Origin of the sequence: Actinoplanes xinjiangensis, assembly GCF_003148685.1 — a bacterium.
Taxonomy (GTDB): domain Bacteria; phylum Actinomycetota; class Actinomycetes; order Mycobacteriales; family Micromonosporaceae; genus Actinoplanes; species Actinoplanes xinjiangensis.
The window spans coordinates 171,336-280,626 of record NZ_QGGR01000008.1 but is presented as its reverse complement, the minus strand read 5'-3'; the positions used below and the strand labels follow the sequence as shown (position 1 = coordinate 280,626).

The window sequence follows — 109,291 nt, the reverse complement described above, 5'->3', positions numbered from 1 at the left end:
AACCTCTCCACCGGGTCGCCGGGATACGGCCACGGCCATCCGGCGACCCGCCGGTTCAGCAGGCGAAACCGCGCCGGAACAGCCGTCCGCAGCGGGCAGCAGTGACGGGACCCGGCGCAGGGAGGTCGCCAGCAGAGCGCCGGCCACCAGACAGGCCGAGGCCAGCAGCACCACGCCCGGCCAGGCGCCCGACGACCACGCGGTCCCGGCCAGGTTGCCGAACACCGACGACCCGGCGTAGTAGGCGAACAGGTAGAGCGACGCGGCCTGGCCGGCCGGCACCCCGTTGGCGTGCGCCCGGACCGGCACCCAGCCGCTGGCCACCCCGTGCACGCAGAAGAAGCCGGCGGTCATCACGGCCAGCCCCACCACGGTCAGCGCCAGCACGTCGGGCACGGTGAGCGCGAGCCCCGCCGCGGTGAGCAGGCATCCGAACGGCATGACGGCGCGGCGCCCGTACCGGTCGGCGAGCCGTCCGGAGACCGCCGAACTGAGCGTGCCCGCCGGGTAGACGAGGAAGACCGCCCCCGCCGCGGCCGCCCCGAGCGCGAACGGTTCGCTGGTCAGCCGGAACCCCATGGCGTTGTAGACGGCGACGAACGCGCCCATCGCCACCGCGCCGATGCCGTACAGGCTGAGCAGCGCCGGGTCGGTGAACGCCCGCCGGGACAGGGCCACGTGCGGCCCGGCCGCGAAGTTCCGCGACGCCGGCAGCAGCGACGCGACGATCACCGCGCAGACCAGGCCGACAGCGGCGACGGCCGCCAGAGCCAACCTCCAGCCATACGCCTCCGCGACCACCGAACTGAGCAGCCGCCCGGTCATCCCGCCGAGCGCCGTGCCGCCGATGTACAGGCCGGCGGCCCGCGCCTGACGGCCGGCGGGCAACTCCTCGCGCAGGTAGGCGGTGGCGACCGCGGGCAGCCCGGCGAGCGCGACACCCTGCGCCAGCCGCAGCCCGAGCAGGGTGTGCCAGGTCGGCGCGAACGCACAGGCCAACCCCACCATGGCGGACAGCGTGAGAGACAGGTGGATCAGCGGGGTGCGGCCCACCTTCTCCGACAGCGGCCCGGTGACCAGCAGCGCCACGCCGAGCCCGAGCGTGGCCAGCGACAGCGACCAGGAACTCTGCGCCGGGGTGACACCGAACGCCGCGGACAGCTGCGGCAGCAGTGCCTGCGTGCTGTACAGCAGGGCGAACGTGGCGACGCCGGCGGCGAACAGGGCGAGGCAGGCCCGGTGATATCTGCTCACGGCACTCACTGTTCGCCGGGCACACCGCATACGTCCAATGCATCAGGATCATCAACCTCATGCGTACGGCGTATGCTGGGCGCGATGCAGCTGGAAGACCTCCGCGCCCTGCTCGCCCTCGGTGATCATCGCCACGTGACCGGGGCGGCCGCCGTCCTCGGCACCACCCAGCCCAGCCTGTCGCGCCTGCTCGCCCGGGTCGAGGCGGAGCTGGGGGTGCGGTTGTTCGAGCGTGACGCCCGCGGCGTGCACCCGAACCCGCTCGGCGACCTCACCCTGGCCGCGGCCCGCGATCTGGTCGGCCGCTACGACCGGTTGCGCCGCGACCTGGCCGGCCTGCTCGACCCCGAGTCGGGGACGGTGCGGCTGGCGTTCCTCGACTCGATGGCCACCTCCCTGGTGCCGCGGATCCTGCACGACGTCCGCGAACAGGCCCCGCACCTGCGGGTGGAACTGCGACAGGAACCCGGCCACGTCATCCTGCCCGACCTGGAGTCCGGGGCGGCCGAACTCGCCCTGATCTCTCCGCAGCCGCGCGGGCCGTACGGCTGGCTGGCTCTCCAGACGCAGAAGCTGGTCCTGATCGTGCCGCCGGATCACCGCCTGGTCTCGCGCCGCCGGGCCCGCCTGGCCGACGCCGCGGGCGAGGACTTCGTCACCGTGCCACCCGGGTTCGGGTTCCGGGCCCTGGTCGACGGCCTGTTCGCGGCGGCCGGCGTGACCCCGCGCATCGCCCTCGAGATCGGCGACCTGGCTACCGTCGAGGGCCTGGTCGGTGCCGGTCTGGGCGTCGCCCTGGTGCCGGAGAGCTTCGCCGGCGCCACCGGCACGGTCGGCCTGCCCCTGACCGCCCCCGGCGCCGAACGCGTCGTCGGCCTCACCTGGCGCACCGACCGCCCGCTGGGCCCGGCCGCCGACCGCTTCCGCACCATCGTGCAGGCCGCCGCCCCCTACCCCTGACCCCCAGCTGGCCCCCACCGCTGCCTCCCGCCCCCCGAAACAGCGCTGGAAGCCGGCCCACTCCTCTCAGCTGGTCCCCACCGCTGTCTCAGGACGCCCGAGACAGCGGTGGAAGCCAGCTCGCTCCTCTCGGCTGGTTCTCACCGCTGTCTCGCGCCATCCGAGACAGCGGTGGGAGCCAGCTCGCCGGCTCTGGCTGGTTTCCACCGCTGTCTCGCGAGGGCTGAGACAGCGGTGGAAGCCAGCTCGCTCATCGCGGCTGGTCCTCACCGCTGTCTCAGGGCGCCTGAGACAGCGGTGAGAGCCAGCTGCCTGGTTCTGGCTGGTTCTCAGCGTTGTCTCGCGCGGGGTGAGCGCGGTGTGAGCGCGGGGTGAGACAGCGGTGGGGAGCCAGCTGGGGGATCGACCTAGAGTCGCGGGATGGGGCTCACGGTTCCGCGGGCGTTTCTGGAGTCGCCTCGATGGTGGCGTGGTGGGGGCGCGTGGCTGGCCGGGCTGCCGGAGCTGGTCCGCGTGCAATGTGCCCGGTGGCGGCTGACCATCGACGGTGAGCCGGCGCACGGCTCGAACGCGCTCGTCGTGCCGGTCACACGGGACGGCGCGCGGTTCGTTCTCCGGCTCAGCCCGCCCGGCCCGGACGTCGCGGATCAGGCCGGGGCTCTGCGGTTCTGGGACGGGCGGGGCACGGTACGGCTGGTCGAGGCCGATGCGGACGCCGGCGTGATGCTGCTGGAGCGGCTGTCGTCGGCCTCGCTGTCGGACGTTGCGGTGGACGAGGCCATGCACGTGCTGGGCGGCATGATGCGCCGGCTGGCGGTGCCCGCTCCCGAGCACGTGCCGAGCACCGCCGCGGCGGTCGCCGGGCGTACGGCCGGGATGGCGGGGGAGTGGAAGCGGCTGAACCGGCCGTTCGACGAGGGGATCCTGCGGTTGGCGCTGGACATCGGTGCCCGGCTGTCGCGGGATGCCGGGAGTGACGCGGTGAACGGCGATCTGCATGCGGCGCAGGTGTTGCGGGCCGACCGGGAGCCGTGGCTGGTGGTCGATCCGGTGCTGCTGCGCGGGGATCGGGCGTTCGATCTGGGCCGGGTGCTGTGGACCCGGCTGGACGAGATGCCGGGGCCGGATGACGTCGTCCGCGGGTTCGACATCGCGGTGCGGGCGGCCGGGCTGGATCGCGATCACGGCCGGGACTGGGTGCTGTACCGGGCGGTCGACTACTGGCTGTGGGGTCTGGGGGCGGGACTGACCGAGGACCCGTACCGCTGTGAGCGGTTGGTGTCGGTCTTCCGATCCTGACGCCACGGTGATGCCACGGTCTTGCGCATGGCATCACGGTGATGCCATAGTGGTGCCATGGAACTGCGCCCCTACATCGACGCGCTGCGTCATGAGCTCGCGCTTGCCGCCGCCGCCGGTGGTGAGGACGCCCGGGAGCTGGCCGACCGTCTCACCGCACCGCTGGAGTCGGCAACCCGCCTGGCCCTGCTGGACGCCCTGTCCGAGGCGGCCGCCGAGATCACCCGGGACCTGGCTCCCGGCTCGGTCGACCTCCGGCTGCGTAACCGCGAGCCCAGCTTCGTCGTGACACCGGCTCCCGCCGATCCGTGGACCGACCGGGCACCGGCGCCGCCGCCGCCCGATCCGGTTCCCGCCCCGGCGCCCGCGCCCGGCGAGGACGAGGCGACCGTCCGGATCAGTCTGCGCCTGCCGGAACACCTGAAAGGCCGGATCGAGCAGGCCGCCGCCCGTGACGGTGTCTCGATCAACACCTGGCTGATCCGGGCCGCGGCCGCCGCCGCCGACGGTGACCGGCCGCCCGCCACGACCACGACGGTCACCGCGACCACCGGTGGCCAGCGCTTCACCGGCTGGGTCCGGTGAACCCCCCGACCGAACGGAGCCATGCCATGCCCACCTTCGACACGCCCGGCCCCATCATCGCCAACGTCGACGTCCTCGCCGGTGAGCTGCGCGTGGTGGCGGGCGACCGGCCGGACACCATCGTGCACGTGCGCCCCGCCGACGAGAGCGAGGAACGTGACCGGCGCGCCGCCGAGCAGACCCGCGTCGAGATGGCCTCCGGCACCCTGACGATCCGCGGCCCACGGCATCCGGCGTTCGGCGTCTTCGGCAAGGTCGGTGTCGTCGACGTGCTCGTCGAACTGCCCGCCGGCTCGGAGGTCGACGCCAAGATCGGCGCCGGCGGCATCCGCTGCTCCGGCGAGCTGGGCGACTGCCGGCTGCGCAGTGGTGCCGGTGACGTGCAGGTCGAGCAGTCCGGCAGCGCGGACCTGACGACCGGGTTCGGCCTGGTCGCCGTGGAGAACGTGACCGGTGACGCCAAACTGACGACCGGCTCCGGCAAGCTGCGGATCCGGTCGGTGGCCGGCCCGGCCGTGCTCAAGAACGGCAACGGGGAGAGCTGGGTCGGACATGCCGGCAGTGAGCTGCGGATCCACTCGGCCAACGGCGACATCGTCGCGGACCACGCGGCCGGCTCGTTGACCGCGAACACCGCGAACGGCGACATCCGGGTCCGTGAACTCGTCCGCGGCACGGCGACGCTGCGTACCGCGGCCGGCCGGATCGAGATCGGCATCCGGCAGGGCACCGCCGCCCGCCTGGACGTGCACACCCACTACGGCCGGGTCCGCAACGAGATGACCAGCACCGACGGCCCCGCGACGACCGACGAGCAGGCCGAGGTGCGAGCCCGCACCAGCTTCGGCGACATCGTGATCCGCCGGGCCTGACCCTCCCGATCCACCCCCTGACCCACCCCTGACCGGCTCCGGCCGGCCCCCGCCGGCTCGGCCGGCGATGACTCCCTTCCTTCTCACCGGCCGTGTCCCCGAGTGGCCCGGCCGGCGATGACCCCTGCCCATCGGCCCGGACGTGCCTCTCATGGCACGTCCGGCGATGGAGCCTGCCCGCAAACCGCCTGGAGGCGCAGATGTCCACAACCGTCACCACCCGGCCCGCCGTCTCGGTGGCCGGCCTCCGCAAGAGCTTCGGCACCAAGACCGTCCTCGACGGCATCGACCTGACCGTCACCGAGGGCACCGTGTTCGCCCTGCTCGGCCCGAACGGCGCGGGCAAGACCACCATGGTGCGGATCCTCGCGACCCTGCTGGAGGCCGACGGCGGCTCGATCCGGGTCGCCGGCCACGACCCGGTCCGCGAGGCGGACGCGGTGCGGGCCGCGATCGGCCTGACCGGGCAGTTCGCGGCGGTCGACAAACTTCTGACGGTACGGGAGAACCTGCGCCTGATGGCCGACCTGAACCGGCTGGGCCGTACCGAGGGCAGGCGAAGAGTCGACCGGCTGATCCAGCGGTTCGACCTCATCGAGTCGGCGCCGAAGCCGGTGTCGCAGCTCTCCGGCGGCCAGCAGCGCCGCGTCGACCTCGCGATGACTCTGGTCGGCAACCCGCGGCTGATCTTCCTGGACGAGCCGACCACCGGGCTCGACCCGCGCAGCCGGGTGGAGATGTGGCAGATCGTCCGGGAACTGGTCGCCGAGGGCGTGACCGTCTTCCTCACCACCCAGTACCTGGAGGAGGCCGATCAGCTCGCCGACCGGATCGCCGTTCTGGACCACGGCCGGATCGTCGCCGAGGGCACCCCGGACGAGCTCAAACGCCAGATCCCGGGCGGCCACCTCGTGCTGCGCTTCGCCGATCCGGGCGCGTTGCGTACCGCCGCCGCGGTCTTGAACGTCACCAACCGTGACGAGAACGCCCTGACCCTCCAGGTGCCCAGTGACGGCGACATCGCCTCGCTGCGCGCCGTGCTCGCCACGCTCGACGGCGTGCACGTCGCGCCGGACCACCTGACCATCCACACCCCCGACCTGGACGACGTGTTCTTCGCCTTCACCGGCAACCCGGCCAGCACCGACGAGGAGACCCGATGACCACCCTGGCGCACACCCTGACCGACTCCCGGACCATGTTCCGCCGCCAGCTGCTGCACCTACGGCGTTATCCCTCGCTGACCGTGATGCTGATCGGCCTGCCGGTGATCTTCCTGCTGCTGTTCGTCTACGTGTTCGGCGGCGCGGTCGGCGCCGGGCTGGGCGGCGGCCGGGACGCCTACGTCGACTACCTGACCCCCGGAATCCTGCTGTTCACGGTGGCCGGGGCGGTCGCCGGCACCGCCATCTCGGTGGCGATGGACATGACCGAGGGCATCGTCGACCGGTTCCGCAGCATGGCGATCGCCCGGGCATCGGTGCTGACCGGGCACGTGCTCGGCAGCATGGTGCAGATCTTCATCGCCCTGTTCGCGGTGCTCGGCGTGGCCCTGCTGATCGGGTTCCGGCCGACCGCCACCCCGCTGGAATGGCTGGCCGTAGCCGGTGTGCTGACCGCGACGTCGTTCGCGCTGACCTGGTTCGCGGTGGCGCTCGGCATCGTCGCCGACAGTGTGGAGACGGCCAGCAACACACCCATGTTCCTGAGCCTGCTGCCGTTCCTGGGCAGCGGGTTCGTACCCACCGACACGATGCCGACCGCGCTGCGGCTGTTCGGCGAGTACCAGCCGTTCACGCCGATCATCGAGACGCTGCGCGGCCTGCTGCTCGGCACCGGCATCGGCAACAGCGCGGCGATCGCGCTCGGCTGGTGCGCCGGGATCTCGCTGCTGTCCTACGTGTGGGCCAAGCGGAAGTACAACAAGCGCGCCGCCAGCTGAGAGAGCGTGCGCAGCCCGTCCTCCGATCTCGTGGAGTCCGCACACCGTCATCGCGGACGTCCACGAGATCGGGGGCGCGCCGCAAGCGGTACTGCGGGTGGGGGGCGACGCGGCGGGGCGTCGGCGCGGCGGCCGGCGGGGTCAGCGGGTGCGGGCGGACAACCGGTCGCGGAGGCGGGTCAGGCGGGCGATCTCGGCGTTCAGCGTCGCGATCCGGCGGGAGGCGAGTCCGGTCGGCTTGGCGCAGGCGCCGGGTTCGCCGTACCCCCGAGGCCTTTCGCTTTCCAGAAGGTGCAGGCGGTCGGCGCAGTCGCGCAGATCGGCGACGGTCAGGCCCAGGCAGAGCAGTTGCCGGATGATCCGCAGCCGGGCCACGTCGCGCGGGCCGTAGATCCGCTGCCCGGTGACGGTTCGCTGCGGCGGCGGGAGCAGCCCGTTCGCCTCGTAGAAACGCAGTGCCCGGGGTGTGGTGCCGGCCGCCGCAGCGGCGTCGCCGATCCGCATGTGCCCTCCTCAGACGGCCACGATCACCGTGCCCAGATGACGTCCGGTCAGGACATCGTGCAACGCCCGCGGCGATTGCGCGATCCCTTCGATGCGGGTGTGCGGAAACGATATGGCCCCGTTCCGAAGCCATTCGCCGAATCGCTCGATCCACTCAGCACGTACCGAAACGTCGCCATGTGCGCTGTATCCGGTCAGCCTGACCTGCTGGAGGATCAACAGGGAGCGACGGGCCGGTCCGGGTGCGGTGGACGGCCCGGGAACGGTGCTCCCGCGAATTCGGTTGTCGGCCGCAGTCCGGCGGCCCAGCATGGTCGGCATGCCGGAGGTACGCGTGTGAGGTCACCGCTACAGGGCGGCCTGCCGCCGGCCGGGACGCCCGCCGGCGCCGTCGTGGAGATCGCCTGTGACGAGTCCGGTTTCTCGGGGGCGAACCTGCTGCGTACGACCGAGCCGGTGATCACGCACGCCAGTGTCGACCTGTCGGTGGCCGAGGCCGTCGACCTGATCGCCGCGTTGCGCCTGTCACCGTTCGAGGTGAAGTCGGGCCGGTTCCTGCGCCGTCCGGACGCCGACGAGGCGCTGGCCCGGCTGCTGGCGGCGCTGCGGGGCCGGGCCCACGTGCACCGGATCGACAAGGAGTTCTTCCTGGTCACCCAGGTCGTGGACCTGCTGTTGGGTGCGCCGTCCTACCGCTCGCTGACGCGCGCGGACCGGCCCGAGGCGCACGATCTGTATCAGGCCAGGGCGGCCGGCGCGGACTGGCAGGTGTTTCTGGCCGCCTTCGCCGACATGGTCCGCACCCGGCGGCGGATTCCCGGTGATCCGGGCGCCGGACGGTTCCTGCGGGCCCGCGACACCCTGGCCGGGATCGGTGGGCCGGCCGGCGCCGTGCTCGCCACGATCACCGACGACCGGGTCGCGGCGATCGTGGCGCGGCTCGACGACGGTGACCGGTCGATCCCGCCGCCGCTGGAACCGATGCTCGCGGCGCTGGCCGGGACGATCCTGCACTGGAGTGCCGAGCGCCGGCAGGTTCTGGTGACCCACGACGAGCAGAGCGCGCTCACCGCGGACCGGCTGGCCCGCCTGCAACGGGCACTGACCGCCGGCGACGGGCCGTCGCCGCTGGCCGGGCTGGTGATGGCCGACTCGCGCGACGATCCGCGGATCCAGATCGCCGACCTGCTCGCCGGGGTGGCCCGGCGCCGGCCGGACGGGCTTGTCGGCGCCGGCTGAGACGGCGCCGCCCGGACGCGGTACCGGCCGCCTGAGGCCGAAGAATCCGGCTGGTCCTCACCGCTGTCTCAGGCGGGTTGAGAGAGCGGTGAGGACCAGCCGGGGGTGACCCGGCGGAGGGCGTTCATCCACTCCGGATGAGGCGGTGCGGGCCCGGGCGCGGCGACGCTCGGGGCCGGCAATCCGTGTCTCGCGAGGAGGACTCATGTCCGGATTGAACACGCCCGGTGATCCCCGGCCGAGCCCCACCATCAACGCCGGGAAACTGTGGGCCGGCGGTGCGGCGACCGCGGCCGTGGCGGCCCTGATCGCGATCGCCGGCATCCTGCTGGGGCGCGGCCTGTTCGGTATCGAGGTGCTGGCACCCAAGGGGCAGGGCGTGTGGGGGGACGCCTCGACCGGCTGGTACGCGCTCGGCGCCGCCCTGTCCGCGCTGGCCGCCACCGGCCTGATCCACGTGCTGATCCTGACGACGCCCCGGCCGATGCGGTTCTTCGGCTGGGTGCTGGCGCTGGCGACGGTCGTGGCCATGCTGGCGCCGTTCGTGACCGACGCGTCCCTGGGTGTCCGCATGTACACGGCCGGTCTGAACTTCGTGCTCGGTGTCGCGATCGGCTCGCTGGTGGCGGGCACGGCGAAGACGTCGATCGTTCCGGTGGCCTCTCGCCCGGCGACCCGGCCCTATCCCCGTCCGTACCGGTAAGGAGAACCGATGGCCACGATGACCGAGCCGCCGAACGCCCCGGAGGTTCCCGTTTTCCACGTGCTGTCCGTCCCGGAGGCTCTCGAGGCCGAGAACGTCGACCGGCATCGCGGCCTCAGCGAGGAGGAGGTCGGCAGGCGCCGGGACAAGTACGGTCCGAACCGTTTCGCCGAGGCGAAGAAGGAGCCGTGGTGGCGGTCCTTCGTCCGGCAGTACGCCGACCCGATGCAGATCGTGCTGCTGGCCGCCGGTATCGGCAGTCTCTACCCGCTGAAGCAGTACGGCACCGGCATCCTGCTGATCGCGCTGACCCTGCTGAACGCGGCCCTCGGCCTGCACCAGGAGGGCAAGGCGGCGGCCGCGATCGACGCCCTCCAGAAGATGATGATCATCAAAGCGAAGGTACGGCGGGACGGCACGCTGGTCGAGATCCCGGCCGAGCAGCTGGTCCCCGGTGACGTCGTGGCGATGGAGGCCGGTGACGTGGTTCCGGCCGACGGCCGGCTGCTGCGCGCGGCGACCCTGGAGATCGACGAGTCGGCGCTGACCGGTGAGAGCCTGCCGGTGGCCAAGGACATCGCCGCGGTGGCGGAGGCGGACACGGCGCTGGGCGACCGGTCCGACATGGCGTACATGAACACCAACGTGACCCGCGGCGCGGGGGAGTTGCTGGTCACCGCGACCGGCATGAACACCGAGGTGGGCCGGATCTCCGGCATGTTGCAGACCGAGAAGGACGCGGAGACGCCGCTCACCCGTCAGCTCAGCAGGCTCACCAACCAGATCCTGCTGATCGCCGGTATCGCCCTGCTCGCCTCGGTGATCATCAACCTGGCCCGGGGCAGCGAGTTCGGTGTGGTCTTCACCGCGGCGGTCGCCTTCGCGGTGTCGGCGATCCCGACCGGTCTGCCGGCCGTGGTCACCACCATCCTGTCGCTCGGCACCCAGATGCTGGCCAGGTCGAACGCGATCGTGAAGCGGCTGCGCTCGACCGAGACCCTCGGGTCCACGTCGGCGATCAACTCGGACAAGACCGGCACGCTGACGCTCAACCAGATGACCGCGGTGGAGCTGGCCGTCCCAGGCCGGCGCTACACGATCTCCGGCGGTGGATACTCCACCGACGGCGTGATCAAGAAGGTGGCCGGGGAGCCGGAGGTGCCCCTGGAGGAGTACCTGCTCCCGATGATCCTCTGCTCGGACGCGGTGGTCCGGGACGGGGACATGATCGGGGACCCCACCGAGGGTGCGCTGGTGGTGCTCGCCGAGAAGGGCGGGCTGGACTCGGAGGCGACCCGCCAACGGTATCCGCGGGTGGCGGAGCTGCCGTTCGACGCCACCTACAAGCTGATGGCGACGTTCCACCGGATGACCGGCGACGACGGCCGCGAGGTGGTCCGCTGCTTCGTCAAGGGCGCCCCGGACCAGCTGCTGGCCCGTTGTGAGGTCGCCGACGCCGACGCGGTGAAGTACCTGGCGGAGAACACCCGGCTCGCCCAGCAGGGCCTGCGGGTGCTGGCCACCGCCCGCAAGGACTTCGACCCGGCCGGCTTCGACCCGGATGTGGATCTGCTCCCGCTGCTGAGCGGGCTGACCCCGCTGGCCCTGATCGGGATCGTCGACCCGCCCCGCCCGCAGGCGCAGGCGGCGATCGGTCAGGCGCATGCCGCCGGCATCGAGGTCCGCATGATCACCGGCGACCACGCGGTCACCGCCGCGGCGATCGCCGGCAAGCTCGGCATCCGCGGCCGGGCCATCACCGGCGCCGAGTTCGGCGCGATGAGCGACGAGGAGGCGGACCGGGAGATCGACGGCATCGGCGTGATCGCCAGGGTCACCCCGGAGCACAAGGTACGCCTGGTCGAGGTGCTCAAACGCAAGGGCCACATCGTCGCGATGACCGGTGACGGGGTGAACGACGCGCCCGCTCTGAAGAAGGCGGACATCGGCATCGCGATGGGGATCACCGGCACCGAGGTGAGCAAAGAAGCCGCCGCGATGATCCTCACCGACGACGACTTCGCCACCATCGTGAAGGCCGTCGAACTGGGCCGCGCGCTCTACGCGAACCTGAAGAAGTACATCTTCTTCCAGATGGGCGTGCTGGTCGGCATGATCATCACGTTCCTCGGGGCGAGCATCGCCAACGTCGCCGCCGGGGTGCCGTTCCTGCCGTTGCAGAGCCTCTGGCTGAACTTCACCACCCAGGTGTTCCAGGCCGTCGGACTCGGGTACGGCAAGGCCGAGCCCGACATCATGAAGGACAGACCGCGTAAGTCCGACGAGCCGCTGCTGACCCGGGCGACCCTCGGCTGGCTGAGCCTCCTCGGCCTGGTGATGGGCCTGGTCACGCTGGTGGTGATCTGGTGGGCCGACGGCGAGTACGACCTGGACACCGGCCGGACCATGGGCCTGACCGCGTTCTCCATCGCCAACCTGGCCTTCTCCCTGACCGTGCGCAGCGACATCCGCTCGGTGTTCAGCCTGGAGACCTTCGGCGACAAGCGGTTCCTGATCACCACCGGTATGTCGGCGGCGGCGATCGTGCTGGCCACCGAGTTCGGGCTGTTCCAGAAGATCCTGCAGACCGTCAGCCTGGACGTCGGTCAGTGGCTGATCTGCCTGCTCGCCGGCGCGCTGGTGGTGGTACCGACGGAGATTCGCAAGATGGTCGTCCGGAGGCGGCGATGAGAGTCCCCGGCCTGCTCCAGTGGGGTGACGTGGCGATCGGGGCGATCTCCCGGGCCGCCGAGGCGCTGGCCGACCAGAAGGAGCTGGCCGAGCGCGGCGCGGCCCGCCGGACCCGCCTGGTCGACGCGCTGATCACCGCGATCGCCACGTCGCCGCTTGTCGAGCGGGTCGTCGAGATCCAGCTCGACCGGGTGCTGGAACTGCTGGAACGCGAACCGGAGCGGATCCGTGCCCTGGTCCGCGGCCAGCGCGACAACATGGTCGGCGAGGTCGTCGGCCGGGTCCGTGCCGGGGCGGCGGCCGGCGACGACGCGGTGGACCGCCTGACCCTGCGCTGGACCCGCAACGGGAACACCGAGCCGTCGCCGTGAACCGGTACGCCGGGCTGGTCAGCCGGTCGGCGGCGTACGTGCTGGACGGTCTGATCGTGGCCGTGATGGCCGGGGCGGCGACGTTGACCTTCGCGCTCGTCGCCTCGGTCCTCGGCAGTCAGGGCCGGGAACTCGCCTGGATGGTGCTCTCGACCTATGTGGTGTTCCTGCCCACGATCATGGCCCTGTACTGCTCGGCCTTCTGGATCGTGGCCGGGCGGACGCCGGGCCAGGCGGTGTTCGGCTTGCGGGTGATCGGCCGGGACGGGCGGCCACCACGCCTGATCGCGGGGCTGGTCCGGGCGCTGCTGCTGGCGTACCTGCCGGTCGTCGCCCTGTGGTTGCTGTTCGACCGCCGTCATCAGGGCCTGCACGACAAACTGGCCCGTACCTCGGTGGTCCGGAGCTCACCCCGCGGGGATGAGGTGCCCGGAGGACCTCACCACGCACCTTCTAGTGGTGCTGACCATGGGAGTCGAGGAAGAGTTCCTACTACTTGATCCGTCCGGGGCGGTCGCACCCGCCGCCCCGGACGTGATGCGCCGCGTCGGCGACGACGCCGGCATCACACCGGAGTACATGGCCTATCAACTGGAGACGGCCACGGCCGTCTGCACCGGGCTCGACGAGCTTCGGCGGGAGCTGACCCGGATGCGCCTGACCGCCGCGGAGGCCGCCGAAGCGGCTGGGGTCCACCTGGTCGCGAGCGGGGCGCCGCCGTTCCGGGCCGGGCCGCTGGACGCGTTGAGCGACGGGGAGCGCTATCGGCGGCTCGCCGAGCGGTTCCCGGAGTCGACAGTGGCCGGCGGCACCTGCGGCTGTCACGTCCACATCGGCATCCCGGACCGCGAACTGGCGACCGCGGTGCTGTCCCGGATCCGGCCGTGGCTGCCGGCCCTGCTGGCGCTCACCGTGAACTCGCCGGTGTCCGGCGACGGCGACACCGGCTGGTCCAGTTTCCGCTACCAGAACCAGCTGTGCTGGCCGACCTTCCGGCTGCCCGAGGTCTGGCCCAGTGCCGAGAGCTACGACCGGGAGGTGCGCTCGCTCGTCGCCGCCGGCACGGCCGTCGACGCCTCCGGCATCTACTTTCTGGCCCGGCTCTCCGCGCGGTACCCGACGATCGGTACGGGTCGCGGACACCGGCCTGAACGTGGCGGACACGGTGCTGTTCGCCGGTGTCACCCGGGCACTGGTGGCCACCCTGATCGAGGACATCCGCACGCGGGAGAAGGTGATGCCCGTCCCGGGACCGGTGGTCAGCGAGCAGTTGCTCGCGGTGGCCCGGGGCGGGGCCGGGCAGACCGCCCGGCTGCTGGAACGGATCACCCCGCAGCTCGATGCGGCCGGTGACACCGGGGAGGTCTACGCCGGCGTCGAACGGCTGCGGCGTACCGGCACCGGCGCGCAACGCCAGCGGCACCTCTGGAAGAAATACGGCCCGACCAGGGGTTTCATCGGGGCACTCGCCGCCGAGACGGTTCCGGCCCGGATCTGACCCGGAGCCGGTCCGGTCCCGGACACGGCGCACCGGCCACCGTGGCGGGCATGCACGACGGTGACCGGCGCGGGCGTGTGGAGTCCGGGGGTCAGGCGGCCAGGATGCGGGCCTTCTGCTCCTCGAACTCGGCTTCGGTGAGGACGCCCTGGGACTTGAGCTCACCGAGCTGTCGCAGCTGGTCCAGCTTGGCCGACGTGGGATCGGGTTCCGCGCCCGGCTCCGGCCCGGCGTAGTACTGCTGCTCGGCGTACTGCTGGTCGGCTTGACGGGACCAGCGGCCCGACTGGCGGCGGGACACCCGGTTGGAGACCGCGGTCGCCGTCCCGGCGATCGCCGCGGTGCGGGCGATTCCTCTCAACAGCGTCATCGTGATCACCTTCCGCCGGCGGAGACGGTCTCGGACTCCGTGTCGTCCAGGGCCGAGATCAGCGCCTGTACGGGAATCCGCCCACCCGCCACCAGATGGGCGCCGTTGCGCCGCAACCGGATGGCCAGCGGTGCCGCCCACGCGTTCTCGTAGACCAGCACCACCGCGGCCGACCCGGGCTCCAGCACACTGCCGGCCTGTCGCATGTCGTCTCCGCCGAGGATGCCGGAGGCGGCACCGTGGAAGACGCCCAGCCCGGCCAGTTCCACGTCGTTCGAGTCGAGCATCGTCACCGCCCCGTCGCGTTCCCGGCGGACGAACAGGATGTCCAGGACCCGGATGGTCCCCCGGTCCACCAGATCCACCAGCAGCGGGAACGCGGTCCCGTCGAGGCTGCCGTCGGGGAACTCCACACACAGGTAGTCGACCGGTCCCATCTCTTGCAACTCCATACGCACTCCCTAGGTCAGGGACGTCACCGGGACACGGCTGTGCCACGGCGCTCCCGGAATGTGGGTGAGGGCCACGATGCAGCCGCTGGAGGCGGCCACCGGCCCGGCCAGGTCCTGAACCCAGCGGTGTTCCAGAAGGACGGCGAGGGCGTCGGTCTGCCCGTCGACCAGTCCCGCCACGTCGTCGATGTCCGACTCGGTGATCAGGCCGCTGGCCAGCCGGGCCAGATGCACCTCCCCGTGCAGGCACGGGAGTTCGCTCAGCTCCACCGCGCACGCGCCGCCGGCGCCGTCGGTACGGATCACCAGCACGTCGACGACACGCATCTCGCCCGCCACGGCCAGCAGGGCGAGCGTCGCGCGGACACCCTCACCGAGCCGTTCCGCGGGAAAGGACAACACCATCAGTTCGAGCGGCCCCAATGCCATGTGACCAGCGTGCTCGGTGTCGGCGGCCGGAACGTCATCCGCCGCGGATGAGTCTGCCCGCCCGTTCATCCGCGTCGGATGAGGCTGGCCACCGCCGGCTCGGGGAGCGTCGAGCGGGATCCGGCCAGCGGAGGAGGAGCGATGACGAGCCAGCCGACCACCGGCCCCGGCGCACCTGTGGAGACGGCCCCCGGCCCCGCGGAGGAGACCGCGCCACCGGTGGACACGACGGCCGTACCGGAGAGGGAGGAGGAGCTGGAGCGGCTGCGAGCGGAGGTCGCCGCATTGCGCGACCGGCTGGATGTTCGGCGCCGGAGGCTGCCGCTGAGAGGCATACTGGCCGCCGTGCTCGCCGCCCTGGCCGCCTTCGCCCTGGTCACCAGCGTGGTGGGGCTATGGGCGGCGCGGACGACGCTGAACACCGACCGGTGGGTGGCGACCGTCGCGCCGCTGCCGCAGGATCCGCGGGTGAACGCGGCGGTGGCACAGTACGCGACGGCCGAGGTGTTCCGGATGCTCGACGTGGAGCAGCGGCTGCGCGACGTGCTGCCGCAGCAGGCGGCGTTCGTGGCCGGCCCGATCGCCGGGCAGCTGCGCGAACAGGTCCGCGCCACCGTCGTGAAGGTGATGGACAGTGATCGCTTCCAGGCCATCTGGGTCACCGTCAACCAGGAGCTCCACCAGCGGGTGCTCGCGGTGATCGAGGGCACCAGCGCGGTCGTCACCGCCGGCCGCGATCGCATCGAGATCGATCTGCTGCCGCTGATCAACCAGGTGTTGCGGGAGCTCAGTGACCAGCTGCCGACGCTGTTCGGTAAGCAGGTCACGCTGCCGGACCTGAGCAGCGGTGCCATCCCGGAGAACCTGCGGCTGCGTGTGGAGGAGGCGGTCGGCGTCAGCCTGCCGGCGAATTTCGCCCAGTTCACCGTCTACGACTCCGGGCAGCTGTGGGAGGCGCAGCAGGCGGTCGCCGCCGCCAAACGCTATCTGCTCCTCTTCGCCGCCGGCACGATCCTGCTGCTGATCGCCGCGTTCGTGGTGTCGCCACACCGGCGCCGCACGGCCGTCCAGTTCGGGATCTGGCTGGTGGTGGCGTCCGTCGCGATCACCGCGCTGCTGCGGGGGGTCCGCGCCCAGATCCTCGAGCAGGTGCCGGCCGGGACCTATCGCGACGGTGTGGACGCGGCCATGACCACGGTGTTCAGCCTGCTGCGGACACGGGGGGAGCAGCTGATCTGGATCGGGGTGGCGGTGGCGGCGCTGGCGTACCTGGTGGGGCCGGGCCGGTTCCCGGCGTGGCTGCGCGCGACGATCCGCACGGGTGCGGGCGCCGTCCGGCGGCGGTCGGCCGTGGTGGTACGGCGGGCGCCCGGCTTCATCACCGGGCACCTCGACGCGGTACGCGTGGGCGGGCTGATCGTGGCGGCGGTGCTGGCGCTGATCCTGTCGTCCTGGACCGCGCTGCTCGTGATCGTGGGGCTGCTGGCGGCGTACGAGATCGGCGTGACCCTGATCGCGCGGTCTCAGCAGGTGGCCGCGAAGGCCGCGTGATCGGCTTCGGTCTGATCCGCGTAGGCCTCCGCGAACGGCACCATCGCCCGGTCGAACCGTTCGCCCGAACCCAGGTAGGCGGCGATCGCGATGCGGTCGCCGCCGCGGGCGTGTGCCCGGGCCAGCGTCCACCCGCAGAGCCGGCCGTAGGTGAGCAGACCCTCCGGGTCCATCGACGCGACATCGGCGCCGCCCTTCCAGTCGCGCAGCTGGCGCACGTAGAAGTCGCGGGCCTGCCCGTCGATCCCCTCGGCGCTGTGCCAGCCGAGGAAGATGTCGCTGGTGGCCTGGAGGATCCGCTGGCCGGAGACGACGCGGCGGCCGTCGCTGTCCCAGTCCGGCACCGGGATCGGGCCGACCTTGCCGGCCAGCACCGACGGTCCGGCCTCCTTGACCTGGAGCAGCAACGGGTCGGCGTCGTCGCGGCCGGTGAGCAGGACCACCCAGCAGCGGGTGCCGACGCTGCCGACGCCGACCACCTTGCGGGCCATGTCGACGAAGTCGAACGCGTCGAACAGCCGCCGCCGGTCGTCGGCGAGGCTCCGCCGGTACCCGGCCAGCAGCTCCCGGATCTGGTCCTCGAGCAGCTTGCGGGCCACCCCGGGCATCAGGTCGCCGATCGGGACGAGCAGCGGAGGGTCGGCGGCCAGCCGCCGGCGGTCGCCGTCGACCACGGTCAGCCGGTGGTACGCCTGGAGACCGTCCCGGGAGCGGGCCTTCGCCCCGGCCGCCGCCACCCGCCGCCCGCGCCGTCCGGTGAGCCGCTCGCGCAACTCGTCCATGTCGGCGCGGGCGTACCAGACGTCCAGCTCGCGCATCGTGGCGAAGCCGCGCATCGCGTCCCGGTAGTGGCGGGCGGTGGCCTGCACCACGGCCGCCCGCTGCCGGCGCTTGAACCCGTTCTCCCGGCCGGCCAGCGCCAGGCTCGCGACCAGGCGCTTGACGTCCCACTCCCACGGGCCGGGGTGGGACTCGTCGAAGTCGTTGAGGTCGAAGACGAGGCGGCGCTCCGGTGAGGCATAGGCGCCGAAGTTGAGCAGGTGGGCGTCACCGCAGAGGCGGCTGACGAGCCCGGTGGACGGGAGGGCCGCCAGGTCGGCGGCCATCGTCGCGGCGGCGGCGCGGTAGAACGCGAGCGGTGACGCCGTCATCCGCTGGTGCCGGATGGGCAGCAGCTCCGGGACGCGGCCGTCCTCCTGCGCACGTAGTACGGCGACCGGATCGGGGCGGTCGGCTGCCGGGACGAACTCGGCGTGGCCGTCCAGCGGCGCCCGTTCGCGGGCCGCCTTCCCGGCCGCGGCGCGCGCGGCCGGGTCGCGTGCGACGGTGCCGGTCACGGGTTGCCACCACTGAACGTCTCGAGCAGGATCTCCCGCTCGCCGTCGGTGAGGTTGGTGGCGATCAGCCGCTTGTGCATACCGTGCAACCGTTCGCCGAGCCGGTCCAGGTCGCCGTGGTCGGTGACCAGGAACAGCGCCGACGTGCCCTCGGTGATCTCGGTCCGGATCGTCTCCAGCTGATCCCGGTCGATGCCGGTCCCCTCGGTGGCCCTGACCAGGGCGCCGATGCCGGCGCCGACCGCCGCACCGGCGATCGGCACCAGGAACAGCCCACCGACGATGACGCCCCAGAAGGCGCCCCAGCCGGTGTGCCGGCGGCTCGATTCGTTCTCGTGGTGGGTCTCCGGTGTCGCGGCGCCGTACGGCCAGGTGACCACCGCGTGGTCCACGACCTTCACCAGGCCCTCGGCCTCGGCGTGCTTGAGGATGTAGGCGGCACGTTCCGCCCGCTCAGGTTCGTCGAACTTCCATACCGTGAACGTGGTCATGGCCGTCATCGTCGGCCGGGGCCGCTTCCGGCGCCTCATCCCCGGTGGGCGAGGGTGTTCCGGAGGCGAGCAGACGGTTCAGCCAGCGGGTCGATGGATCGACGTCGATGAGGAGGCCTTTTGTCAGTAGGGTCAGCGGGATCGCCAGCAGGGCGCCGAGCGGGCCCAGAACCCAGCCCCAGAAGACCAGGGACAGGAACGTGACCGTGACCGACAGGCCCACCGCGTCGCCGACGATCTTGGGCTGGATGATCTCCTGAATGATGAAGTTGACGACGCAGTAGAGGGCGATGACCCACAGCATCAGATCGAGACCGCCCTGCAGCAGTCCGAGCAGCGCCGGCGGGATCACGCCGATGATGAACCCGATGTTCGGGATGTAGTTGGTGATGAACGACAGCAGCCCCCACAGCAGCGGCAGCGGGATGCCCAGCCACCACAGCAGGGCCGTGTCGAACACCGCGACGATCAGTCCGAACGCGGTGGTGACCAGCAGGTATCGCCGGGTTCCGGAGGCGAACGAGCGGAGCGCCGCGACCACCTGGGGCCGTTCGGGCGCCACCGCCGCCAGCCGGGCCGGGAAGCTCACCACGTCCAGGCACATGAACAGCAGGACGGCCAGCAGGAACACCGCGTTGCCCAGGACACCGGCCAGGCCGCCGAAGAGCGCCTCGACGAACCGGGCGAACGAACCGGGCTCCACCCCGGCCACCGCGGCGCTCATCTGTTCCGCGTCGATACCGAGTCCGCTGAGCCCGCTCGTCAGGTCGCCGCGCAGCTGAGTGAACTGCTCCTGGTACTCCGGCAGCAGATCGATCAGCCGGGCCACCGACACCGCCAGCGCGCCGCCCAGGGCGAACAGCCCCAGGTAGACGGTGATGATGGTGACCGTCGCCGCCAGCCAGACCGGCGCACCCCGGCGGCGCAGCCACCCGGTGAACGGGCTGGCCGTGACCGCCAGCATCAGGGCAAGGAACACCGGCCCGACCAGCTCCGCGACCGCGTGCATCCCGCCCACGACGACGACCAGACAGGCCGTGCCGAGCAGGACCAGCACACCGCGGGGAAGCATGGCCGGGCCGGTTCCTTCCTCAGGCCTTGACCTCACGACCGTGGGCGGTGAGGGCGTAGATGATCAGGACATCCATGGCGATGATGATGACGGACCAGATCGGGTACGCCGGCAGGAACGCCAGGTTCACCAGTGAGCTGAGGACGGCGACGATGATGCCGACCACCCGTGCCCACATCTGCCCGGCGAGGATGCCGAGGCCGGTGCACACCGCGATCAGGCCCAGCAGCAGGTGCGTCCAGCCGTACGTGTCGAAGTCCACCGGCACCACGAGTCCGGTCTTCGTGGTCAGGTAGAACTCGTCGCGGAACAGGGCGATCACCCCTTCGACCGCCTGGAACGAGCCGAGCATCAGCAGCATGACGCCGGCGAACACCACCATCCCCACCCAGCCGGAGGCCCGCCGCGGGTTCGGCGGCACGTACGGGTCCTCATAGGACTTACGTGCCTCAGTGTCGGTCATTGTCTTCTCCCTAGTCAGGGGGTCGGGCGTTGCGGGTCGATCCTGTGGCCCGGTGTTGGGCGGGCACGCCATCCGTGACGGATGAAACGCACACCACCTCCACTCCGGACCGGTCCAGCCGGGTCAGCAACCGCTCCAGGCCGGCGTCGGACAGACGCCCGCGGATGGTGCTCTGGTGGGGCAGCGCCCGGCAGCGAAGATCGCCGAGCGCCCGGCGGAGCAGTGGCCCGAGAAAACCCCGGACCCGGATCTCGTAGCGCTCGTGCATGACGTCTCCTCTCCTCTGGTGTCGAGACTCGCGGGCGGCCGGGCCGCATACCTCCTCCCGCAGGGATGAGGACCGTCGATGCCGTCCCGTGGCTGACTGGACCGGACTTCGCAGGGCACGAGAGGAGATTCGACATGGCAACACTGGTCGCCATCGGGTACCCCGACGAGACCACGGCCACGGCGGCCTCGCAGGAGGCGAACCGCCTGGCCAAGGACCTGATCATCCAGTCGGACGCGATCGCGGTGATCACCCGCGACCGGGAGGGGAAGTTCCGGGTCACCACCAACCATCACGCCGTGGGAGGCGGTACGAGCTGGGGCATGTTCTGGGGACTGCTGTTCGGGATGCTGTTCTTCATCCCGATCCTCGGCATGGCCGTCGGCGCCGGTCTCGGCGCGCTCACCGGCAAACTCGCCAAGGGCGCGATCAACAAGGAGTTCGAGGAGCGGATCCGGGACGAGCTGCAGCCCGGGACGTCGGCGCTGTTCATGGTCGTCGAAGCGGTCACGCCCGACAAGGCGGTCGAGGCGCTGGCCCAGTTCGGCGGCACCGTTCTCAAGTCGTCGCTGCCGAAGGAGACCGAGGCGGAACTCCAGGAAGCGCTGCACGGCGGCGAGCAGAAGTAACGTCACGGCATTTTCGGACGCCGCCCGGAGGCCCCGGGCGGCGTTCCTCGTTGTGGAGGCGGACATGGCGATCACCGTGCCTGCTGGCGTACGCCGCCTTCGGCCCGTCGCGGATCCTGGTCCTCGGGCCGGACTCGTCGCTCGGCCCGATGATCGCCGCGACGAGATCCGGCATCTGTCCCGGGCCGAGCCGGCGCCGGAGTGGATCGTGGTGGCCGCCGAGCCGATCACCGATATCGACACCACGGCCGCGGACATGCTCGAGGACCTCGACGAGGAACTCAACGCGAAAGGGATCTCGCTGGTCTTCGCGGAGATGAAGACCCCGGTCCGGACGAAGATCGACCGGTACAAACTGACCCGGACGATCGATCCGGCACACTTCTATCCCACGGTCGAGGACGCGGTCGGCGCTTTTCATCCGCGCCGGGGGACGTAGTCGCTCAAGCTTCCGGCCGAGCCTGACGGCATGGCCATCAACGAAGCAAGCGCCGAGCAGAGGCGTCTGCATGACGCCGACACCGCCGCCGTGCCATGGCGGCGCTGGGGACCGTATCTCAGCGAACGGCAGTGGGGGACGGTCCGCGAGGACTACAGCCCGGGCGGCGACGCCTGGGACCACCTGAGCCACGACGACGCGCGGTCCCGGGCGTACCGGTGGGGTGAGGACGGCATCGGCGGGTTCAGTGACGACAAGCAGACCCTCTGCCTGGCCGTGGCGCTGTGGAACGGCCGCGACCCGATCCTCAAGGAACGGTTCTTCGGGCTGACCAACAGCGAGGGCAACCACGGCGAGGACGTCAAGGACTACTGGTTCTACCTCGATGCCACACCGACCCACTCCTACCAGAGGATGGTCTACAAGTATCCGCACCAGGAGTTCCCCTACGAGGACCTGATCGCCACCAACCGGGCGCGGGGGCGCGAGGACTTCGAGTACGAGCTGCTCGACACCGGGATCTTCGCCGAGGACCGGTACTTCGACGTGGAGATCGAGTACGCGAAGGCCGGCCCGGAGAACCTGCTCGGCCGGATCACGGTGCACAACCGTGGTCCGGAGGCGGCCTCGCTGCGGCTGCTGCCCACGCTGTGGTTCCGCAACACCTGGTCGTGGGACGCGCCCGAGCCCCGGCCGGAGCTGCGGGCCCGGCCCGGTGGCGTCGAGGCCGTCCATCATCGTCTGGGCACCCGCTGGTTCACCGTCCTCGGTGACGCCCCGCTGCTGTTCACCGAGAACGAGTCGGCCGGGTCCGGCCCGTACGTCAAGGACGCCTTCCACCGGTATGTGGTGCACGGTGACACCGCCGCGGTGAACCCGGACGGCATCGGCACGAAGGTCGCCGCTCTGGTGACGGTGGAGGTGCCGGCCGGTGGGTCGACGGTGGTCCGGTTCCGGCTGGCCGAGGCGCCACCCGCCGACACCGATCCGCACGCCTTCGACCGGGTGGTCGACCGGCGGCGCGCCGAGGCCGACGACTTCTACCGGGCGCTGCTGGCCCCGGAGCTGGGCGACGGCGAGCGGCAGGTGGTCCGGCAGGCGCTGGCCGGGATGCTGTGGAGCAAGCAGTACTTCGGCTACGACGTGGAGCGCTGGCTGGCCGGGCACGGGCGCGATCCGCTGGCGTCGCGGGGGACCCGCAACGGCGAGTGGTTCCACATGATCTGCGACGACGTCATCTCCATGCCGGACAAGTGGGAGTACCCCTGGTTCGCCGCGTGGGATCTGGCGTTCCAGTCGATCGCGCTGGCCCTGGTCGACCTCGGCTTCGCCAAGAACCAGCTGAACCTCCTGCTCGGGCGCCGCTACCTGCATCCGAGCGGGCAGATCCCGGCGTACGAGTGGAACTTCTCCGACGTCAACCCGCCGGTGCACGCCTGGGCCGCCTATCTGGTCTACGAACTGGACAAGTCCCGCAACGGCACGGGCGATCACGCCTGGCTGGAGTCGATCTTCCACAAGCTGGCGAAGAACTTCACCTGGTGGGTCAACTGCAAGGACCACGACGGCAACAACGTCTTCCAGGGCGGTTTCCTCGGGCTGGACAACATCGGCGTCTTCGACCGCAGCGCGCCGCTGCCCACCGGCGGCTACCTGGATCAGGCCGACGGGACGGCGTGGATGGCGCTCTACTGCCAGAGCATGCTGTCGATCGCGCTGGAGCTGTCCCGCCAGGATCCGGTCTATCTGGAGCAGGCGCAGGCGTACTTCGAGCATTTCGCCTGGATCGCGGTGGCGGTCGACCGGGAGGCCGGCGGGGCGGCCATGTGGGACGAGGGTGACGGCTTCTTCTACGACCTGCTGCGGCTGCCGGACGGCAGCGCGCAACGACTGCCGGTCCGGTCCCTGGTGGGCCTGCTGCCGCTGGCCGCGGTGACGGTGTACGAGACCACGCTGACCTCCCGCCATCCGCAGCTGATCGAGGGCATCCAGGACTTCGTGAGCCGGCACCCCAGCGTCAGCTCGGTGTTCTCCGGGGGACGGGTAAACGGCCGGCACGGCGAGCATCTGCTGGCGCTGTTCGACGAGACCCGGCTGCGGCGCATCCTTCTCCGGTTGCTCGATGAGGAGGAGTTCCTCAGCCCGTACGGGATCCGCTCCCTGTCGCGTCACCACCGCGACCACCCGTTCGAGTTCCGGGTCGGCGACCACACCTTCGCGGTCGGCTACCAGCCCGCCGAGTCGGACAGTGCGATGTTCGGTGGCAACTCCAACTGGCGCGGCCCCGTCTGGTTCCCGGCGAACGTCCTGGTCATCCGGGCCCTGATGAACCTGTACGTGGGATACGGCGACGACTTCACGGTGGAGTGCCCGACCGGCTCCGGGGTGAAGATGACGCTCTTCGAAGTGGCCCGGGAGATCTCCGACCGGCTCATCCGGATCTTCCTGCCCGGTCCGGACGGCTCCCGCCCGGTCCACGGTGGGCAGGACATCTACGCGTCCGAGCACTGGCGTGACCTGATCACCTTCAACGAGTACTTCCACGGCGACAACGGGGCCGGGCTGGGTGCCGCCCATCAGACCGGCTGGACCGGTCTGGTCGCCGTCTTCCCGAACGTGTTCGCCGGCCTGACCGGCATCGACCTGCTCGACAACGGCATGACCGGGGTCCTGCGGTCGGCACAGCGCACCGAGGAGGAGCAGGCATGAGCAGTGGATGGCCCCAGGCGCCGGCGGTCTACGAGATCTTCACGTGGCCCTGGCTGACCGGCCTGGGCGGCAGGTACGGCCGGGACGTCACCCTCGCCGACGTACCGGCGGAGGTGTGGGACGAAGTGGCGGCACCGGGTGTCGACGCGGTGTGGCTGATGGGTGTCTGGGAGCGCAGCCCCGCCGGGCTGGCCGTGGCCCGGACGAACGAGGAGCTGCAACAGTCGTTCCTTGAGGCGCTGCCGGACGTGCGGCCCGCCGACCTGGTGGGTTCGCCGTACTGCGTGCGCCGTTACCGGGTGGACGCGCGTCTCGGCGGCCCGGCCGGGCTGGCCGAGGCCCGCGCCCAGTTGCGGGCACGCGGGGTGCGGCTGGTTCTCGACTACGTGCCCAACCACGTGGCCCCGGACCATCCGGCGACCGCCGACCATCCGGAGTGGTTCGTCCAGGGCTCGGCCGCCGACCAGCTCGCCGATCCGCGGGGCTGGTTCACCGTGGAGGGGCGGGTGCTCGCGCACGGGCGGGACCCGTATTTCCCGCCGTGGCCGGACGTCGCCCAGCTCAATGCGTTCGACCAGGGGCTGCGGGACGTGACCGCGGAGGTGCTGGGTGACATCGGGGAGCAGTGCGACGGGATCCGCTGTGACATGGCGATGCTGCTGACCAACGAGGTGTTCGCCGGGACCTGGGGGCGGCACGTGGGCCCGGCGCCGGCCGAGGAGTTCTGGCCCCACGTGCTCGGGCGGGTCCGGGAGCGGCATCCGGATCTGGTGATGATCGCCGAGGCGTACTGGGACATGGAGTGGGCGCTGCAACGGCAGGGGTTCGACTTCTGTTACGACAAGCGGCTCTACGACCGGCTGGTGGGCGAGGACGCCGAGTCGTTGCGCAAGCATCTGGCCGCCGACCGGGACTATCAGGACGGGCTGATCCGGTTCGTGGAGAACCACGACGAGCCCCGGGCGGCGGCGGTGCTGCCGGGCGGGCGGGGCCGGGCCGCGGCGGTGGCGATCGCCACCCTGCCCGGGGCGGTGCTGTGGCACGACGGGCAGTTCGAGGGGCGGCGTACCCGTCTGCCGGTCTTCCTGGGCCGTTTCCCGGACGAGCCCGCCGACCCGGACCTGGTGGCTTTCCACCACCGGCTGCTGGCGGCGGCCGGCTCGGTTCGGCGGGGGGAGTGGCGGTTGCTGGAGACCCGTGGGTGGCCGGACAACCCGAGTCATCGGGAGCTGCTGGCCTGGGCCTGGCACGACGAGACACCGCACAGCCTCGTGGTGATCAACTTCGGTGACCGGCCGGCGCAGGCCCGGGTCGAGCTGCCGTGGCCGGGGCTGGCCGGGCGGCCCTGGCAGTTCATCGATCTGCTGGACGGCGGGATCTTCGAGCGCGACGGCGATGAGCTGGCCGGCAGTGGTCTCTACGTGGACCTGCCCGCCTGGGGAGCGCATGTGGTGACGTTGCGTTAACAAGCGCGACACGGGCTGTCACCGGACTATCCGATCCGGACGATGCGCCGCCGGGAGGGCGCGACGAGTGTGAACGAGGAGATCGAACCGGCGGCCATCGGAGGTAGCCAACGTGTCCATCGACATGATCACTGACTCGGAGAAATCGTTCCTCACCTCCAAGTTCGCCGTCCCGGAAGCCCCTCCCTTCATGGTCACCCGGCCGGGACTCCTCGACCGGGTCACGGAGGGGGTACGGGGCCCGGTCACCGTGATCACCGGGCTGGCCGGCAGCGGCAAGACGCAGCTGCTGGCCTCCTGGGCCCGCAGCCGGGCGGTGGAGTGGCCGTTCGCGTGGATCACCCTGGAGCACGGTGACGAACAGCTGCCCACCTTCTGGGGGTACGTGGTGGAGGGGCTGCGCCGGTCCGGCGTGGACGTGCCGGCGGTCACCGGGGGCGTGATCACCCGGGGCTTTCTGGGCCGCCTGGCCGCCGCCGTCGAGGAGCATCCCACGCCGGTCGTCCTGATCCTCGACGGCGCCTCCCAGTTGCCCGGCCGGGATTGGGCGGCCGGCCTGGAGTACGTGCTCAGCCACGCCGGCACCCTGCGGGTGGTGCTGACCGGCCGCTGGGACCCGCCGTTGCCGCTCTACCGCTACCGGCTCGCCGGCCTGCTGTACGAGCTGCGCACCGCCGACCTGGCGTTCACCGCCGACGAGGTGTCGCGCCTGATGCGGCTGCACGGCGTCGAACTGGCCGCGCCGGAGCTGGCCACACTGCTCGAGCACACCGAGGGCTGGGCGGCCGGGATCCGCCTCTCCGCCTGCGCGCTCCAGCGCACCCCGGACGCGAAGGTCCTGGTCGACACGATCTCGGGCGACGAGTCGACGATCGCCGAGTACTTCGTCGGCGAGGTGCTGCGGGTGCAGCCCCCGGAGACCCGGCGGTTCCTGCTGGAGACCAGCGTGCTGGACACCTTCACCCCGGAGCTGGCCGCCGCGGTCACCACCCGTTCCGACGCGCCCCGGATGCTCGCCGCGCTGACCCGGGAGAACGCCTTCATCCAGCCGGTCGGCTCCGGCACCGGCCTGTACCGCTACCACCGGCTCTTCGCCGAACTGCTGCGTGCCCAGCTGTCCTGGGGCGATCCCGGCGAGGTGGCGCTGCTGCACCAGCGGGCCGCGCTGTGGCTGGCCGCCCGCGGGCACCTGATCGACGCGGTCGGGCATGCCGTGCACGCCGGGGACTGGACCGGCGCCGCCCGGATGGTGATCGAGGACTACGGGCTCGGGTCGCTGGTGGTGGAGGGTGGCACCGGCCGGCTCGGCCGGCTCTTCGCCGCACTGCCGGAGCACGTCGAGGACCCGGAGCCGGTGCTCGTGCGGGCCGCGGTGGCCTACGGTGACGGCGACCCCTCCCGTGCCGCCGAGCAGTTCACCCTCGCCGGCAAGTTGATCGCCACGCGCGGCAGCGCCTGCGACGACGGGCTCACGCTGGCCTGCCTGCTGATGCGGCTGCTGCTGCTGGCCCACGACGCCGGAGAGGACGACGTGGACCAGCTCGCGCCGGTGGCCCGGACCTTCCTCGCCTCGGTGCCGGCCCACCGGCTGGCCCGGCACCCCGAGCTGCCGATGGTGCTCTACGCCGCCGAGGGCCGGGCCCGCGGCGCGGTGGGGCAGGTCGACGAGGCGGCCGCGGTGCTCGCCGAGGCGGTGGCCAGTGCGCCGACCGGGGCCGAGGCGGTACGGATGTCGTGCCTGGAGAACCTGGCCCTGCTGGAGGCGTTCCGGGGCCGGCTGAGCCGGGCGGAGACGGCCGCGAAGCAGGCGATCGACCTGGCCCGGCAGTGTGGGCTGCCGCGGGAGCGATGGCCGGCGGCGGCCGAGGTGGCGCTGGCCTGGGTGGCCCTGGAACGCTACGACATCGAGGCCGCGGACCGGCGGCTGCGGGCGGTGCAGCCGATGTGCGGGGCGGGTGTCACCGGGCCCGCACCGGCCGGCTTCGCCCTGGTCCGGGCGCGCCGTCTGCAGACCCGGGGCGAGCTGCGGCAGGCCATCGGGGTGCTGGCGTCCGCGGAGGAGGCCGACAGTGCGGCGCCCCGCTGGCTGAGCCGCGAACTCCGGCTGGTCCGGGCCCGTTTGCTGCTGCTGGCCGGGCGCGCCGAGGAGGCCGACGGGCTCCTGGCCGGATACGCCGACTCGTCCGCCCCGGACGCCGTGCTGGCCCGGGCCGCGCTGCTGCTGGCCCGGGGGGAGACGGGGGCGGCGTACCAGCGGGCCCGGACCGTGGCCGACGCGGCCGGGACCAGGGTTCCGATCGCCCTGGACGCCTGGCTGATGCTGGCGATGGTGGCCGCCGGCCGGGAGGAGACGGCGAACGCCCGGGAGGCGCTGCGGAGGGCTCTGCGGGTGGCGGCCCCGGAGTCCTGCCGGCGGGCGGTGAACCAGGTGTGGGGGGAGCTGCGCCGGCTGCTGCGCGACGACGACCGGCTGGCCCAGCAGTACCGGTCGCTGGGTGCTCCCGCCCCGGCCGGGACGGCGACCGCCGATCCGGTCGTGGTGGAGCAGCTCAGCAAGCGTGAACTGGACGTACTGCGGGGCATGGCCGAGATGCTCCCGACCGAGGAGATCGCCGCCTCGATGTACGTCTCGGTCAACACGGTGAAGACGCACGTCCGGAGCATCCTGCGCAAGCTGTCCGCGTCCCGGCGCAACGAGGCGGTACGCCGGGCGCGGGCCCTGCGCCTGATCTAGCGGGCGTCGGGTCTCCGGCAGAGCGCGAAGATCACCACGATCTCGGTGCCGATCAGCACGGTGCACCACAGGGGTGCCGTGGCGAGCAGCAGGAAGTGGGCCAGGGCGGCGGCCGCGGTGAACAGCACGCCGACCGCCCGGGCCCACTGCCGGCCGCGCAGGATGCCGGCACCGGCGGCGGCCGAGATCAGCCCGAGGGCCAGATGGCTCCAGCCCCAGGCGGCCGGGTCGAGGGTGATCAGCGAGTTGTCGGCGGTGACCAGATAGGCACTGTCGCGGAGGAGGGTGGTGAGGCCTTCCATGAACTGGAACGCACCCAGGGTCAGCAGCATCACCCCGGCGAAGGTCACCACGCCGGTCAGATCGGGTGCAACGGCCTCGTCGGTCGTCGTCGTCATCGTTGTCCCTCCTGCTGGTACGGAAAGACCAGCGTCTCGTTCGGGACGGCGGAAGTGCCTCGTACGTGACGAATGATTGTTGTCGATCAATGCAAGTTGCATGCTGAGGGGGCTGCTTCGTTCCACTCTGCGTGCAAATACCGATAGTTGCCTCTCCGATACGTTCTGTGTTTCGGTGGGGCCCGTCAGCTGGGGCCGATCCGGGGGCGCGTCGCGAGCGGGGATCGGTGGGATGTCATCCGTGATCTGGGGGCGAGATGCGCGAACGTTCGAGCATCGGTACTGCGTTTCACATACCGGTGGACCACACGACACCACCCCGGCTGCCGGCCGGGCTGATCTGGCGAGCCCGTCTCGCCGCCATGCTCGACCAGGGGGTCCAGCAGGCCGTGACCCTGGTCTGTGCCGGTCCCGGCTGGGGCAAGACGGCACTCGTCGCCTCCTGGGCGGCCGCCCGCTCGATGGCCGGGCCGGTCGCCTGGCTCACCCTCGACGACCAGCACGACGACGCGTTCGCGTTCTGGTCCGACCTCTTCCTCGCCCTGCACACCGCCGGCGCGCTCCCGCACGGCCACGCCGTCCCGGCATCGGACGCCGACGAGGCCGAATACCGGCAGGCCGTGGCCGCGGCGCTGGCCCTGCGGAAGACGCCCGCCGTCGTCGTCCTGGACGACCTTCAGCGGGTCACCGACCCGCGGATCCTCGGCGGGCTGGCCGGCCTGCTGCGGCTGCGGCAGGCCCGGTTCGTGCTGCTGACCCGCCGGGAGTCGGATCTGCCGCTGCACCGGCTGCGGACCGGCGGCGAACTGACCGAGATCCGCGCCTGCGACCTCGGATTCCGGCTGGAGGAGGCGGCCGAGCTCCTCGCGATCGGTGGGCGCGGCATGCCGTCGGACCGGCTGGCCGCGATCGTGCGGCGGACCGAGGGCTGGAGCGCCGGCGTGCGTTTACTGCTGGACAATCCCGATCCGGCCCACGCCGACGACCTCGTCGAGGACTACATGCTCCGTGAGGTGCTCGGCGCCCAGCCCGAGGAGGTCCGCCGGTTCCTGCTGCGCACCGCCGTGCCGGACCGGATCTGCGGCGAGCTCGCCCACGCCCTGACCGGGGAGCGGCACAGCCAGTACCTTCTCGAGGATCTGACCCGCGGCAACCTGTTCGTCGAACGTACCGGGGGCGGGCGGTGGTTCCGCTATCACCCGATGCTGCGGGCCGCGCTGCGCCGGCGGCTCGCCCGGCGCTGGCCGGACACCCCGTCCGGCCTGCACAGGGAGGCCGCCCGCTGGCACGACGACGACGGCGCGGCCCTGCCCGCACTCGCCCATGCCGCGGCGGCCGCCGACTGGGACCTGGTGGCCCGCATCGTGGTCCGGCGCGGGCTGCCACTGTTCACCTCCGGCGACCGGCCCCAGCTGATGGAGGTGCTCCACCGGATCCCGGTCGCCCGGCTGCCGGAGACCGCCGAACTGGCGGTGTGTGCGGTGATGCTCGCGTACGCCCGGGGCGACCTCGCCTCCGTACCCCGCCGTATCGCCGCGATCCGCTCGTTGCTCGCCGGCCGCGAGGACAACGCCCGCGCGCTGGTCGGCACCGCCCTGGCGGTGCTGGAGAGCGGAACCGTCATCCGCTGGCAGGGCGACATGCCGCATCTGCTCCGCGCCTCCACCGACCTGCTGACCGAGCTGTCCCGGCTGAGCTGGGACCAGGCACCGTCCCTGCTCCAGTACCGGGCCATGACCCTGAACAACAAGGGCGCGGCCCTGCTCTGGAGCGGCTGGTTCGACCACGCCGACCGGTACCTGTGGGCGGCGGTGACCGCCTCCCGGACCGCCGGGGTGCCGCTCACCGAGGTCAACGCGCTCGGGCTGCTGGCCCAGCTCGCCGTCTTCCAGGGATCGCTGGGCGACGCCGCCGACCACGCGAACGCCGCCGTGGAGGCCGCCCGCCGGATCGACAGCGGAGGCGACGCCGCTGTCGCGCCCGCCTATCTGGCCCAGGCGATGATCGAATCCGAGCGCGGTCGTGAACCGGAGACCGAGGATTGGCTGCGCAAGGGGCTGCACGCGCTCGGTGAGGTCCCGGAGGCCACTCAGTTCGTCGTCGCGGGGACGATCCGGGTCCGGCTCATGCTGGACCGCGGCGACACGGCCGGCGCCCGTTCCCTGCTCGGGCAGGTCCGCGCCGAATCCGGCCCACCGCTGTCCGCATCACAGGTCGACCGGATACTCGATCTCGCCGGAGCGGAGATCCGGCTGGCCAGCGGTGACCCCGCCGCGGTCGTGATGGCCTACGGCAGCCGGGTCGTGATCACCGCCGCCGAACAGGTCCTGCTGGCGCGGGCGCTGCTGGCCACCGGTAACCTGCCGGTCGCCGCCACCCTGCTGGGCCGGGTCCGCGACGGCTCCGACCGGGTGTCCGCGACCGCCGCCTGGATCCTCACCGCGCTGGCCGCCGACACCCAGGGCCGCAGCTCGGTGGCGAGCGAGGCACTGGCCCAGGCACTGGCGGCCGCCGAACCGGAGCGCATCCGCCGGCCGTTCCGCACCTTCGACGTCAACCGGGTGATGGTCCTCGCCGAACGCCAGCACTGGCTCACCGAGCTGCGCGGCCCGGCCGGCGACGGAGTACTCGGCGAGATCACCGGGGAGATCCCGATCATCTCGCCGACCCCGTCCGCCGGGCCGCTCAGCGAACGCGAGGTCGACGTGCTCCAGTACCTGCCGACCGTGCTGACCGCCGGCGAGATCGCCGAGAACCTGGGGATCTCGGTGAACACGGTCAAGGCCCACATGAGATCGATCTACCGCAAACTGGGTGCCGCCCGCCGCCGGGAGGCCGTGGTCACCGCCCGCCAGTCCGGCCTGATCTGACGCCCGGCGTGGCCGTGGCTCACCCGCTCCGGGTGATCCCCGGCCACCCGGGGTCGCCCAGCCTGACCGCATGACCGACACCGCACCGCGGTGGCCCGACGCGGCCACCGAACTCCGCACGCAGCCGTTCCCGTGGTGGACGCTGCTGGTCACCGGCCTGTTCGCGGTGGCCCTGGGACTCACCGTCCTGATCTGGCCGGACATCTCGCTGAAGGCGATGGCGATCCTCACCGGCATCTGGCTGGTCGCCGGCGGTCTGGCCCGGATCGTCGCGGCCTTCCTGCCGACCGGCCGCAGCGTCGCCGGGCACGTCCTGTCCGGTGTCATCGGCATCATCGTGCTGGTCGCCGGGCTGGCCTGCCTGCGCAACCTGGTCACCGGCCTGCTCGTCCTGGCGATCGTCTTCGGGACCACCTGGATCCTCAGCGGACTCGCGCTGCTGCTGGCCGGGGTCGCCCAGCACGGTCCGCTACGGCCCGCGCTGGTGATCGTGGGCGTGCTGACGATGCTGCTCGGGGTCGCCTTCGTCGTCCTGCCGAACCTCTCGCTCGCCACCCTCGTCGTGCTGACCGGCATCGGCAGCCTGCTCGTCGGGCTGTGTGAGGTGATCCTGGCGTTCCTGATCCGGCACCTGCAGCACACCGGCGAGGACCGCGGTCAGCAGTAGGCAGAACGACAGCACGTACAGCCAGCCGATGTAGGTGAACGCCAGCCCGATCGTCCCGTACCGTTCGGTGCTGGACTCCAGGGCCCGCGGCAGATAGAGCGCGCCACCGGCCCGGACACCGACCATGGCCGCGGCGAACAGGGCGCCGGCCAGCAGCAGCTTCGACCACCGCACCACCGGGCCGAGCAGGATCCGGGGCAGCAGCACGGCCAGCGCCAGGTCGGCGAGCGCGGTCACCACCACCTGCCCGGCCCGGGGCGCCGGCAGCAGCCCGGTCAGGCTGCTGAGCAACCGGATCACGACCAGGAAGCCGACCAGCATCAGCACCGTGCCGATCTGCCATCCGGTGGCCGCCGCCCCGGCCCGGCGGCCCGGCACCTGCCACACCGTCCGGTACGACCGGGCCAGCGCCCGCGCCAGCCCGGTCGCCGACAGGATCACGATCAACCCGCCCACCAGGCCGAACGCGTTGCTGTGGCTGCCGTCGAGCGCGTCGTCGAGCAGCCGGGCGCCGGCGTCGGGCAGGCGCACCAGCTCGTCCAGATGCCGGCGCGAGCCACCGCCGACCAGCGCGCTCAACATGATGAGCAGCGGGAACACCGAGGTGAACGCCTGCGCGGCGAGTGTCATCGACCGGTCGAAGATCTGCACCCGCAGGAGTTCGTTGAGCACGGTGACGACCGGCGCGCGCAGCCGCCGCGGGACGGCGCCCAGAATCTTCCCGGTCGGTGAGGTCATGCCGCCATGGTCGGCGGCCGGTCCGCGGCCGGGCATCATCCGGCGGGGATGGCGTGCGGGCGGCGGCACGAACCGACACTGGCGCGCATGATGCGCGCACTGGTGACCGTCGTCGTCGGCGCGGTGGTGACGGGTGTCGTCATCGGACTGCTGCCCGGCATCACCGCCGACGGCCCCTGGGCGGTGCCGGCCGTCGCGATCGTCCTGGGCGTGTTCGCGGCGGTGCTCCGGCCGCTGCTGGTGACCCTGCTGTCGGCGATCGGCTGGCCCGGCGTGGTGGCCGGCTGGATCGTCGTCCAGAGCCTGCTGGTCTGGGTCGCGCTCCAGGTGACTCCGGGGATCCACGTCGACGGGTTCTGGCCGGCGTTCTGGGCGTCATGGCTCGGCGCGATCCTGATGACCATCGGGTTGTGGCTGGTCACCGCGGGACAGCAGGGCGTCGCGACCAGACATCTGCTGCGGGTCAACCGGCGTTTCCGGCGCAGTGTGCCACCGACCACCGTGCCCGGCGTCATCATGATCCAGATCGACGGGCTGTCCGCGCCGCTGGCCCGGTGGGCGATCGAGGCGGGCAACCTGCCGACCATCGGACGGTGGCTGCGCTCCGGCAGCCACACGCTCACCAAGTGGCACGCCCGGATGCCGGCGACGACGCCGGCCAGCCAGGCCGGGCTCCTGCACGGCGCGAGCGATCGGGTTCCGGCATTCCGCTGGTACGAGAAGCCGGCCGGCCGCCTCGTCGTGACGAATCATCCGGCTGACAGCGCCCTCGTCGAGTCCCGCCTGTCCGACGGCCGCGGCCTGCTCGCCGACGGCGGTGTGAGCGTGAGCAACGTGTTCTCCGGCGACGCGTCCACCTCGCTGTTCACGATGAGCACCCTGCGGGGGCGCCGGCCCGGGCCGGCCCGCTACCTGAGCGCGTACCTGCTCGACCCGTTCGGCCTGACCCGCTCGCTGGTGCTCGCCGCCGGCGAGATCGTCAAGGAGCTGCATCAGGCCCGCCGGCAGCGGCTGCGCCAGGTGGAACCGAGAATGCACCGGGACTGGCGTTACGTACTGCTGCGCGGCGCCACCAACGTGCTGCTGCGCAACCTCAACCTGACCGTGATCGCCGAGCAGATCATGCGCGGCGCGCCCACGGTCTTCTGCGATCTCGTCGACTACGACGAGATCGCCCACCACGCCGGTCCGGCCCGTCCGGAGGCGCTGGCCTCCCTCGACGGCATCGACGGGGTGCTGGCCGTCCTGGAGGAGGTCGCGGCGGCGGCACCCCGGCCGTACCGCTTCGTGGTGCTCTCCGATCACGGGCAGAGCCAGGGTGCCACCTTCCGGCAGCGCTACGGTCTGACCCTGGAGGACCTGCTCGCCGGGGAACTGCCCGGCGAGGACCTCGTCGTGGCGGCCGGCGGCAATCTGGCTCTGGTGTACTTCCCGCGGTTGCCGGGGCGGGCCACCGTCGAGGAACTGGAGCAGCGGTTTCCCCAGCTGCTGCCGGCCCTCACCGGGCATCCCGGGATCGGGTGGGTGATGGTCCGGTCCGGGCGGGACGGGCCGGTGGTACTCGGCCGGGACGGGCGGCGCCGGCTGCGCGACGACCACGTCGACGGCGCCGATCCGCTGGCCGGATTCGGGCCGCACGCCGCCGACGACCTGCGCCGCCACGACAGCCTGGACCACACCGGCGACCTGGTGATCAACAGTCTGTGGGATCCGGTCGCGGGTGAGGTCGCCGCGTTCGAGGAGTTGATCGGCTGTCACGGCGGCCTGGGCGGGGCCCAGGAACGGCCGGTCCTCATCCACCCCCGCGACTTCGCCGTACCCGGACCGCTGACCGGTGCCGACGCCGTGTACCGGGTGCTGTGCGGCTGGCTGGAACAGACCGGCTGCCGTACCCCCCGATCGCTCATCCGCCGGGGGTGAGCCCTCGCGGGCCGCGGGATGACCACCATGACGCCATGTGTCGCTGGATTGCGTATTCCGGGTCGCCGATCCGGCTCGAAGAACTGCTCTACCGGCCCCGTCACTCGCTGATCGACCAGAGTCAGCACTCGCGTCTCGGGGTGGAGACGACGAACGGTGACGGCTTCGGCGTCGGCTGGTACCTCGACGGCGGCGGTGGTGAACCCGCCGTCTATCGCGGCACCGGACCGGCGTGGAGCGACGCGAACCTGCGCGAGATCGCCCGCTCCACGGTCTCGCCGCTGTTCCTCGCCCACATCCGGGCCAGCACCGGTACGCCGGTGCAACAGACCAACTGCCATCCCTTCCGGTACGCCGACTGGCTCTGGGTGCACAACGGGTCGATCCGGGAGTTCGCCCGGCTGCGGCGCGACCTGGTCCTCGCCGTCGACCCCGACCTGTACCCGTCGATGACCGGCTCCACCGACTCGGAGGTGATGTTCCACCTGGCGCTCACGTACGGGCTGCGCGACCGGCCGGTGGCCGCCGTCGAACGGATGGCCGGACTGGTCGAGTCGGTGGGCCGCGCGTACGGCGTACCCGATCCGTTGCAGATGACCGTGGCCACCACCGACGGTGACCGGACCTGGTGTTTCCGCTATTCGAGTGAGGGGCGCAGCCGCTCGCTGTTCTACAGCACCGAGATGTCGGCGCTGCGGCACCTCTACCCGGAGCAGGCGAGTCTGCGGGGGCTGTCGGAGGAGACCCGGCTGGTCGTCTCCGAGCCGCTCGGGGACCTGGCGGGCGCGTGGCAACCGGTGCCCGAATCCAGCTACGGCGTGATCCAGAAAGGCACCGACGTGCTGGGCCGGTTCGAGCCGGCGATGCCCTGACACCCGTTCATCCGGCCGGAGTGATGCGGCCCGGAACCCCTCCCGGAAAGGCTGCGGCCATGACCGACCTGGACAAGGCGACCGAGAAACGCTCTCTCGGCCTGCCGCAGGCCACCGCGCTGATCCTCGGCACCATCATCGGCGTCGGGATCTTCAACCTGCCCTACTCGCTGGCCTCGATCGGCCCGATCAGCATCGTCGCGATGGCGCTCACCACGGTCGGCGCGGTCGCCCTGGCCGTGATGTTCGCGTCACTGTCGAAGCGGATGCCCGCCGACGGCGGCCCGTACGCCTACGCCCGCGCCGCGTTCGGCGACGGGGTCGGCTTCGCCAACGCCTGGTCGTACTGGATCACCGCGTGGGCCGGCAACGCGGCGATCGTGACCGGCTGGGTCTACTACGTCGAGCATTTCGTCAACAAGGGCGGCGTGACCATCTGGTCGATCGTGATCGCCCTGTTCGGCATCTGGCTGCCCGCGCTGGTCAACCTGACCGGCGTGAAGAACATGGGCATCGTCCAGTTCTGGACCACGATCGTGAAGTTCATCCCGCTGCTGATCATGTCGACGGTCGGGCTGTTCTTCATCAGCACCGCCAACTACAGCCCGGCCAATGTCAGCGGTGAGACCGACGTCAAGGCGATCGGCAGCGCGATGGCCATCTGCCTGTTCAGCTACCTCGGGGTGGAGTGCGCCGCGGTGGCCGCCGCCAAGGTCCGCGACCCGGGCCGCAACGTGCCACGGGCCACCGTGATCGGCACGCTCGGCGCCGCCGTCGTCTATCTGCTCTCGATGGTCGCCGTCTTCGGGATCGTGCCGACGTCGGAGCTGGCCCAGGACGCCAACAAGGCCTCCTACTCGGTGGCCGCGAACATGATGGCCGGCGGCGACTGGGCCGGTGACCTGGTGGCGCTCGCCGTCATCGTCTCCGGCTTCGGCGCGCTCAACGGCTGGACCATGATCTGCGCCGAGATGCCGCTCGCCGCGGCGAAGGACGGCCTGTTCCCGGCACTGTTCGGCAGGCTGTCCAAGCGCGGGGTCCCGGCCGCCGGCATCGTCGCCTCCAGCCTGTTCGCCACCGTCGCGATGGTGATCAGCTACGCCGGGGCCAGCGGCGCCACCGTCTTCAACACGCTGGTGCTGATGAGTGGCATCACGGCCGCGATCCCGTACGCCTTCTCCGCCCTCGCCAAGATCAAATGGCGCCGGGAGGGTGGCGTGGCGGACCTGATCGTCGCCGTCGTCGCGCTGATCTTCTCGATCCTCTTCATCTGGTACTCGCGCAACTCCGGCGACGACTGGTTCGTCGTCTGGGGCCCGTTCCTGATGGCCGGAGCCGCAGGGCTGATCGGCATACCCGTCTACGTGTCCATGCGTAAGAGGAGAACCATATGAGCTTTCACGTCGACTCCGAGACCGGCCGGCTGCGGCAGGTGATCCTGCACCGCCCCGGTGTCGAACTCAGCCGCCTCACCCCCGACAACGTCCGCGACCTGCTCTTCGACGACATCCTGTGGGCCAAGCGGGCCCGCGAGGAACACGACGCGTTCGCCGAGGTCCTGCGCGAGCGTGGAGTCAAGGTGCACTACTTCGCGCGGCTGCTCGCCGACGTGCTCGACATCCCGTCCGCCCGCAACTGGGTGCTGGACCGGATCGTCACCGACGACACCGTCGGCCCGACCCTGGCCGGGCCGCTGCGCCGCCTCGCCGAACAGGCCGAGAGCGACAAGCTCGCCGACTACCTGATCGGCGGTGTCCTCAAGAACGAGCTGGCCGGGTTCACCGTCAACAGCCTGCGCTGGGAACTGCTCGGCGCCGACGACTTCGTGCTCAGGCCGCTGCCCAACCACCTGTTCCAGCGGGACAACTCGGCGTGGATCTACGGCGGGGTCAGCATCAACCCGATGGCCATGCCGGCCCGGCTGCGCGAGTCGGTGCACAGCGCGGCCATCTACCGGTTCCACCCGATGTTCAACCTCTCCGACTTCACCGTCTGGTACGGCGGCGACGACGAGCCGCACCAGCCGGCCACCCTGGAAGGCGGCGACATCCACGTGCTGGGCAACGGCGCGATCATGGTCGGGCTGGGTGAACGGTCCACCGCGATGGGGGTGGAGAACCTGGCCCGCAGCCTGTTCGCGGCCGGGGCGGCGACCAAGGTGATCGCCATCGAGCTGCCGCACTCGCACGCCATGATGCACCTGGACACGGTCATGACGATGATCGACCGGGACACCTTCGTGCTGTACCCGTACCTCCAGCAGTCACTGCGGTCGTGGACGGTGCTGCCCGACGAGGATCCCGACGGGCTCAAGGTGATCCGCAACGCCGACCTGTTCGCGACCATCGCCGAGACCCTGGGTGTCGACAAGGTCCAGGTGCTGGAGACCAACGAGGACATCCGGGCCGCCCAGCGCGAGCAGTGGGACGACGGCAACAACTTCCTGGCCGTCGAGCCGGGCGTGATCGTCGGTTACGAGCGCAACGTCACCACCAACACGTACCTGCGCCGGCAGGGCATCGAAGTGATCACCATCGCCGGCGGTGAGCTCGGCCGGGGCCGGGGTGGGCCCCGCTGCATGACCTGCCCGATCGAACGCGACGCTGCCTGAGAGGACCTGTCATGTCGTTCAACCTGCGCAACCGTAGCTTCCTCAAGGAGCTCGACTTCACGCCGGCGGAGTGGAAGTTCCTGCTGAAACTCGCCGCGGAGCTCAAGACCGCCAAGTACGCCGGAACCGAGGTCCCGCGCATCGTCGGCAAGAACATCGCGGTGATCTTCGAGAAGACGTCGACCCGGACCCGCTGCGCCTTCGAGGTCGCCGCCCACGACCAGGGTGCGCACGTCACCTTCCTCGACCCGGGCAGCACCCAGCTCGGCCACAAGGAGTCGGTGAAGGACACCGCGCGGGTGCTCGGCCGCTTCTACGACGCTCTGGAGTACCGCGGTTTCGGCCAGGAGAACGTGGACACGCTGGCCCGCTACTCGGGCGTGCCGGTGTGGAACGGGCTCAGCGACGAATGGCACCCCACCCAGACCCTCTGCGACATCCTCACCATGCGCGAGCACACCGTCAAACACGACAGCGAGGTCGCGTTCGCGTACCTCGGCGACGCGCACAACAACGTGGCCAACTCGCTGCTCATCGGCGGCGCCATGATGGGCATGGACGTACGCATGGTGGCGCCGCAGTCCCGCTGGAACCCGGATGAGGTGATCAAAGCGGCGCAGAGCATCGCCGAGACCACCGGCGCCCGGATCACCCACACCCAGGACGTGGCCGAGGGCGTCAGCGGTGCCGACTTCCTCTACACCGACGTGTGGCTGTCCATGGGCGAGCCCAAGGCCGCCTGGGACGAGCGGATCCGGCTGCTCAAGCCGTACCAGGTGAACATGGGCGCGGTCCGGGCCACCGGGAACCCGGCGGTCAAGGTCATGCACTGCCTGCCGGCCTTCCACGACCGCAACACCAAGGTCGGCCAGGAGATCTTCGAGCACACCGGGATGGAATCGCTGGAGATCACCGACGAGGTGTTCGAGTCGCCGTACTCGATCGTGTTCGACCAGGCCGAGAACCGGATGCACACCATCAAGGCCATCATGGTCGCCACCCTGGGGTCCTGATGCGCCTCGTCATCGCCATCGGTGGCAACGCCCTTCTCGAACGCGGGCAGCGACCCGACGCCGCCATCCAGCGGGCCAACGCCCTGCGTGCGGTCGCCGCCCTCGCCCCGCTCGCCGCCGAACACGAGGTGGTCGTCACCCACGGCAACGGGCCCCAGGTGGGGATGCTCGCCCTGCAGAGCGCCGCCGACCCGGCCCTGGCCGTCCCGTACCCGTTCGACGTCCTCGGCGCGCAGACCCAGGGCATGATCGGGTACTGGCTGCTCCAGGCCCTCCAGAACGCGCTGCCGGGCCGGCAGGTCGCCGCCGTCCTGGACCAGACCCTGGTGTCGGCCGCCGACCCGGCCTTCGGGGCGCCGTCGAAGTTCGTCGGCGCCGTCTACGACGAGGGGACCGCCCGCCGGTTCGCCGCCGAACGCGGGTGGACCGTCGCCCCCGACGGCGCCCGGTGGCGGCGGGTCGTCCCGTCACCGCAACCCCAGCGCATCGTCGAGACCCGCATCATCCGTCAACTGCTCGGCACCGGCACCATCGTGGTCTGCGCCGGCGGCGGCGGGATCCCGGTCATCCGCGACGACAACGGCCGGCTCACCGGCGTCGAAGCCGTCGTCGACAAGGACCTGGCCACCGCGGTGCTCGCCGAAGCCCTCGAGGCCGACGCGTTGCTGCTGCTCACCGATGTATCCGCGGTGATCCGCGGGTTCGGGGGACCGGACCCGCAGCCGATCACCAGATCCACCCCCGCCGAGCTGCGCCGCGAACGATTCCCGGCCGGCTCGATGGGGCCGAAGGTGGAGGCGGTCTGCCGTTTCGTCGAACTCACCGGCGATCTGGCAGCGATCGGCGCCCTGGAGGACGCCGCCGCGATCCTCGCCGGAAAGGCCGGCACGGTCGTGACCCCGGGCGGCGATTACGGCGGCCCGAACGACCTGCGCCCGCCCCGGTGAGTGCGACCACCCCACCGGCGAGCGGTGCAGCGCCGCTCGCCACGCCGGCCCGGTCCGGGCGCCGCCGGGCCGGGCCGGCACCTCCATGAACCGGCCGGCCGTCGTCGCGCACCTCTCCGACCTGCACATCGGCGCCCACTACGGGTACGCGGTGGACAGCATCGTGGCGGACGTGACGGCGGCCCGGCCGGACCTCGTCGTCGTCACCGGCGACCTCACCATGCGGGCCCGGGAGTCCGAGTTCCGGCAGGCACGGGACCTGCTCGGGCGGCTACCCGGGCCGGTCCTCGCCGTCACCGGGAACCACGACCTGCCTCTTGCGTCGTGGCGGCGGGTCGTTCGGCCGTACCGTCGCTGGAAATGCTGGATCGACGCCGACCCGCAACCGGTCCGCCGCGCCGGTGCCGTGACCGCCCTGGGGTTGACCTCGATGCCGCGCTGGCGGTGGAAGAACGGGCGCGTCAGCGCGCGGCAGGCCGGCGACGTCGTCCGGGTCCTCGGCGCCGCGCCCACCGGCGACGTCCGGGTGCTCGCGCTGCACCATCCGCCGCTGGCCACCGGAACCGCCGCGCTGATCGGCCGGGACCGGCTGCTCGACGCCGTCCGCGCCGCCCGGGTCGACCTGGTGCTGGCCGGGCACACCCACGTCCCGGACGTGCGGACCCGCGCGGGCACGGTCTTCGTCGTCGCCGGCACCGCCACCAGCCGGCGCCTGCGCGGCACCGGCTGCTCGTGGAGCCTGATCAGCGTCGGCACCGGTCAGGTCGTGGTCCGCGAACGCATGCTGGGCCCGGACGGCTGGCGGACCGGCCGGCTGACGGAGAATGTCGTAGGGCGGCGCAGACCACCGGCGCCGGGCGGTGCGGCCGGACTCTAGTGCAGGACCGTCTTCAGCAGGATGAGGGCGGCACCGAACGCACCCGCCGTCAGCGTGGAGACCAGGCGCTCCAGGGGGTGCAGGCGCCCGTCCGCGCCGATCCACCAGCCGGCGCCGCACAGCAGGCCGGTCGTGCACGCCAGTGAGATGATCTCGGCCGTCTCCAGCGAGGCGCCCCCGAGCCGGGCCAGTACCAGCATCAGCAACGGCAGGCCGCTGGCCGTCACCATCTCCCAGCCGCTGCTCAGCTGCCGCCGTACGGTGTGCCAGGTCGGGCGGTGGCCCTCGTGGATGCGTTCGGCGACGATCCGGGCGTACCGCTCGGCCAGCCAGTAGATGGTCAGCGTCGCCAGGACCACGATCGTCGTGCGCCATGCGGTCGCCGCGTGCGACGCCACCAGCACGGCCGCGCCGACGATCAGTCCGTAGATGCCGGAGGCGGTGGCCTCCTCGGTCTCGTGCCGCAGCCGAAGCCAGATCGACATGCCCACCTCCCCGTCCCGGACTCGAGCCTCGCCGAGGCGTCGCGCCTGCTCCTCATCCGGCGGGGATGAACCGCTGCGCCGCGCCGCGAACGATCCTTCGAGCATGTTCGTCCGCAAGAAGAAGAACCCCCTGTGGCGCGGCTCGGACCGGCTCGAGCTGGTGATGCTGGTCGGCCTGTTCTCGATCTTCCTGCTCGGTTCGCCGGTGCTGGCCTGGTGGGCGGCGGGCGCCAGCTACGACGCCGACCAGCGGGCGATCGCCTGGGAACGGGACAACCTGCGCGAGGTGACGGCCCGGCTCGACGACACCCCGGTCGAGCAGTGGGTCACGCCGTACACCGCTCCCGCCGCCTGGACCGCGCCGAACGGAACCCGGCGTACCGGCCCGATCACCGTCGGTCCCGGCATCCAGCCCGGCGACGAGATACGGGTCTGGGTCAACACCGGGGGCGATCTGCGTACCGAACCCGGCGACCGTAACCCCGTCGGCAAGGCGGCCCTCGTCGCGATCGTGGTCGTCGCGACCGCGGCCGCCGCCGCCAACGGTCTGCGCCGCATCGGGATGGCGCTGCTCGACCGCTACCGGGCGCGGGAGTGGCAGCGGGCATGGAGCGACATCGGTCCCCGGTGGAGCCGCGATCAACGCCCCTACTCATAGGAGACGCACGATGGTGGAACGGACCACGACCGGGCGCTTCCCGGTCGGGCTGCGGCGCGCGCTGATCGCCTTCGCGCTGGCCCAGTTCATCTGCAGCTTCGCCGGCTCGAACATGAACGTGATGATCACCGACATCAGCGCGGACCTGAACACCACGGTCCAGGGCGTGCAGCTGACGATCACCCTGTTCCTGCTGGTGATGGCGGCGCTGATGATCCCCGGCGGCAAACTCACCGACATCCTCGGCCGGAAGTGGTGCCTCCAGCTGGGCCTGCTGCTCTTCGGTACGGGCGCCCTGATCAGCGCCCTCGCACCCAACCTCGGTGTGCTGATCGTCGGCTACTCGATCCTCGAGGGCGTGGGGACGGCGCTGCTCATCCCGCCCGTGTACATCCTCACCACCCTGCTCTTCGGGGACATCGGCTCCCGTGCCCGCGCCTTCGGGGCGATCAGCGCCATGGGCGGCATCGGGGCGGTCGCCGGGCCGCTGCTCGGCGGTTTCATCGCGTACGCCGTGAGCTGGCGCGCCGCCTTCGTCCTCCAGGCGCTGATCGTCGTGTCGATCGTCCTGCTCGCCCGGCGCGCCGTGAAGGACCCGCTGCCCGCCGACCACGCCCTGCCCTTCGACGTCGGCGGCGCGGTCCTGTCCGCCACCGGCCTCATCCTGATCGTGCTCGGCATCCTGGCCGCCGACGACGACCTGAGGCTCACGGCCGGTCTCATCGTCGCCGGTGTCCTGGTGCTGATCTGGTTCTTCGTGTCGGTCCGCGCCAAGGAGAAGGCCGGCCGTGAGCCGCTGCTGTCCACCTCGCTGTTCCGCAACCGGGCCTCCAACCTGGGCCTGGTGACGCAGAACATGCAGTGGCTCATGGTCATGGGCACGTCCTTCGTGGTGTCCACGTACCTTCAGGTGGTCAAGGGTTACAACGCCATCGAGACCGGCGCCGTCTTCACCGCCACCACCGTCGGTGTCCTGCTGTCGTCGCTGTTCGCCGAACGCATGGCCCGCCGCCGCCCCCAGCGCACGCTGATCATCGCCGGGTTCGCCGTCACCGTCGCCGGCATCGCCCTGCTGCTGGGTGTGGGCGGTGCGGGGGACAGCATCTGGTCGTTGGTGCCGGGCCTGTTCATCATCGGTCTCGGGCTGGGCTGCATGCTCACCCCGTCGGTCAACGTGGTGCAGTCCAGCTTCGGCGAGGACCTTCAGGGCGAGATCTCCGGGCTGTCCCGCAGCATCTCCAACCTGGGCTCCTCGCTGGGCGCGGCGGTGGCCGGCACCATCCTGGTGGCCGGGGTCGACAGCGCCGACCCGAACCGGGCCTACCTGTCGGCGATGCTCGCGGTGGCCGCCGCCGGACTGATCGGCCTGGCCGCCGCCTGGTTCCTCCCGCGAACCCGCCCCGCATAGCCCACCGGTCCGCTCCGGCCGGCCGTCACGCGGCGGCCGGGTCAGGTCTGGCTGGTCGTCACCGTCGTCTCAGGCGCCGTGAGACAGCGGTGACGGCCAGCCGTCACGCGGCCGGGTCCGGCCAGCCGTCACGCGGCCGGGTTAGGTCTGGCTGGTCGTCACCGTTGTCTCAGGCGCCGTGAGACAACGGTGACGACCAGCCGCCACGGGGCGGTGACGACCAGCCGCCACGGGGCGGTGACGGCCGGCCGTCACGGGGCTGGTCCGGGCGGGGTGTGGAGCAGGTAGTCGATGCGGGCGGCGGGCAGGCGTTCCTGTTCCCGGGCCAGCAGGGACATGGCCCGGGCGTCGGCTGCGGTGGGGCGGGACGGGTCGAGGGACCGCGGCCACAGCCGGGCTTGGCGGACGGCGGCGATCTCGGCGGCCAGCACCAGAACGTTGCCGAGCAGGTAGAGCAGGGTGAAGAAGCCCGCGACGCCGGCGAAACCGCCGTAGACGCGGCCGGCGCCGCGGACCAGTCCGGGCAGGACGGTGGCGCCGAGAGCGAGCAGACCGGCCACGCCGACGGCGCCGATCGCCGCGGCCGGCCACAACGACCGCAGCGGTGCGGGACGCATCAGCAGGATGCGGGCCACCGCCAGCAGGACGAGACAGCTCACCGCCCACGATCCGGGGACGGCGACCGGCGCCGGCGCGACGACGGTCACGGCGCCGATGCCGACGGACCCGGCGACCACGGCCGCCAGGGCGGCCATCGCCCGCAGATAGCGGGAGACGATGCCGGCCCGGTTGCGGATGGGCACGGCGGCCAGGTGGTTGACGGTGTCGTACGCGCTGAGCACCACCCCGGTCCCGGAGAAGACCAGGCCGATGACACCGAGGATCAGGGCCGTGCGCGACGCCGACAGGCTCGCCATCGACGACGCGATGCCCGGCTGGAGCGCCGGCGGCACGATCGCGGCGATCAGCTCCTGACGTAGTTCGGGCCGGCCGGCCGCCACCCGGGAGACCGCCGCCACCCCGAGCAGCAGCATCGGGAAGAGACTGAGAAACCCGTAGTAGGTGATCAGCGCGGCTTCGCGGGGCCCGTCGTCGTCCAGGTATTTGCGGATCACCGCATACCCGAAGCCGAGCGGGCCCCGTCGTCGCTGGAGATCGTCGAGCCGTCGCAGGCTCACGTGCCGTAGGCGTCGGCCACCTCGTCGCCGTGGACGGCGGTGGCGTGGACGACGACGACGGCCAGGACGAGGGCGACGGCCGACCAGATCGGGTGGGCGGCGGCGAACGTGAAGTTCACCAGCGCCGACACGACCGCGAACACGATGGCAGCGAACCGGGCCCAGCGCAGACCGCGGATCAGCCCGGCTCCGGTGACGATCGCGACCGTACCCATGATCACGTGGGCCCAGGCCAGGGCGGTGAGCGACATCGGGAGCAGCAGATCGGAGCGGGTGCCGGCGAGGATCCCGGGCCGGATCAGGGCGATCAGGCCGGCGTAGACGTGGACCGCGCCGAGCAGCACGAGCATCACGCCGCCGAAGAGTACCCAGGCGACCCACCCGGTCGCCCGGCTGTGTTCGACACGCATGGCAGCCTCCTTCAGGACGCGGTCAGCAGAGTTCCTGGAGGCCGGCGCGCAGGGACTGGGCGCCGGTCCGCACGTCGGCCACGTCGCCGCGGACGGCCGCCAGGTTGGTCAGGTCCGGGTCTTCGCGGGCGACGTCGACGCTGGCGGACAGTTGCCCGACCGCGGCGCGCAGCGTGTCGGCCTCTGGCCCGAACTGGGCCTTCGCGTCGGCGACGAACTGCTCCAGGTGGTCGAGCAGCTGCGTGAGGTACGGCTTGAGGGCGGTCAGCCCGTTCTCCGACACGTTGGTCTGCCGGATGTGTTCGACGGTGTTCTGTACGGCCGCGTAGCTCTCGCAGACCGCGGCCTGCGGGGTGGCCGGCTCCCCGGAGCATCCGGTGAGCAGGAGGAGCCCCGCGGCGAACGGGAGTAGTCGTCTCATGCGCTGAGCGTCCCCGGCGGGGAGCGCCGGCCCCTCACCCGTACCGGATGAGGCGCTGGAACCCCGCCCCGGCCGAGGATCGCATCGTCGGTGACGCCGATCTGAGGAGTGGAAGAGATGTCCATCGGTCCCGTCCAGTTGATCGTGCTGGGATTCCCGCACCCCGACTTCCACGGCGAGGTGATCGCCGAGCTGGAGCGCCTCCGGCAGAGCGACACGGTACGGGTGATCGACGCCCTCGCCGTCTACAAGGACCCGGACGGCGGGCTGGAGGTGGAGCACCTGAGCAATCTGTCCAAGGAGGAGGCCGTCGAACTCGGCAGCAAGGTGGGCGCGCTGATCGGCCTCGGCATCGACGGTGAGGCCGGTGCGGTGGCCGGGGCGCAGCTGGGCGCAGCGGCGGCCGAGGGCGGCGTCGCGGTCTTCGACGACCCGCAGGCGTGGGACGTGCTCGGTGACATCCCACCGGACAGTGCCGCGGCGCTGCTGCTGATCGAGCACCACTGGGCGGTGCCGCTGCGTGACGCGATCGCCCGGGCCGGCGGGTTCCGTCTGGGTGACGGGTTCATCAGCCCGCTCGACCTGGTCGGGATCGGCCTGCTGGCGGCCGAGGAGGCCAAGTCGCTGCACGACCTGGAGACGGCGGGAGCCGCACGATAGGAGAGGAGAGGATCATGTTCGGATCGAGGAGGGTGGCCCGGCGTACCGGCCGGCGCACCGCACGGCGGGTCACCCGCCGGGTGGTGCGCCGCCGTTGAGCCGGTCACGTGCGGCGGCTGGCGAGAGCCAGCCGCCGCAGTCGTGTCCAGTCCATCTCGGGCAGCGCCCGCCGGGTTCCGGGGCGCTGCCGCGGCACCCGCACCCGCAGCACGCCGGGCCGGATGGCGCAGCGCACCGGCGTCGGCAGCAGCACCGCCTCGCCGTCGACGCCGACCGGCACGGCCGGGGCGTCGGCGTCGACGATCGCCTCGGTGGCGGCGCGGACGGTCAGCGACCGGGCCCGGCCGCGGCCGCTGACCAGCCGGGCGGCGTCGGCGGCACCGCGCACGGTCACCGCCAGCACACCGAGGACCCCGAGATCCAGGCGTGGCCGCTGCCCGAGCCCGGCGATGTCGCCGGTCGCGTACGGATTGTTGCTGACCAGCACGGCCTGTGACCCGGTGACGGTGACCCCGTCGACGGTGAGTGCCAGGTGCGGCCCGTTCGTCCCGGTCAGCGCGCCGGGCAGCATCTCGAGGGTGGTGCCGACCTTGTCGTCGCGGTAGGCGGGGCTCTGCACGACCGCCGCGTACGCGCCGAACGACGCGTTGTTCACAAACGTCCGGTCGCCGATCCGTCCCAGGTCGACCCGGACCTCGACGCCGTCGGTGAGCGCGTCCAGGCAGGTCGACGGATCGTCGCGGTCCAGGCCGAGGTCGAGCGCGAAATGGTTGCGGGTGCCCGCGGAGATCACCAGGAACGGCAGCCCGTGTTCGGCGGCCACCCCGGCGACCAGCGCCTGGGTGCCGTCGCCGCCGGCCACCCCGAGCAGGTCGGCGCCGGCACGGATCGCCCGCCGGGCCACCTCGGCGACGTCCACCGCCGGCCCGTCCAGGAGGAAGACGTGTGCGCCGAGGGCGCGGGCCCGTTCGGCGAGATGGAACCGTTCGACCTTCCCGCCGCCCGAACGGGGATTCATGATGAGGTACGGCCGCAGCGGCGCCGCCGTCACGACCTCCGCCGGCCCGTGCCCGGGTTCGGCCAGCGCCCGCCGCCCGGCCGCCACCGCGGCCACCCAGAGCAGCACGAACACGATGACCACCCAGAGCAGCCGGTGCCGCATGTAGACGACCGCCACCGCGACCGGGGCCAGCACCACCACCGTGGCGGCGAGCCATCGCCACAGCCCCCGGTGGGTGAGGAACCACCACGCCGCGGCCAGTGCGGTCGCGCAGCCGAACGCCCCGGCGAGCAGGAGCCCGACGCTGCCGCGGAGGCCGGCGACGGCCAGGACCAGCACGACGGCGGCGGTGGTGGCGGCGAACGACAGCCGGGCCAGCCAGTGCCGGGCCGGGGAGACGACGGATGCCTGTGGCATGGCGGTGCTCCTTCTCGCGTACCTCTGCGGTGGCCTTCGATGTGGCCCTGTGCAGCGTCGCGGGACAGCCCGGTACCGGTCCTCATTCCGGCGGGATGAGGCGTGGTGTGGCGGCGCGGCGGAGGGTCACCGGCAAACCGGGAGACAGGAGATCCGTCGTGTCCACGAAATCGAGAAGGGCCGGCCTGCGGCATCCCGCCGAGCTGCCGTTCTACGTGTTCATGGTGATCCTCAACGTGATCATCGTGGTGCTCATCCTCCAGGCCGCGGCCACGCTGCCCTACCTGCCGCAACGGCTGGAGAACACCGGCTGGGCCGACGCGATCCGGTCCGCCTTCATCGGTCTGCTGCTGCTGGTACCGGGCCTGATCGTGATCCGTGAGACGCAGCGGGCGTCGATCCGTGGCACCGCGGTCGAGCTGTCGCCGAAGCAGTACGGCGACATCTACCGCACCATGGACGACTACGCCCACAAGCTGGGGCTCAAACGCCGCCCGAACCTGTTCCTGGCCAACGGCAACGGCACGTTGAACGCGTTCGCGGCGCAGGCCACCGGCCACGACTATGTGGTCCTGGCCAACGAGCTGTTCGTGAACCTGCGGGAGAACAACCGGGACGGGCTGCGGTTCATCCTCGGCCACGAGCTGGGTCACATCCGCCTGCACCACGTGTCGCTGTGGTACCAGCTGTCGGTCTGCTACTCGGAGCGGATCCCGCTGCTCGGCCCGGCCCTGTCCCGCCTGCGGGAGTACTCCTGCGACCGGCACGGCGCCCATCTGGCCCCGCTCGGCGCGAGCGGGCTGGTGCTGCTCGCCTCCGGCCGGCACACCGAGCACACCACCGATGTGGAGCAGTTGGTCCGCCAGGGGCAGGCGCTGCGCGGCTTCTGGGTGGGCCTGGCCCAGCTGCCGTTGTCGCACCCGTTCACCGTCCGCCGGCTGGAGCGGCTGTACCGGCTGGGCCTGTTCCACGCCCGGGTGCGCGGTACGGAATCCGTCATCCCTCCGGGATGACGTGCCCGCACCGGCACGGCTGAAGGCTGGCCGGAACGCTAGCGGAGGGACGAGTCATGCCAGAGGCGACATATCAGGTACGGGTGTCCGGGGTGATCCCGGACGAGCTGCTCGCGGAACTGCATGACCTGACGGTCAGTGTGGAGCCGCCGGAGACCGTGCTGCACGGCTCGTTGCCCGACCAGTCGGCCGTGGTCGGTCTGATCTCCCGCATCCACGGACTCGGCCTGCGCCTGATCGAGGTGCGCCGGCTACCCGCCCCGGAGGGCCCGGGTGGTTTCTGAACGACGGCGAGGCGGGTACGGCCTGGTCCTGGTGATGATCATCGGGACGTACGTGCTGGCCCTGCTCGCCGGAAGCCGCTCGATGGTCGCGGTGCTGCTGTTCGTGCAGACCCTGACGGTGTGGCAGGCGCTGCGGGTGTCCGGTGCCCGGCTCGGCATGCGCCTGGCCGCCGCCGCGGTCTTCGTGCTGGCCCTGGTCGCCGCCGGAGCCGACGTGCTGGTCCCCGGTTCGCCGCTGACCGGGTTCACGTTCCTGGCGGCGAGCGCGCTCTACCTGCTGGCCCCGTTCTCGATCGTGCGGGATCTGGGCCGGCACCGCGGGGTGGACCTGCAGACCATGCTCGGCGCGCTCGCCGCGTACCTGCTGATCGGCATGGCGTTCGGGTTCGGCTACGCGTGCGTCGCGGCCCTTCAGCCGGGTCCGCTGTTCGGTGCGGACGGCGACCCGCAACTGTCCCAGGCGCTGTTCTTCAGCTTCGTCACGATGACCACCACCGGGTACGGCGACATGGTGCCGGCCACGAATCCGGCGCAGACCATCGCCGTCCTGGAAGCCCTGATCGGCCAGCTGTTCCTGGTGACGGCCGTGGCCAAGGTGGTGGAGAACTGGCGGCCGCGGGCCTGGAGACCCGTGGCCGAAACCCCCGTACCGGGAGAACCGACATGACGGCACAGACGACCCGGCCGGGCGACCGGCTCGGCATGGTGATCTTCAGCGGCGTGATCGTGATGCTGCTCGGCAGCTTTCAGCTGATCGAGGGCATCGTGGCGATCATCCGCGACGACTACTACCTCACCACCAGCTCCGGCCTGGCATTCGACATCGACTACACCGTCTGGGGCGTGTTCCACTCGGCGCTCGGCCTGCTCACGATGGCCGCCGGCGTCGGCGTGTTCCGCGGACAGACCTGGGCGCGGGTGATCGGCATCGGCGTCGCCGCGCTCAGCGCCCTCGGCAACCTGCTGTTCCTGCCCGCCCACCCGTTCTGGTGCACCGTCGTCATCACGATCGACGTGCTCGTCATCCACACCCTGGCCGTACACGGCCGAGAGGCCCGGTGAACCCGATGTCACGTGTCTGGATCTGGTTGCGACTGGCCGCCGGGGTGTTCGCCGTCGGCATCGGCATCCTCGCGTTCGCCTGGCCGGAGGCCACCCTGCGGGTGGTGGCGTTCCTGTTCGGCCTCAACCTGCTGGTCGTCGGCGGCATCCGCGTCCTGCAGATGTTCGTCGCCGACGGGCTCCCGGTGCTGCACCGGGTCGTCGGTGTCCTCTTCGGTCTGCTCGTCGCCGGCGCGGGCGTCCTCTGCCTGGCCGACGTCACCACCTCGCTGAGCCTGATGCTGCTGATCGTCGCGATCGGCTGGCTGCTCGACGGGATCGGGGAGATCTTCCTGTCCGTCGGCCGCGGCGAGGCGGGCGGCGGCTGGCGGATCGTCGTCGGCGTCCTCGTGGTGCTGGCCTCGCTCGCGCTGCTGGTCTGGCCCGGCCTGGGCCTGGCCGGCTTCGTCCTGATCGGGGCGACCACCCTCGTCTTCGGCGGGATCTGCCTGATCGCCGCCTCGATCGCCGGGCTCCGCGAACCCCGGCACGTCTGAGGCCACCGGTCAGGGGACCGGTTCGGCGACCGGGGCGCGGGGGTCGGCGAAACGGCCCCCGAACCAGGCACCGAACGCGGCCACCACCAGGCCGGCGATCTCCAGCAGCAGCAGTCCCGGGTCCGCGGTGCGATCGGCGCCGCGGACCCGCATCAGGGTCAGCACCGCGAAGAGGATCAGCACGCCGACGTCGAGCAGCAGGCTCAGGAACCCGATCCGGGCGGCGGCCGGGCCGGTGGCGGTGACCGCGTCGAACCCCACCGCCACCGCGGCGAGCACGCCGCCGAGCAGGCCGGCCACCAGATTCCAGTACGCCAGGGTGCCGACCAGGGCCGGAGCGCCGAGCAGCGTCGCCACGTCGAAGACGAACGCCATCCAGAAGAGGCCCAGCGGGAACATCAGCAGCAACGGCTGCACGCCGTGGCCCGCCAGACGGAGTCGGCTCTGCATGCGGCGGTTCCCCCTGCCGTACACGCCTGTGTCACCGGACCGGCCAAGCGTCGGCCGCCAGGCTCCGGGCGGCGTCATCCCGCGTGGGTGAATCCGGGCCCACGGGTCATCCGGGGCGAGGGATGCCCGCCGGAGCCGAAGGCCGGACGCTGAGGCGAGTCAGCGAGAGTGGGAGATGGCGATGAGACGACTGCTGCCGGTCGGTGTGGTGCTCTGCCTGCTGGGGGTCGCGGCGTGCACCGGGGAGGGTGACGTCGGGTCGCTGCCGTCGACGCGCCCGTCGGTGGAGGCGACGGCCGATCGCACGGTGCCGGCCCGCACCACGGAACCCGAGCCGACCAGGACCACCGCGAAACCCGACGAACCCGAGCCGGCGAAGACGACCGGGAAGACCCGGGATCCGGAGCCGACCAGGACCAAGGAGCCGGAACCGACGAAGACCAAGGAACCGGAGCCGGAACCGACGAAGACCACGGAGAAACCGCAGCCGGCCGATACCCGTACCGTCGAGGTCACGGTGACCAAGGTGCCTGCCGCGACCGTCACGACGGCCACGACTCCGGCGTCCGAGCCGTCGTCGGCGGCCGTCGTGACGGTCGCCGAGGAGGACGGCTCCGGCGGGTTCTTCGGCTGGTTCCTGCTCTTCCTGCTGTTCGCCGGGCTCGCCGCGGCCGTTCTGATCGCCCGTTCCCGGCGGACCTCGACCTGGGACGCCGAGGCCGGTGCGCTCTCCGCCGAGACCCGGACGATCACCGAGTCCCGGCTGCTCAGCGTGCTGGGCACGGGGGAGGCCGAGCGACGTGGTGTGGCCTGGCCGCCGGTCCGCGACGACCTGACCGGGCTGTCGGTGCGCTGGGGTGCGCTCGGCGCGCAGAACATCGACGGCGCCCGGCAGGCCCGGGCCCGCGAACTGGCGGTGCTGCTGCGGGACCTCGCCGTGGCCGTCGACGCGGAGAACGAGGCGCTGGCCACCGGCCGGGAGTGGCGGCTGCTGCGACCGCAGGTGGAACAGATCCTGGACACGATCGAGGCCGCCATGACCCCGGCCGAGGCGCCGTTGCGCTGACCGTCCCCGGCCGGCCGGACCATGGTGATGGCAGGATCGGACCGTGACGACCGATCTCTACGGTGGACGGCTGGACCGGGCGGTGCGGCTGCGCGGGGCCGGACGGGCGGACGAGGCCCGCGAGCTGCTGCTGGAGCTGCGGGCCGAGTTCCCGGACGACGCGGTGGTCGCCTACCAGACGGCCTGGGTCCACGACGTGCTCGACCGGGAGGCGGAGGCGGTCGCGCACTACCGCGCGGCGATCGCCGGTGACCTGCCCGAGGTGGACCTGCGTGACGCGATGCTGGGGCTGGGCAGCACGCTGCGGGCCCTCGGCCGCGACGGCGAGGCCGCCGCGGTGTTCGAGCGGGCGCTGGCCCGGTTCCCCGGCGACCGGCCGCTGCGGGTGTTCCGGGCCATGCTGCGCTACAACACCGGGGACGTCCGTGAGGCGGTCGCCGACCTGCTGCGGCTGCTCGGTGAGACCGGCGACGACCCGGACATCCGGCAGTACCGGCGGGCGATCGACCACTACGCCGCCGACCTGGACCGCAGCTGGCTGCGCTGACCGCGGCCGGCCACCGGGCCGGTCGGGGCGGGCCGGTCGGTCAGGCGGGCTCGGCCATCGGGAACGGCACGTTGAGCAGGCCGGCCGTCGTCTGCACCTGGTAACGGGACCGGCCCCGTTTCACGATCGTGCCGTCCAGCCCGCCGTACTTCCCGCGGCCGGTCAACCGGACCCGGGCACCGACCGGCAGCTCCACGGCCGGAGGGATCGGGGCCGGCCCGGCGGTCAGGCGGGCCAGTTCCTGCGCATACCGCGGATGCATCGGTGCCGCCGCCCCGTTACGGGTCCAGGAGAACAGCGCCGACCGGTCGAACAACGGTGAGCAGCGGGAACACGACCGCACCCGGACCGGCCGGCGATGCACCGTGGTCCGGTGACCGGCCGGGCAGACGCCCTCCCAGACGCCCTCCACCCGTGGCACGTCCTCCGGCACACACCGGGTGCCCGAGCAGCCGATCCGCACGGCGATCGTCCGCCACACCCGGTCGTGCCCGTGCCCCGGGCCGGCCAGGGCGTGCGCGATCTCGTGCAACACCGTCTCGGTCACCTGCTCGGCTGAATACAGCCGGATCAACGGCCGGGACAGTCCGATCTCCTTGGCCGCCAGGCGGCATATCCCGGCCCGCGTCTTCGCGTCGTCGAAGGCCAGCGTCCAGTCGGCGAGACCGTGCCGGGTCATCAGGTTGTCCGCGAGTTCCCGCGCCTCGTTCAGGTCCACAGCGCGCCGCTCCACGTCGTCACCCCCCTATCATGACGTGCCCGCCGGCCGGGGTCTCGCACGGCTTCCCGGTAACGTTCCGCTTCGCCGCCCCGGCTTCGACGAGGCGCGGGAAGCGGGCCCGGTCGATGTCGGCGGGCCCCGCCCGGCAGGACGCACGACAGCGGAGACGGCCCGGATCGGCTCCCGGTGACCGCGCCCGCCGTCCGTCCGGGGGCGGGCTACCGCGTGCGGTGTACCGTCCCTCCAGTGGGGATCCGAGCATCTGCGTAATCGTCCGTCGTGGCCGCTGCCGGTGCTGGCCGTGGTCCTGGCCGGAGCCTTCGTCGCGGTGCCTCCGCTGCTCGCGCCGCGCCGCAGCGAAGCAGCCCTGACCGGGGCGGTCCGGGACGCGGTCGCCGAGTACTGGCTGTCCGGGGCCCGGGAGTTCCCGCCGGCACTGGCCGGTCTCGTCGGGTACTGGACGGGATACCACCTGATCAAGGCGGTCACCGCCGGCCTGCTGCTGATCGTGCTGGTGGCTCTCGCGGTACGGTTTGGCCGGCGGCCCGCCCTCGCCTCGCTGGCGGCGGTCCCGGCGTTGTTCGCGGTGGCCCTGGTGATGGCGAACGTGCAGGGCGCGCTGGCACCGTTCGCGTCCCTGCTGCCGATGGCGGCCGGCGGGGGAGCACCGTCGGCGCTGGAACCGGCCCGGGAGAACCTGGCCGGTTCGCTGGCCTCCGGTGCGTCCCCGGCACCCGCGGTCGAGGTGATGGTCGCCGACTTCGCGTATTACCACGTGGTGATGGTGGTGATCGCCGCCGTGGTCGCCGTGGCTCTCGCCGTGGTGAGCTGGTCGTTCTGGAAGCGGCCGGTCATGCCCGGCCGCCGGTGGTGGGCGGTCACCTCGGCGGTCGCGGCGCTGCTCGTGTCGGTGATCGCGGTGGCCAACACCGGCACCGCGGCGGACCCGGCACCGGCGCTGCTGGCCTTCCTCGGCGGCGGCTGGTGACGCCTCAGGCCACCTGGGGGAACACCGCCAGGGAGTGTTCCTGACGCTCCCACTCGCCGAACCGGACATCGGCGATCACCGCGCCGAGTACCGCCATGCCGGACCGCATCGCCTCCATCGACGACCAGACCGAGACGGCGATGATCCGGCCGCTCTCGGTGTCCTCGAAACCGCCGATCTCCTCCAGCCCGCCGACACCCTCGGACGCCGCCCGGAGCCGGCCCATCGCGGCGATGATGTCGTCCCGGTGCTCCGGCTTCGGATGGTGCACCACCTGCGCGAGTACACGCATGCTCGAGTTCCTTTCCCCGAAGAGGTCTACCTGTCGGCGCCGCCTTCCGCGGACGCCGTGAAGAGCGCCAGGATGTGCCGCCAGCCGGCCTCGTAGCCGCCGCCCAGCGAGGTGGCCGCGGCCACCTGCGCCTCGGTGAGCCGGTCCCAGCCGCGGTGTTCGAGAGCGACCCGGGTCAGCGCCGGTGCCAGCGCGGTGAACGTCAGTTCCACCTCGGTGACCGCCGGCAGGGACGTCCAGGTCATGCCGAAACGCTCCGGCGGGTCCCAGACGATCACCTGGCCCCAGTCGGCGCGGGAACCGTCGGCCCACGTCTCGTACACCTGGCCGCCCAGCTGCCGCTCGATGGTCACCGTCGCCACCCGCTCCAGGCCGAGCGAGTGCGAGCGCGTCGGCCACCAGACGCCGATGTCGCGGACGAACACCTCGAACGTGTGCTCCCGGTCGCTGCGGACCAGCGTCGACTGCCGGATCGGTGGACGCCGCAACGGGCGGACTTTGTCGCTCACGGTCAGGCCACGTCCGTCCGCCGGCCCGCGGTCTCGTCCGGCCGTCCGGCCGCCTCCGCCTCGACCAGGCGTCGCCCCACGTCGAGCGCGTCACTCCACATCGCATCGAGGAATTCCCGCAGACCGGCCAGGCCCTCCGGGCGGGCCCGGTAGAACCGCCGGGTCCCGGCCCGCCGCTCGCTGACCAGCCCGGCCTCCCGGAGGACGGTCAGATGCTGGCTGATCGCGGTACGAGTCACGTCGAACGCCGCGGCGATCTCCCCGGCCGCCAGCTCATCGGTGGCGACCAGGCGCAGAATCGCCCGTCGTCGCGGCTCCGCGAGCGCCCGGAAGGCGTCGTCGGTCTCGGACTCGTCCTCGAACATCAGCTCATCCCCACAAACCCACCGGGTTGCCGTCCGGATCGGCGAACACCGCGAACCGACCGTAGTCGCCCGGCAGTGCGGCCGGCTCCACCAGGGTCGTCCCGCCGAGCGCGACCGCCTGCTCCAGCGTCTTCTCCAGGTCGTCGACCTGCACGTAGATCTTCACACCGGCCTCCTCCGGAGTCTCCGCGGCCCCGATGCCGCCACCGATCGCACCCTCGCCGGCGCCGGTGTCGACCAGCGCGTAGCCGCCCTCCTGGTCGGATGCCGTCCAGCCGAACAGGCCGGTGTAGAAGCCGCGCGCCCGGTCCGCGTCGGTGCTGATGATCTCGAAGAACGCCACTGGACGGCCCATGACCGTACCCCTCTCGCTCGATGATCCCGGCCATCCGGTCGGGCACCGCTAACGTTAGCTCTCACTAACGTTAGCGTCAACTGACGGAAGGGGATCGTCTACGCTGAGGCCATGCACCTGATCACCGTCGGTAGGGATGCGGAGGTCCTGGCCACGATCCAGGCCGGGGTCGACGACCTCCGGATCACCGCGGGCGCGATCACGGTGATCGGCGCCGTTCAGACGGCGACCGTGTCGGTCATGCACCAGGACGACGCCCTGGTCGACCGGCTGCGTCACTACGACCTGCCGATGGAGTTGTCCGGCACCGGCGAGATCGTTAACGGGCGTGTCCACCTGCACGTCACCCTCTACGCGGAGACCGCGACGTTCGGCGGCCACCTGCACGCGGCGACCGTCCGGGACTTCTTCGTCCGCGCCTACGTGGCCCCGCTCGTCTGACAGCGGCCGGGCGCCTCGTCTCCGGGGTCAGCCGATGGACCGGCGACCCCGCAGCCGGGGCCGGCTGACCCGATCACGTTCGGTCCCGATCCAGAACAGTCCGTAGTGCTCGGACAGCAGTCTCGCCGCGTCGTGCGGCAGCGGCCGGTCGGCCGGCGCGTCCACGTCGGGTGCCTCCTTGACCAGTGCCCGGTCGAACGGCACCACCAGCCGGTCGCCGTCGAGACGGGCGCCCTCCAGCGGTATCAGCGACTCGCCGAGACCGAACAGGCCGGTCCGCACCCCGGCCCAGGCCGGTCGGCCGGCGTCGTCCGGCCACACCCGGCCCACACCGCCGATCCTGTCGCCGTTCCGGTCGTAGACGTCGCTACCGGTCAGCATCCGAACCTGCTCGATGGTGATCACCAAAGGCCTCCTCTCGGGGGTACGAGAAGATGGCTACCCCCGGTCATTTCCGGCCATGCGGTGCGTTCCGGTGAATGAACGAAGCTTCACCCGCACCCGTGAATTCACTCCCTCGACCGTGCGCCAACCGGACCGCCGGCCGGCTCTCCGGTGACTACCCCCAGTCACCTCCCAGCAGGGCGGGCGGAGCGGGCGGTGCCGGGCGGGCGGTGCCTGCGGGGCCGGGGCGGGCGGTGCGTGCGGGGCCGGGCGGCGGTGCCGGCGTGCGGGGCGGGCGGAGCTGGCGGAGCTGGCGGTGCAGGGCAGCGGGAGCGGGCGGTGCAGGGCGGGCGGGGCGGGCCGAGCGGCTCAGTGCGGCAGCGCGCCGCCGGCCAGCACGATCACCACGCCGGCCGCCGCCGCCGTGAGCAGGGTCGGCACGGGGCCGCGGCGCAGTGCCAGGGTCAGGACCCCGGCTCCGGCCAGCACCGCGAACTGCCACGGCTCGGTCAGCGCGCGGGCCAGCGGAACCGCCGAGCCGAGGATCGCGCCGATCGCGGCCGGGCCGGCGCCGTCCAGGAACGCCCGCACATACCGGTTGCCGCGCAGCCGGTCGAAACGGTCCGCGCCGAACAGGACGAACGCGAACGACGGGCTGAACGCGACCGCCGCGGCCAGCAGGCCACCACCGAGGCCGGCGGCCGCATAACCGACTACGGCGACGGTGTGCACCACCGGGCCGGGGGTGATCTGGCCGAGCGCGACCGCGTTGAGGAACTCGGCGGCCGTCATCCACCGGTGGTGCTCGACCGCGTCGGCCTGCATCAGCGGGATGATCACGAACCCGCCGCCGTAGGAGAGGGCACCCACCTTCAGCGCCGTCCAGGACAGGGCGGCCAGCACGCCGCCGCCCGCCCCGGCCGCGGCCAGCATCGGCCACGCGGCGACCGGGCGCCGTGGCCCGGCGGGCACCCGCTGGGCGATCGTCTCGGCCACGCCGCACGCCACCAGCAGCAGCACCAGCCACGGCCCGATCGTCCCGGCCGCGACCGCGCCGATCAGCAGATACACCGACCAGCGCAGCCGGCTGCTCTGCTGTGGTGCCCGCCGCCAGCCGGGGGGCATGAGGCTCCAGCCGGCCTGCACGGCGATCGCCGCGACGGCCGCGCCCGCGCCCGCCCCGGCCGCCCGCACCCACGTCGGTGGGTCACCGAGGAACAGCGCCGCCAGCGCCAGAATCGCCACCAGGCCGGGCAGGATGAACGCCGCCCCACCGGCCAGCGACCCGGCCCGCCCGCGGACCCGCCACGCGCAGTAGATCGCGAGCTGCGTCGACGACGGGCCGGGCAGCAGGTTGCAGGCGGCCACCGCGTCCTCGAACTCGCGCGCGTCCAGCCACCGGCGGTCGTCGACGCACAGCTTGCGCAGCAGGGCGATGTGCGCGGGCGGCCCGCCGAAGCCGATGCAGCCGATCCGGCCCCACTGCGTGAGGACGGTGGCGAGCCCGGCCCGCGGAGTCGTGACGGTCACTCAGGTGCCGGCCGGCTGGAACAGCTCGACCGCGTTGCCGGCCGGGTCGTCCAGGACGATCTGGCGGCCGCCGGGACCGGTGACCACGTCGTTGCGGAACGGGACACCGGCGGCGCGCAGCCGGGTCACCTCGGCGTCGATGTCGTCGACGATCAGATGGATGCGGTTCCACCCGCCGGGCTGCGGCACCCGGCCGTCGGGCATGGGCCGCCCGGCCGAGCTGGCCGGGCCGGAGAGCAGCAGCCGCAGGTTGCCGCGCCGCACGTCGGCGAACGCGGGCAGGAACGAGGTGATCGACTCGAACCCGAGATGGCCGGTGTAGAAGTCGATCGCGGACTGGACGTCGTCCACCAGATAGCGGACGTGGACCGTGCCGTCACTCATGACGCCTCCTCGGAGGTGATGGCGAGCCTGTGCAGGAAGAAGCCGATGCGCTCGGTGAGCTGGTCGGCGAGGTGATCGAAGTCGGGCCGGTCGACCGGCTCGGGGATGCTCCAGTGCACCCGGCCCGCGGCCTCGAAGTCCGGGCACACCTCCTTGACCCGGTCACACAGCGTGATCACGTGGTCGAAGGGTGCGCCGGTCAGCTGGGACACGTGCGTGGGGCCGGTGCCGGGTGGATCGATCCCGCGTGCGGCGAGAGCCTGTACGGCGTACCGATGAAGGGGTCTGGGGTTGACTCCCGCACTGTGGATCTCGGCCGGGGCGGTGGTGTGCCGCCGCAGAATGGCCTCGGCCATCGGTGATCGCGCGCTGTTGCCGGTGCACAGGAAGAGCACCCGCACCCGGCGGCCCGGCCGGGCGGGTGACGGGGACCGCAGTCGCAGTGCCGGATGCAGGGCCGCCCCGGTGCCGGTCAGCATGGCCGAGCACTGGGCCAGGTGCAGTGCGTAGTAGGTGTCGCGGCCGTCGGCGCTGCTGCGCCGCGCGGTGACCAGGCCGGCTCGCCGCAGTTTGCCGAGGTGGTAGGAGATCAGATTCTGTGGGTGGCCGAGGCGGGTGGTCAGCTCGTGGACGGCCAGGTCGGTGCGGGCCAGCTCGCTCAGCAGCCGCCACCGCACCGGATGGCCGGCCGCGGTGAGGAAGGCCGGAGGCGTGTCGGTCCCCATGCCCCGAACAATACATCAAATCAGTTTGATGTAAACTGCGACGGTGTCGTTGGTGAGGTCGGCGGGCCTGCAGAGATTCCGGCAGACCGTCGAGGCGCTCGGTGGTGACGCTGACCTGTTCGCCCGTCAGGCCGGCCTGCCGCCCGGCGCTCTGGACGCCGACGATCTGCTGGTCGAGGACACCGCGATCGCGGCGGTCCTGGAGACGGCGGCGGCCGCGCTGCACTGCCCCGACCTGGGTCTGCGGGTCGCGTCCGTGCAGGAGATGAGCCTGCTCGGGCCGCTGGCGGTGGCGATCCAGAATTCGCCGTCGGTGGCCGACGCGATCGAGTGCACCTCGCGCTACATGTTCGTGCACGCCCGTGACCTGTCGCTGTCGGTCGTGCCGGACCCGGACGGGACCGCCGGGGTGACCGGCTTGCGATACACGTTCGGCGCGTGGATCCGGCCGTTGCCGCAGGCCACCGAGATGACCATGTTGTTCCTGCACCGGGCGGTCGGGTTCCTGGTCGGCGGTGGGTATGGTCTGCGGTCGGTGGACCTGCCGCACGAGCCGGTCGCTCCGGCCGTCCGCTACACCGAGGTGTTCGGGGCGGCCGTGCGCTTCGGCCGGCCGGCGGCGGTGCTGCGGGTGCCGACCAGCCTGATGCGGCAGCCGCTCGCCGGGGTCGACGCCACCCTGCGCGGGCTGGCCCTGGCCTTCCTGTCCCGGCAGTCACCGGGCCCGCGGACCGGGCCGGCCGCCCGGGTCCGCGCCGTGGTGTCGCAGGCCCTGGGGACCGGGCCGACCGAGCTGGCCGACGTGGCCCGGGCGCTGGCCGTGCATCCGCGCACTGCAACGGCAGCTCGTCGAGGAGGGGCAGGGCTTCACCGAGATCCTCGACGACGTCCGCCGGGCCCGCGCCCGCGCCTACCTGACCACGACGGACATGCCGCTGGCGCAGGTCAGCCGCCTGCTCGGGTTCGCCGAGCAGGCGGTGCTGAGCCGGTGCGCCCGGCGCTGGTGGGGGATGAGCCCGACCGCGCTGCGCCGACAGGCTCAGCGGTAGGTGAGCAGGCGCGGCTCGGCCTCGACGTGGGTGTGCTCGTTGAACGTCGACAGCGACAGGCCGCGGCCGCCGGCGATCACCTTGGTGACGCCGGTGTTGACCGACACCCGGTTCAGGGCCGCCCAGCCGGCCGCCGATCCGGTGGTCAGCAGGGCGGCGGCCATCGCGATCGGGCCACCCGAGCTGACCACGGCCACGTCCCGGTGCTCGCGCACCAGCTCCCGCGCCCGCTCCAGCGCGGCGGTGACGCGTTCGCGGAAGGTGACGAACGATTCGGTGTACTCGGCATCGTGCTCACCGGACGACCACCGGGCCGTCGCCGCCTCGAAGACCTCCTGGAACTGCCGCGGGGTCCCGGTCCGGAAGCCCGGCTGGTGGAGCTGCACGACGTGGTGGAAGTCGAACTCGTTCCAGCCGGGGTCGGTCACCGTCTCGACGGTCTCCTTCAGGCCGTCGAGCAGCCCGGCCGCGGTCTCGTCGTGACGGCGCATGGTGCCGCGGATCAGCAAGGCGGGCCGGATGCCGCGTTCGGCGAACGACCGGCCGAGGGTACGGGCCTGCTCGTGCCCGGTCTCCGAGAGGGCGTCGTAGTCGTCGGCGCCGAACGACGCCTGGCCGTGCCGGATCAGCAGGAGACGGGCCACCTCAGTCCTCTCGGGCGATGATGCGCAGACAGCGGCGTTCCAGCATCAGACTGGCGATCCAGAAGTGCCGGAACGCCGGGTTGCGGGTCTGCCGGTGGTGGTAGCGGTAGTAGATCTGCTGCACGATACCGGCGAGCCGGAACAGCCCGAACACCTCGTGGAACGCGGTGAGCCGCAGCCCGGTCCGCGCGTGGTAGTGCTCGATCACCTCGCGGCGGGTCAGCATGCCCGGCGTGTGCGTCGGCTGTCGCCGGAACGACCGGAACAGCCATCCGTCGTCGGCCTGCACCCAGTAGGCCAGCGCGCTGCCCAGATCCATCAGCGGGTCGCCGAGGGTCGCCATCTCCCAGTCGAGCAGCGCCACCGGGCGGGCCGGGTCGTCCGGGTCGAAGACCACGTTGTCGAACCGGAAGTCGTTGTGGATCAGGCAGATCCGCTGCTCCGCTGGCTGATTCGCCTCCAGCCAGGCGATCACCCGCGCGAACGAGCCGACGTTGCGGGTCCGGGCCGCCCGGTAGCGCTCGGACCAGCCGGCCACCTGCCGGGCCACATAGCCGGTGCCCTTGCCGAGGTCGCTCAGCCCCGCGGCGGCCGGGTCGATGCCGTGCAGGTCGATCAGCAGGTCGATCACGCCGGTGCACAGCCGCCGTACCTCGCCGGGTGGCAGGTCGACGCCGAGTTCCTTCCGCGGGATGCGGCCGTGGACGCGCTCCATCACGTAGAACGGGGAGCCGATCACCGACGTGTCCTCGCAGAGCGCGACCATCCCCGGCACGTACGGGAAGACCGGCGCCAGGGCGGACTGGATCCGGTACTCGCGGGACATGTCGTGGGCGGTCGCGGCTTTCCGGCCCGCGGGCGGCCGCCGCAGGATCAGCTCCCGGCCGGGATAACGCAGCAGGTAGGTGAGGTTGGAGGCACCGCCGGAGAACTGTGTCACCTCCGGCGTCCCGGACAGACCCAGCCAGGCCGTCACCGCGCCGACGTCGAAGGCGTCCTCCGCGCGGACCGGGCCGGTCACCCCAACCGCCGGACGACGGAGAGGGGCAGCACCCGCATCGCCGCACCGATCGGCACCCACGGCCAGGCGGGGACGTAGGCCTTGGCCTTACGTTTCTCGATGGCGGCGACCATCGCGCGGACACCGGTCGCGGTGTCGACCATGAACGGGGTCTGCTGCCGGACGTGCTCGTTCATCTCCGACCGGATGTATCCGGGATAGATCACCGACACGTCGACGCCGGGGATCCGCTCCGAGCGCAGCCCCTCGGCCAGCGCGGCGACACCCGCCTTGGTGGCCGCGTAGGTGGTCATCGACTTGCGCATGCCGCGCAGCGCCGACATCGACGAGATGATCACCAGATGGCCGCGCTGCTGGGCCCGGAAGATCTCCAGCGCCGCCTCGGCCTGGGCGAGGGCGCCCAGGAAGTTGACGCGCGCCGTGGCCCGGTTGGCGTCCGGGCGGCCGGTGCCGAGCGGCGCGCCCTTGCCGAGACCGGCGTTGACGATCACCCGGTCGATGCGGCCGAACTCTGCGGCGAACTCCCGGAACACGGTGAACACCGCGTCGTCGTCGGTCACGTCGAGCTGCCTCACCACCACCCGGGTCGGCAGCTCGTCGCGCAGCTTCTCCAGCCGGTCGACGCGGCGGGCGCACAGGGCCAGGTCGTAGCCGAGGGCCGCGAACTGCCGGGCCATCTCCTCACCGAGGCCGGCGCTGGCCCCGGTGATCAGGACGACGCCTCTACTCATGCGGCACCTCCGCCCGCTCCTCGCGGCGGATCTTCGCGCCCAGGGCGAACATCTTGCGGTCGTAGAGGAACCGGGCGAATCGCTTGACCCGGTACGCCGTCCGGCCGTCCGAGTCCGGCAGGATCAGGAACCTACCGGCGTCCACGTCGCGCAGCACCCGGGCGGCGATCTCGTCGGCACCCCGCCGGGCCCCGTTGATCAGCCGGACCGCGCCCTGCTCCATCTGCGGGTCGTCCCCGGACAGCGACTGCGCCAGGTTGGTACGGAAGAACGACGGGCACACCACCGAGACGGCCACACCCCACGGCCCCAGCTCGTAGCGCAGCGACTCGGACAGCGCCACGACCGCGGCCTTGCTCGCGTTGTAGCTGCTCATCGACGGTGGATGCATCAGCCCGGCGGCCGACGCCACGTTCACCACGTGACCGGAGCCCTGTTCCTTGAACAGCGGGGTGAACGTCCGGCAGCCGTTGACCGCGCCGAGCACGTTGACGGTCAGCACCCGCTGCCAGTGCTCGGCGCTGAGCCGGTCGATGCGCCCACCGGCGGCGATGCCCGCGTTGTTGACCAGGATGTCGAGGCCGCCGAACTCGTCACGGACCCGTTCCAGGGCGGCTGCCCAGTCGGCCTCCGAGGTGATGTCCAGGCGGTCCGGCTCCGTCAGGTTCACGTCGGTGACCAGTACTCGGTCGCCGCGGGCGGTGAACTGTGCGGCCAGCGCGGCACCCAGTCCGGAGGCGCCGCCGGTGATCAGGACACGTTTCATCGGGCTGCTCCATGGTCGGCGAGTTCGAGTCGGGCTATCAGACCACGATGTACCTCGTCCGGCCCGTCGGCGATCCGCACCGCGCGGGCCGCGGTCCACGCCGAGGCGAGGGGGAAGTCGCTGGACAGGCCGGCGCCGCCGTGGATCTGCATGGCGAAGTCGATCACCTGCTGGGCGACGTTCGGTGCGGCCACCTTGATCTGGCTGACCTCCGAGAGCGCCGCCATCGGGCCGCCGGCGTCCAGTTTCCAGGCCGCGTGCTGGATCAGCAGCCGGGTCGCGTTGATGGCGATGCGGGCGTCGGCGACCCGTTCCCGGTTCCCGCCCAGGTTCATGATCGGCTTGCCGAACGCGGTCCGGGCCAGCCCTCGCTCGCACGCCAGGTGCAGGGCCCGTTCGGCGAGACCGATCATCCGCATCGCGTGGTGCACCCGCCCCGGGCCGAGCCGGCCCTGCGCGATCGCGAACGCCTGTCCCGGCCCGGCGATGATGTTCGCCGCCGGAACCCGGGCACCGGTGAACGACACCTCGCCGTGCCCGAACGGCTCGTCCAGGAAGCCCATGGTGTCCAGCATCCGCTCGACCTTCACCCCGGGCGTGTCGATCGGGACGAGAACCATCGAGTGCCGGGCGTGCCGGTGCGCGCCCGGGTCGGTCAGGCCCATCACGATCAGGACCCGGCAGTCCGGATGCCCGACGCCGGTGGTCCACCACTTGCGGCCGTCCAGCACCACCTCGTCGCCGTCGAGCACGGCGGTGAGCTGCATGTTCGTGGCATCCGACGAGGCGACGGCGGGTTCGGTCATGGCGAAGCCGCTGCGGATCGTGCCGTCCAGCAGCGGGGTCAGCCAGCGGTCCCGCTGCTCCGGCGTGCCGTACTTCTCGAGGACCTCCATGTTCCCGGTGTCGGGCGCGTTGCAGTTGAACACGTACGGCGCCAGGAACGACCAGCCGGTGGCCTCGGCGATCGGCGCGTAGTCGACGTTGCTCAGATCCGCGAACAGGTTCCACAGCCCGCGGTCGCGTGCCCGTCGCTGCAGCTCACGCACCTCCTCCGGCACCCGCCACGACACCGGCTCACCGGCCCGCCGCGCCCGCGCCGAACGTTGGTGCAGATCATGCTCGACCGGCGCGATCTCGCCGTCGATGAAGTCGCGCACCGCCCCGGTCAGTTCCGCGGCCCGCGCGGAGGGGGAGAAATCCATCCCCACACGCTAAAACCCGGCCTCCGGCCGAACTTGATCCAGAGCGACAAACATTTGATCTGGTACGACACCAGGCGCCCGCGACCACCATGAGGCGTCCCCGCCGTCACCGCTGCTCTCCCCGGCCCAGGCCACCGGCCCGCGACTCCAGGTAGCGCTGCTCGGGGCGGCTGAGCGTGAGCCGCGCCGCCAGCCGGTACTGGTCCCGCGCCCCGGCCCGATCACCGGCCAGCTCCAGCAGGTGCGCCCGCACCGCCGCGGTCCGATGGTGGCGGGCCAGCACCGGATCGTCCGCGACCCGGTCCAGCGCGGCGAGCCCGGCTCGCGGGCCCTCCACCATGGCGCCCGCCACGATCCGGTTCAGGGTGACCATCGGGCTCGGGGCGAGCGCGTGCAGCATTCCGTACAGAATGAGGATCTGCGGCCAATCGGTGTCCTCGGCCCGCGCCGCCTCGTCGTGGACCGCCGCGATCGCGGCCTGGAGCTGGAAGGGACCGATCGGGGCCCGCGCCAGCGTGTCGGTGATGAGCGCGACGCCCTCGGCGATCGCCGCGGTGTCCCAGTGACCGCGGTCCTGCTCGGCGAGCGGGATCAGGGCGCCGTCCGGCCCGGTCCGCGCGGGACGGCGCGCATCGGTGAGCAGCATCAGCGCGAGCAGCCCGGCGGTCTCGCCGTCGCCGGGCAGGCGCCGGTGCAGCTGCCGGGTCAGCCGGATCGCCTCCCGGGTCAGATCCACCCGGTTCAGGGCGTCGCCCGAACTGGCCGTGTAACCCTCGTTGAAGATCAGGTAGAGCACGTGCCGGACCGCGCTGAGACGCTCGCCGACCTCGTCCGGCGCCGGCATCTCGAACCGCGCGCCGGCGTCGCGGATCCGCTGCTTGGCCCGGCTGATCCGCTGGCCCACGGTGGCCTCCGGCAGCAGCAGCGCGCGGGCGATCTCCGCGGTCGTGAGCCCGCCGACCGCCCGCAGCGTGAGCGTGACCTGCGCCGGCCCGCTCAGCGCCGGATGGCAGCAGAGCAGCAGCAACGCCAGCTCGTCGTCACCGCGGACGGCCGGCACCGGGTCGTGCCGGACCGCCTCCTCACGGCGCCGGCGGGCCGTCTCGTTGCGCAGCGCCTCCACCCGGCGGCGGCTCGCCACGGTGATCAGCCAGCTCCTGGGCTGCTCCGGGATGCCGCTCTCCGGCCACTGCCCGGCGGCCGCGATCAGCGCCTCCTGCACGGCGTCCTCACAGGCCTCGAAGTCGCCGTACCGGCGCACCACGGCGGCCAGGACCCGCGGCGCACAGTCGCGCAGCAGGTCCGGCAGCCCGGTCAGATCTCCCATGCGCTCATGTCCAGGACCGGACGCACCTCGACCCGGGTGTAGGCGGCGTCCGGCGCCTTCGCGGCCCACCCGACCGCCTCGTCGAGATCCGCCACGTCGATCAGATAGAACCCGGCCAGATGCTCCTTGACCTCGGCGAACGGGCCGTCCGAGGTGATCGTCCGGCCGTCGCGCACCGAGACCTGGGTGGCCAGCGCCGGATCACCCAGCCCCTCACTGACCACCAGCACGCCGGCCTCGCGCATCTGTTCCGTCAGCCGCAGATGCCCGAGCCCGAAATCGGTGCGCTGCTGATCGGTGAGCGTCTCCCAGACGGCCAGCGACTGCGGATTCGACTGGATCAGGATCAGATATTTCATCGGTTTCTCCTTCGGTGTCGTCAGGGATGTCGAAGCCGGCCGGCCCGGCTTCGACATACCGGCATGAACGAGATCCAGGAAGTCATCGAGAACAAGGCCGCGCTGCTGGAGACCGGTGACGCCAAGGCCATCCTGTCCTACTACGCGCCCGGCTTCGTCGAGTACAACCTCGCCCCGCCGCTGCGCCAGCCCGGAGACCGCCGGGACCCGGCCGTGCTGGAGGCGTGGATGGACAACTTCCAGGCGCCGCCCCGCCGCGAGGTCACCCAGCTGGCGATCACCACGGACGGCGATGTGGCGTTCGCGACCAGCATCGACTGCCTGAGCGCGGTGCCGCGCGGCGCGGCCGAGGGGTTCACCCTGTGGTTCCGGGTGACCCTCGGGCTGCGGCGCATCGACGGCCACTGGCTGATCACCCACGAACACGAGTCGGTGCCGTTCGAGATGGACGGCTCGTTCCGCGCCTCCACCGGCCTGACCCCCACCGACTGACCCGCTCACCCGGGTCGTCGCAACCCCGTCCGGCCGGTCGTCGCAACCCGCCCCGGCCGGTCGTCGCAACCCCTTCCGGCTGGTCCTCACCGTTGTCTCAGCGCGCCCGAGACAGCGGTGGGGACCAGCCGGACCCGCGCGACGAGCCGGACCCGGCCGGACGACGAGCCGGACTCGGCCGCGCGATGAGCCGGACCCGGCCGCCGATCCCGGCCACAATGGCCTCTCGCGTGCAACCTCGAACGCCGGTGTTTCCGTCGTGCCCGCAGAGACGTGGGGGAGGAGGACCGTGAACAGGTCCGAGGAGGACGGGTTCCGGCAGTTCGTCGGCATCCGGATGGAACGCTGGCGGCGGGCGGCATACCTGCTGTGTCACGACTGGCACATGGCCGACGATCTGGTCGGGACCGTCGTGGGCAAGCTCTACGAGAACTGGCGGCGGGTGTCGGCGGCCGACAACCCGGAGGCGTACGCGCAGCGCATACTCACCCGGGCCTGGATCGACGAGCGCCGCCGGCCGTGGCGGCGCGAGTACCCGGCCGAGGACGTGCCCGACCCCGGCTGGAGCCCGCCCGACCAGCTCGCCGACCGGGAGCAGCTGATCGCGCTGCTGTCCCGGCTCGGGCGGCGGCAACGGGCCGTGGTCGTGCTCCGGTTCTACTTCGACCGGTCGATCGAGGAGACCGCGGACCTGCTCGGCGTCTCCACCGGAACAGTCAAGAGCCAGTCGGCGCGGGCCCTGGAGGCACTGCGCGCGCTCAGCTACGCAACGGGGAGGCACCAGTGAACCAGGACATGCTCGACCAGCTCATCGGCGCGGCACCGGCGTCGACCGTCGACGTCGACGATGTCGTACGCCGTACCCGCCGGCGCCGCCGGATCCGTCGTCTCGCGGCGGGCGGGTCCACCGCCGCGGCCGTGATCGCCGCCATCGCCGTCGGTGCGAGCCTGCTGTCCGGCTCCGGCCCGGCGCCCGCGCCCGCCCCACCGGCCGCGGCCGCGTCACCGTCGGTGCCGGTGTCACCGAGTCCGTCGGTGTTCGCGCTGGAGTCCGGCACACCGGCCGGGAAGCAGCGGATCCTCGACCGGCTGCGGTCCGTCCTGGAGCAGGCGACGACCGAGCACGCCCCGGAGGTCCGGTGGATCTACATGCCGGACGAGCCGGGGGAGAAGCGCACACCCGACGGGCGTCCGGTGATGTTCGCGCTCGACGACGACACGTTCCGGGCCCAGTCGGGGGTCACCGCCGACGGCCGCAAGGGCGGGTTCTACCTGTCGTTGCGCGCGGTCGGCTGCGCGGGCGGCCGGTCCTGCGAGCCGTTCTACGAGTGTGCGCCACCGGTGACCGACTGCGGGGAGACCCGTACCGCCTCCGGGCTGCGGCTCGTCCGGTACGTGGACCGGCCCGGCCAGGGCTGGCGTTTCTACGGCGTCGACGTGGAACTTCCCGACCGCAGGCACGCGGTGCACCTGAGCGCCGTCAACTACTTCGGCGGTGACGGCAGTGGACCGTCCGCGCCGGAGCCGGTGTTCACCCGCGCCCAGCTCGAGGCGATCGCCACCGACATCGCCGAGACGATCACCGGCTGAGAGCGCCGGGTACGTCACGGGTTGCGGTGCAGGCGCCGCAGGATCAGGGCCAGATGGGTACGCAACAGGCCCGCCTGATCGTGGAGACTCCAGCCGAGCAGGTGCTCGGCCTGGGCGACCCGGTCCTGGAGGGTGGAATGGTGCAGCCGTAGGTGGGTGGCGGCGGCCCGCAGGCTGGCTGTGGTGGTGACGGCGTGCAGGGTCGGCAGCAGCCACGGGGTGCCGGCCTGCTCCAGGACCCGGACGTCCGGCACAGCACCGGGTTCGGGCACGTGCGTCAGCATTGCCAGGGCGCCCAGTTCGCCGTACCGGATGATCGGTTCTCCGGGGTCGTCGTCAGTCCCGGCGGCGGTGAACCGGACCGCGATCCGTGCCGCGTCGTGCGAGACCGGAAGGTCGAGAACCGGTACGGCCGGGCCGATCCCGGCCCGGCCGTACGGCGGATCCGCGTCCCCGCTCAGCACGCGGATCTCACCGCCGTGCCGGACCATCGCGTACGCCGTCGTGTCGGCCGCCAGGCCGAGAAGGCGCCCGGCCCGCAGCCGGGCGTCCGCCGGAGCCGACGCGTCGACCAGCAACTCGACCATCGCCGGCTGGTCGGCGGCCGGCGCCCGCCCCCGGGTCCGGTCGAGCACCGCGCGGGCGGCGGCCGCGGCACGTTCCAGCACCATCGCGTCGACCGGCCCGGCCGCCCCGGACCGCTCCAGCCGCAGCACCGCGGTGCCCGCCGCGGCGCCGGGCCACCGCTCGTCGCCCGCCCGGCGTTCGGTGTCCTTGTCGTCGGCCCGGTGTTCGCCGCCCGCGAGGGGTGCCGGTGCCGCGATACCGTCCGGCAGCATCCGGATGTGCACGCGCCGCGCCGTGTCGTCGAGCCGCGCCGGGCAGCCGGCCAGCACGGCCGCGCCCCGCACGATGCTCTGCAACCCGGCGCCGGCCTCGACCAGCCCGTCGAAGTAGGCGATCACCTGGACGGCCGCGCTGGCGTCGGCGTCCAGCGCGGCGAGGCGCACCGCCAGGTCCTTCATGCCGCCGACGTTAGGCGTTGAGCATGCGGTTCAGCCACCGGAACCGCGCCTGCCGGGCATCCTGCGAGATCACCGCGGTCGGCGCCATCATGTCGAACCCGTGGAATCCGCCCGGCCACACGTGCAGTTCGGCCCGCCCGCCGGCCTGCCAGATCCGGGTCGCATACGCGACGTCCTCGTCCCGGAACGTCTCCGCACTACCCACATCGATGAACGCGGGCGGCAGATTCCCCAGGTCGGCGGCCCGCGCCGGCGCCGCGTAGGGCGACACGTCCGGCCCACCGGCCGCCGCACCGAGCAGCGCACCCCATCCGGTCCGGTTCGCCGTGCGATCCCAGATCCCCAACCCTTGCATCTGTACGGCCGAAGCACTCCCGTTGCGGTCGTCGAGCATCGGGCAGATCAGCAGCTGTCCGAGCAGTTCCGGCCCACCCAGGTCGCGGGCCATCAGCGCGAGTGCCGCCGCCAGCCCACCTCCGGCACTGCCACCGGCCACGATCAGCCGTCCCGGGTCGAAGCCCAGTTCCCCGGCGTGCGCCGCGGTCCACAGCAGCCCCGCGTAACAGTCGTTCACCGGCCCCGGATGCGGGGTCTCCGGTGCCAGCCGGTACTCCACCGACACCACGACCAGCCCGAACTCCTCGGCGAAGTCCAGCATCAGGTCGATCCCGGCCCGGTTGTCGCCGAGGATCATCCCGCCGCCGTGCGTGTGATAGACGCACCCGAGCATCCCGGTGGCCCCGGTCGGCCGGCAGATCAGCAGGGACACGTCCGGGTCCCCGTCGAGCCCCGGCACCGCCCGCTCCTCGACGGTGAACTTCCCGCCGCGCCGCAGGTCGTCGTCGCTGATCGTCCCCATGACGGCGGCACCCTGCCGCAGGAGCGGAATCATCTCCGGGGTGAGCGCGGGCGGAAGCTGCTCCCCGAGCACGGCGAGCGCCGCCCCGAGCTCCGGGTCGAACGGGGGAGGAGAGGGCACGACAGCGGTCACGAACGGCCTCCTTCATCAACACCCGATCACCACCATGTGACGGGTGCCACCAGCATGCTGCCGCGCCAACCGACGATCGAGCGCCATCCGGCGGAATCGCCCCGCCAACTGGCGGGCAGGCCTGGGATCACCCGAGAGGTTGAGGCATTCCTCCCAGAGAGCGACTACTGTCGATCCCGTCCTTTGCTCATGATCTCTGACTGAATTGGTGCGATTCATGGAATCGGCGACGATGGGAGTGCGGGTACTGGTCTCGGACGCCGACATCGAAGGCGTGCACGAACTCACGCACAATCTGCGCGAGGCTCTCCTTGACACCGATGTCGACGACGTCCGGCAGGGTACCGCGGGTCCGGCGGTGAAAGGCGCCAAGTCGGGTGAGGTCCTCGCCGTCGGCGCGCTCGTGGTGACTCTGGCCCCGCCCGTGGTGGAGCACCTGATGGTGGTGATCTCGTCATGGTTGAGCCGGCAGCCCAACGACGTCGAGGTCGAGGTCGACGGGCAACGGTTCCGCGGGCGGGTGACTCGCCTGCAACGAGACCAACTGGTCGCCGCCTACCTGCGTCGCCTCGATCGTGAGCCGTGACCGGCGGGTCTCCGCAGCGGCGGGCGCTCCTTCTCGGATGCGGCACGTTCGCTGATCCTTCGCTGGCGCCACTGCGCTCGCCGCGCCAGGACGTGAACGAGCTGTCACGCACGCTGCGTGATCCCGAGAATTGCCGCTATGCGGTGACTGCCAGGATCGACTGCACCAGCCAGGGTGCCCGGCGTGAGATCGAGGCGTTCTTCTCCGCGGCGCGGCCCACCGACACGATGAGCTTGTTGTACCTGTCCTGCCACGGTGTGCAGGACAGGCATGGCCGGCTCTACTTCGCGTTCACCGACACCGAACGGGACCTGCTCGGTTCGACCGCGGTTTCGGCCGAGTGGGTTCGGGACTGCATCCAGTCCAGCCGGTCGAAGGCGACGCTGATCCTCGTCGACTGCTGCTTCAGCGGCGGCTTCATCAAGGGGATGCGCAGCCGGTCGGCGGGGGACAACCTCGAGACTCTCGTGCAGGAGATCCCGCCCGGCACCGGAGTCGCTGTTCTGACCGCCTCGGGTGACACCGAGGCGAGTTTCGAGGACGCGGAGTCCGAGGTCGTCCGTCCCTCGTACTTCACCGGCGCGTTGATCAGCGGTATCTCCTCGGGAGCCGCGGACCGAAACCGTGACGGCCGGATCACGGCCGACGAACTGTACGACTTCGTCTATGACGAGGTCGTCCGTGGCCCGTCGCCGCAGCGTCCACGCCGCCTAGGCTCCGGCGAGGGCGCACTCGTGGTCGCTGACGCGACCCGATCGCCACGGCCATCGGCGCCGGGCCGGGACGCGGGCGCCACCGATGGGCCGCCCACCAGCGAATCGCAGCATGCCACGTTGTCGGCGCAAGGCGTGCTGGGCTGGGTATCGTTCGACGGCCAGTGGGTCGTGATCGGCAAGAACGGCGTCGGCCATATCTACAAGGGCGAACGTCGCTATCACATCCGCCAGCTGTCCGGGGTCGCGATGAAGGCAGCGACCCGCCTGCACCACGGATACTTCTAGGTCATCCTCCCCGGCGTCGCTCCGGCTCCGGTTGCCCGGTTCGGCGTACACGCGGGCCGGCCACCCATGACGGACGACGACTCGATCTCCTTCGCCCACTCGGCCAACGACGCCATTACCCGGATTCGCGACGCCGTACAGGACGCCGTCGATGCCACCCACGGCATCGTCCGGCCGACGCCACGCGACTCGACAGGGTCACCGGACTCGCGCGGTGGAGGTGAACCGATGATCAGCCATCCGCGAGGGGCATCCGGAGTCGCTCGACCAGTCGCCGGGCCGACGGCGACCGCTGCACCTTCCCCGGCGAACAACGACGCACTCCACGCCAGTCGTGAAGCCGACCACCGCTACGGAAGCCGCGATGGCGCCCGTGCCGCCACCACCCTTCCGCTCGCCGCACTGGACAGCCTGGTCGCCTGCCATTTCGATCTCGTCCAGTGGCTGGGTCCATGGCGGCGACAGTGGCAACGCGCGCTGAGCCAGCCGTCGCCCGCCTCCCCGACACCGATCTGGCTTGCGGACCTCGCCCAGTACCTCGGCGGCCATGCCGCCCCGCCGGGGGCGGTCAACTCGACGTTCGCCCCGACGCCCGCCTATCTCACCGGCTTCTGCGCCGGCATGCGAAATGCCTGGCACGATGCGGTCGCCGCTGATCTGCTTCCTGCCGACCGGGACGCCCTGACGTGGTGGATGGCGCAACCCGCGGACTGGCTTCGGGCCGGGGCGTTCCTCGCGGAGGCCACGATCGGAGATCTGAGCAGGGCCCGTCGGCGCAAACGGCGTGCTGCGGCAACCCGGAAAGCGGCGCGGATCGCTCTCTGGGCAGCCACCGGGTTGTTCCTGGTCATGGAGATCTTCGCGATCGTGATCAGCATTCAAGGCGGCTGGGTCGATGGCGCCGGCAGGGTCGCGGCCGATCAGGCTCCGGACACCATCTTCGCCAACCTCGCCTGCTCGATTCCACTCGTCGCCCTGTGCACGCTGGTGGTCATCGATCTGAAGCGATCCCGCCGGAATGCCGCGGCGAAGGGTGCGCCGGAGGCACCGACCACCGATGCACGCCAGCCGGAATGAGTGCCGAAAGCCAACCGCTCGCGGGGAACGGTCGGCTCAACGGGACCACCGCCTCACGCGGATGGGAGGACCACCACGCCGTCGTCGTCGCTGACGACCCGGGCGCCCGGGGTGAAGGTGCAGTTGCCGAACTCCAGGACCACGTCGCGCTCGCCGGTGCCGGCCTTGCCGCTCTTGCGCGGGTTGGAGCCGAGTGCCTTGATACCGACCGGCAGCTCCCGCAGGGCCGCCACGTCACGGACCGCGCCGTTGATGATCACGCCGGCCCAGCCGTGGGACACCGCGAGTCCGGCGATGATGTCGCCCATCAGCGCGGTGTGCACCGAGCCGCCGCCGTCGACGACCAGCACCCGGCCCTCGCCGGGCTCGGAGAGAACCGACTTGAGCAGGGCGTTGTCCTGGAAGCAGGAGACCGTGACGGCGGGGCCGCTGAAACTCGTCACCGCTCCGTACTGCCGGAACTGGGTGTCGCAGGAGCCGAGTTTCTCGCCGTGCTCGTCATACAGGTCCGCGGTGCTGGTCAACGCTGTTCCTCCTGGTTCGCCGGTGCGGCCTCCAGCGAGCCGGACTCGCCGTCGTCGCCGCCCAGCAGGATACCGAGCATGGTCAGGAAGATCGCCGCACCGACGCAGCTGAGGAACTGCAGCGGGGTGACCGGCAGCGCGCCGAGCACGTCGGCGTCGCTCACGGCGGGGACGGCCGCCTTCTCGACGACATAGCCGACGCCCACGAACACGGCGGCGATCAGGACGAACACGACGATGGAGCCGTTGGCGTGCCGGAGCCCGTGCCGGCTGACCGCGATGATGATCATGCCGAGCGCGTACAGGATCAGCACACCGGTGACCGCGAGCATCGCGTACATCAGCATGGTCAGCCGGTCTCCGGACTCCTGACCGGTACCCGACGGCATCACCGTGATCCGCACCGGCACGTCGATGATGGTCTGCTCGTTGTGGAACTCGACCAGACCGCCGGCCGGGTAGACGACCGTGCCGGTGATCCTGCCGTCCAGCAGGGTCTCCCCGGCCACGGCCGGTACGAAGTACCGGCCGGTGGCGGTCTCGTCCTCGGTGATGTTCCGCATGTTCGTGGTGATCTCGTCGCCCCAGGTCTGGGGCTTCGGCTGCATCAGGATGATCGGCTGGTTCCCGGCGAAGGTCAGCTTCAACCCGTCCGGGGACGCCCACAACCCGCTGACCACGCTGGGTATCCGCACGCCGAGGCTGAGTGCCTCGCCGCCGGACGTGGTGACCGTGATCGGCTGTTTGTTGTCGACCACGTGCAGGTGATCGGCGGCGTACCCGCGGGCCACCGGGGTGTAGGCGACGAATCCCGCGATCAGGGCGAGAAACGCGATGATCCAGATGAGGGTCAGCAGCTTGGAGAGGACACGCACCGGGGCAGCATAGGCAACATCGCCGGCTGTCACTGCCCCGCGGGTACGACCCCCCGGAACACCAGCCGGCCGTCCTCGCAGTCCACCACGACGGTCTGGCCGGGGCGCAGCTCGTTGAAGAGGATCTGCTCGGACAGGGCGTCCTCCAGCTCCCGCTGGATGGTCCGGCGCAGCGGGCGTGCGCCGAGCAGCGGGTCGAAGCCCTTGGCGGCCAGATGCGCGCGGGCGGCGTCGGTCAGTTCCATGCTCATGTCCCGGTTCTTGAGCTGGACCTGGATGCGGGCGGTGAAGACGTCGACGATCTCCAGGATCTCCGTCTCACGCAGCTGGTGGAAGACGATCGTGTCGTCGATGCGGTTGAGGAACTCGGGGCGGAAGTGCTGCTTCAGCTCGTCGTTGACCCGGGTCTTCATCAGCTCGTAGGCCGACGGGGGCGCCGAGGAGGCCTGGAAGCCCAGCGACCGTCCCACGTTCTGGGTGCCGAGGTTGCTGGTCAGGATGATGACGGTGTTCTTGAAGTCGACGATCCGGCCCCGGCCGTCGGTGAGGCGGCCGTCCTCCATGATCTGGAGCAGCGTGTTGAACACGTCCGGGTGGGCCTTCTCGATCTCGTCGAACAGCACCACCGAGAACGGCCTGCGGCGCACCTTCTCGGTCAGCTGGCCGCCCTCGTCGTAGCCGACGTACCCGGGCGGAGCACCGACCAGCCGGGACATGGTGTGCCGGTCGTGGAACTCGGACATGTCCAGCTGGATCAGTGCGTCCTCGGAGTCGAACAGGAACTCGGCGAGCGCCCGGCACAGCTCGGTCTTGCCGACACCGGACGGGCCGGCGAAGATGAACGACCCGGACGGTCGCCTCGGATCCTTCAACCCCGCGCGGGTACGCCGGATCGCCCTCGCCACCGACGTGACCGCCTCGTCCTGCCCGATGACGCGCCGGTGCAGCGCCTCCTCCATGCGCAGCAGGCGGGACGTCTCCGCCTCGGTGAGCCGGTGCACGGGGATGCCGGTCCAGTTGCCCAGCACCTCGGCGATCTGCTCGTCGCCGATCTCCGCGCGCGGCGGTTCCACCGCGGTCAGCAGGCTCTCCTCGTCACGCAGGCGCGCGGCCAGTTCGAAGTCCTGCGCCTCGATCGCCGCCTCCTTGTCCCGGCGTACCGCTGCGGCCGGGTCGTCGGCGGGCCGGCCCATGCCGATGATCCGCATCCGTGCCCCGGCCTCGTCGATCAGGTCGATCGCCTTGTCCGGCAGGAACCGGTCGGAGATGTACCGGTCGGCGAGCGTCGCCGCCGCCACCAGGGCCTCGTCGGTGAACGACACCCGGTGGTGGGCCTCGTACCTGTCGCGCAGCCCCTTGAGGATCTCGATGGTGTGCGCCAGGGTCGGCTCACCCACCTCGATCTTGAGCAGGCGCCGTTCCAGCGGCTTGTCCTTCTCGATGTGCTTGCGGTACTCGTCCACGGTGGTGGCCCCGACCAGCTGGAACTCGCCGCGCGCGAGTGCCGGCTTGAGCAGCGAGGCGGCGTCGATCGCACCCTCCGCGGCGCCCGCTCCGACCAGGGTGTGGATCTCGTCGATGAACAGGATGATGTCGCCGCGGGTCCGGACCTCCTTGAGCACCTTCTTCAGGCGCTCCTCGAAGTCACCGCGATACCGGGATCCGGCCACCAGCGAACCCATGTCGATGGTGTACAGCTCCTTGCCCTTGAGCATCTCCGGCACGTCGCCCGCCACGATCGCCTGCGCGAGCCCTTCGACGGCCGCCGTCTTGCCGACGCCCGGCTCGCCGATCAGCACCGGGTTGTTCTTGCGCCGGCGCGACAGCACCTGCACGACCCGTTCGATCTCGGACTCCCGGCCGATCACCGGGTCCAGCCTGCCCTCCCGGGCCTTCTGGGTGAGGTTCTCGCCGTACTGGTCGAGGATCGTCTCCCGGACCGGCGCGGAGCCCGACACGGTGACCGGTGCGGTCCCGGCGAGCACCTGGATCACCTGGCGGCGGACCTTCTCCCGATCGGCGCCCACCTTGATCAGCACCTGCGCCGCGACGCCCTCGCCCTCCCGCAGGAGCCCCAGCAGCACGTGCTCGGTGCCGATGTAGTTGTGGCCGAGCTGCAGAGCCTCCCGCAGCGACAGCTCCAGAACCTTCTTGGCCCGCGGGGTGAACGGGATGTGGCCGCCCGGGATCTGCTGCCCCTGGCCGATGATCTCCTCGACCTGCTGCCGGACGGCGTCCAGCGAGAGCCCGAACCCGGTCAGGGTCTGTGCCGCCGTACCCTCGCCTTCGCGCAGCAGCCCGAGCAGGAGGTGTTCCGTCCCGATGTAGTTGTGGTTGAGCAGCCTGGCCTCTTCCTGGGCCAGAACGACGACACGGCGGGCACGGTCGGTGAACCGTTCGAACACGACACTCACGTCCTCGACGCGAAGCCCCACGCACTTCGCCGAAGAAGACAGGCTGAAGTCACGTGCGCTGAGTCGGAGCCTCTTGGCGTCTGGGCGCGATCCGCGTGGGGGACCTCGCTACGCTCGTGCAGGCGCGCTGCTCCCCGAGCGTACAACGGAACCGGACATAGGATGAGGCAGGGAGGCCCAGATGACCGGAACCCGCACCCGACAGCCCGTTCCCGATCGCGCCCGCAAACGGGCGATCCGTGCCCTCGCCGCCCGGCTCGGCGTCGCGTATTCCGTGGCCGCGCGCTTGTTGGCCGACCGGAATCCGCCGTTCACCGACGACCACCGCGCCTGGATTTTCGCCGCCCGCGAACAGCGCACCTTCCACGCCCGGGTGACGGATACCCGACTCGCCGCCGACCTTCCGCTCGGCCGGGCCGCCCATCTGGTGCGGCGGTTCCCGCCACTACGGGCGATCGGCCCGCTCTACGCCGGCGAGGCCCGCGAGACGGTCATCGCGATGCTGTACGCGGTGCTGCTGCACGAGTCACCCGAGCTGCTGCCCCCGCCGGGTGAACTCGCCTGGGCCGCCGGGCTGGGGGAGGAGTCCGCCGTCGACCTGACGTGCGCCGCCGTCGACCGGGCGGCGCGGCTGCTGCTCGACGAGGACCGGTGGCGGCTGTGGGCCCGCATCGACGCCGCGGTGGCCGCCGGCGAGTCCGCGCCCGACCGGCGCATCCGGGACGCCGCGATCACCCTGGGCCGGGTGCTGCGCTCGACCAGCCTCCGTGACTCCGTCGACGGCGCCCGGCACATCCTGGACGCGGTGCTCGTCGAGCCGTGGGAGGGCGACCCACCCGGCGCCCGCGTCGTCACCGACGGCCGGCTGCGCACGGTCACCGGCGTCCGCTGGGAGCACACCGGCCCGCCCGCCGGCTACGACCTCGACTAGATCGACGTGGCGCCTGTCGGGTGAGGACGGTCAGACCAGCCCCGCGTCGTGGGCCAGCAGGGCGATCTGGGTGCGGTTGTCCAGGTCCAGTTTGGTCAGGATGTGCGACACGTGGCTCTTCACGGTGGCCAGCGTCATGTCCAACCGGGCGCCGATCTCCGCGTTGCCGTGCCCCTGGCCGATCGCCACGACCACGTCCCGTTCCCGTGGGCTGAGCGTGGCCAGGGTGGCTCTGGCCTGCGCGTACGCCCCGGCCTGCACGGCCACCCGGTCCATCAGCCGGCGGGTGATCCGCGGTGACAGGATCGGCTCGCCGGCCGCCACCTGCCGTACCGCCTCGGCGATCCGGGCCGGCGGCGTGTCCTTGAGCAGGAACCCGCTGGCCCCGGCGCGCAGCGCGTGCAGGATGTTCTCGTCGGTGTCGAACGTGGTCAGCACGATCACCTCGGGCGGCCGGGGCCGGGCCCGGAGCCGCCGGGTCGCGGTGATCCCGTCGACCCGTGGCATCCGCACGTCCATCAGCACCACGTCCGGTGCGTGCGCGTCCAGTGCGGCCGGCACCTGGTCGCCGTCGGACGCCTCCCCGACGACCGCGATTCCCGGGGCGCCGTCGAGCATCATCGTCAGCCCGGCACGCACCAGCGCGTCGTCGTCGACGACGAGCACCCGCACCGGCCGGGAGGTCACGCCGGCCATGGTATCGACGCGTGCAGCCGGAACTCGCCCTCGGTCTGCTGATGGTCGAGCGTGCCCCCGGCCAGGTGCACCCGCTCGGTGAGCCCGGCCAGCCCCGCCCCGCCGGACGGCAGCGTGCCCGCGACGGCGAGACGGTTGCGCACGTCCACGTCGAGGCCGGCACCCGGTCCACCGCTGACCGTCACCCGCACGGTCTGCCCGGCGGCATGCTTGCGGGCATTCGTCAGACCCTCCTGCACCACCCGGTACGCGGTCCGCGCAACCGTGGGCGGCGCCTCCGCCGGTTCGTCCACCGCCTCCCGCAGCAGCACCTCGGTCCCCGCCGCCCGTGACTCCGCCACCAGCCGCGGCACGTCGGCGAGCACCGGCTGCGGATGGACCCCGTTCCCGGTGTCGTCCTCCCGGAGCAGGTTGATCACCTCACGCAGCTCGTCCAGGGCCTGGTGCACACCGCTGCGCACCACCCCCGCCGCCCGCGACATCTGCTCCGGCGGAGCGTCCGGCCGGAACTCCATCGCCCCCGCGAACGTCGCCAGCAACGACAGCCGATGTGCCAGCACGTCGTGCATCTCCCGGGCGATCCGCCGGCGCTCCAGCATGCGCGCCTCGGCGACCCGGCGCCCCTGTTCGGCTTCGGCCCGCTGCGCCCGCTCCTCCAGGGTGCGGATCAGCGCCTCCCGTGCGCGTGCCCACAGACCCCAGCCGAGCAGCGCCCCGTAGGCGACCGTCACCAGGGCCAGCCACCAGCCGTACGACATGCCGCCGTTCTGCCGCCACGCCCCCTGAACCGCATGCGCCCCGATCCCGCCGACCGAGACGGCGATCGCGGCCGCCCGATTCGGCCGCCGCGCCACCTGCAGCGCACCCATCGTCGCCGGCGGCGTCACCGCGGGCGACAGCATCGCGAGGACGGTCAGCGCCGCCGTCCCCCGCACCGGCCACCACACCAGCAGCGGTGTCAGCAGCCAGGCCAGCACCCCGACCGCGATGTCCAGCCGCAGCAGCGGATCGGTGGGGTCATTGCTCCACCGGCCCACGAGGGTCGCCACGATCAACAGGCCGGACCCACCGAGCAGAACCGCGAGCCCCCACCCGTTCCTGATCCCGTTCACCCGGCGAGGCTAACCATCCGCCGCCGCCCACCGACACCATCCAAAGTCGGTGGCCCACCGTCTCCGGCCCGATGTGGTCGCCACCCGCCACCCGCCACGCTCTGCCCATGACGAACAAGACGCACGTCACCGGTGCCTCCTCCGCCACCAGTGCTCCCTCAACCACCGCCACCGCCGCCGAGCCCGGGGCTGCCGGTTCCGGGGCCACTCGCGGCCTCCGCTGGGCCGCGTCACGGCGTGCGGGCCGCGCGACTACCGTCGCTGCCGCGACCACGAGCGCCCTGCTGCTGTGGATCGTCGACAGATGGGGCGGCATCGCCCTCACCGTCCGCCAGGGCGACACCGTCCACCCCATCGACCCGGCCGCGGTGGTGATCGCCGCACTGCTCGCGGGCGCCGCCGCCTGGGCACTGCTCGCCCTCCTGGAACGGACGGTCCGCCGCCCGGCCCGCACCTACCGGATCATCGCGTCCGTGGTGCTGCTGCTCTCCCTGGCCGGCCCGCTCACCGGCACGGACCTGGGCACCCGCCTGGCCCTGCTGGGCATGCACCTCACCGTGGGCGCCGCCCTGATCATCGGCCTCCCCGGACGCCGGTGCAGCTAACCCCGAGACCAGAATCCTTCATGGGTACGAGCGACCCGCCCCCACCCCACGCCAGCGGCTTTCCCACGCCACGCCCTCGCCCATCAGCCCAGTGGAGAACCTCGCCGACCTCGCGCGATCTTGTGAAATTGCGGCAAACCGTGTTCGCGGAACTTCACAAGATCGCGGTAGGTGCCGCAGACCTCGCCTACAAAGGCTTCTGGATCAGACATTGAGTCGCCTCACCCACTCCACGCCGAGGTGCGGCCGGCAGCCCCGGCCGTACCTCGGCACAGTCTTAGCGCCGCCGGCGAAAGCCGGGGCGACGGCTGCGAGGCTCCGGGTCGGCACGCCCGCCCACGCGAAACAGGCCTGGCCCCGGCGTCTTCCACGAGGGGACCGTCCGGACCTCGGCGCCCGGCAGCATGAGGATGTGCGCGGGATCGCGGACATCCAGGAGCGTCAGCGGCGGGCGGACAGGGAGAGGTAGAGGTCCGCGTACTGGTCGAGGATCGGCTTGATGTCGGTGGTGGCGGCAGCGGCCAGGATGTCGAAGATCTGACGGTACGACTGGATGTCGGAAACCACCTCCGAAGTGAGGGACACGGTGTAGAGATCGATCAGCACATGTGTGTCGTCGAGTAACTCGAAGCTGTGGCTGAGCGGGAAGGTCAGAGCGGCGTCGGCCGGGATGATCTCGATGGTGACGTTGTCCCGCTCGGCGATCTCCCGGATCCGGCGGATCTGCGCCACCATGTCCTCCGGATTGCCCAGTCGGTTGCTGAGGGTTGCCTCGGTCAGGACGAGATGGAAGAACTTGTCCGCAGCACTGAGGATCTGCTGTCGTTGCAGCCGGGCCGCGACGGCGGCGAAGAGGTCGGACGTCGCTCTCCCTGTCCCGCCAGGCAGGTCGTACCAGGGCCGCATGACGGCCTCGGCGTAGCCGCTGACCTGCACGAGACCGGGAACGATGGAGGGTTGGAAGATCCGGATCTCCCGGGCTGTCCACTCCGCTTCCTGAAGTTCGACCTGTTTCCGGGTGAGCTGGCTGGAGTTCTCCGGGCGCCATTGATCCATGGCAGAGCCGGAGCGCGACTCGGTCGCTAGGCGGACCAGTTCGTCCACCTCCGCGGGAGCGAGCCGCATCGCCTCGGCGAGCCGGCGCACATCGTCGGGGCTCGCGGAGGACTGGCCGGTCTCGATCCGCGACACCTTCGACTGGGTCAGGCCGGCTCTGACCGCCAAGGCGCTTCCGCTCAGGCGTAGTTCCTCACGGCGGGCTCGCAGGAGCGCGCCGACTGTCTGCTTTTCCGAGCTGGACCCACGGTCCTCCGACATGAGCCCAGCTCTCCTAGCCTGTTTCGCAATTCGTGCTCAGGGCTGCTTCGCAAGGTGTGCAGCCTCGGCCAGCAACGCGAGCGGGATCTCCACCATCTGCTCACCGGTGGGCATGTCGACACCTGCGATGCGCGCCTGATCGGCAGTGACCGTGTAGCCCTGGACCATGATGGTGCCACGGTTCGTCGCGTACACCGTCGGGCACGTTCCCGTGCTGCACGAGTACGCGATAGCCGTCAGGCTGAGTTCGGAAATATCGGAATTCTGCATGATGTCATCCAAACACTGCGGCGAGACTCGATGCACCATACCCCCCATGCATCCACCGCCCCGACCCAGGCGGCCCCAGCATCATGCATTGCATTGACCATGAAATGCATTGCATAGTTGATTCAAGCCGATTTAACGCTCCGCCGAAGCATTGCATCCCCCGTGACGATGTCGTCACTCCTGCTCGCCACCGCGACAAGGGGTACACCATGTCAACAAGCGACGTGACCTTCGGAATACAAGCCGGTGGTCTCCTCTATCTGATCATGGCGGGGGCGTGTCTGCTCCTCGCCCTTCAGCTCCTCCGGCGGGCCGTCGCGCCGATCGGCGCGCTGGTGCAGGCCGCCGCGGCGCTAGCCGCCATGGGCCTCGCCGTCGGCGCAGCGCTGGTCCTCATCGCCGCAGCCTTGGTGGGAGGCTCCTGATGATCATCCTCGCCGTAGCTTTGTTGGTGCTGTTCTTCCTGATCGTGGAAATCGTCGCCGCAACCCTGCCGATCCTGATCATCGTGACTCTGGTGCCCAGGGAGGACCGTCCGGCGCTTGCCCATCTGCTCGCGCAGGTCGACAGCTCCCGGCGGCTCCGCCTCTGGCCTGCGCTGCGTGCCGCAACCGCACGGCGTCGTCACCTGCTCAGCGATAGATCACCCGGTGGTCCGCACCGATGACGGCGGCGTGGTACGGCCGGGCCACTCGGCTCGCCTTGGCAGTCCCCCCGGAGGAGCGTCGGATCAGCAGGCGTACGGAAGGATGATCTCTTCGCCCTCGTCGGTGGGTGGGTCGAAGCGGGTGTAGAACGCGTCCAGCGCCTCCGGTGTCACCAGCAGGGCGTTCGCGTGTGTCTCGGTGTTGCGGGCGGCCAGCCGGCGGAGCAGTTCGGCGCGGGGGACCGGGAAGTACAGCAGGCGCACCGTGGCACCGGCCGCCGAGGCCAGACCGCGCCAGGTGTCGCGTTCGGTGCGGCGCCACAGACCGTGGTCGAGAACGACGTCACGGCCGGCGGCGAGCAGGGCGGTGAACTCGGCACGGACCTCGGCGACGATCGGGGCCTCCCGCTCGAAGTAGGTGTCCTCCGGATAGTCGACTCCGTAACGGCCGTGCACGGCGAAGACCCGTTCGTCGACGGACAGCCGGACCACACCGGCGGGTTCGAGGACGCGGCTCGCGTACGTCGTCTTGCCGGAACCGGTCAGTCCTACCAGCAGGAATGCGGTCGTCATCAGCCCTTCCTCCGGGCTCGTGTCCGCCCGTCGAACTCCCTCCGAGCCCTGTACGCCGGCGTGGCATCTGCCCAACGGCGACGTGGCGGGCCCGTCGAACGCCCGTCAGATGGTCACCACCGTCAGGTCGGTGCCACCGCCGGTGATCCGCGCGACGTGCCCGGCCTCGGTCGCCAGTTCGTCGCCGGGGACCGGCCCCGCCTCCGCGAACAGTGTGACCGTGATGCCGTTGTCCGTAGATTCCCACGTGCCCGCCACCCTGCCCCCGGCGACCACGACGGGCGAGATCCAGCCGCCGGTCCTGCTGATCAGCGGCCGTCGCTCCGGCGCGATGACGGTCTCGTCCCTGGTGCCGGGCCCCAGCACGAACTGGTCGAACGCGGGAAGCAGCCGGACCGGCGGAATCGGCCCGGCCGTCGCGATGTCGTCGACGTCGGCGGTGCGGGCGTACGCGGTCTGCCCGTCGACCGAGATCTCGGTGAGGACACCGGACCGGCTCAGGTCGGTGAACCACTTCCGTAGCGAGGCCTTCTTGGACGCGCCCCGGATCAGCCACTGGTCGAACGACTCCATCGTGGCCGGTCCGAAGGCACCGAGATAGGCGGGGATGACCCGCTGCGCCGCCTCGTCCGGTGCCGGCAGGCCGGTCCATCCGTCGATCCAGCTGCCGGGACTGGTGAACGTGACCCGGCTGCCGTCGTTCGGCCCGTTACAGAGATAGCCCTGCCAGGCCAACGGTTTGAGGACCGTGCCCCAGCCCGAGCCGAGCAGTTCGGTCAGCGATTCGTCGCGAGTCTGTTTCACGATCTCCGCGGTCAGTTCCTCCCGGGTGAGAACCCGGTCGTGCAGGATCTCCCGGGCGGCGTCACCGATGGCGCTGACCTGCGCCGCGGTGGCGAACGTCTTCTGCCAGGATCCTTTCTCCCACGTACGGGCCGCGGCCAGCAGACTGAGGTAGGAGGCCGCGTCGTCCACGGTGAGCAGGTGAAGGGTGCCGCGCATGGCCCACACCTTGATCAACTCCCGGCGCCGGAGAGCCTCACCGGACGGCCCTTCACCGGCCGTCGACAGTCGTACCGCGACAGCCTGCTCGGCAGCCGACGCGACCTGCGCCTGCACGCCGCACAGCCGCCCGACGACCGCCGCGACGGAGTCGGCTCCCGGTCGTTCGAGAAACTGCCGGCGCATCCGCCAGGCCAGGACCTGCTCGAGAGAAACCTTCACGGCGGACATTCTTCCGGACCCGCCCATCCCGCAGCACCCGAGACGGCGATCAGACCCGCCCGGCCGGGGCGCGCCGGCGAAGGGTCCGGAGGGCCAGAGGATCGCGAAGGCTGCGAGGTCAGGAAGGGCCGGGGAATGCGGGGAAGGGACGGGTCGGCCGCTGACACCGGCGGTGATGTCAGCGGCCGATCCGCTCAGGAACCGGTGCCGAACGGATTGTTGATGAGATACCGCCAGCGCCCGTCGGCTCCCCGGCGGAGCACATCGGCGGCGACACCGCTCAGATCGAGCGGATGGCCCTGGCGGGCGGTGCCGCGCATCGACCAGTCGACGACCGACAGGGCGATGTCGCCCGCGACGTAGAGGTGCCTGGTTCCGGCGACCATCGGGACACCGAACCCGAGAAGATGCTCGTACGCGGCCCGGCGCTCGGCCGCGCTCGTCAACGGCGTGCCCGGCTGCGGAACCAGAACGGCGTCCGGTTCGTAGAGCCGGTCCATCACGGCGCTCGACCCGGTGGCGAAGGCCGCGACGTAGGCGGCGACGTGTCCATCGACATCGCTGGCGGGCCGGACAGAACCCGGCGGCATGGCATCCGCTTCGCGGAACGGCTGCGATGAAGCCTCACGGAACGGCTGCGGTGAGCCTTCAGGAAACGGCTGCGATGAAGCCTCACGGAACGGCTGCTGTGAATCGGTCATGCCCTACCAGAATAACGCCGTCCACCGCCGCGGACCCGAAAGGACACGCACCCCCGGCTACGGCCGCGCGGTGATCAGGACGGTGTCTCTGCGGATGTGGAACACGCCGTCGGCCGCGATCCGGGCCTCGATCAGGCCACGGGCGGCGGCTTCCTGGCCGGCGGTCAACGGTTCGGCGGCGATGCTGCCGAGATAGGCCATGACCGGCTCGGGGGAGGGCACCTCCAGATCGCCGGGATAGCGATCGACGGTGACGGTGCCGAAGTGGCGGCCCAGCAGTCCCGGCACGGTCTCGGCGGTGATGTCGTGGTGCGTGGTCGACAGGACCAGGTCGGGGCGCCCGATCGCCGGGCCGAGCGCGATGATCGCGGTGTGGTGGGCGCGCCCGTTGACGGCGACGAGAACCCGGCCGTCAGGGCGCAGCACCCGGGCGAACTCGCGGACCGCCGCCTCCGGATCGTCCAGGTGGTAGAGCATGTGGTTGGCGATCACCGTGTCGAAGGCGGCCGCGGCGAACGGCAGCCGGGTCGCGTCGCACCGGCGGACCGCGGCGCCGTCGACCGCACGCAGCCGGTCGCACATGGCGGGGGAGAAGTCGGTGAGCGTCAGCCGCAGGTCGCGCCGGTCCACCCGGGACCACAGCGCCCCCGTGCCGGCCCCGACCTCCAGGACGTCACCGCCGCGCGGCAGATGCGCGGCCACGAAGGCGAACCAGTCCTGCGGGTTCGTGCCGTAGGCGTGCAGCGCCATCCGGGCGGTCAGGTTTCCGGAGGTCGCCGCATACTGCTGGACGGCCCTCGACGCAGGCGACACGGTCACCGCCGAACCCTAGCGTCCCATCGGCGGTGACGGATCGCTTCAGCCCGGCGGTCGCTTCAAGAGCCTGGAGGGTACGAGACCTCGCGCGGACTCCCGAGAACGGTGAATGGTGCCGTTGTGGACTTCTCCGAGCGTACGAGATGAAGGAAGTCCTCGATGGCGGTGCAGGGCGGCCTCGGTGTGTACCCGGACGAACGGTTCCGGATCGACGTCGAGCAGGCCGTCCGGGGCGAGCCAGGTGATGTGCTCGGCCGCGTCGCCGTGCCCGGTGAGGATGTGGTCGGCCAGGTCGAACAGTGTGCCCGCGGTCGTGTAGAGGCGGCCGGGGACCAGGATTCCGGTGAGCCTCACGTGCGTGGCCAGTCCTTCAAACGGTCACGGAGGTCGGCGATGGCGGCCCGGTCCAGACCGTAGAGCCCGAACCGGGCGTCGTCGAGCCGGTCCAGGTAGCGGCCGGCGTCGGCGATGTCCTCCGGGTCGAGAGCCGGGTCGGCGGCGTGTGCCAGTTGGAGGACACGGTCGAGGGGATAGCGTTCCAGGGCCGCGGCCACGTCGATGTAGTCGCGCACCTCACGCCGGTTGACCAGGGCGGCGACCTTCGTGGCGACCAGGTCGTCGAGGTGCATGACCGGGCCTACGTCCATCACCACCGGCGCGCGATGGCGGTCCAGGCGGCACAGGGTGAGACGCAGCGCCCGGTGCTCGCCGGCCACCAGGAACTCCTGGATGTCGGCGTCCATCCCGGCGAACAACTCGTCGGCGTCCTCACGGACCACCCGGTAGCCGGCCCCGGTCAGCGCCGAGGTGACCTCACCCGCGGCGGCCGCCACCCCACCGGCCGTGTCGGTGAACAGGTCGATGTCCTCGGTGGGCCGGGCGACCAGCCCGTTGACCAGCCAGGCGACCCCACCGCCGAGGACGAACCCGTGTTTGTCGGCGACGGCCAGAGCGATGCGGGCCACGTCGCGGTAGAAGTCGTCGACGCTCACCCGGCGGCGCGCAGGCGCAGCCGGGGGTGGCGGGCCTCCCAGGCGGCACGGACGCCGCGGGGCAGGTTGAGCTCCGGCCACACCCGCACGAGCGTCGCACCGTCGAGGTGGTTGCGCAGCTCGTCGATGCGGATGGCCTCGCGGAGCACGTTCTCATACATCCACAGGAGCATGGTGTGCCGGCTCAGGTCGAAGGCCCGCTCGGGGTGCCACCACAGGCGCAGCGGCAGCTCGGCGAACCCGGTGGTCGGCCCGCACAACTCGCCGAGGGTCCCCGCCACGACCACGGGCCGATGCGGCCGGGCGAGGTGTGTAACGGGGGCGGCACTCACAGACATGCCATCAGCGTAAACCGGCACACCGTACGGAAGGCAAACACCTGGGCTCCTACGACGATCTTTCACCGATGAGTTTCCGGCGGCCGGGTGGTCTATCCCGGGATGACCATCGATTCGTGGAGGACCACCATGCGAAGCACCCCACCCGTCGTCGACCGGGCGACCTGGCAGGCCGTCCGGGACGAACTCCTGATCCGGGAGAAGGCGCACACCCGGGAGGGCGACGCGATCGCCGCGGCCCGGCGCCGGCTGCCGATGGTGGAGGTCGACCCGGCGATCCCGGTCGTCGGGCCGGACGGGCCGGTTCCGTTTCTCAGCCTCTTCCAGGGGCGTGACGAACTCGTCGTCTACCAGCACATGTGGTATGACGGCGCTCCGCACCAGGGCCAGTGCGAAGGCTGCACCAACGCAGTCTGGCATCTGCGGGACGCCGTCTACCTCAACGCCCGCGGGGTGTCGTTCGCCGTCGTCACCACCGGGAGCTGGCCGGAGGTGGCCGCGTTTACCGAGTTCATGGGCTACACCCAGCCCTGGTATTCGGTGCGCGACGCCCCGCCGCCGGTCGGTGGGGAGATGGGCTACCTGTCCTGCTTCCTGCGCTCCGGGGACCGGGTGTTCCTCACCTACTCCACGACCGGCCGCGGCAACGAGGTGACGAACCCGACGTTCGCCCTGCTCGACATGACCGTGTACGGCCGGGGCGAGGCGTGGCAGGACAACCCGGACGGACGTGCGGCGGACCAGGATCCGTGCTGGTACTGGCGGATCGACGGGAACGGCGATCCCACCTGGGGGCCGACCGGCCGGCCCGCACCGCAGTGGTCCCGGCCGGGGGTGACCGCCGAGACCACCCTCGGCCGCGACGGTCACTGCCACTGACGACGGCCGCGGTTCAGGCGTCGCGGATCTGCAGGCCCAGGGACATCGCCAGTACGACGGCCTGGTCGGCGGTGATGACGGCGTTGCGCATCTCCAGGGTGCGCGGGTCGAAGGCGTGCAGGTCCGTGCCGCGCAGGTCGCAACCGGTGAAGTCGGCGCCGGTCAGCTGGGCGGCGGACAGGTCGAGGCCGCGCATCGTGCCGTTACGGCAGCGCACGCCGGTCAGGTCGGCCTCGCGCATCCGCACCCCGGTGAACGTGGCACTGCCCAGATCGGTGCGGGGCAGCACGATGAACGACCAGTCCCCGCCGTCGACCGTGGTCAGGTCGAACGAGCACCCCTCGAAGCTGCTGCCGACCGCCTTGCAGTTGGTGAACGTGGCGTCGAAGAAGTTGCAGTTGACGAACCGGCAGTTCAGGAACGCCACGTCGGCGTGCCGGGAGCGGTTGAACCGGGCGTCGCGGAAGACGCACTCGGAGAACTCGATGCCCTCCAGGTCGGTCTCGCACAGGTCGAGCGCGGAGAACTGGACCTTCTCGTGCCGCCGGACTTTGCCTGCCCCGGCGTCCCAGTCGTGGGTGGTGACGACGTTCACGGGCGGCGGCGCGGCGAGCGGGCCAGGTAGGCGTGCGGGTACGGCAGCGGCTGCTCACCGGCGGCGGTCAGCTGCTCCAGGTGTTTCTCGTCGAGGCTCCAGCCGGTCGCGCCGAGGTTGTCGGACAGCTGCTCGGTCGTGCGGGCGCCGATGATCGGGGCGGTCACCCCGGGGCGTTGCAGCAGCCAGCGCAACGCCACCTGGGCGGGGCTGCGGTCGAGCGTGGACGCGACGTCGATCAGCGCGTCGGTGACCCGCCAGACGCGCTCGTCGACGCTGTCCTGCCAGTTGCCGAGCCACGGCTGCTTGTCGCCGTCCCAGCGGCTGCCGGCCGGCGCCGACGTCATGCCGCGCCGGTATTTGCCGGTCAGCCAGCCGCCGCGCATCGGCGACCACGGGATGATGCCGACGCCCTCGTTGCGGCAGACCGGTACGAGTTCGGTCTCGATCTCCCGGTCGATGAGGTTGTAGAGCGGCTGCGCGGCCACGAACGGCTCCCACCCGCGGAACCGGGCGACGTCCACCGACTTCTGCAACTGCCACGCCGCGTAATTTGACACCCCGAGATGCCGGACCAGCCCGGTACGCACGAGCGTGTCCAGTGTCGACAGGGTCTCCTCGACGGGTGTCGTCTCGTCGAAGCAGTGCAGCTGATACAGGTCGATGTAGTCGGTGCCGAGCCGTCGCAGGCTGGCGTGCACGGCGGAGATCAGGTGTTTGCGCCCGCCGCCGTGGTCGTTGCCGGCGTCCCCGGTCGCCCAGAACCCCTTGGTCGCGATGACCAGCGAGTCGCGCCGCTGCCGGGCCAGCCAGCGGCCGATGATCTCCTCGGAGGCGCCGCCGGAATATACGTCGGCGGTGTCGATGAAGTCACCGCCCGCCTCGGCGTAGCGATCCAGGATCTCGTGGGAGGCGGACTCGTCCGCCTCATTGCCGAAGGTCATCGTCCCGAGGCACAGCTCACTCACGCGGAGTCCGCTGCCCCCGATGTAGCGGTATTCCATGTTCTCGATCCTTCCAGTGCGCCCGTACATTGGCCACCGTGACACGGACATTGCGGATGATCGGTGACGGAGCGGAGCCCGGCCCGCCGGCAGACATGTGCGGCGAGCGCAACGGCCGTCCCCGGGAGTACCTGTTCTACGAAACGCCGGAGGGGCTGCTCAGCGTCGCCGTGGACGGCTGAGCCAGGCGGGTGCGGACGACCAGGTCGTGCAGCTGCGCCACGGCGGCCGGGTCGGCGTACGCCGGGAGTCTGCTGTCGTCCCGGGCCTGTTCGAGGTCGGCGCGCAGCGCCGGGACGTCGGCGGCGAGGTGGGCGGCGGCGCGGGCCGGCAGCGGACCGTGTTCGGCTTCGCGTTTCGCGGCGATCAGCTCCGGGACGTAGGCGATCTTCTCGCCGAGGACGCCCAGGTCGCACTCCAGTTCGCCGGTGCGCATCAGGTGGATGCCGGTGAGCAGCACCCGCAGCGTGTAGAGGGCGGGCTTGAGCTGCCCGATCCGGTGGTAGAGCCGGTCCTGGGTGGCCGCGAACCCGAGGTAGTGGTGGGCGTGATGACTGGTGATCAGCCCGGGCGCGAGCGACTTCAACGCGGCATGGACGTCGGTGGTGACGACCACGAGCGGTGACATCAGCTGTTCCAGGACGTACCCGTTGCGGCTGTTCAGCAGTTTGGCGAACTTCAGCAGGTCGTGACTGACGATGTCCAGTTCGACGCCGTCGCGGACCCCGGAGTGCTCGACCGTGTCGGGGCCGGTGCGCAGGCCGACGACCTCGTGCGGCGGCAGCACGTGCGAGGCGCGCAGGTCCAGGTCCGAGTCGACGGAGGCGAAACCGTACAGGTGCGCGCCGCTCACGGTGGCGAAGAGCAGGGGATACGGCAGGGCGGTGGCGGCGTTGGCGGCCCACTCCGGCACGACGGTGGTCATCGGAGATTCCTTTCTCGTACGGCCACGAGCATCCGGTCCACCGCGGCCCGGTCCGGGGCCGGGGGCAGCGACGTCGAGGCGGCCGCCGCGGCGAGTTCCTCCTGGAGCCGGCCGGCCCACGCGGACACCTCGTCCCAGGGGCGTTCGCCGCGCTTGACCGCCAGCAGTTCCTCGCGCCGGTCCGACACGTCGACGAGCACCTCACCGGTACGCAGCACGTGCACCCCGGCCATCAGCAGCCGCACCATGTGCATGGCCTGCTTGAAGTTGACCTCCCCGGTCCGTTCCCGCCGGTTGGCGACCTTGGTGAGCTGGTCGCGGGCGTAGCTGCCGTAGGTCTCGGCGACCCGCCGGGACAGGAACGCCCGCCGGATCGCGACGAGCGCGTCGCCGTCGGTGTTCCGGGACGAGACCAGCGGCGACCAGAGCACTTCCAGGACCGTCGGGTTGGCCTGGAGTGCGAGGGTGCAGAACCGCTCGATCTCCCACGAGAACTGTTCCTCGGCCGGCCCGTCCAGGTGGGTGGGCGGTTTGTCGAGGGTCCAGAAGTCGCGGGTCGGCGCCACGAACACCCCTCGCCGGTCGTGGTCGGAGCCGGGCCCGTGGAGTCCATAGGCGCGCGACCCGACCACGACCGCGAGGGCCGTGTGCCGTTCGACGAGGTCGATCATGAGGCCGGAGGATACGGCTAGAGATCAAGGACCGTCGCGTCGATTTCGTCGAGCTCGCTGCGGTCGAGTGCGAGGTTGCCGAGGGCGGCCACGTTGTTCTCCAGCTGCCGGACGCTGGACGCGCCGATGATCAGGCTGGTCATCCGCGGGTCGCGCAGCGCCCAGGCGAGCGCCAGCTGGGCGAGGGTCTGCCCACGCCGCTTGGCGATGTCGTTGAGCGAGTGCAGCCGGCCGAGGGTCTTGGCGTCCAGGGCGCTCTCGTTGAGGAACACGCTGGTCCGGATCCGGGAGTCCTCGGGGATGCCGGTCAGGTAGCGGTCGGTGAGCAGGCCCTGCTGCAACGGGCTGAACGCGATGCAGCCGGCCCCGGCGGCCTCCAGGGTGTCCAGCAGCCGGTCGTGCTCGATCCACCGGTTGAGCATCGAGTAGGACGGCTGGTGGATCAGCAGCGGCGTGCCCAGTTCCCGCAGGATGTCGGCGGCCCGCGCGGCCTGCTCGCTCTTGTAGTTGCTGATGCCGACGTAGAGCGCCTTGCCGGAGCGGACGATCGCGTCGAGCGCGGTCATCGTCTCCTCGAGCGGGGTCTCGGGGTCGGGCCGGTGGTGGTAGAACACGTCGACGTAGTCGAGGCCGAGCCGTCGCAGCGACTGGTCCAGCGACGAGACCAGGTATTTGCGGGAGCCCCAGTCGCCGTACGGGCCGTCCCACATGGTGTAGCCGGCCTTGGTCGAGATGATCAGCTCGTCGCGGTGGGCGGCGAGGTCGGCGGCCAGGATGCGGCCGAAGTTGGTCTCGGCGCTGCCCGGCGGGGGCCCGTAGTTGTTGGCCAGGTCGAAGTGCGTCACGCCGAGGTCGAAGGCCCGGCGGACGATGTCGCGCTGGCGGTCGGCGGGACGGCCGTCACCGAAGTTGTGCCAGAGACCCAGGCTGATGGCGGGGAGCTTGAGGCCACTGCGACCGGCACGGCGGTAGATCATGTCGGCGTAGCGGTCGGCGGCAGGGAAGTACGTCACATCGCACACCCTAGGACTCCCGATCTTCCCCGGGGCCGCTGGTAGGTTGGTCGCAGCGCGGGAGAGTCCGTTGACGCGGCGCCGAAGAGGCAAATCCTCCCCGGAAACTTTCAGGCAAAAGGACCGCGCGGGTTGGCAACTCTGAAATGCCGCAATCTGGGTATGACAGAGGGGGAGGTTGCTTCTCGACCTTCTCACGCCAGGAGTCGCCCATGACGTCCCCGTTCGTTTCCCGGCACATCGGCCCGGACACCGACGAGCAGACCACGATGCTCAAGGCGATCGGGTATGGCTCGGTCGAGCAACTGATGGACGCCGCGATCCCGGAGTCGATCCGCTTCCACGGTGACCTCGAGCTGCCGGCCGGGATCTCCGAGGAGCAGACGATCGCCGAGCTGCGCGCGATCGCCGGCCGTAACGTCCTGGCCACCCCGATGATCGGGCTCGGCTACTACAACACCGTCACGCCCGCGGTGATCAGGCGGAACGTGCTGGAGAACCCGGCGTGGTACACGGCGTACACGCCGTACCAGCCGGAGATCAGCCAGGGCCGGCTCGAGGCGCTGCTCAACTTCCAGACCATGGTCACCGACCTGACCGGCCTGACCACGGCGAACGCGTCGATGCTCGACGAGGCCACCGCGGTCGCCGAGGCGATGACCCTGGCCCGGCGCTCGTCGAAGAACAAGAGCAACGTGTATGCGGTGGACGCCGACACGTTCCCGCAGACGCTGTCGGTGCTGCGTACCCGTGCCGAACCGCTGGGTATCTCGGTGGTGATCGTCGACGTGGAGAAGGACGAGCTGCCGGCGGACTACTTCGGCCTGCACCTGCAGTACCCGGGTGCGTCCGGCGCCGTGCGGGACCACGCGGCCCTGGTCGAGGCGGCCCACGCCAAGGGCGCCCTGGTCACGGTCGCGGCCGACCTGCTGGCCCTGACCCTGCTGCGGGCACCGGGCGAGATCGGCGTGGACATCGCCGCCGGCACCACGCAGCGCTTCGGCGTACCGCTGGGCTTCGGCGGCCCGCACGCCGGTTACCTGGCCGTGCGTGCCGGTCTGGAGCGGTCGCTGCCCGGCCGTCTGGTCGGCGTCTCGAAGGACGCCGACGGCGACCAGGCCTACCGGCTGGCCCTGCAGACCCGCGAGCAGCACATCCGCCGGGAGAAGGCGACCAGCAACATCTGCACCGCGCAGGTGCTGCTGGCCGTGATGGCGAGTATGTATGCGGTCTACCATGGCCCCGCCGGTCTGCGGGACATCGCGAAGCGGGTGCACGGGCACGCGCTGACCCTGGCCGGTTCGCTGACCGCCGCCGGGATCGAGCTGAGCTCCGGCGCCTTCTTCGACACGGTCACCGCGATCGTTCCCGGCCGCGCCACCGAGATCGTCGAGGCCGCGGCCGCGAGCGGGGTCGACCTGCTCCGGGTGGACGCCGACCGGGTGTCGGTCTCCACCGACGAGACCACCACCGACGCGCACGTGGCGACCGTCCTGGCTGCCTTCGGCGCGCGTCTGGCCGCGCCGGCCGAGTGCGGTGCCCGTCCGCTGGCCCGGACCGGCGAGTACCTGACCCACCCGGTGTTCAACACCCACCGCTCCGAGACGAGCATGCTGCGTTACCTGCGCAGGCTGTCGGACCGGGACTACGCGCTGGACCGGGGCATGATCCCGCTGGGCTCGTGCACGATGAAGCTGAACGCCACCACCGAGATGGAGGCGGTCACCTGGCCGGAGTTCGCCGACATCCACCCGTTCGCCCCGAAGAACCAGGTCGAGGGGTATGAGCACCTGGTCGCCCAGCTGGAGGCCTGGCTCGCCGAGATCACCGGCTACGACGCGGTCAGCGTCCAGCCGAACGCGGGTTCGCAGGGTGAGCTGGCCGGTCTGCTGGCGATCCGCGGCTACCACCGCTCCCGCGGCGACGAGCACCGCGACGTCTGCCTGATCCCGTCGTCGGCGCACGGCACGAACGCGGCGAGCGCCGTGATGGCCGGCATGCGGGTCGTCGTGGTGGCCTGTGACGCCGACGGCAACGTCGACCTCACCGACCTGGACGCCAAGATCGAGAAGCACCGCGACCAGCTCGCGGCGATCATGGTGACCTACCCGTCCACCCACGGTGTCTACGAGCAGAGCATCGCCGACCTGTGCGCGAAGGTGCACGAGGCCGGCGGCCAGGTGTATGTGGACGGCGCGAACCTGAACGCGCTGGTCGGCTACGCCCGTCCGGGGAAGTTCGGGGCGGACGTGTCGCACCTGAACCTGCACAAGACGTTCTGCATCCCGCACGGCGGCGGCGGTCCCGGGGTGGGCCCGGTCGCGGTCGGCGCGCACCTGGCCGCGTTCCTGCCGGGCGATCCGCTGGAGCAGGGCGAGCACCACGCGGTGTCGGCGGCGGCGCACGGTTCGGCGGGCATCCTGCCGATCTCGTGGGCGTACATCCGGATGATGGGCCCGGACGGTCTGGCGGCGGCGACCGCGACGGCGGTGCTGACGGCCAACTATGTGGCGGCGCGGCTGCGGGAGCACTACCCGGTGCTGTACGCGGGCGAGCACGGCCTGGTCGCGCACGAGTGCATCCTGGACCTGCGGCCGATCACGAAGGCCACCGGTGTGAGTGTGGACGACGTGGCGAAGCGGCTGATCGACTACGGCTTCCACGCGCCGACGATGTCGTTCCCGGTCGCGGGCACCCTCATGGTGGAGCCGACCGAGAGTGAGGACCTCGCCGAGCTGGACCGCTTCATCGCCGCGATGATCGCCATCAAGGGCGAGATCGACAGGGTCGCGTCGGGCGAGTGGCCGGCGGGCGACAACCCGCTCGCGAACGCGCCGCACACGGCCTCGGCGGTGACGGCGGACGAGTGGACCCACCCGTATTCACGCTCCGTGGCCGGTTTCCCGGAGGGCGTGGACCGGACGGCGAAGTACTGGCCGCCGGTACGGCGTATCGACGGTGCCTTCGGCGACCGGAATCTGGTGTGTTCCTGTCCGTCGCCGGAAGCTTTCGAGGACTGACCCGCTTCGGGCTCAGTTTCTCCTGTTGCGCAGGTCGCGGTCGTCGATGATCGCGGCCTGCGCCGCTTCCGTGGTCCTCGATTGACTACGCTGCGTCGCGTGTCGTGGGTGTGGTCAGGCTGCCAGGGCGTGCACGGCCGGGCCGCGGTGCGGCTCGATCGTGGTGCCGTCGGGGAGCAGCTCACCGGTGTCCTCGAAGACGATGACGCCGTTGCAGAGCAGGCTCCATCCCTGCTCCTGGAAGGTCGCGATGATGCGGGCGGCCTCACGGTCGGTGGCGTCGGCTGGGGGGCAGGCGATCAGGTGCTGGCACATCGGTTTACTCCGGTTGGGGGCTGTGTGAAGGTTCACAATTGCGGTGACGAACGTTACCTCACATCGAACGACACTGGTTCAACCCGGTGACGGCGTCGGCTCGCGGATCCTCGGTTCCCATGCTCCACGCCGGAGGGGCCGTCGACCACTGTCCGCTACCTCCGATCGGCCGTCCGCCGGGGGCTCCGGCGGGCTGCCATGCCCGTCACCACGCGTTAAGCGCCTTTCGATGGCATCGGGGTGATCCCGGTGACCCTGCCGAGCTTGTGGCGCGGTACCTCGCCGACAACGGACTACCGGTGCGTAACCTCGGCCGAACGGGTGACAAATACCAGACGATCGGCGATGGCGACATCTGCGGGGCATCACTCTATGTATCCGCCGATGCTGGGGCCGTGATGGCAGGCGGTGTCATCGGATCGCGCTCTCCTGTGCCCGGCATTCCTGATGTATACGCCGTTGTTTACCGACATGCCCGCGATGTCACACCGACCGGTGACATGTCCGGTGACCGGTGGAGCCTCGGGCCGTGGCGGGAGAGCTGGACCCGCGCCGACCACGCCACCGCCGTCGACGAGGTCCGGGCCGCCATCGGGCGGGGCGACGTCTACCAGGTCAACATCGTCGGGCACGCGTCCGCGGCGTACACCGGCGACCCCGGCCCGGCCCTGCGCCGTGTCGCCGCCCTCGCCGGCGCCCGCTACGGCGGTGTCCTGACCGGCGACGGATGGGCGGTCGCCACCGCGTCCCCGGAGACCCTCGTCGAGGTCCGCGACGGCCGGGTCGTCACCCGGCCGATCAAGGGCACCCGCCCGGCCACCGCCGCCGGCCGCCGGGAACTGCTCGCCTCCGCCAAGGAACGCGCCGAACACGTGATGATCGTCGATCTGGAACGCAACGACCTCGCCCGGCTCCCGGGCACCGGGCCGGTGCGGGTGGACGAGCTGTTCGCCGTACGCGAATGGTCAGGTCTGTGGCAGGCGGAGTCGGTCGTGTCCGCCGACCTGGACCCCGGCGTGGGCCTGGCCGCCCTGTTGCGGGCCGTCTGCCCCGGCGGCAGCGTCACCGGCGCCCCGAAACTGGCCGCCCTGGCGCGGATCGCCGCCCTCGAACCGGTCGGCCGGGGCGTCAGCATGGGCGCGCTGGGCTGGATCGGTCACGACCACCTGGACCTCGGCCTGAGCATCCGCACCGTCGCCGTCGACGGCAGCCGCGCCCACGTCTGGGCCGGGGGCGGCATCACCATCGACAGCGACCCGGTCGCCGAAGTGGATGAGGCCGCCGCCAAGACCGGACCGGTGCGCGCCGCACTGCGGGGCCGGTGACCTGCACAGCCTGCTCATAGCGATCTCCGAGCCGTCTCTACCCAATGCGTGCCACTGTCGGCATCCGTCCCCGTGGGCGGGGGCTGAGCGCGTACTTTGACGTCCGCGCGGCACCGAGACGGTCCACAGTGGCACACCTGCGTGCCCGGTGGCTGGCAGAGAGACGAGATCGCGGACATGCTTGAGCTTCTCGACCACCCGGTCACCCCGATGCGGGCCACCATCCGGCCCCTGCGTGCCGACTTCGCCGGTTTCGCCCACGCCACCAGCGGTCGCCTGCACCGCGCGGCGTTCCAGCTCTGCCGGGACTGGCACCTCGCCCAGGACCTGACCCAGACCACGCTGGCCAAGCTGTTCCTGAGCTGGGAGCGGGCCGTCGACAGCGACAACCTGGTGGCGTACGCCCAGAAGGTCCTGCTGCGCGTCTACCTGGACCACCGGCGCCGCCGCAGCTCCACCGAGACCGCCACCGGGGAGCTGCGCGAACCCGCCTACTCGATCAGCCCGGAGCTGCGGCTCACCCTGCTCGACGCCGTGTCGCGGCTACCCGTCCGCGACCGTGCCATCGTGATGCTGCGCTACTTCGCCGACCACAGCGTGGAACAGGTCGCCGCCGAACTGGACGTCCCGATCACCGTGGTGAAGTCGCAGACCCGCCGGTCACTGATCAAACTGCGCCACATGCTGCGGACCGAACGCCCCACCCTCTACGCCGCGTAACGACCGGTTAACCTTTGGGGCATGACAGTACGGCCCATCCGGCTCTACGGTGACCCGGTCCTGCGCACGCCCGCCGACGAGGTCACCGACTTCGGCCCGCAGCTGCGCGACCTCGTGCGTGACCTGGAGGACACCGTCCGCGAGCCCGGCCGCGCCGGAGTCGCCGCCCCGCAGATCGGTGTCAGTCTGCGGGTCTTCTCCTACAACGTCGGCGGAGTCGTCGGCCACCTGGTCAACCCGGTGCTCAGCGACCTCACCGGTGAGCAGACCGACGAGGAGGGCTGCCTGTCGCTGCCCGGCCTCGGCTACGAGACCGTGCGATACGACTCGGTCGTCGCCCGCGGCTTCGACCAGCACGGTGAACCGCTCGTCATCGAGGGCACCGGTTTCCTGGCCCGCGCCCTGCAGCACGAGACCGACCACCTCGACGGCCGGCTCTACATCGACCGCCTCACCGGCGACGTGCGCCGCCAGGCCCTGCGCGAGATGCGCCGGGTCGTCCCCCGATGACCTCGGCACCCTCGGCGGGCGACGCACGCCGCCTGGCCGCCGCCTCCCTCGCGGCCGGCGACCCCACCGGCTGGTTCGAGCAGCTGTACGCCGCCTCCCGCTCCGGCCAGGCCGAGGTCCCCTGGGACGTACCGGCACCCAGCGCCCACCTGCAGTCGCTCGACCTGCCCGCCGGAGACGGCCGCCGCGCACTGGTCGTCGGGTGCGGCCCCGGCCGTGACGCCGAGTACGTCGCCGCCCTCGGCTACCGGGTGACCGCCTTCGACATCTCGGCCACCGCCATCGACCTGGCCCGCGAACGGCACCCCGGCACCCCGGTCGATTACCGGGTCGCCGACCTGCTCGCCCCGCCCACCGACTGGCGGCGGGCCTTCGACCTGGTCCTGGAGAGCAACAACGTGCAGGCACTGCCGACCGCGATCCGGGCCGCCGCGATCCACACGGTCGGCACGTTCGTCGCACCCGGTGGCACCCTGATCGTCCTGGCCGCCGCGACCGTCCGCACCGACAGCGGCGGCGACGGCCCACCGTGGCCGCTGACCAGGGCCGAGATCGACACCTTCGCCGGCGACGGGTTGCAGCCGGTCTCGGTGGACAACGTGGGTGCCGCCGGAACCACCCTGCCCACCCGCTGGCGGGCCGTCTTCACCCGGCCGTAGCCCATCGGCACTTCGTGGGCGGTTCGCAGAGCTCCGGCTCGCGGTGCGGCGCTGTGCACCGCTACGGGTGGCTTTCGACGCGTGGTGCCTGCGCAGGTGCGGAGCGCCGCAGCCCGTACATCAACGTCGCCGTGACGCCCAGTGACATGACCGCCAGCGTGCCCATCGCAGATGTCGTGCCGAGCGCGGTGGCGAGCGTCCCGCCGATCACCGCGCCGACGGCCTGGCCCACCATCAGCCCGGTCGAGTACAGGCCGAACGCCTGCCCACGTACCTCCGGCCCGATGTTCCCGGCCAGCCTCTCCTGCAGCGGCAGCGCGGCGGCGAAGCCGGCCGACGCGACGAAGGCGAGCACGACCGCGACCGCCGGCGACGGTGCCGCCCAGAACCCCAGATACGGCAGCGCCAGCAGCAGCTGCAACGGTGTGATCATCCGATCGCGGTGCCGGGGCGCGACGAAGCGGCCCACGACCACGTCACCGACGAGCATGCCGGCCGCGCCGGCGGCGAACAGATACCCGGCCCCGACTGCCCCGCGAACGGGACGAACAGGGCCTCACAACCGACGATGATCCCGTTGGGCACCCACATCGCCAAGTACAGCGGCCGGGTCACCGGCGAGCCCAGCAGACCGCGGTTGACCTCCCGGGTCCGCTTCACCACTCCCGTGCCGGACGCCACCCCCGGCCGTTCCCGGATGCCGAACCGCAGGATCAGCACGACGGCCGCCGAGGCGCCCGCGGCGATCAGGAAGAGGCCGGCCGGGGCGAACGGGACGAGCAGCAGACCGCCCACGCCAGGTGGAGGAGCGCCTGCAGGCGAAGGCGATCGCGTAGGCGACCGGCATGACCGTCGTGGCCCGCCGCGGGCCCATCGCATCGGACAGGCTGAGGACGGTGGCCGACCCGAGCAACGTGATCGACGGCCCACCGAACATCGACAGGGCGGTGAGGACGGGCGAGCCGGTGGCGGCGTAGGTCGTGGTCCCGAGCGCGAAACCGCCGATCGAGACGGCCGCCATCGTCACACAGCGGACCAGGAACAGCACCCGGAACTGCGCTGGGTCTGGACCGTGACCGTCGCCGCCGACTGGCCGCGCCGCCAGCGGGTGCTCCAGGCCGACATCGTCTCCCGCACGGCCATGCTGGCCGCGCACGGCTGGTCCGGCGTGATCCCCACCCTGGGCGCGAGGCAACAGTGGCTCGGCGACGGCCGCCTCCAGATCAACCACTACGACCTGCCTGAACACGACGTCTCGGCGGCCCGGACCCTGCTGTTCGTCCCCGCACACAGCAACGGCTCCTGGGTGGCCTGGAACCAGCCCACCCGCTACGCCGTCATCTACCCGGTGACCGGCGCGCTCGCCCCCACCGGCACCGCGGCCACCCAGGGGCTGGCTCGCCTGATCGGCGCCAACCGCGCCCGCCTGCTCCAGGCACTCGACGATCCCCGCTCGACCACCCAGCTCACCGCCGTCTCCGGCCTGCCCCTCGGTTCCGTCGGCAACCACCTCAAGGTGATGCTCGACGCCGGCCTGGTGCTACGCCGCCGGGCCGGCCGGGAGGTCCTCTACTGGCGTACCGCGCTGGGCGACCAACTGGCCGCGACCACCCGGCCCACATCAGGTGCCTGATCCCGCCCGGCCGGGCCGCGGGGCCGCTAGGGAAGGTCCGCGATCACGATCATCCGATCGTGGTGGATGTTCAGTGGCTCACCGTCTTCACCGTACGCCGCCACGGTCGTGAACCCCGCGGCCGTGCACCAGTCGCGCAGTTCGGGAAAGCCGAACAATCGCTTGAGGAAGGTCAGTCTGCGGGTCCGACCGTCGCGGAACACCGTGCGTTCTACCTCGAACCGCCCGGTCAGCGGGTCGAAGTGGTGGCGGTCGACGAGCATGTCACCGTCGTCCCGGGTCGCCGTGATCCGCGACGGAGTGTACGACGCCAGGAACCTCGGCAGATTGTCCAGATCCATCGCCATCCGCCCGCCGGGCCGCAGCACTCGCGCCATCTCGGCCAGCACCCGGCGGTTGGTCGGGTCGTCGAAGTATCCGAAGGCCGTCGTCCAGTTGACCAGACGGTCGAACCGGCCGGTCCAGGCCGGAAGCCGTCGCATGTCACCCGGGACGTACTCGACGGCCACGTCCATCGCCGCGGCGTCAGCGCGGGCCCGATCGAGGAACACCGCCGACGAGTCGAGGCCGGTGACCTCGCAGCCGCGGACCGCCAGGGCGTTGGCCAGCGCACCGTGGCCACAGGCCAGATCGAGCACACTCATGCCGGGTTGCAGATCCAGCAGCCGCCATACGATGTCCGTGGTGACGGACGTGGTGGCGTAGGCCGTGCCCACCACAGGCCCGTGCGTCGGTGCACCGGCGCTCTCCGGGGAGGCGAAGAAATACAGGTAGTCATCGTCGTACATCGCCGCCGCGTCGAACAGATCCGCCGTCACGATCCCCACCGTATTGACGGGCGGGGCGCGCAACAACCGCTGCGGCGGCCTTCACCGATGTGCCTGTGTGCGCGAGCGGATGGCCCCTCAGTCGGGATCCTCCCACCCCACACCGCCGTCGACGACCTCGAAGGTGCGGTTCAGCCACGGGGTGCGGTGATGAAAAGATAGGCGCCAGCTCGAAGCCTCCGAGATCCTCCGATGTGCCGTTGTGCCATCGCAAATTCCAGAGCCGATCCGGGCGCTCTGATCCGCCACAAATGTCGACTCAAGGAATCGACCCTCGATCGGCTCGTGGTCATGGTGTGAGCGAGAGGCGTTCGCCGCTGACGGGTCCGGCCGTCCCGACGCCCATGTGGTCGCCGGCGCTGCCCCGGCTGGACTTATTCGGGGAAGGAGGCTGAGGAAGTCAAACGCTCGACGAAGGTGCGGAAGTCCGGTGCGAGTGGCAATTCGTGGTCCATCTCGTTGTCGAGCCAGACGACAGATGGCTCTCCGGTTGGCCCGCATTTCCGGTAGTCGAGGGCGACCCAGTAGTGGCCCTGGCCGCTCAGCAGCACCACTGGTGACGGGAGTTCCCATTCCTGCACCAGATATGGGGAATCCAGCATCGTCGTCATTCGAGCATGATCTGCCGGGCCGATCCCATGAAGGTGATCAAAAGGAACATGATCTTCCGCGTAGAAGTTCGCATCGGCCGGGCACGCGTCCCACGTCTCGGCGATGACGCCGCCGTTCTGAGTCCGGAGCAGATGGATCAGGTCGGCCGGTAGGTCGACACCGAGCTGCTTCTGTGCGTGGACGACCTGCTCATCCGTCAAAGGCGGTAGACGGAGGCGGTCGATCTCCGGGTGCCAGAGACTGGTCGCCACCTGCTCGAACGACGTCATGCCGATCATGGTGTCATGGCCGGCATCGCGACCCGTTCCGGCATCGGGCGTCCCGTCGGAATCGCGAATGTGAGCAGGGCATGCGCCGACGACGTTCACGTTGCCTGAATCAACCGATGTTGAGCAGGAGCACCTCGTCATCGGAGAGCCTTGCGATGGTGTCACGTAGCAACAGCAGCGTGTCCTCCAGCGCGTATCCGGCCTCTTCCTCGTCGAGCCTCAACCCGGCAAGGCCGACGAACGACTCGCCGGGATCGTGAGCCGCCGGGTCGAGGCGGTCGAGGAACGCCTTGGCGTCGCTGGTGATCAGCACGGTGTAGTCGAAGTCGGCGTTGATGGCCTCGGACTCATCCCGCAAGCCGGCGGCCTCCAGCCGGATGCCCAGCGCGTCCAGGCTGTTGAGGACTTCGAGCATCACATTGCCGGACCAGTGGTACTCCTGGTCTTGCTCCGCACCGAATTGGCGGACAGCTTCCCCGGTGCGCGCCGAGCCGGCGGCACCGACGATCGCGGGCAGGTCGCTGACCTTGATGACATGAAGGGATGCGATGGAAGACATCGGGCGGAGCTTATCGCCCGGTGAGCCGCCGAGGCCGAGAATGTACGGAGGCCATCCGATCATGCCGTGCGGGAACGTGCGGATCGGTGCGTATTCAGTACAGCAGGAGGACTGTCCGGCAACATCGTCGCGCGACGGCGCTCGCTGTACCGCGTTTATCTGTGACGCATGACCGGTGACGCACCTACAGTCGGGTCGGTGGAGACCGTGACTCAGATCCTGCACAGGCTTTCTTCCTACGAGCCGGGACGGGAGTGGGATGACGTCATCGCCGACCCGCGGCTCGTCCTCGATCTGAAGCCCAACGACTTCGACCGCTTCCCGTTGTTCTTCAAGCGATACACCGGGAAACCGCCGCGCTTCGAGCTGCCCCGTGACCTGCCGTCCACCGGGGCGTCGGCCATCGAGGTGCTGGCCGGGACCGCGAAAGTCGACGCCGGTGAACTCGACCTGCCGCACCTCGCCCGGCTGCTGCACCTGTCCGCCGGAGTCGTGCGTACCTCCACACGCAGCAACGGGATCACCCACCTGTTCCGCGCGGCCGGATCGGCGGGCGCCCGTTTCCCGCTCGAGCTCTACGTGGTCATCCCGGAAGGACATCGAGGACTTCCGGCAGGCGTGCACTGGTACGACCCGGACGGTCACGCCCTGGTACAGGTCGCGCCCGCGCCAGGCAGCGGCGGCGCGGCGATCGTGGTCACCGGCGTCCCGTGGCGGACCGGCTGGCGGTATCGCGAGCGCGGCTACCGGCACGTCTACTGGGACGCGGGCACCATGCTGGCGCAGACCCTCGCCGTGGCCCGGTCCGCGGGGATCCCGGCACGGCTCTACACCACGTTCCCCGACCGGGTGGTCACCGAGTTGGTCGGCGCGGACGGCGTACACGAATGGCCTGTCGCTGTTGTCGGTCTTGGCTCGCAGCCGCCCGCGCTGACACCGGCCGGACCCGCGATCACCGGTGAGGTCGACGCTGATCCGGTGGAGTTTCCGCTGGTGACGGCGGCACAGCGGGCCGGTGACGGGACCGTGCTGGGTGCGCCGTGGGCCGAGGGCGAGCCGGTCGACGTGCCGGAAACCGGGTCGGAGCCGGTCGAGGTGGTCGTCCTCACCCGCGGCTCGCAACGGCGGATGGACCCGACCCGCGGGCTACCGCAGAACGTGCTCACCACCGGCCTGCGGGTAGCCGTACGCGGAATCGATCTGCCGCAGTTCGTGGCGGTGCACGCCGTCGACGGGGTCGCGCCGGGCGTGTACCGGTGGCCGGATCTCGATACGGCGATTCATGCGGGCAGTCAGCGCGAGGACCTCTACCGGGTGAGCCTGGAGCAGGGGCTGAGCCGGGACGCGGCCTTCGTGGTGATCACCGCGGCTGAGGTGGCGAACCTGGATGACCGCGAATACCGGGCCGCGCAGTTGGCCGCCGGGCTGGTCGAGGGGCGTCTGCACCTCATGGCGTACGCGATGGGCGCGAGCGCGACCGGAATGACGTTTCTCGACAGTGAGATCCCGGCACTCCTCGGCGCACCGCTGGACGCGATGATCTTCACGTGCGTGGGGGTACCGGATTACCGCGCGACGCCGGGCGGACTGCCGGGGGCGCCGGCCGACGTGCGCGCGATGCAACACCGGGAGTGAGGGTACGCCCTCCCGCGGAACGGTCCGTCGGCTCAGTCGCGCCGCAACGCCGCAGTTCGGCGATCCGGGCGTGCGGACGCCGACTGTGGGCCGGGCGCCGTACTGTCCCAGACATGCGAGCAACCGGAAGGTTCGATGTCGTCGACTTCACTCCCGCTCCCGTGCCGGCCTCCGAGATCAAGACCGGCCTGCCCGTCGGGTTCGCCACCATGCGCAAGACCTTCACGGGCGAGATCGAGGGCCGGTCCGAAACCCTCTTCACGGCTGCCTTCGACCCCGCGAGCAACACGGGTACGTACGTCGCGATGGAATCCTTCGAAGGCGGCATCGCCGGTCACGTGGGAACCTTCAACTTCGTGCACTCCGCCACCACCGCGGGCGGGGGCCGGGAGGCTGAGTTTCTGGTGATCGTCCCCGGAAGCGGCACGGGGGGACTGACCGGCATCCGCGGCACAGGAGGCTTGACGGTCGACGAGGACGGCACCCACCGCATCTGGTTCGACTACGAGCTGGCCTGACGCGGGAGGGGGTGGGGTGTTCCGGCTGGAACGTGGGGTGACAGGATTCCGCTCCGGCAAGGGGCCGGAACTGCCGGAGGTGCCGGTCCGTACGTTCCGGGGCGGTTGCTACGAGGCCGCCCGGGCTGCCGGTGGTGCCGTCGAGCACATCGTCGAGAGTGCTTACCCGCGCAGCTACCACTCTGCCGTCATCGTCGCTTCGAATGGCCGGCTCACGGTTCTCTGCAATGCCATGTACCCGTGGATCGCCTTCGCGGGAGAGGGTACCGGGCACCTTGAGCCGAAAGCCTTCGTCGACCCGCCTGCCTGGAGTGCCGCCTTCGCCGACCTCGGCTTCGCCGTGATGAGTCGTCAGGTGCTCGAATCGCCGCTCGCCGCTGTGGACACCATTGCGCTGGCGAAGGCGGAGTGGCTGCAGATTGATTCGTGGCAACCGGCAACCGTAGGCGAAACGGTATTCAACTCCTGGGACTGAGTTCCGTCACGCCGGCCATGCTAGTGGGGACGCTCGCGGACAGAGGCCGATGAGCAATCCCCGTGCCTCGGATGGCTCCGGAGGGTGGCCTTTCGGCGGTCACTCGATCATGTACCTATGGGTTACGGCTGCTTCCCGCGCCGGGAGACAGCCCTGACCCACAGGCGGCCTCGGGAATCGGTCGAAGATGATCGCCGAGCTATGCAAAAGTGCTCCAACGGGCTGGCCTTGCCTCTGCGGGGGAGAAGGCGTTGCCGGATCGACTTCCTCTGCTGTCCTGACCGTGCGCCGCTGAATTGCGCTGTGCGGCCTCGTGGATCATCGAGCCCCTGTCGTGGTCGGGTAACCCGGCCTCCGCTGGTGGCATGGACCCGCAACCCTCGTTCGATGTTGCCAGCGCGTAATGGCGGGACTCATCGAAGACTGCCGGGGTCGTGCGGCGGGCTTCGTCGCCGGCGGTGGTGCGAGGGTAGTCAGGTGACGGCGGCGGCGCCGACTCGGGCGTATCGCTCGGCGAGGTCGTCGGTGGCTGGGGAGCGCATCAGCGCCAGTTCGTAGAAGATCGGCGCGCAGGACGCGATCAGGACTGTCCGGGCGTCCGCCCCGGGGGCGGCGCGCTCCACGACGACGGCCGCGGTGGTGAACCGGTCGCTCCAGAATCCCCGCAGCGCATCGGCGGCGGCCGGTGAGCGGAACGACGCGGTGATCAGTGCGCGGGTGATCGACGGCTCCTCGGTCAGGGCGGCGACGATCTGGCGGTTGATCTCGGTCAGGTCGCCGAGCAGCGAACCGGTGTCCGGCGGTTGCCACGGCTGTTCCCGGGCGGCGTCGAAGGAGGCGGCGAGCAGGGCGCCGGTGTCGCGCCAGCGCCGGTAGACGGTGGTCCGGTGCACTCCCGAACGTGCGGCCACGGCGTCCACGGTCAACGCGTCGAAGCCGCCCTCCAACAGCAGAGACGCGACGGCGTCGAGCACCCGCTCCCGGGTCCGCGCGGTACGGCCGCCGGGACGGGCGGCTGCGGGACGGGCGGCTGCGGGGCGGGTGGCTGCCGCGCCGGTGGTTTCCCGGACGGCTGTTTCCGGGACGGCTGTTTCCGGGCTGTTGGTTGCCGGGGCGGTGGCTTGCTGGCTGGTGGCTCCTTGGATGGCTGTTGCCGGGCTGGCGGCTTCCGGACCGGTGGCTCCGGTGGGCGCTTGCGGAATCGGCTCCATGTGGTTAATGCTACACATGTTGCGTTAGCCGGGGAATGGAGGTCCGTGATGACTGAGGTGACACTCCCGCAGGGATGGGCGCCCTACGCGGTGGCCGGTGATCCCGACGGCACTCTGTGGACGACGATCCTGGATCCACCGGGGCTGGCCCGGATCACACCCGACGGCGTCGTTCGGCATGGGCCCTTCGATGGGCGGCCGATGCTGGTGGCAGTGGCCGCCGACGGCGCGGTCTGGTGCACCCGCGGTGACGACCGTCTGGTTCGGCGCGACGCCGACGGCACCTATACCGTGATCGAAACACCGGCTGGCTCGGCGCCCTACGGCATCGCGGCCGCCGGCAATGGTGGGGTCTGGTTCACGGCGCCGGGGCAGAACCGGATCGGCCGGGCCACGGCGGCCGGCGACCTCAGCATGATCGACCTGCCGATTCCCGACGCGCGGGCGGCGATGATCACCGCGGCTCCCGACGGCAGCGCCTGGGCCGCGCTCAACGGTGCCGGGGCGCTCGCCCGGGTTTTCGGCGATGCGGTGGAGATCGTCGAGCTGCCCGGTGGGCGGGCGCCGGCCGCACCGGTCGGGGTCAGCGCCGGGAATGCCGGGGTCTGGTATGCCGACATCGCCGGCGGATGTGTCGGCCTAGTCGAGCCGTCGGGTGCGGTAAGGCAGGTCGTCTTCGACGATCCCGCCTGTCGGCCGCACGCCGTGGCGGCTGACCCCGATGGCGGCTGCTGGGTCACGTTGTGGGGCTCCGGGGAACTGGCCCGGGTCACCGCCGACGGCGACGTCCGGCTGCACAGGCTGCCCGGCGAGGAGCCGCATGGCCTGTGGGTCGCCAACCATGCCGCCACGGCCGAGCCAGTGGGTTCTCGCGCCGGTGATGCCACGGCGGGGTTGGTGGGTTCTCGCGCCGGTGATGCCGCGGCGGGGCTGGTGGGTTCTCGCGCCGGTGAAGGCACGGCCGGGCCGGTGGGTTCTCGCGTCGGTGATGCCGCGGCGGGGTTGGTGGGTTCTCGCGTCGATGAAGGCACGGCCGGGCCGGTGGGTTCTCGCGCCGGTGACGCCACGGCCGGGCCGGTGGGCTCTCGCGCCGGTGACGCCAAGGTCGAGCCGGTGAGCTTCCGCCCCGGTAGCGCCGCCGGCGACGTGGTGTGGGTGGCAATGGAGAGCGGTTCCCTGGTGGCGGTCGACCGAAGGGCGGCCGCATGACGAGGGAGATTTTCTTCGAGGTGGACGGCGGCACACTGGCCGCCCTCGACCACGGCGGCAGCGGACCTCCGGTGCTGCTCGTCCACGGCAGCGGTCACAACGCCGCCGCCTGGTCGGCGGTCGTGACATGGCTGCTCCCCGGCCACCGGGTGATCGCCGTCGATCTGCGCGGGCACGGTCACAGCACGGCCGAATCGGCGACCGCCGAGCAGTACTGGCGGGACCTGGCCACCGTCGTCGCCGCGACCGGCTGGGAGCGCCCGCTCCTGGTCGGCCATTCGACCGGCGGCTACGCGGTCACCGCGGTCACCGCGGCGGGTCTGGTAAAGCCGCGCGGCATCTGCGTCGTCGACGGTCTCGTTCTCGACGACCGGGAAACCGTGCACCGCACACTGTCCGGGTTCCGCACCCCGGAGGCGGCGGACAACCTGCGGCGTACCTTCGGCTACGGCCGCCGATTCGACGCCACCGAACGTGACGCCTGGATCGAAAGCCAGATCATCGCCGCCGGCACGGGCCGGATCGGCGGCGGCGCCGGCGTGGATCGGTTCGAGGGTGAGACCGGCACGGATCGGTTCGCCGGCGGCGCCGGCGGGGATCGGTTCGAGGGTGAGACCGGCACGGATGGGCTCGACGGTGAAACCGGCACCGGCACCGGCACTGAGCGGCTGACGGGTGGCGCTGCTGCCGGCCGGCTCAACGCGGGCGCCGACCCGGAACTGGTGCGGGCGGTCTGCGAACGCAGCCTCGTCGGCGACGGCGTGTTCCTGCGCCGCCCGACCACCGAGGAGATCGCCGCCACGACCACACCCCCGATGGACGCGCCCGTCCATCCCAGCGTCGACGTCTACCGGCGGATCACCTGCCCGATGACGATCATGCTGCCCACCCGCGGTTTCTATGCCGACCGGCGCCCGGAGGTCACCGCCGTGGTGGAGTCCGCCCCCCACCGGCGCCTGGTAGACATCGACGCCGGGCACAACGTGGTGATGACACACCCGCGGGAGGTCGCGGCCGTCATCACCACCATGACCTCCGCATAGACGAGACCGGCGCCCCCGGAGAGGGGGCGCCGGTCTGTCGGAGCCACTACAGGGGCAGCCAGAGCGACAGTGCGTTCGGCGGTTCCCAGCCACCCAGCGACGTGTGGGCCTGGCGGCACTGGTAGCGCGTGCCGTTGTAGGTCACGGTCGCCCCGGCCGCGTACGCCGTGTCGACCGCCCAGGTCGTCGTGGCCGGAGCGGTGGTGGGCGCCGCCGTGCTCCCACAGGCGCCGTAG

Annotated in this window: 127 protein-coding genes, 2 pseudogenes and 1 riboswitch (2 of these 130 only partly in view); of the genes and pseudogenes, 65 read left to right on the top strand and 64 right to left on the bottom strand. The window is 71.3% G+C overall.

The genetic code is table 11. The features are described 5' to 3' along the window. On the bottom strand, positions 1–1,254 hold the 5' portion of the coding sequence (locus tag BC793_RS20320) for an MFS transporter (protein ID WP_239170187.1). Its footprint begins 15 nt before the window's first position; the window shows 1,254 of its 1,269 coding nt (coding positions 1–1,254); the start codon lies at positions 1,252–1,254; the stop codon falls past the left edge of the window. Positions 1,255–1,338: 84 nt separating this feature from the next. Here BC793_RS20320 and BC793_RS20315 point away from each other — a divergent pair, with 84 nt between their 5' ends. From BC793_RS20315 to BC793_RS20290, 6 genes are all read left to right on the top strand, one after another. Beyond that, positions 1,339–2,214, top strand: a complete 876-nt coding sequence (locus BC793_RS20315) for a LysR family transcriptional regulator (RefSeq protein ID WP_109594686.1) — start codon at positions 1,339–1,341, stop codon at positions 2,212–2,214. A 420-nt stretch (positions 2,215–2,634) separates the two neighbouring features. Further along, positions 2,635–3,513, top strand: coding sequence for an aminoglycoside phosphotransferase family protein (locus tag BC793_RS20310; protein ID WP_109594478.1), 879 nt, complete (start codon positions 2,635–2,637; stop codon positions 3,511–3,513). A gap of 57 nt (positions 3,514–3,570) precedes the next feature. Next, positions 3,571–4,098, top strand: coding sequence for a hypothetical protein (locus tag BC793_RS20305; protein WP_109594476.1), 528 nt, complete (start codon positions 3,571–3,573; stop codon positions 4,096–4,098). Between the two features lie 26 nt (positions 4,099–4,124). Further along, a complete protein-coding gene (locus BC793_RS20300; protein ID WP_109594474.1) occupies positions 4,125–4,970 on the top strand; it encodes a DUF4097 family beta strand repeat-containing protein in 846 nt (281 codons plus the stop codon). A 200-nt stretch (positions 4,971–5,170) separates the two neighbouring features. Continuing rightward, on the top strand, positions 5,171–6,133 hold the full coding sequence (locus BC793_RS20295; protein WP_109594472.1) for an ABC transporter ATP-binding protein: 963 nt from the start codon (positions 5,171–5,173) through the stop codon (positions 6,131–6,133). Further along, positions 6,130–6,912 carry an ABC transporter permease gene (locus tag BC793_RS20290; protein WP_109594470.1) on the top strand — a complete coding sequence of 261 codons (783 nt, stop codon included), beginning with the start codon at positions 6,130–6,132 and terminating at the stop codon, positions 6,910–6,912. The genes BC793_RS20295 and BC793_RS20290 overlap by 4 nt, the downstream gene beginning before the upstream one ends. 141 nt (positions 6,913–7,053) lie before the next feature. Here the strand turns inward: BC793_RS20290 and BC793_RS20285 are convergent, their stop codons facing one another. Continuing rightward, positions 7,054–7,416 (bottom strand): MerR family transcriptional regulator, encoded by a 363-nt coding sequence (locus BC793_RS20285; protein ID WP_109594468.1) that lies wholly within the window; start codon positions 7,414–7,416, stop codon positions 7,054–7,056. 9 nt (positions 7,417–7,425) lie between these two features. Next, complete coding sequence (locus BC793_RS48910; protein ID WP_146246359.1) at positions 7,426–7,737, bottom strand: MDR/zinc-dependent alcohol dehydrogenase-like family protein; 312 nt, start codon at positions 7,735–7,737, stop codon at positions 7,426–7,428. A gap of 15 nt (positions 7,738–7,752) precedes the next feature. On the opposite strand from BC793_RS48910, the gene BC793_RS20280 reads away from it, so the two are divergent. The 7 genes from BC793_RS20280 (at position 7,753) to BC793_RS51450 (ending at position 13,918) form a co-directional block, all read left to right on the top strand. Beyond that, positions 7,753–8,655, top strand: a complete 903-nt coding sequence (locus BC793_RS20280) for a hypothetical protein (RefSeq protein ID WP_109594466.1) — start codon at positions 7,753–7,755, stop codon at positions 8,653–8,655. A gap of 205 nt (positions 8,656–8,860) precedes the next feature. Next, a complete protein-coding gene (locus tag BC793_RS20275) occupies positions 8,861–9,358 on the top strand; it encodes a DUF6069 family protein (protein ID WP_109594464.1) in 498 nt (165 codons plus the stop codon). 9 nt (positions 9,359–9,367) lie between these two features. Then, positions 9,368–12,049 carry a cation-translocating P-type ATPase gene (locus BC793_RS20270; RefSeq protein ID WP_239170186.1) on the top strand — a complete coding sequence of 894 codons (2,682 nt, stop codon included), beginning with the start codon at positions 9,368–9,370 and terminating at the stop codon, positions 12,047–12,049. Beyond that, positions 12,046–12,420 (top strand): hypothetical protein, encoded by a 375-nt coding sequence (locus tag BC793_RS20265; RefSeq protein ID WP_109594462.1) that lies wholly within the window; start codon positions 12,046–12,048, stop codon positions 12,418–12,420. The genes BC793_RS20270 and BC793_RS20265 overlap by 4 nt, the downstream gene beginning before the upstream one ends. Beyond that, entirely contained in the window at positions 12,417–12,920 is a 504-nt protein-coding gene (locus tag BC793_RS20260; protein WP_109594460.1) for an RDD family protein, read from the top strand. Before BC793_RS20265 ends, BC793_RS20260 begins: the two co-directional genes overlap by 4 nt. Further along, entirely contained in the window at positions 12,889–13,773 is an 885-nt protein-coding gene (locus BC793_RS20255; protein WP_239170185.1) for a carboxylate-amine ligase, read from the top strand. Before BC793_RS20260 ends, BC793_RS20255 begins: the two co-directional genes overlap by 32 nt. Then, positions 13,700–13,918, top strand: coding sequence for a hypothetical protein (locus tag BC793_RS51450; RefSeq protein ID WP_239170184.1), 219 nt, complete (start codon positions 13,700–13,702; stop codon positions 13,916–13,918). The genes BC793_RS20255 and BC793_RS51450 overlap by 74 nt, the downstream gene beginning before the upstream one ends. 91 nt (positions 13,919–14,009) lie before the next feature. Here BC793_RS51450 and BC793_RS20250 read toward each other — a convergent pair whose 3' ends face one another. From BC793_RS20250 to BC793_RS20240, 3 genes are read right to left on the bottom strand one after another with little or no spacing between them, the layout of a single operon-like run. Next, positions 14,010–14,288 (bottom strand): SHOCT domain-containing protein, encoded by a 279-nt coding sequence (locus BC793_RS20250; protein WP_109594682.1) that lies wholly within the window; start codon positions 14,286–14,288, stop codon positions 14,010–14,012. Between the two features lie 5 nt (positions 14,289–14,293). Then, a complete protein-coding gene (locus BC793_RS20245) occupies positions 14,294–14,740 on the bottom strand; it encodes a DUF6325 family protein (RefSeq protein WP_203896306.1) in 447 nt (148 codons plus the stop codon). A gap of 9 nt (positions 14,741–14,749) precedes the next feature. Then, complete coding sequence (locus BC793_RS20240) at positions 14,750–15,169, bottom strand: DUF6325 family protein (RefSeq protein WP_109594680.1); 420 nt, start codon at positions 15,167–15,169, stop codon at positions 14,750–14,752. Positions 15,170–15,310: 141 nt separating this feature from the next. Here BC793_RS20240 and BC793_RS20235 point away from each other — a divergent pair, with 141 nt between their 5' ends. Beyond that, positions 15,311–16,720, top strand: coding sequence for a hypothetical protein (locus BC793_RS20235; RefSeq protein ID WP_239170183.1), 1,410 nt, complete (start codon positions 15,311–15,313; stop codon positions 16,718–16,720). Here BC793_RS20235 and BC793_RS20230 read toward each other — a convergent pair. From BC793_RS20230 to BC793_RS20210, 5 genes are read right to left on the bottom strand one after another with little or no spacing between them, the layout of a single operon-like run. After that, positions 16,693–18,057, bottom strand: a complete 1,365-nt coding sequence (locus BC793_RS20230; RefSeq protein ID WP_109594456.1) for a DUF2252 domain-containing protein — start codon at positions 18,055–18,057, stop codon at positions 16,693–16,695. The genes BC793_RS20235 and BC793_RS20230 overlap by 28 nt on opposite strands. After that, on the bottom strand, positions 18,054–18,548 hold the full coding sequence (locus tag BC793_RS50665) for a DUF1269 domain-containing protein (RefSeq protein WP_109594454.1): 495 nt from the start codon (positions 18,546–18,548) through the stop codon (positions 18,054–18,056). The genes BC793_RS20230 and BC793_RS50665 overlap by 4 nt, the downstream gene beginning before the upstream one ends. Continuing rightward, positions 18,511–19,620 (bottom strand): AI-2E family transporter, encoded by a 1,110-nt coding sequence (locus BC793_RS20220; RefSeq protein ID WP_109594452.1) that lies wholly within the window; start codon positions 19,618–19,620, stop codon positions 18,511–18,513. The genes BC793_RS50665 and BC793_RS20220 overlap by 38 nt, the downstream gene beginning before the upstream one ends. Before the next feature lie 19 nt (positions 19,621–19,639). Beyond that, entirely contained in the window at positions 19,640–20,083 is a 444-nt protein-coding gene (locus BC793_RS20215) for a DUF7144 family membrane protein (protein WP_109594450.1), read from the bottom strand. A 10-nt stretch (positions 20,084–20,093) separates the two neighbouring features. Continuing rightward, entirely contained in the window at positions 20,094–20,351 is a 258-nt protein-coding gene (locus tag BC793_RS20210) for a hypothetical protein (RefSeq protein ID WP_109594448.1), read from the bottom strand. Positions 20,352–20,485: 134 nt separating this feature from the next. On the opposite strand from BC793_RS20210, the gene BC793_RS20205 reads away from it, so the two are divergent. The 5 genes from BC793_RS20205 (at position 20,486) to BC793_RS20185 (ending at position 28,328) form a co-directional block, all read left to right on the top strand. Then, positions 20,486–20,980, top strand: a complete 495-nt coding sequence (locus BC793_RS20205; RefSeq protein ID WP_109594447.1) for a DUF1269 domain-containing protein — start codon at positions 20,486–20,488, stop codon at positions 20,978–20,980. A 64-nt stretch (positions 20,981–21,044) separates the two neighbouring features. After that, entirely contained in the window at positions 21,045–21,419 is a 375-nt protein-coding gene (locus BC793_RS20200; protein ID WP_239170182.1) for an STAS domain-containing protein, read from the top strand. 30 nt (positions 21,420–21,449) lie between these two features. After that, positions 21,450–24,128 (top strand): MGH1-like glycoside hydrolase domain-containing protein, encoded by a 2,679-nt coding sequence (locus BC793_RS20195; protein WP_109594445.1) that lies wholly within the window; start codon positions 21,450–21,452, stop codon positions 24,126–24,128. Next, entirely contained in the window at positions 24,125–25,594 is a 1,470-nt protein-coding gene (locus BC793_RS20190; protein ID WP_109594443.1) for an alpha-amylase family protein, read from the top strand. Before BC793_RS20195 ends, BC793_RS20190 begins: the two co-directional genes overlap by 4 nt. A gap of 124 nt (positions 25,595–25,718) precedes the next feature. Beyond that, positions 25,719–28,328, top strand: coding sequence for a winged helix-turn-helix domain-containing protein (locus tag BC793_RS20185; protein WP_109594676.1), 2,610 nt, complete (start codon positions 25,719–25,721; stop codon positions 28,326–28,328). On the opposite strand, the gene BC793_RS20180 is transcribed toward BC793_RS20185, so the two are convergent. Continuing rightward, positions 28,325–28,726 carry a DUF7144 family membrane protein gene (locus BC793_RS20180; RefSeq protein WP_109594441.1) on the bottom strand — a complete coding sequence of 134 codons (402 nt, stop codon included), beginning with the start codon at positions 28,724–28,726 and terminating at the stop codon, positions 28,325–28,327. The two genes, BC793_RS20185 and BC793_RS20180, sit on opposite strands and share 4 nt — an antisense overlap. A 299-nt stretch (positions 28,727–29,025) precedes the next feature. Here BC793_RS20180 and BC793_RS20175 point away from each other — a divergent pair, with 299 nt between their 5' ends. Both BC793_RS20175 and BC793_RS51445 read left to right on the top strand, forming a co-directional pair. Next, entirely contained in the window at positions 29,026–31,596 is a 2,571-nt protein-coding gene (locus BC793_RS20175) for a winged helix-turn-helix domain-containing protein (RefSeq protein WP_239170180.1), read from the top strand. A 70-nt stretch (positions 31,597–31,666) separates the two neighbouring features. Beyond that, complete coding sequence (locus tag BC793_RS51445; RefSeq protein WP_109594437.1) at positions 31,667–32,263, top strand: HdeD family acid-resistance protein; 597 nt, start codon at positions 31,667–31,669, stop codon at positions 32,261–32,263. Between the two features lie 24 nt (positions 32,264–32,287). Here BC793_RS51445 and BC793_RS52825 read toward each other — a convergent pair. Then, positions 32,288–32,893 (bottom strand): annotated as a pseudogene (locus BC793_RS52825) (YhjD/YihY/BrkB family envelope integrity protein); the annotation flags it as partial. Positions 32,894–33,088: 195 nt separating this feature from the next. Here BC793_RS52825 and BC793_RS20160 point away from each other — a divergent pair. The 7 genes from BC793_RS20160 to BC793_RS20130 all read left to right on the top strand — a co-directional run bounded on the left by BC793_RS20160 (position 33,089) and on the right by BC793_RS20130 (position 41,241). Further along, positions 33,089–34,921: a phage holin family protein gene (locus tag BC793_RS20160; protein WP_109594674.1), complete on the top strand. Its 1,833-nt coding sequence runs from the start codon at positions 33,089–33,091 to the stop codon at positions 34,919–34,921. 35 nt (positions 34,922–34,956) lie between these two features. Then, positions 34,957–35,793: a class II glutamine amidotransferase gene (locus tag BC793_RS20155; protein ID WP_109594433.1), complete on the top strand. Its 837-nt coding sequence runs from the start codon at positions 34,957–34,959 to the stop codon at positions 35,791–35,793. A 59-nt stretch (positions 35,794–35,852) separates the two neighbouring features. Beyond that, positions 35,853–37,187: an amino acid permease gene (locus tag BC793_RS20150; protein WP_109594431.1), complete on the top strand. Its 1,335-nt coding sequence runs from the start codon at positions 35,853–35,855 to the stop codon at positions 37,185–37,187. Next, positions 37,184–38,404, top strand: a complete 1,221-nt coding sequence (locus tag BC793_RS20145; RefSeq protein WP_109594429.1) for an arginine deiminase — start codon at positions 37,184–37,186, stop codon at positions 38,402–38,404. The genes BC793_RS20150 and BC793_RS20145 overlap by 4 nt, the downstream gene beginning before the upstream one ends. Before the next feature lie 11 nt (positions 38,405–38,415). Beyond that, the gene (argF, locus tag BC793_RS20140) at positions 38,416–39,417 is read left to right on the top strand and encodes an ornithine carbamoyltransferase (protein ID WP_109594427.1); all 1,002 of its coding nucleotides are present in this window, start codon (positions 38,416–38,418) and stop codon (positions 39,415–39,417) included. Continuing rightward, positions 39,417–40,364 carry a carbamate kinase gene (locus BC793_RS20135; protein ID WP_109594425.1) on the top strand — a complete coding sequence of 316 codons (948 nt, stop codon included), beginning with the start codon at positions 39,417–39,419 and terminating at the stop codon, positions 40,362–40,364. Before argF ends, BC793_RS20135 begins: the two co-directional genes overlap by 1 nt. 85 nt (positions 40,365–40,449) lie before the next feature. Next, positions 40,450–41,241: a metallophosphoesterase family protein gene (locus tag BC793_RS20130; protein WP_109594423.1), complete on the top strand. Its 792-nt coding sequence runs from the start codon at positions 40,450–40,452 to the stop codon at positions 41,239–41,241. Here BC793_RS20130 and BC793_RS20125 read toward each other — a convergent pair. Beyond that, on the bottom strand, positions 41,238–41,726 hold the full coding sequence (locus tag BC793_RS20125; protein ID WP_109594421.1) for a hypothetical protein: 489 nt from the start codon (positions 41,724–41,726) through the stop codon (positions 41,238–41,240). The genes BC793_RS20130 and BC793_RS20125 overlap by 4 nt on opposite strands. A gap of 103 nt (positions 41,727–41,829) precedes the next feature. Here BC793_RS20125 and BC793_RS20120 point away from each other — a divergent pair, with 103 nt between their 5' ends. Beyond that, positions 41,830–42,384: an Rv1733c family protein gene (locus BC793_RS20120; RefSeq protein ID WP_109594419.1), complete on the top strand. Its 555-nt coding sequence runs from the start codon at positions 41,830–41,832 to the stop codon at positions 42,382–42,384. Positions 42,385–42,394: 10 nt separating this feature from the next. Next, positions 42,395–43,792 (top strand): MFS transporter, encoded by a 1,398-nt coding sequence (locus BC793_RS20115; protein WP_109594417.1) that lies wholly within the window; start codon positions 42,395–42,397, stop codon positions 43,790–43,792. A gap of 251 nt (positions 43,793–44,043) precedes the next feature. On the opposite strand, the gene BC793_RS20110 is transcribed toward BC793_RS20115, so the two are convergent. Genes BC793_RS20110 through BC793_RS20100 form a run of 3 tightly spaced genes read right to left on the bottom strand, consistent with a single transcriptional unit; the run spans position 44,044 to position 45,801 of the window. Next, positions 44,044–44,970 (bottom strand): YhjD/YihY/BrkB family envelope integrity protein, encoded by a 927-nt coding sequence (locus BC793_RS20110; protein WP_109594415.1) that lies wholly within the window; start codon positions 44,968–44,970, stop codon positions 44,044–44,046. Further along, positions 44,967–45,380, bottom strand: coding sequence for a DUF7144 family membrane protein (locus BC793_RS20105; protein WP_109594413.1), 414 nt, complete (start codon positions 45,378–45,380; stop codon positions 44,967–44,969). The genes BC793_RS20110 and BC793_RS20105 overlap by 4 nt, the downstream gene beginning before the upstream one ends. A 22-nt stretch (positions 45,381–45,402) precedes the next feature. Then, positions 45,403–45,801: a hypothetical protein gene (locus BC793_RS20100; protein WP_109594411.1), complete on the bottom strand. Its 399-nt coding sequence runs from the start codon at positions 45,799–45,801 to the stop codon at positions 45,403–45,405. Positions 45,802–45,918: 117 nt separating this feature from the next. On the opposite strand from BC793_RS20100, the gene BC793_RS20095 reads away from it, so the two are divergent. Further along, positions 45,919–46,461 (top strand): hypothetical protein, encoded by a 543-nt coding sequence (locus BC793_RS20095; RefSeq protein WP_109594409.1) that lies wholly within the window; start codon positions 45,919–45,921, stop codon positions 46,459–46,461. A gap of 103 nt (positions 46,462–46,564) precedes the next feature. Here the strand turns inward: BC793_RS20095 and BC793_RS20090 are convergent, their stop codons facing one another. Continuing rightward, entirely contained in the window at positions 46,565–47,878 is a 1,314-nt protein-coding gene (locus BC793_RS20090; RefSeq protein ID WP_109594407.1) for a diacylglycerol/lipid kinase family protein, read from the bottom strand. 158 nt (positions 47,879–48,036) lie between these two features. Between BC793_RS20090 and BC793_RS20085 the strand changes: the two genes are divergently transcribed. Genes BC793_RS20085 through BC793_RS20065 form a run of 5 tightly spaced genes read left to right on the top strand, consistent with a single transcriptional unit; the run spans position 48,037 to position 50,773 of the window. After that, positions 48,037–48,891, top strand: coding sequence for a M48 family metallopeptidase (locus tag BC793_RS20085; RefSeq protein WP_239170178.1), 855 nt, complete (start codon positions 48,037–48,039; stop codon positions 48,889–48,891). A 56-nt stretch (positions 48,892–48,947) separates the two neighbouring features. Beyond that, positions 48,948–49,175 carry a hypothetical protein gene (locus tag BC793_RS20080; RefSeq protein WP_109594403.1) on the top strand — a complete coding sequence of 76 codons (228 nt, stop codon included), beginning with the start codon at positions 48,948–48,950 and terminating at the stop codon, positions 49,173–49,175. Beyond that, positions 49,165–49,842, top strand: a complete 678-nt coding sequence (locus tag BC793_RS20075; RefSeq protein WP_239170177.1) for a potassium channel family protein — start codon at positions 49,165–49,167, stop codon at positions 49,840–49,842. Before BC793_RS20080 ends, BC793_RS20075 begins: the two co-directional genes overlap by 11 nt. Next, positions 49,839–50,237, top strand: coding sequence for a DUF7144 family membrane protein (locus tag BC793_RS20070; RefSeq protein WP_109594399.1), 399 nt, complete (start codon positions 49,839–49,841; stop codon positions 50,235–50,237). The genes BC793_RS20075 and BC793_RS20070 overlap by 4 nt, the downstream gene beginning before the upstream one ends. Positions 50,238–50,242: 5 nt before the next feature. Then, complete coding sequence (locus BC793_RS20065) at positions 50,243–50,773, top strand: HdeD family acid-resistance protein (RefSeq protein ID WP_109594673.1); 531 nt, start codon at positions 50,243–50,245, stop codon at positions 50,771–50,773. A 9-nt stretch (positions 50,774–50,782) separates the two neighbouring features. On the opposite strand, the gene BC793_RS20060 is transcribed toward BC793_RS20065, so the two are convergent. Further along, positions 50,783–51,223, bottom strand: a complete 441-nt coding sequence (locus BC793_RS20060) for a DUF2231 domain-containing protein (protein WP_109594397.1) — start codon at positions 51,221–51,223, stop codon at positions 50,783–50,785. 181 nt (positions 51,224–51,404) lie between these two features. Here BC793_RS20060 and BC793_RS20055 point away from each other — a divergent pair, with 181 nt between their 5' ends. Next, a complete protein-coding gene (locus BC793_RS20055) occupies positions 51,405–52,289 on the top strand; it encodes a hypothetical protein (RefSeq protein ID WP_146246358.1) in 885 nt (294 codons plus the stop codon). A gap of 43 nt (positions 52,290–52,332) precedes the next feature. Continuing rightward, complete coding sequence (locus BC793_RS20050; RefSeq protein ID WP_109594394.1) at positions 52,333–52,836, top strand: tetratricopeptide repeat protein; 504 nt, start codon at positions 52,333–52,335, stop codon at positions 52,834–52,836. A 40-nt stretch (positions 52,837–52,876) separates the two neighbouring features. Here BC793_RS20050 and BC793_RS20045 read toward each other — a convergent pair whose 3' ends face one another. After that, positions 52,877–53,569, bottom strand: a complete 693-nt coding sequence (locus BC793_RS20045; protein ID WP_239170176.1) for a SprT-like domain-containing protein — start codon at positions 53,567–53,569, stop codon at positions 52,877–52,879. Between the two features lie 280 nt (positions 53,570–53,849). Here BC793_RS20045 and BC793_RS20040 point away from each other — a divergent pair, with 280 nt between their 5' ends. Then, complete coding sequence (locus tag BC793_RS20040) at positions 53,850–54,545, top strand: hypothetical protein (RefSeq protein WP_109594390.1); 696 nt, start codon at positions 53,850–53,852, stop codon at positions 54,543–54,545. 4 nt (positions 54,546–54,549) lie between these two features. On the opposite strand, the gene BC793_RS20035 is transcribed toward BC793_RS20040, so the two are convergent. The 4 genes from BC793_RS20035 to BC793_RS20020 are packed head-to-tail and all read right to left on the bottom strand — an operon-like array spanning position 54,550 to position 56,066. Continuing rightward, positions 54,550–54,837, bottom strand: a complete 288-nt coding sequence (locus tag BC793_RS20035; RefSeq protein ID WP_109594388.1) for a hypothetical protein — start codon at positions 54,835–54,837, stop codon at positions 54,550–54,552. A 26-nt stretch (positions 54,838–54,863) separates the two neighbouring features. Next, positions 54,864–55,346: an SRPBCC domain-containing protein gene (locus BC793_RS20030; RefSeq protein ID WP_239170175.1), complete on the bottom strand. Its 483-nt coding sequence runs from the start codon at positions 55,344–55,346 to the stop codon at positions 54,864–54,866. 2 nt (positions 55,347–55,348) lie between these two features. Then, the gene (locus BC793_RS20025; RefSeq protein WP_109594386.1) at positions 55,349–55,711 is read right to left on the bottom strand and encodes an ArsR/SmtB family transcription factor; all 363 of its coding nucleotides are present in this window, start codon (positions 55,709–55,711) and stop codon (positions 55,349–55,351) included. 4 nt (positions 55,712–55,715) lie between these two features. Beyond that, on the bottom strand, positions 55,716–56,066 hold the full coding sequence (locus BC793_RS20020; protein ID WP_109594384.1) for a VOC family protein: 351 nt from the start codon (positions 56,064–56,066) through the stop codon (positions 55,716–55,718). A gap of 111 nt (positions 56,067–56,177) precedes the next feature. On the opposite strand from BC793_RS20020, the gene BC793_RS20015 reads away from it, so the two are divergent. Further along, positions 56,178–56,507: a PCC domain-containing protein gene (locus BC793_RS20015; protein ID WP_109594382.1), complete on the top strand. Its 330-nt coding sequence runs from the start codon at positions 56,178–56,180 to the stop codon at positions 56,505–56,507. 27 nt (positions 56,508–56,534) lie between these two features. On the opposite strand, the gene BC793_RS20010 is transcribed toward BC793_RS20015, so the two are convergent. From BC793_RS20010 to BC793_RS19995, 4 genes are all read right to left on the bottom strand, one after another. Next, the gene (locus BC793_RS20010; RefSeq protein WP_109594669.1) at positions 56,535–56,912 is read right to left on the bottom strand and encodes a PRC-barrel domain-containing protein; all 378 of its coding nucleotides are present in this window, start codon (positions 56,910–56,912) and stop codon (positions 56,535–56,537) included. Between the two features lie 348 nt (positions 56,913–57,260). Continuing rightward, the gene (gene chrA, locus BC793_RS20005) at positions 57,261–58,421 is read right to left on the bottom strand and encodes a chromate efflux transporter (RefSeq protein ID WP_109594380.1); all 1,161 of its coding nucleotides are present in this window, start codon (positions 58,419–58,421) and stop codon (positions 57,261–57,263) included. Beyond that, complete coding sequence (locus tag BC793_RS20000) at positions 58,422–58,805, bottom strand: VOC family protein (RefSeq protein ID WP_109594378.1); 384 nt, start codon at positions 58,803–58,805, stop codon at positions 58,422–58,424. It abuts the gene before it with no gap. Continuing rightward, positions 58,802–59,530 (bottom strand): arsenate reductase/protein-tyrosine-phosphatase family protein, encoded by a 729-nt coding sequence (locus BC793_RS19995; RefSeq protein WP_109594376.1) that lies wholly within the window; start codon positions 59,528–59,530, stop codon positions 58,802–58,804. The genes BC793_RS20000 and BC793_RS19995 overlap by 4 nt, the downstream gene beginning before the upstream one ends. 43 nt (positions 59,531–59,573) lie before the next feature. Between BC793_RS19995 and BC793_RS52820 the strand changes: the two are divergent. Beyond that, a pseudogene (locus BC793_RS52820) lies at positions 59,574–60,131 on the top strand (AraC family transcriptional regulator ligand-binding domain-containing protein); the annotation flags it as partial. Between the two features lie 223 nt (positions 60,132–60,354). Further along, the gene (locus tag BC793_RS50655; protein WP_203896314.1) at positions 60,355–60,579 is read left to right on the top strand and encodes a helix-turn-helix domain-containing protein; all 225 of its coding nucleotides are present in this window, start codon (positions 60,355–60,357) and stop codon (positions 60,577–60,579) included. Here the strand turns inward: BC793_RS50655 and BC793_RS19985 are convergent. From BC793_RS19985 to BC793_RS19955, 7 genes are all read right to left on the bottom strand, one after another. Continuing rightward, the gene (locus BC793_RS19985; protein ID WP_109594374.1) at positions 60,570–61,223 is read right to left on the bottom strand and encodes a histidine phosphatase family protein; all 654 of its coding nucleotides are present in this window, start codon (positions 61,221–61,223) and stop codon (positions 60,570–60,572) included. The two genes, BC793_RS50655 and BC793_RS19985, sit on opposite strands and share 10 nt — an antisense overlap. Position 61,224: 1 nt before the next feature. Next, positions 61,225–62,244, bottom strand: a complete 1,020-nt coding sequence (locus tag BC793_RS19980; RefSeq protein ID WP_109594372.1) for a phosphotransferase family protein — start codon at positions 62,242–62,244, stop codon at positions 61,225–61,227. Then, entirely contained in the window at positions 62,241–62,975 is a 735-nt protein-coding gene (locus BC793_RS19975) for an SDR family oxidoreductase (protein ID WP_109594370.1), read from the bottom strand. Before BC793_RS19975 ends, BC793_RS19980 begins: the two co-directional genes overlap by 4 nt. Continuing rightward, on the bottom strand, positions 62,968–63,741 hold the full coding sequence (locus BC793_RS19970) for an SDR family NAD(P)-dependent oxidoreductase (RefSeq protein ID WP_109594368.1): 774 nt from the start codon (positions 63,739–63,741) through the stop codon (positions 62,968–62,970). The genes BC793_RS19975 and BC793_RS19970 overlap by 8 nt, the downstream gene beginning before the upstream one ends. After that, positions 63,738–64,946, bottom strand: coding sequence for an acyl-CoA dehydrogenase family protein (locus tag BC793_RS19965; RefSeq protein WP_109594366.1), 1,209 nt, complete (start codon positions 64,944–64,946; stop codon positions 63,738–63,740). Before BC793_RS19965 ends, BC793_RS19970 begins: the two co-directional genes overlap by 4 nt. A gap of 106 nt (positions 64,947–65,052) precedes the next feature. After that, on the bottom strand, positions 65,053–66,273 hold the full coding sequence (locus BC793_RS19960) for an RNA polymerase sigma factor (RefSeq protein ID WP_109594364.1): 1,221 nt from the start codon (positions 66,271–66,273) through the stop codon (positions 65,053–65,055). Beyond that, positions 66,261–66,632 carry a YciI family protein gene (locus BC793_RS19955; RefSeq protein ID WP_109594667.1) on the bottom strand — a complete coding sequence of 124 codons (372 nt, stop codon included), beginning with the start codon at positions 66,630–66,632 and terminating at the stop codon, positions 66,261–66,263. Before BC793_RS19955 ends, BC793_RS19960 begins: the two co-directional genes overlap by 13 nt. Positions 66,633–66,695: 63 nt before the next feature. On the opposite strand from BC793_RS19955, the gene BC793_RS19950 reads away from it, so the two are divergent. The 3 genes from BC793_RS19950 to BC793_RS19940 all read left to right on the top strand — a co-directional run bounded on the left by BC793_RS19950 (position 66,696) and on the right by BC793_RS19940 (position 68,714). Then, positions 66,696–67,124, top strand: coding sequence for a YybH family protein (locus tag BC793_RS19950; protein ID WP_109594362.1), 429 nt, complete (start codon positions 66,696–66,698; stop codon positions 67,122–67,124). A 289-nt stretch (positions 67,125–67,413) separates the two neighbouring features. Beyond that, positions 67,414–67,911, top strand: coding sequence for a SigE family RNA polymerase sigma factor (locus tag BC793_RS19945; RefSeq protein WP_109594360.1), 498 nt, complete (start codon positions 67,414–67,416; stop codon positions 67,909–67,911). Beyond that, positions 67,908–68,714, top strand: coding sequence for a hypothetical protein (locus BC793_RS19940; protein WP_109594358.1), 807 nt, complete (start codon positions 67,908–67,910; stop codon positions 68,712–68,714). The genes BC793_RS19945 and BC793_RS19940 overlap by 4 nt, the downstream gene beginning before the upstream one ends. Positions 68,715–68,728: 14 nt before the next feature. On the opposite strand, the gene BC793_RS19935 is transcribed toward BC793_RS19940, so the two are convergent. Beyond that, positions 68,729–69,739, bottom strand: coding sequence for a helix-turn-helix domain-containing protein (locus BC793_RS19935; protein WP_109594356.1), 1,011 nt, complete (start codon positions 69,737–69,739; stop codon positions 68,729–68,731). Between the two features lie 10 nt (positions 69,740–69,749). Further along, positions 69,750–70,730: an alpha/beta hydrolase gene (locus BC793_RS19930; protein WP_203896305.1), complete on the bottom strand. Its 981-nt coding sequence runs from the start codon at positions 70,728–70,730 to the stop codon at positions 69,750–69,752. Between the two features lie 217 nt (positions 70,731–70,947). Between BC793_RS19930 and BC793_RS19925 the strand changes: the two genes are divergently transcribed. From BC793_RS19925 to BC793_RS19915, 3 genes are all read left to right on the top strand, one after another. Then, complete coding sequence (locus tag BC793_RS19925; RefSeq protein WP_109594354.1) at positions 70,948–71,316, top strand: hypothetical protein; 369 nt, start codon at positions 70,948–70,950, stop codon at positions 71,314–71,316. Continuing rightward, the gene (locus BC793_RS19920) at positions 71,313–72,317 is read left to right on the top strand and encodes a caspase family protein (RefSeq protein ID WP_109594352.1); all 1,005 of its coding nucleotides are present in this window, start codon (positions 71,313–71,315) and stop codon (positions 72,315–72,317) included. Before BC793_RS19925 ends, BC793_RS19920 begins: the two co-directional genes overlap by 4 nt. Before the next feature lie 66 nt (positions 72,318–72,383). Further along, entirely contained in the window at positions 72,384–73,394 is a 1,011-nt protein-coding gene (locus BC793_RS19915) for a hypothetical protein (RefSeq protein ID WP_109594350.1), read from the top strand. Positions 73,395–73,447: 53 nt separating this feature from the next. On the opposite strand, the gene rraA is transcribed toward BC793_RS19915, so the two are convergent. The 3 genes from rraA to BC793_RS19900 are packed head-to-tail and all read right to left on the bottom strand — an operon-like array spanning position 73,448 to position 77,198. Continuing rightward, the gene (rraA, locus tag BC793_RS19910) at positions 73,448–73,918 is read right to left on the bottom strand and encodes a ribonuclease E activity regulator RraA (protein WP_109594348.1); all 471 of its coding nucleotides are present in this window, start codon (positions 73,916–73,918) and stop codon (positions 73,448–73,450) included. Beyond that, positions 73,915–74,793, bottom strand: coding sequence for a hypothetical protein (locus tag BC793_RS19905; protein WP_109594346.1), 879 nt, complete (start codon positions 74,791–74,793; stop codon positions 73,915–73,917). Before BC793_RS19905 ends, rraA begins: the two co-directional genes overlap by 4 nt. Before the next feature lie 29 nt (positions 74,794–74,822). Next, positions 74,823–77,198 carry an ATP-dependent Clp protease ATP-binding subunit gene (locus BC793_RS19900; protein ID WP_109594663.1) on the bottom strand — a complete coding sequence of 792 codons (2,376 nt, stop codon included), beginning with the start codon at positions 77,196–77,198 and terminating at the stop codon, positions 74,823–74,825. A 190-nt stretch (positions 77,199–77,388) separates the two neighbouring features. Here BC793_RS19900 and BC793_RS19895 point away from each other — a divergent pair, with 190 nt between their 5' ends. Beyond that, on the top strand, positions 77,389–78,138 hold the full coding sequence (locus BC793_RS19895) for a hypothetical protein (protein WP_109594344.1): 750 nt from the start codon (positions 77,389–77,391) through the stop codon (positions 78,136–78,138). Positions 78,139–78,168: 30 nt separating this feature from the next. Here BC793_RS19895 and BC793_RS19890 read toward each other — a convergent pair whose 3' ends face one another. Together BC793_RS19890 and BC793_RS19885 are read right to left on the bottom strand one after the other, a co-directional pair. Next, positions 78,169–78,834, bottom strand: a complete 666-nt coding sequence (locus tag BC793_RS19890) for a response regulator (RefSeq protein WP_109594342.1) — start codon at positions 78,832–78,834, stop codon at positions 78,169–78,171. Further along, positions 78,822–79,946, bottom strand: coding sequence for a sensor histidine kinase (locus BC793_RS19885; protein ID WP_109594340.1), 1,125 nt, complete (start codon positions 79,944–79,946; stop codon positions 78,822–78,824). Before BC793_RS19885 ends, BC793_RS19890 begins: the two co-directional genes overlap by 13 nt. A 107-nt stretch (positions 79,947–80,053) precedes the next feature. Here BC793_RS19885 and BC793_RS19880 point away from each other — a divergent pair, with 107 nt between their 5' ends. Next, positions 80,054–80,551: a DUF6069 family protein gene (locus BC793_RS19880; RefSeq protein WP_203896304.1), complete on the top strand. Its 498-nt coding sequence runs from the start codon at positions 80,054–80,056 to the stop codon at positions 80,549–80,551. Between the two features lie 441 nt (positions 80,552–80,992). Here the strand turns inward: BC793_RS19880 and BC793_RS19875 are convergent, their stop codons facing one another. Then, on the bottom strand, positions 80,993–81,868 hold the full coding sequence (locus tag BC793_RS19875) for a helix-turn-helix domain-containing protein (protein WP_109594339.1): 876 nt from the start codon (positions 81,866–81,868) through the stop codon (positions 80,993–80,995). A gap of 36 nt (positions 81,869–81,904) precedes the next feature. Continuing rightward, positions 81,905–82,138, bottom strand: a complete 234-nt coding sequence (locus BC793_RS19870; RefSeq protein ID WP_109594661.1) for a hypothetical protein — start codon at positions 82,136–82,138, stop codon at positions 81,905–81,907. Positions 82,139–82,347: 209 nt separating this feature from the next. Here BC793_RS19870 and BC793_RS19865 point away from each other — a divergent pair, with 209 nt between their 5' ends. Then, positions 82,348–82,563: a hypothetical protein gene (locus tag BC793_RS19865; RefSeq protein ID WP_109594337.1), complete on the top strand. Its 216-nt coding sequence runs from the start codon at positions 82,348–82,350 to the stop codon at positions 82,561–82,563. Next, complete coding sequence (locus BC793_RS19860; protein ID WP_109594335.1) at positions 82,563–82,805, top strand: hypothetical protein; 243 nt, start codon at positions 82,563–82,565, stop codon at positions 82,803–82,805. The genes BC793_RS19865 and BC793_RS19860 overlap by 1 nt, the downstream gene beginning before the upstream one ends. 63 nt (positions 82,806–82,868) lie before the next feature. On the opposite strand, the gene BC793_RS19855 is transcribed toward BC793_RS19860, so the two are convergent. From BC793_RS19855 to BC793_RS19825, 7 genes are all read right to left on the bottom strand, one after another. After that, positions 82,869–83,357 carry a P-loop nucleotide/nucleoside kinase family protein gene (locus BC793_RS19855; protein ID WP_109594334.1) on the bottom strand — a complete coding sequence of 163 codons (489 nt, stop codon included), beginning with the start codon at positions 83,355–83,357 and terminating at the stop codon, positions 82,869–82,871. Positions 83,358–83,462: 105 nt separating this feature from the next. Continuing rightward, on the bottom strand, positions 83,463–84,581 hold the full coding sequence (locus BC793_RS19850; RefSeq protein WP_109594659.1) for a winged helix DNA-binding domain-containing protein: 1,119 nt from the start codon (positions 84,579–84,581) through the stop codon (positions 83,463–83,465). A 194-nt stretch (positions 84,582–84,775) separates the two neighbouring features. After that, positions 84,776–85,171: a YybH family protein gene (locus BC793_RS19845; protein ID WP_109594333.1), complete on the bottom strand. Its 396-nt coding sequence runs from the start codon at positions 85,169–85,171 to the stop codon at positions 84,776–84,778. A 168-nt stretch (positions 85,172–85,339) separates the two neighbouring features. Beyond that, on the bottom strand, positions 85,340–86,101 hold the full coding sequence (locus BC793_RS19840; RefSeq protein ID WP_203896303.1) for a class I SAM-dependent methyltransferase: 762 nt from the start codon (positions 86,099–86,101) through the stop codon (positions 85,340–85,342). Between the two features lie 39 nt (positions 86,102–86,140). After that, positions 86,141–86,452: a hypothetical protein gene (locus BC793_RS51440; protein ID WP_239170173.1), complete on the bottom strand. Its 312-nt coding sequence runs from the start codon at positions 86,450–86,452 to the stop codon at positions 86,141–86,143. Further along, complete coding sequence (locus BC793_RS19830; protein ID WP_109594331.1) at positions 86,449–87,090, bottom strand: nucleotidyl transferase AbiEii/AbiGii toxin family protein; 642 nt, start codon at positions 87,088–87,090, stop codon at positions 86,449–86,451. Before BC793_RS19830 ends, BC793_RS51440 begins: the two co-directional genes overlap by 4 nt. After that, the gene (locus BC793_RS19825) at positions 87,087–87,428 is read right to left on the bottom strand and encodes a hypothetical protein (protein WP_109594329.1); all 342 of its coding nucleotides are present in this window, start codon (positions 87,426–87,428) and stop codon (positions 87,087–87,089) included. The genes BC793_RS19830 and BC793_RS19825 overlap by 4 nt, the downstream gene beginning before the upstream one ends. Positions 87,429–87,557: 129 nt before the next feature. On the opposite strand from BC793_RS19825, the gene BC793_RS19820 reads away from it, so the two are divergent. After that, positions 87,558–88,307 carry a DUF899 family protein gene (locus BC793_RS19820; RefSeq protein ID WP_203896302.1) on the top strand — a complete coding sequence of 250 codons (750 nt, stop codon included), beginning with the start codon at positions 87,558–87,560 and terminating at the stop codon, positions 88,305–88,307. Between the two features lie 13 nt (positions 88,308–88,320). Here the strand turns inward: BC793_RS19820 and BC793_RS19815 are convergent, their stop codons facing one another. Both BC793_RS19815 and BC793_RS19810 read right to left on the bottom strand, forming a co-directional pair. Next, positions 88,321–88,902 (bottom strand): pentapeptide repeat-containing protein, encoded by a 582-nt coding sequence (locus BC793_RS19815; RefSeq protein ID WP_109594327.1) that lies wholly within the window; start codon positions 88,900–88,902, stop codon positions 88,321–88,323. Continuing rightward, positions 88,899–89,906: an aldo/keto reductase gene (locus BC793_RS19810; RefSeq protein ID WP_109594654.1), complete on the bottom strand. Its 1,008-nt coding sequence runs from the start codon at positions 89,904–89,906 to the stop codon at positions 88,899–88,901. The genes BC793_RS19815 and BC793_RS19810 overlap by 4 nt, the downstream gene beginning before the upstream one ends. A 38-nt stretch (positions 89,907–89,944) precedes the next feature. Between BC793_RS19810 and BC793_RS49680 the strand changes: the two genes are divergently transcribed. After that, complete coding sequence (locus BC793_RS49680) at positions 89,945–90,088, top strand: hypothetical protein (RefSeq protein WP_158319320.1); 144 nt, start codon at positions 89,945–89,947, stop codon at positions 90,086–90,088. On the opposite strand, the gene BC793_RS19805 is transcribed toward BC793_RS49680, so the two are convergent. Genes BC793_RS19805 through mgrA form a run of 3 tightly spaced genes read right to left on the bottom strand, consistent with a single transcriptional unit; the run spans position 90,043 to position 92,515 of the window. After that, positions 90,043–90,831 (bottom strand): nucleotidyltransferase domain-containing protein, encoded by a 789-nt coding sequence (locus BC793_RS19805; protein ID WP_109594325.1) that lies wholly within the window; start codon positions 90,829–90,831, stop codon positions 90,043–90,045. The two genes, BC793_RS49680 and BC793_RS19805, sit on opposite strands and share 46 nt — an antisense overlap. After that, entirely contained in the window at positions 90,828–91,502 is a 675-nt protein-coding gene (locus tag BC793_RS19800; RefSeq protein ID WP_109594324.1) for a nucleotidyltransferase domain-containing protein, read from the bottom strand. Before BC793_RS19800 ends, BC793_RS19805 begins: the two co-directional genes overlap by 4 nt. Before the next feature lie 17 nt (positions 91,503–91,519). Continuing rightward, positions 91,520–92,515, bottom strand: coding sequence for an L-glyceraldehyde 3-phosphate reductase (gene mgrA, locus BC793_RS19795; RefSeq protein WP_109594322.1), 996 nt, complete (start codon positions 92,513–92,515; stop codon positions 91,520–91,522). 48 nt (positions 92,516–92,563) lie between these two features. Continuing rightward, a riboswitch (glycine riboswitch) is annotated at positions 92,564–92,651 on the top strand. A 76-nt stretch (positions 92,652–92,727) separates the two neighbouring features. Here mgrA and gcvP point away from each other — a divergent pair. Then, positions 92,728–95,535 carry an aminomethyl-transferring glycine dehydrogenase gene (gene gcvP, locus BC793_RS19790; protein WP_109594320.1) on the top strand — a complete coding sequence of 936 codons (2,808 nt, stop codon included), beginning with the start codon at positions 92,728–92,730 and terminating at the stop codon, positions 95,533–95,535. 114 nt (positions 95,536–95,649) lie between these two features. Here the strand turns inward: gcvP and BC793_RS19785 are convergent, their stop codons facing one another. Further along, positions 95,650–95,850 (bottom strand): DUF5999 family protein, encoded by a 201-nt coding sequence (locus tag BC793_RS19785; RefSeq protein WP_109594318.1) that lies wholly within the window; start codon positions 95,848–95,850, stop codon positions 95,650–95,652. A gap of 119 nt (positions 95,851–95,969) precedes the next feature. Between BC793_RS19785 and BC793_RS19780 the strand changes: the two genes are divergently transcribed. The 4 genes from BC793_RS19780 (at position 95,970) to BC793_RS19765 (ending at position 99,064) form a co-directional block, all read left to right on the top strand. Continuing rightward, positions 95,970–97,175: a chorismate-binding protein gene (locus tag BC793_RS19780; RefSeq protein ID WP_109594316.1), complete on the top strand. Its 1,206-nt coding sequence runs from the start codon at positions 95,970–95,972 to the stop codon at positions 97,173–97,175. Between the two features lie 177 nt (positions 97,176–97,352). Then, complete coding sequence (locus tag BC793_RS19775) at positions 97,353–97,895, top strand: sigma-70 family RNA polymerase sigma factor (protein ID WP_239170172.1); 543 nt, start codon at positions 97,353–97,355, stop codon at positions 97,893–97,895. Between the two features lie 21 nt (positions 97,896–97,916). Beyond that, a complete protein-coding gene (gene def, locus BC793_RS19770) occupies positions 97,917–98,405 on the top strand; it encodes a peptide deformylase (protein WP_109594314.1) in 489 nt (162 codons plus the stop codon). Then, positions 98,402–99,064: a class I SAM-dependent methyltransferase gene (locus BC793_RS19765; RefSeq protein ID WP_109594312.1), complete on the top strand. Its 663-nt coding sequence runs from the start codon at positions 98,402–98,404 to the stop codon at positions 99,062–99,064. Before def ends, BC793_RS19765 begins: the two co-directional genes overlap by 4 nt. Positions 99,065–99,125: 61 nt before the next feature. Here BC793_RS19765 and BC793_RS50650 read toward each other — a convergent pair whose 3' ends face one another. Beyond that, positions 99,126–99,554, bottom strand: a complete 429-nt coding sequence (locus BC793_RS50650) for an MFS transporter (RefSeq protein WP_203896301.1) — start codon at positions 99,552–99,554, stop codon at positions 99,126–99,128. Further along, positions 99,494–99,859 (bottom strand): hypothetical protein, encoded by a 366-nt coding sequence (locus BC793_RS50645; RefSeq protein ID WP_203896300.1) that lies wholly within the window; start codon positions 99,857–99,859, stop codon positions 99,494–99,496. The genes BC793_RS50650 and BC793_RS50645 overlap by 61 nt, the downstream gene beginning before the upstream one ends. A 277-nt stretch (positions 99,860–100,136) precedes the next feature. On the opposite strand from BC793_RS50645, the gene BC793_RS19755 reads away from it, so the two are divergent. Beyond that, complete coding sequence (locus tag BC793_RS19755) at positions 100,137–100,697, top strand: ArsR/SmtB family transcription factor (protein WP_109594311.1); 561 nt, start codon at positions 100,137–100,139, stop codon at positions 100,695–100,697. A gap of 26 nt (positions 100,698–100,723) precedes the next feature. Here BC793_RS19755 and BC793_RS19750 read toward each other — a convergent pair whose 3' ends face one another. The 3 genes from BC793_RS19750 to BC793_RS19740 form a co-directional block, all read right to left on the bottom strand. Continuing rightward, positions 100,724–101,515, bottom strand: a complete 792-nt coding sequence (locus tag BC793_RS19750) for a class I SAM-dependent methyltransferase (protein WP_109594650.1) — start codon at positions 101,513–101,515, stop codon at positions 100,724–100,726. 383 nt (positions 101,516–101,898) lie between these two features. Then, complete coding sequence (locus BC793_RS19745; protein WP_203896299.1) at positions 101,899–102,504, bottom strand: SMI1/KNR4 family protein; 606 nt, start codon at positions 102,502–102,504, stop codon at positions 101,899–101,901. 10 nt (positions 102,505–102,514) lie between these two features. After that, on the bottom strand, positions 102,515–103,027 hold the full coding sequence (locus tag BC793_RS19740) for a hypothetical protein (protein WP_109594309.1): 513 nt from the start codon (positions 103,025–103,027) through the stop codon (positions 102,515–102,517). 135 nt (positions 103,028–103,162) lie between these two features. On the opposite strand from BC793_RS19740, the gene BC793_RS19735 reads away from it, so the two are divergent. The 3 genes from BC793_RS19735 to BC793_RS19725 all read left to right on the top strand — a co-directional run bounded on the left by BC793_RS19735 (position 103,163) and on the right by BC793_RS19725 (position 105,592). Next, complete coding sequence (locus BC793_RS19735; RefSeq protein ID WP_239170171.1) at positions 103,163–104,599, top strand: nitroreductase family protein; 1,437 nt, start codon at positions 103,163–103,165, stop codon at positions 104,597–104,599. A gap of 113 nt (positions 104,600–104,712) precedes the next feature. Further along, the gene (locus BC793_RS19730) at positions 104,713–105,117 is read left to right on the top strand and encodes a DUF3224 domain-containing protein (protein ID WP_109594307.1); all 405 of its coding nucleotides are present in this window, start codon (positions 104,713–104,715) and stop codon (positions 105,115–105,117) included. A 16-nt stretch (positions 105,118–105,133) separates the two neighbouring features. Beyond that, a complete protein-coding gene (locus tag BC793_RS19725; protein WP_109594306.1) occupies positions 105,134–105,592 on the top strand; it encodes a hypothetical protein in 459 nt (152 codons plus the stop codon). A gap of 473 nt (positions 105,593–106,065) precedes the next feature. On the opposite strand, the gene BC793_RS19720 is transcribed toward BC793_RS19725, so the two are convergent. After that, complete coding sequence (locus tag BC793_RS19720) at positions 106,066–106,803, bottom strand: TetR/AcrR family transcriptional regulator (RefSeq protein WP_109594304.1); 738 nt, start codon at positions 106,801–106,803, stop codon at positions 106,066–106,068. On the opposite strand from BC793_RS19720, the gene BC793_RS50640 reads away from it, so the two are divergent. Further along, the gene (locus BC793_RS50640) at positions 106,786–108,012 is read left to right on the top strand and encodes a Vgb family protein (RefSeq protein ID WP_211340643.1); all 1,227 of its coding nucleotides are present in this window, start codon (positions 106,786–106,788) and stop codon (positions 108,010–108,012) included. The genes BC793_RS19720 and BC793_RS50640 overlap by 18 nt on opposite strands. Further along, on the top strand, positions 108,009–109,055 hold the full coding sequence (locus tag BC793_RS19710) for an alpha/beta fold hydrolase (RefSeq protein ID WP_109594302.1): 1,047 nt from the start codon (positions 108,009–108,011) through the stop codon (positions 109,053–109,055). Before BC793_RS50640 ends, BC793_RS19710 begins: the two co-directional genes overlap by 4 nt. A gap of 46 nt (positions 109,056–109,101) precedes the next feature. Here the strand turns inward: BC793_RS19710 and BC793_RS19705 are convergent, their stop codons facing one another. Continuing rightward, positions 109,102–109,291, bottom strand: partial view of a glycosyl hydrolase gene (locus tag BC793_RS19705; protein ID WP_109594300.1) — the 3' end only. Its footprint extends 2,774 nt past the window's final position; 190 of the gene's 2,964 nt are visible here — the last part of the coding sequence; its start codon lies beyond the right edge, outside the window — the gene reads right to left on this strand; it ends in the stop codon at positions 109,102–109,104.

Bases quoted from the DNA above. Each gene is read 5' to 3' on its own strand.
- BC793_RS20000 (WP_109594378.1), bottom strand. From the start codon at position 58,805: ATGAGTGACGGCACGGTCCACGTCCGCTATCTGGTGGACGACGTCCAG.
- BC793_RS19740 (WP_109594309.1), bottom strand. From the start codon at position 103,027: ATGATCGGATGGCCTCCGTACATTCTCGGCCTCGGCGGCTCACCGGGC.
- BC793_RS20130 (WP_109594423.1), top strand. From the start codon at position 40,450: ATGAACCGGCCGGCCGTCGTCGCGCACCTCTCCGACCTGCACATCGGC.
- BC793_RS19995 (WP_109594376.1), bottom strand. From the start codon at position 59,530: ATGGGGACCGACACGCCTCCGGCCTTCCTCACCGCGGCCGGCCATCCG.
- BC793_RS20105 (WP_109594413.1), bottom strand. From the start codon at position 45,380: ATGCGTGTCGAACACAGCCGGGCGACCGGGTGGGTCGCCTGGGTACTC.
- BC793_RS50650 (WP_203896301.1), bottom strand. From the start codon at position 99,554: ATGCTCGTCGGTGACGTGGTCGTGGGCCGCTTCGTCGCGCCCCGGCAC.
- BC793_RS19855 (WP_109594334.1), bottom strand. From the start codon at position 83,357: ATGACGACCGCATTCCTGCTGGTAGGACTGACCGGTTCCGGCAAGACG.
- BC793_RS19810 (WP_109594654.1), bottom strand. From the start codon at position 89,906: ATGGAATACCGCTACATCGGGGGCAGCGGACTCCGCGTGAGTGAGCTG.
- BC793_RS19765 (WP_109594312.1), top strand. From the start codon at position 98,402: ATGACCTCGGCACCCTCGGCGGGCGACGCACGCCGCCTGGCCGCCGCC.
- BC793_RS19970 (WP_109594368.1), bottom strand. From the start codon at position 63,741: ATGAAACGTGTCCTGATCACCGGCGGCGCCTCCGGACTGGGTGCCGCG.
- BC793_RS20055 (WP_146246358.1), top strand. From the start codon at position 51,405: ATGAGACGACTGCTGCCGGTCGGTGTGGTGCTCTGCCTGCTGGGGGTC.
- BC793_RS19950 (WP_109594362.1), top strand. From the start codon at position 66,696: ATGAACGAGATCCAGGAAGTCATCGAGAACAAGGCCGCGCTGCTGGAG.
- BC793_RS19875 (WP_109594339.1), bottom strand. From the start codon at position 81,868: ATGTCGGAGGACCGTGGGTCCAGCTCGGAAAAGCAGACAGTCGGCGCG.
- BC793_RS19825 (WP_109594329.1), bottom strand. From the start codon at position 87,428: ATGTCTGTGAGTGCCGCCCCCGTTACACACCTCGCCCGGCCGCATCGG.
- BC793_RS19860 (WP_109594335.1), top strand. From the start codon at position 82,563: ATGATCATCCTCGCCGTAGCTTTGTTGGTGCTGTTCTTCCTGATCGTG.
- BC793_RS20270 (WP_239170186.1), top strand. From the start codon at position 9,368: ATGGCCACGATGACCGAGCCGCCGAACGCCCCGGAGGTTCCCGTTTTC.
- BC793_RS20160 (WP_109594674.1), top strand. From the start codon at position 33,089: ATGATGCGCGCACTGGTGACCGTCGTCGTCGGCGCGGTGGTGACGGGT.
- BC793_RS19935 (WP_109594356.1), bottom strand. From the start codon at position 69,739: ATGAAGGACCTGGCGGTGCGCCTCGCCGCGCTGGACGCCGACGCCAGC.
- BC793_RS50665 (WP_109594454.1), bottom strand. From the start codon at position 18,548: ATGACCACGTTCACGGTATGGAAGTTCGACGAACCTGAGCGGGCGGAA.
- BC793_RS19845 (WP_109594333.1), bottom strand. From the start codon at position 85,171: ATGCCGCCGGGTTCTGTCCGGCCCGCCAGCGATGTCGATGGACACGTC.
- BC793_RS20135 (WP_109594425.1), top strand. From the start codon at position 39,417: ATGCGCCTCGTCATCGCCATCGGTGGCAACGCCCTTCTCGAACGCGGG.
- BC793_RS19965 (WP_109594366.1), bottom strand. From the start codon at position 64,946: ATGGATTTCTCCCCCTCCGCGCGGGCCGCGGAACTGACCGGGGCGGTG.
- BC793_RS20195 (WP_109594445.1), top strand. From the start codon at position 21,450: ATGGCCATCAACGAAGCAAGCGCCGAGCAGAGGCGTCTGCATGACGCC.
- BC793_RS19880 (WP_203896304.1), top strand. From the start codon at position 80,054: ATGACGAACAAGACGCACGTCACCGGTGCCTCCTCCGCCACCAGTGCT.
- BC793_RS20210 (WP_109594448.1), bottom strand. From the start codon at position 20,351: ATGCACGAGCGCTACGAGATCCGGGTCCGGGGTTTTCTCGGGCCACTG.
- BC793_RS20145 (WP_109594429.1), top strand. From the start codon at position 37,184: ATGAGCTTTCACGTCGACTCCGAGACCGGCCGGCTGCGGCAGGTGATC.
- BC793_RS19780 (WP_109594316.1), top strand. From the start codon at position 95,970: ATGCTCCACGCCGGAGGGGCCGTCGACCACTGTCCGCTACCTCCGATC.
- BC793_RS20285 (WP_109594468.1), bottom strand. From the start codon at position 7,416: ATGCGGATCGGCGACGCCGCTGCGGCGGCCGGCACCACACCCCGGGCA.
- BC793_RS20300 (WP_109594474.1), top strand. From the start codon at position 4,125: ATGCCCACCTTCGACACGCCCGGCCCCATCATCGCCAACGTCGACGTC.
- BC793_RS19915 (WP_109594350.1), top strand. From the start codon at position 72,384: ATGACGGACGACGACTCGATCTCCTTCGCCCACTCGGCCAACGACGCC.
- gcvP (WP_109594320.1), top strand. From the start codon at position 92,728: ATGACGTCCCCGTTCGTTTCCCGGCACATCGGCCCGGACACCGACGAG.
- BC793_RS20255 (WP_239170185.1), top strand. From the start codon at position 12,889: ATGGGAGTCGAGGAAGAGTTCCTACTACTTGATCCGTCCGGGGCGGTC.
- BC793_RS20215 (WP_109594450.1), bottom strand. From the start codon at position 20,083: ATGACCGACACTGAGGCACGTAAGTCCTATGAGGACCCGTACGTGCCG.
- BC793_RS19775 (WP_239170172.1), top strand. From the start codon at position 97,353: ATGCTTGAGCTTCTCGACCACCCGGTCACCCCGATGCGGGCCACCATC.
- BC793_RS20305 (WP_109594476.1), top strand. From the start codon at position 3,571: ATGGAACTGCGCCCCTACATCGACGCGCTGCGTCATGAGCTCGCGCTT.
- argF (WP_109594427.1), top strand. From the start codon at position 38,416: ATGTCGTTCAACCTGCGCAACCGTAGCTTCCTCAAGGAGCTCGACTTC.
- BC793_RS19785 (WP_109594318.1), bottom strand. From the start codon at position 95,850: ATGTGCCAGCACCTGATCGCCTGCCCCCCAGCCGACGCCACCGACCGT.
- BC793_RS20125 (WP_109594421.1), bottom strand. From the start codon at position 41,726: ATGTCGATCTGGCTTCGGCTGCGGCACGAGACCGAGGAGGCCACCGCC.
- BC793_RS20235 (WP_239170183.1), top strand. From the start codon at position 15,311: ATGACGAGCCAGCCGACCACCGGCCCCGGCGCACCTGTGGAGACGGCC.
- BC793_RS20115 (WP_109594417.1), top strand. From the start codon at position 42,395: ATGGTGGAACGGACCACGACCGGGCGCTTCCCGGTCGGGCTGCGGCGC.
- BC793_RS20120 (WP_109594419.1), top strand. From the start codon at position 41,830: ATGTTCGTCCGCAAGAAGAAGAACCCCCTGTGGCGCGGCTCGGACCGG.
- BC793_RS20275 (WP_109594464.1), top strand. From the start codon at position 8,861: ATGTCCGGATTGAACACGCCCGGTGATCCCCGGCCGAGCCCCACCATC.
- BC793_RS19800 (WP_109594324.1), bottom strand. From the start codon at position 91,502: ATGATCGACCTCGTCGAACGGCACACGGCCCTCGCGGTCGTGGTCGGG.
- BC793_RS20080 (WP_109594403.1), top strand. From the start codon at position 48,948: ATGCCAGAGGCGACATATCAGGTACGGGTGTCCGGGGTGATCCCGGAC.
- BC793_RS20025 (WP_109594386.1), bottom strand. From the start codon at position 55,711: ATGTTCGAGGACGAGTCCGAGACCGACGACGCCTTCCGGGCGCTCGCG.
- BC793_RS20035 (WP_109594388.1), bottom strand. From the start codon at position 54,837: ATGCGTGTACTCGCGCAGGTGGTGCACCATCCGAAGCCGGAGCACCGG.
- BC793_RS20100 (WP_109594411.1), bottom strand. From the start codon at position 45,801: ATGAGACGACTACTCCCGTTCGCCGCGGGGCTCCTCCTGCTCACCGGA.
- BC793_RS51445 (WP_109594437.1), top strand. From the start codon at position 31,667: ATGACCGACACCGCACCGCGGTGGCCCGACGCGGCCACCGAACTCCGC.
- BC793_RS19805 (WP_109594325.1), bottom strand. From the start codon at position 90,831: ATGACCACCGTCGTGCCGGAGTGGGCCGCCAACGCCGCCACCGCCCTG.
- BC793_RS20190 (WP_109594443.1), top strand. From the start codon at position 24,125: ATGAGCAGTGGATGGCCCCAGGCGCCGGCGGTCTACGAGATCTTCACG.
- BC793_RS20200 (WP_239170182.1), top strand. From the start codon at position 21,045: ATGGCGATCACCGTGCCTGCTGGCGTACGCCGCCTTCGGCCCGTCGCG.
- BC793_RS19890 (WP_109594342.1), bottom strand. From the start codon at position 78,834: ATGGCCGGCGTGACCTCCCGGCCGGTGCGGGTGCTCGTCGTCGACGAC.
- BC793_RS19975 (WP_109594370.1), bottom strand. From the start codon at position 62,975: ATGAGTAGAGGCGTCGTCCTGATCACCGGGGCCAGCGCCGGCCTCGGT.
- BC793_RS19720 (WP_109594304.1), bottom strand. From the start codon at position 106,803: ATGGAGCCGATTCCGCAAGCGCCCACCGGAGCCACCGGTCCGGAAGCC.
- BC793_RS20290 (WP_109594470.1), top strand. From the start codon at position 6,130: ATGACCACCCTGGCGCACACCCTGACCGACTCCCGGACCATGTTCCGC.
- def (WP_109594314.1), top strand. From the start codon at position 97,917: ATGACAGTACGGCCCATCCGGCTCTACGGTGACCCGGTCCTGCGCACG.
- BC793_RS19865 (WP_109594337.1), top strand. From the start codon at position 82,348: ATGTCAACAAGCGACGTGACCTTCGGAATACAAGCCGGTGGTCTCCTC.
- BC793_RS20245 (WP_203896306.1), bottom strand. From the start codon at position 14,740: ATGGAGTTGCAAGAGATGGGACCGGTCGACTACCTGTGTGTGGAGTTC.
- BC793_RS19960 (WP_109594364.1), bottom strand. From the start codon at position 66,273: ATGGGAGATCTGACCGGGCTGCCGGACCTGCTGCGCGACTGTGCGCCG.
- BC793_RS20060 (WP_109594397.1), bottom strand. From the start codon at position 51,223: ATGCAGAGCCGACTCCGTCTGGCGGGCCACGGCGTGCAGCCGTTGCTG.
- BC793_RS20295 (WP_109594472.1), top strand. From the start codon at position 5,171: ATGTCCACAACCGTCACCACCCGGCCCGCCGTCTCGGTGGCCGGCCTC.
- BC793_RS20250 (WP_109594682.1), bottom strand. From the start codon at position 14,288: ATGACGCTGTTGAGAGGAATCGCCCGCACCGCGGCGATCGCCGGGACG.
- BC793_RS20310 (WP_109594478.1), top strand. From the start codon at position 2,635: ATGGGGCTCACGGTTCCGCGGGCGTTTCTGGAGTCGCCTCGATGGTGG.
- BC793_RS20265 (WP_109594462.1), top strand. From the start codon at position 12,046: ATGAGAGTCCCCGGCCTGCTCCAGTGGGGTGACGTGGCGATCGGGGCG.
- BC793_RS20180 (WP_109594441.1), bottom strand. From the start codon at position 28,726: ATGACGACGACGACCGACGAGGCCGTTGCACCCGATCTGACCGGCGTG.
- BC793_RS19730 (WP_109594307.1), top strand. From the start codon at position 104,713: ATGCGAGCAACCGGAAGGTTCGATGTCGTCGACTTCACTCCCGCTCCC.
- BC793_RS19955 (WP_109594667.1), bottom strand. From the start codon at position 66,632: ATGAAATATCTGATCCTGATCCAGTCGAATCCGCAGTCGCTGGCCGTC.
- BC793_RS19870 (WP_109594661.1), bottom strand. From the start codon at position 82,138: ATGCAGAATTCCGATATTTCCGAACTCAGCCTGACGGCTATCGCGTAC.
- BC793_RS20150 (WP_109594431.1), top strand. From the start codon at position 35,853: ATGACCGACCTGGACAAGGCGACCGAGAAACGCTCTCTCGGCCTGCCG.
- BC793_RS20070 (WP_109594399.1), top strand. From the start codon at position 49,839: ATGACGGCACAGACGACCCGGCCGGGCGACCGGCTCGGCATGGTGATC.
- BC793_RS20240 (WP_109594680.1), bottom strand. From the start codon at position 15,169: ATGGCATTGGGGCCGCTCGAACTGATGGTGTTGTCCTTTCCCGCGGAA.
- BC793_RS20315 (WP_109594686.1), top strand. From the start codon at position 1,339: ATGCAGCTGGAAGACCTCCGCGCCCTGCTCGCCCTCGGTGATCATCGC.
- BC793_RS48910 (WP_146246359.1), bottom strand. From the start codon at position 7,737: ATGCCGACCATGCTGGGCCGCCGGACTGCGGCCGACAACCGAATTCGC.
- BC793_RS20065 (WP_109594673.1), top strand. From the start codon at position 50,243: ATGTCACGTGTCTGGATCTGGTTGCGACTGGCCGCCGGGGTGTTCGCC.
- BC793_RS20220 (WP_109594452.1), bottom strand. From the start codon at position 19,620: ATGCTTCCCCGCGGTGTGCTGGTCCTGCTCGGCACGGCCTGTCTGGTC.
- BC793_RS19895 (WP_109594344.1), top strand. From the start codon at position 77,389: ATGACCGGAACCCGCACCCGACAGCCCGTTCCCGATCGCGCCCGCAAA.
- BC793_RS19710 (WP_109594302.1), top strand. From the start codon at position 108,009: ATGACGAGGGAGATTTTCTTCGAGGTGGACGGCGGCACACTGGCCGCC.
- BC793_RS19820 (WP_203896302.1), top strand. From the start codon at position 87,558: ATGCGAAGCACCCCACCCGTCGTCGACCGGGCGACCTGGCAGGCCGTC.
- BC793_RS20155 (WP_109594433.1), top strand. From the start codon at position 34,957: ATGTGTCGCTGGATTGCGTATTCCGGGTCGCCGATCCGGCTCGAAGAA.
- BC793_RS20095 (WP_109594409.1), top strand. From the start codon at position 45,919: ATGTCCATCGGTCCCGTCCAGTTGATCGTGCTGGGATTCCCGCACCCC.
- BC793_RS20205 (WP_109594447.1), top strand. From the start codon at position 20,486: ATGGCAACACTGGTCGCCATCGGGTACCCCGACGAGACCACGGCCACG.
- BC793_RS20090 (WP_109594407.1), bottom strand. From the start codon at position 47,878: ATGCCACAGGCATCCGTCGTCTCCCCGGCCCGGCACTGGCTGGCCCGG.
- BC793_RS20185 (WP_109594676.1), top strand. From the start codon at position 25,719: ATGATCACTGACTCGGAGAAATCGTTCCTCACCTCCAAGTTCGCCGTC.
- BC793_RS20020 (WP_109594384.1), bottom strand. From the start codon at position 56,066: ATGGGCCGTCCAGTGGCGTTCTTCGAGATCATCAGCACCGACGCGGAC.
- BC793_RS20015 (WP_109594382.1), top strand. From the start codon at position 56,178: ATGCACCTGATCACCGTCGGTAGGGATGCGGAGGTCCTGGCCACGATC.
- BC793_RS19925 (WP_109594354.1), top strand. From the start codon at position 70,948: ATGGAATCGGCGACGATGGGAGTGCGGGTACTGGTCTCGGACGCCGAC.